120 protein-coding genes, 2 tRNA genes, 2 pseudogenes and 1 riboswitch (2 of these 125 cut by a window edge) are annotated in these 111,141 nt (G+C 70.3%); of the genes and pseudogenes, 30 read left to right on the top strand and 94 right to left on the bottom strand.

Features of this window, described 5'->3' with window-relative positions; genetic code table 11:
• The 12 genes from prfA to QE416_RS10025 all read right to left on the bottom strand — a co-directional run.
• Positions 1–403 carry the start of a peptide chain release factor 1 gene (prfA, locus tag QE416_RS10080; protein WP_267789382.1) on the bottom strand. 674 nt of this gene lie to the left of the window's left edge, so 403 of the gene's 1,077 nt are visible here — the first part of the coding sequence; its start codon is at positions 401–403; its stop codon lies beyond the left edge, outside the window.
• A gap of 32 nt (positions 404–435) precedes the next feature.
• Positions 436–2,622, bottom strand: a complete 2,187-nt coding sequence (rho, locus tag QE416_RS10075; protein ID WP_307315809.1) for a transcription termination factor Rho — start codon at positions 2,620–2,622, stop codon at positions 436–438.
• 153 nt (positions 2,623–2,775) lie between these two features.
• On the bottom strand, positions 2,776–3,708 hold the full coding sequence (thrB, locus tag QE416_RS10070; RefSeq protein WP_267786524.1) for a homoserine kinase: 933 nt from the start codon (positions 3,706–3,708) through the stop codon (positions 2,776–2,778).
• Positions 3,705–4,787 (bottom strand): threonine synthase, encoded by a 1,083-nt coding sequence (thrC, locus tag QE416_RS10065; RefSeq protein ID WP_267786523.1) that lies wholly within the window; start codon positions 4,785–4,787, stop codon positions 3,705–3,707. Before thrC ends, thrB begins: the two co-directional genes overlap by 4 nt.
• A gap of 1 nt (position 4,788) precedes the next feature.
• Positions 4,789–6,144, bottom strand: a complete 1,356-nt coding sequence (locus tag QE416_RS10060; protein ID WP_210071980.1) for a homoserine dehydrogenase — start codon at positions 6,142–6,144, stop codon at positions 4,789–4,791.
• Positions 6,141–7,589: a diaminopimelate decarboxylase gene (gene lysA, locus QE416_RS10055; RefSeq protein WP_267786521.1), complete on the bottom strand. Its 1,449-nt coding sequence runs from the start codon at positions 7,587–7,589 to the stop codon at positions 6,141–6,143. Before lysA ends, QE416_RS10060 begins: the two co-directional genes overlap by 4 nt.
• A 232-nt stretch (positions 7,590–7,821) precedes the next feature.
• Positions 7,822–8,592, bottom strand: coding sequence for a DUF2993 domain-containing protein (locus tag QE416_RS10050; protein WP_267786520.1), 771 nt, complete (start codon positions 8,590–8,592; stop codon positions 7,822–7,824).
• Between the two features lie 3 nt (positions 8,593–8,595).
• Positions 8,596–10,260: an arginine--tRNA ligase gene (locus tag QE416_RS10045; protein ID WP_307315806.1), complete on the bottom strand. Its 1,665-nt coding sequence runs from the start codon at positions 10,258–10,260 to the stop codon at positions 8,596–8,598.
• A gap of 39 nt (positions 10,261–10,299) precedes the next feature.
• Positions 10,300–11,103: a transglutaminase family protein gene (locus QE416_RS10040; protein ID WP_267786518.1), complete on the bottom strand. Its 804-nt coding sequence runs from the start codon at positions 11,101–11,103 to the stop codon at positions 10,300–10,302.
• Between the two features lie 54 nt (positions 11,104–11,157).
• Complete coding sequence (locus QE416_RS10035) at positions 11,158–11,631, bottom strand: hypothetical protein (protein ID WP_307315803.1); 474 nt, start codon at positions 11,629–11,631, stop codon at positions 11,158–11,160.
• Positions 11,628–12,782, bottom strand: a complete 1,155-nt coding sequence (locus QE416_RS10030; RefSeq protein ID WP_307315800.1) for a serine/threonine-protein kinase — start codon at positions 12,780–12,782, stop codon at positions 11,628–11,630. The genes QE416_RS10035 and QE416_RS10030 overlap by 4 nt, the downstream gene beginning before the upstream one ends.
• A 31-nt stretch (positions 12,783–12,813) precedes the next feature.
• Entirely contained in the window at positions 12,814–13,068 is a 255-nt protein-coding gene (locus tag QE416_RS10025) for a DUF6458 family protein (RefSeq protein WP_210071987.1), read from the bottom strand.
• Positions 13,069–13,187: 119 nt separating this feature from the next.
• On the opposite strand from QE416_RS10025, the gene QE416_RS10020 reads away from it, so the two are divergent.
• On the top strand, positions 13,188–13,385 hold the full coding sequence (locus QE416_RS10020) for a DUF2188 domain-containing protein (protein WP_307315797.1): 198 nt from the start codon (positions 13,188–13,190) through the stop codon (positions 13,383–13,385).
• Positions 13,386–13,435: 50 nt separating this feature from the next.
• On the opposite strand, the gene QE416_RS10015 is transcribed toward QE416_RS10020, so the two are convergent.
• The 12 genes from QE416_RS10015 to QE416_RS09960 all read right to left on the bottom strand — a co-directional run bounded on the left by QE416_RS10015 (position 13,436) and on the right by QE416_RS09960 (position 19,811).
• Positions 13,436–13,501 (bottom strand) — tRNA-OTHER (locus QE416_RS10015).
• A 185-nt stretch (positions 13,502–13,686) separates the two neighbouring features.
• The gene (locus QE416_RS10010) at positions 13,687–14,484 is read right to left on the bottom strand and encodes a hypothetical protein (RefSeq protein WP_307315795.1); all 798 of its coding nucleotides are present in this window, start codon (positions 14,482–14,484) and stop codon (positions 13,687–13,689) included.
• 432 nt (positions 14,485–14,916) lie between these two features.
• On the bottom strand, positions 14,917–15,291 hold the full coding sequence (locus QE416_RS10005; protein WP_307315793.1) for a hypothetical protein: 375 nt from the start codon (positions 15,289–15,291) through the stop codon (positions 14,917–14,919).
• A gap of 25 nt (positions 15,292–15,316) precedes the next feature.
• Positions 15,317–15,499 (bottom strand): hypothetical protein, encoded by a 183-nt coding sequence (locus tag QE416_RS10000; RefSeq protein WP_307315791.1) that lies wholly within the window; start codon positions 15,497–15,499, stop codon positions 15,317–15,319.
• A 212-nt stretch (positions 15,500–15,711) separates the two neighbouring features.
• Positions 15,712–15,787 (bottom strand) — tRNA-Arg (locus QE416_RS09995).
• 91 nt (positions 15,788–15,878) lie between these two features.
• Positions 15,879–16,052 carry a hypothetical protein gene (locus QE416_RS09990; RefSeq protein WP_156371637.1) on the bottom strand — a complete coding sequence of 58 codons (174 nt, stop codon included), beginning with the start codon at positions 16,050–16,052 and terminating at the stop codon, positions 15,879–15,881.
• An 82-nt stretch (positions 16,053–16,134) separates the two neighbouring features.
• Positions 16,135–16,584 carry a hypothetical protein gene (locus QE416_RS09985; protein WP_307315788.1) on the bottom strand — a complete coding sequence of 150 codons (450 nt, stop codon included), beginning with the start codon at positions 16,582–16,584 and terminating at the stop codon, positions 16,135–16,137.
• A 100-nt stretch (positions 16,585–16,684) separates the two neighbouring features.
• Positions 16,685–16,990, bottom strand: coding sequence for a hypothetical protein (locus tag QE416_RS09980; protein WP_307315786.1), 306 nt, complete (start codon positions 16,988–16,990; stop codon positions 16,685–16,687).
• A gap of 158 nt (positions 16,991–17,148) precedes the next feature.
• Complete coding sequence (locus QE416_RS09975; RefSeq protein WP_307315784.1) at positions 17,149–18,318, bottom strand: RtcB family protein; 1,170 nt, start codon at positions 18,316–18,318, stop codon at positions 17,149–17,151.
• A 338-nt stretch (positions 18,319–18,656) separates the two neighbouring features.
• Positions 18,657–19,010 carry a hypothetical protein gene (locus tag QE416_RS09970; protein WP_307315782.1) on the bottom strand — a complete coding sequence of 118 codons (354 nt, stop codon included), beginning with the start codon at positions 19,008–19,010 and terminating at the stop codon, positions 18,657–18,659.
• A 70-nt stretch (positions 19,011–19,080) separates the two neighbouring features.
• Positions 19,081–19,260: a hypothetical protein gene (locus QE416_RS09965; protein WP_307315780.1), complete on the bottom strand. Its 180-nt coding sequence runs from the start codon at positions 19,258–19,260 to the stop codon at positions 19,081–19,083.
• Positions 19,257–19,811 carry a MarR family winged helix-turn-helix transcriptional regulator gene (locus QE416_RS09960; protein ID WP_307315778.1) on the bottom strand — a complete coding sequence of 185 codons (555 nt, stop codon included), beginning with the start codon at positions 19,809–19,811 and terminating at the stop codon, positions 19,257–19,259. Before QE416_RS09960 ends, QE416_RS09965 begins: the two co-directional genes overlap by 4 nt.
• 115 nt (positions 19,812–19,926) lie before the next feature.
• On the opposite strand from QE416_RS09960, the gene QE416_RS09955 reads away from it, so the two are divergent.
• From QE416_RS09955 to QE416_RS09945, 3 genes are all read left to right on the top strand, one after another.
• Entirely contained in the window at positions 19,927–20,304 is a 378-nt protein-coding gene (locus tag QE416_RS09955) for a hypothetical protein (RefSeq protein WP_307315776.1), read from the top strand.
• Between the two features lies 1 nt (position 20,305).
• Positions 20,306–20,647: a hypothetical protein gene (locus QE416_RS09950; protein WP_210071996.1), complete on the top strand. Its 342-nt coding sequence runs from the start codon at positions 20,306–20,308 to the stop codon at positions 20,645–20,647.
• Positions 20,648–20,818: 171 nt separating this feature from the next.
• Positions 20,819–20,968: a hypothetical protein gene (locus QE416_RS09945; RefSeq protein WP_210071997.1), complete on the top strand. Its 150-nt coding sequence runs from the start codon at positions 20,819–20,821 to the stop codon at positions 20,966–20,968.
• 3 nt (positions 20,969–20,971) lie between these two features.
• Here QE416_RS09945 and QE416_RS09940 read toward each other — a convergent pair whose 3' ends face one another.
• From QE416_RS09940 to QE416_RS09920, 5 genes are all read right to left on the bottom strand, one after another.
• A complete protein-coding gene (locus tag QE416_RS09940) occupies positions 20,972–22,042 on the bottom strand; it encodes a spore photoproduct lyase family protein (RefSeq protein ID WP_307315772.1) in 1,071 nt (356 codons plus the stop codon).
• Positions 22,043–22,051: 9 nt separating this feature from the next.
• Positions 22,052–22,876 (bottom strand): DNA-formamidopyrimidine glycosylase family protein, encoded by an 825-nt coding sequence (locus tag QE416_RS09935; protein ID WP_307315769.1) that lies wholly within the window; start codon positions 22,874–22,876, stop codon positions 22,052–22,054.
• A 2-nt stretch (positions 22,877–22,878) separates the two neighbouring features.
• Positions 22,879–24,360, bottom strand: coding sequence for an NAD(P)/FAD-dependent oxidoreductase (locus QE416_RS09930; protein WP_307315766.1), 1,482 nt, complete (start codon positions 24,358–24,360; stop codon positions 22,879–22,881).
• Complete coding sequence (locus QE416_RS09925) at positions 24,357–24,860, bottom strand: SRPBCC family protein (protein WP_210072001.1); 504 nt, start codon at positions 24,858–24,860, stop codon at positions 24,357–24,359. Before QE416_RS09925 ends, QE416_RS09930 begins: the two co-directional genes overlap by 4 nt.
• A 127-nt stretch (positions 24,861–24,987) precedes the next feature.
• On the bottom strand, positions 24,988–26,163 hold the full coding sequence (locus QE416_RS09920) for an ATP-binding protein (RefSeq protein ID WP_307315761.1): 1,176 nt from the start codon (positions 26,161–26,163) through the stop codon (positions 24,988–24,990).
• 129 nt (positions 26,164–26,292) lie between these two features.
• On the opposite strand from QE416_RS09920, the gene QE416_RS09915 reads away from it, so the two are divergent.
• Positions 26,293–26,577: a hypothetical protein gene (locus QE416_RS09915; RefSeq protein ID WP_307315758.1), complete on the top strand. Its 285-nt coding sequence runs from the start codon at positions 26,293–26,295 to the stop codon at positions 26,575–26,577.
• 67 nt (positions 26,578–26,644) lie between these two features.
• On the opposite strand, the gene QE416_RS09910 is transcribed toward QE416_RS09915, so the two are convergent.
• From QE416_RS09910 to QE416_RS09890, 5 genes are all read right to left on the bottom strand, one after another.
• A complete protein-coding gene (locus QE416_RS09910) occupies positions 26,645–27,958 on the bottom strand; it encodes a hypothetical protein (RefSeq protein ID WP_307315754.1) in 1,314 nt (437 codons plus the stop codon).
• A gap of 130 nt (positions 27,959–28,088) precedes the next feature.
• Positions 28,089–28,412: a multidrug efflux SMR transporter gene (locus tag QE416_RS09905; protein WP_210072005.1), complete on the bottom strand. Its 324-nt coding sequence runs from the start codon at positions 28,410–28,412 to the stop codon at positions 28,089–28,091.
• Between the two features lie 10 nt (positions 28,413–28,422).
• A riboswitch (guanidine-III (ykkC-III) riboswitch) is annotated at positions 28,423–28,487 on the bottom strand.
• 212 nt (positions 28,488–28,699) lie between these two features.
• Entirely contained in the window at positions 28,700–29,560 is an 861-nt protein-coding gene (locus tag QE416_RS09900; RefSeq protein WP_307315744.1) for a CPBP family intramembrane glutamic endopeptidase, read from the bottom strand.
• On the bottom strand, positions 29,557–30,276 hold the full coding sequence (trmB, locus tag QE416_RS09895; protein ID WP_307315742.1) for a tRNA (guanosine(46)-N7)-methyltransferase TrmB: 720 nt from the start codon (positions 30,274–30,276) through the stop codon (positions 29,557–29,559). Before trmB ends, QE416_RS09900 begins: the two co-directional genes overlap by 4 nt.
• Before the next feature lie 59 nt (positions 30,277–30,335).
• Positions 30,336–31,169, bottom strand: coding sequence for a DUF3097 domain-containing protein (locus QE416_RS09890; protein ID WP_210072007.1), 834 nt, complete (start codon positions 31,167–31,169; stop codon positions 30,336–30,338).
• A 124-nt stretch (positions 31,170–31,293) separates the two neighbouring features.
• On the opposite strand from QE416_RS09890, the gene QE416_RS09885 reads away from it, so the two are divergent.
• From QE416_RS09885 to QE416_RS09870, 4 genes are all read left to right on the top strand, one after another.
• Positions 31,294–33,390, top strand: a complete 2,097-nt coding sequence (locus QE416_RS09885) for a YgcG family protein (RefSeq protein WP_307315740.1) — start codon at positions 31,294–31,296, stop codon at positions 33,388–33,390.
• A 93-nt stretch (positions 33,391–33,483) separates the two neighbouring features.
• Positions 33,484–34,239, top strand: a complete 756-nt coding sequence (locus tag QE416_RS09880; protein ID WP_307315738.1) for a PspA/IM30 family protein — start codon at positions 33,484–33,486, stop codon at positions 34,237–34,239.
• A 70-nt stretch (positions 34,240–34,309) separates the two neighbouring features.
• Entirely contained in the window at positions 34,310–35,122 is an 813-nt protein-coding gene (locus QE416_RS09875; protein ID WP_307315735.1) for an arginase family protein, read from the top strand.
• A complete protein-coding gene (locus QE416_RS09870) occupies positions 35,119–35,574 on the top strand; it encodes a Fe-S oxidoreductase (RefSeq protein ID WP_307315730.1) in 456 nt (151 codons plus the stop codon). The genes QE416_RS09875 and QE416_RS09870 overlap by 4 nt, the downstream gene beginning before the upstream one ends.
• A gap of 126 nt (positions 35,575–35,700) precedes the next feature.
• On the opposite strand, the gene QE416_RS09865 is transcribed toward QE416_RS09870, so the two are convergent.
• From QE416_RS09865 to QE416_RS09855, 3 genes are all read right to left on the bottom strand, one after another.
• Positions 35,701–36,165, bottom strand: a complete 465-nt coding sequence (locus tag QE416_RS09865) for an SIP domain-containing protein (protein WP_267786490.1) — start codon at positions 36,163–36,165, stop codon at positions 35,701–35,703.
• 91 nt (positions 36,166–36,256) lie between these two features.
• Positions 36,257–36,967, bottom strand: a complete 711-nt coding sequence (locus QE416_RS09860) for a tyrosine-protein phosphatase (RefSeq protein ID WP_307315726.1) — start codon at positions 36,965–36,967, stop codon at positions 36,257–36,259.
• A complete protein-coding gene (locus tag QE416_RS09855; RefSeq protein ID WP_307315723.1) occupies positions 36,964–37,515 on the bottom strand; it encodes a carboxymuconolactone decarboxylase family protein in 552 nt (183 codons plus the stop codon). Before QE416_RS09855 ends, QE416_RS09860 begins: the two co-directional genes overlap by 4 nt.
• A 100-nt stretch (positions 37,516–37,615) precedes the next feature.
• On the opposite strand from QE416_RS09855, the gene QE416_RS09850 reads away from it, so the two are divergent.
• The 8 genes from QE416_RS09850 to QE416_RS09815 all read left to right on the top strand — a co-directional run bounded on the left by QE416_RS09850 (position 37,616) and on the right by QE416_RS09815 (position 45,208).
• Complete coding sequence (locus tag QE416_RS09850) at positions 37,616–38,533, top strand: alpha/beta fold hydrolase (RefSeq protein WP_307315719.1); 918 nt, start codon at positions 37,616–37,618, stop codon at positions 38,531–38,533.
• A gap of 144 nt (positions 38,534–38,677) precedes the next feature.
• Complete coding sequence (locus tag QE416_RS09845) at positions 38,678–40,189, top strand: ABC transporter substrate-binding protein (RefSeq protein WP_307315716.1); 1,512 nt, start codon at positions 38,678–38,680, stop codon at positions 40,187–40,189.
• Positions 40,186–41,136: an ABC transporter permease gene (locus QE416_RS09840; RefSeq protein WP_307315714.1), complete on the top strand. Its 951-nt coding sequence runs from the start codon at positions 40,186–40,188 to the stop codon at positions 41,134–41,136. Before QE416_RS09845 ends, QE416_RS09840 begins: the two co-directional genes overlap by 4 nt.
• A complete protein-coding gene (locus tag QE416_RS09835) occupies positions 41,133–42,002 on the top strand; it encodes an ABC transporter permease (protein WP_307315711.1) in 870 nt (289 codons plus the stop codon). Before QE416_RS09840 ends, QE416_RS09835 begins: the two co-directional genes overlap by 4 nt.
• On the top strand, positions 41,999–42,823 hold the full coding sequence (locus tag QE416_RS09830) for an ABC transporter ATP-binding protein (protein WP_307315709.1): 825 nt from the start codon (positions 41,999–42,001) through the stop codon (positions 42,821–42,823). The genes QE416_RS09835 and QE416_RS09830 overlap by 4 nt, the downstream gene beginning before the upstream one ends.
• Complete coding sequence (locus QE416_RS09825) at positions 42,820–43,611, top strand: ABC transporter ATP-binding protein (protein WP_267786481.1); 792 nt, start codon at positions 42,820–42,822, stop codon at positions 43,609–43,611. The genes QE416_RS09830 and QE416_RS09825 overlap by 4 nt, the downstream gene beginning before the upstream one ends.
• Positions 43,612–43,824: 213 nt before the next feature.
• Complete coding sequence (locus QE416_RS09820; RefSeq protein ID WP_307315707.1) at positions 43,825–44,883, top strand: M4 family metallopeptidase; 1,059 nt, start codon at positions 43,825–43,827, stop codon at positions 44,881–44,883.
• Positions 44,870–45,208, top strand: coding sequence for a protealysin inhibitor emfourin (locus QE416_RS09815; RefSeq protein WP_307315705.1), 339 nt, complete (start codon positions 44,870–44,872; stop codon positions 45,206–45,208). Before QE416_RS09820 ends, QE416_RS09815 begins: the two co-directional genes overlap by 14 nt.
• A 19-nt stretch (positions 45,209–45,227) precedes the next feature.
• Here QE416_RS09815 and QE416_RS09810 read toward each other — a convergent pair whose 3' ends face one another.
• From QE416_RS09810 to QE416_RS09795, 4 genes are all read right to left on the bottom strand, one after another.
• Positions 45,228–45,842: a GNAT family N-acetyltransferase gene (locus tag QE416_RS09810; protein ID WP_307315703.1), complete on the bottom strand. Its 615-nt coding sequence runs from the start codon at positions 45,840–45,842 to the stop codon at positions 45,228–45,230.
• A 92-nt stretch (positions 45,843–45,934) separates the two neighbouring features.
• The gene (locus QE416_RS09805; protein WP_307317916.1) at positions 45,935–46,612 is read right to left on the bottom strand and encodes a uracil-DNA glycosylase; all 678 of its coding nucleotides are present in this window, start codon (positions 46,610–46,612) and stop codon (positions 45,935–45,937) included.
• A gap of 5 nt (positions 46,613–46,617) precedes the next feature.
• Positions 46,618–47,103, bottom strand: a complete 486-nt coding sequence (locus QE416_RS09800) for a phosphoribosyltransferase (RefSeq protein WP_210072021.1) — start codon at positions 47,101–47,103, stop codon at positions 46,618–46,620.
• A gap of 56 nt (positions 47,104–47,159) precedes the next feature.
• Complete coding sequence (locus tag QE416_RS09795; protein WP_307315701.1) at positions 47,160–47,696, bottom strand: hypothetical protein; 537 nt, start codon at positions 47,694–47,696, stop codon at positions 47,160–47,162.
• 270 nt (positions 47,697–47,966) lie between these two features.
• Between QE416_RS09795 and QE416_RS09790 the strand changes: the two genes are divergently transcribed.
• Entirely contained in the window at positions 47,967–49,052 is a 1,086-nt protein-coding gene (locus QE416_RS09790; protein WP_210072023.1) for an AAA family ATPase, read from the top strand.
• Between the two features lie 5 nt (positions 49,053–49,057).
• Here QE416_RS09790 and QE416_RS09785 read toward each other — a convergent pair whose 3' ends face one another.
• The 35 genes and pseudogenes from QE416_RS09785 to QE416_RS09615 all read right to left on the bottom strand — a co-directional run bounded on the left by QE416_RS09785 (position 49,058) and on the right by QE416_RS09615 (position 76,672).
• Positions 49,058–49,360: an HU family DNA-binding protein gene (locus QE416_RS09785; RefSeq protein WP_210072024.1), complete on the bottom strand. Its 303-nt coding sequence runs from the start codon at positions 49,358–49,360 to the stop codon at positions 49,058–49,060.
• 323 nt (positions 49,361–49,683) lie between these two features.
• On the bottom strand, positions 49,684–50,073 hold the full coding sequence (gene fliW / locus QE416_RS09780; RefSeq protein ID WP_307315692.1) for a flagellar assembly protein FliW: 390 nt from the start codon (positions 50,071–50,073) through the stop codon (positions 49,684–49,686).
• Positions 50,070–50,957 carry a flagellar hook-associated protein 3 gene (locus QE416_RS09775; protein WP_307315689.1) on the bottom strand — a complete coding sequence of 296 codons (888 nt, stop codon included), beginning with the start codon at positions 50,955–50,957 and terminating at the stop codon, positions 50,070–50,072. The genes fliW and QE416_RS09775 overlap by 4 nt, the downstream gene beginning before the upstream one ends.
• A 13-nt stretch (positions 50,958–50,970) precedes the next feature.
• Complete coding sequence (flgK, locus tag QE416_RS09770; RefSeq protein WP_307315686.1) at positions 50,971–52,377, bottom strand: flagellar hook-associated protein FlgK; 1,407 nt, start codon at positions 52,375–52,377, stop codon at positions 50,971–50,973.
• 3 nt (positions 52,378–52,380) lie between these two features.
• Positions 52,381–52,863, bottom strand: a complete 483-nt coding sequence (gene flgN, locus QE416_RS09765; protein WP_267786465.1) for a flagellar export chaperone FlgN — start codon at positions 52,861–52,863, stop codon at positions 52,381–52,383.
• A gap of 88 nt (positions 52,864–52,951) precedes the next feature.
• Positions 52,952–53,209 (bottom strand): carbon storage regulator CsrA, encoded by a 258-nt coding sequence (gene csrA, locus QE416_RS09760; RefSeq protein ID WP_210072028.1) that lies wholly within the window; start codon positions 53,207–53,209, stop codon positions 52,952–52,954.
• 93 nt (positions 53,210–53,302) lie between these two features.
• Entirely contained in the window at positions 53,303–55,366 is a 2,064-nt protein-coding gene (locus tag QE416_RS09755; protein WP_307315681.1) for a flagellar biosynthesis protein FlhA, read from the bottom strand.
• Positions 55,367–55,402: 36 nt separating this feature from the next.
• Complete coding sequence (locus QE416_RS09750; protein WP_307317913.1) at positions 55,403–55,705, bottom strand: EscU/YscU/HrcU family type III secretion system export apparatus switch protein; 303 nt, start codon at positions 55,703–55,705, stop codon at positions 55,403–55,405.
• A gap of 28 nt (positions 55,706–55,733) precedes the next feature.
• A pseudogene (locus QE416_RS09745) lies at positions 55,734–56,507 on the bottom strand (EscU/YscU/HrcU family type III secretion system export apparatus switch protein); the annotation flags it as partial.
• The gene (locus tag QE416_RS09740) at positions 56,504–57,265 is read right to left on the bottom strand and encodes a flagellar biosynthetic protein FliR (RefSeq protein ID WP_307315678.1); all 762 of its coding nucleotides are present in this window, start codon (positions 57,263–57,265) and stop codon (positions 56,504–56,506) included. The gene QE416_RS09740 and the pseudogene QE416_RS09745, both read right to left, overlap by 4 nt.
• Positions 57,262–57,540: a flagellar biosynthesis protein FliQ gene (gene fliQ, locus QE416_RS09735; RefSeq protein WP_210072032.1), complete on the bottom strand. Its 279-nt coding sequence runs from the start codon at positions 57,538–57,540 to the stop codon at positions 57,262–57,264. Before fliQ ends, QE416_RS09740 begins: the two co-directional genes overlap by 4 nt.
• Positions 57,537–58,283 carry a flagellar type III secretion system pore protein FliP gene (fliP, locus tag QE416_RS09730; protein WP_210072665.1) on the bottom strand — a complete coding sequence of 249 codons (747 nt, stop codon included), beginning with the start codon at positions 58,281–58,283 and terminating at the stop codon, positions 57,537–57,539. Before fliP ends, fliQ begins: the two co-directional genes overlap by 4 nt.
• Positions 58,284–58,461: 178 nt before the next feature.
• The gene (locus QE416_RS09725) at positions 58,462–58,899 is read right to left on the bottom strand and encodes a flagellar biosynthetic protein FliO (RefSeq protein WP_307315675.1); all 438 of its coding nucleotides are present in this window, start codon (positions 58,897–58,899) and stop codon (positions 58,462–58,464) included.
• 2 nt (positions 58,900–58,901) lie between these two features.
• Positions 58,902–59,561: a FliM/FliN family flagellar motor switch protein gene (locus QE416_RS09720; protein ID WP_307315672.1), complete on the bottom strand. Its 660-nt coding sequence runs from the start codon at positions 59,559–59,561 to the stop codon at positions 58,902–58,904.
• On the bottom strand, positions 59,558–60,454 hold the full coding sequence (locus QE416_RS09715) for a flagellar motor switch protein FliM (protein WP_307315670.1): 897 nt from the start codon (positions 60,452–60,454) through the stop codon (positions 59,558–59,560). Before QE416_RS09715 ends, QE416_RS09720 begins: the two co-directional genes overlap by 4 nt.
• Positions 60,455–60,487: 33 nt before the next feature.
• The gene (locus QE416_RS09710; RefSeq protein ID WP_210072036.1) at positions 60,488–61,300 is read right to left on the bottom strand and encodes a flagellar motor protein MotB; all 813 of its coding nucleotides are present in this window, start codon (positions 61,298–61,300) and stop codon (positions 60,488–60,490) included.
• Positions 61,297–62,100, bottom strand: coding sequence for a motility protein A (locus tag QE416_RS09705; RefSeq protein WP_307315666.1), 804 nt, complete (start codon positions 62,098–62,100; stop codon positions 61,297–61,299). Before QE416_RS09705 ends, QE416_RS09710 begins: the two co-directional genes overlap by 4 nt.
• 1 nt (position 62,101) lies before the next feature.
• Positions 62,102–62,317 (bottom strand): flagellar FlbD family protein, encoded by a 216-nt coding sequence (locus QE416_RS09700; RefSeq protein ID WP_210072038.1) that lies wholly within the window; start codon positions 62,315–62,317, stop codon positions 62,102–62,104.
• Positions 62,318–62,417: 100 nt separating this feature from the next.
• Positions 62,418–63,581, bottom strand: coding sequence for a flagellar hook protein FlgE (locus QE416_RS09695; RefSeq protein WP_210072039.1), 1,164 nt, complete (start codon positions 63,579–63,581; stop codon positions 62,418–62,420).
• A gap of 23 nt (positions 63,582–63,604) precedes the next feature.
• Positions 63,605–64,051, bottom strand: a complete 447-nt coding sequence (locus QE416_RS09690; protein ID WP_307315661.1) for a flagellar hook capping FlgD N-terminal domain-containing protein — start codon at positions 64,049–64,051, stop codon at positions 63,605–63,607.
• A complete protein-coding gene (locus QE416_RS09685) occupies positions 63,940–65,529 on the bottom strand; it encodes a hypothetical protein (RefSeq protein ID WP_307315657.1) in 1,590 nt (529 codons plus the stop codon). Before QE416_RS09685 ends, QE416_RS09690 begins: the two co-directional genes overlap by 112 nt.
• Positions 65,526–65,951, bottom strand: coding sequence for a flagellar FliJ family protein (locus QE416_RS09680; RefSeq protein ID WP_307315653.1), 426 nt, complete (start codon positions 65,949–65,951; stop codon positions 65,526–65,528). The genes QE416_RS09685 and QE416_RS09680 overlap by 4 nt, the downstream gene beginning before the upstream one ends.
• A complete protein-coding gene (locus tag QE416_RS09675; RefSeq protein WP_307315649.1) occupies positions 65,948–67,270 on the bottom strand; it encodes a FliI/YscN family ATPase in 1,323 nt (440 codons plus the stop codon). Before QE416_RS09675 ends, QE416_RS09680 begins: the two co-directional genes overlap by 4 nt.
• Positions 67,267–67,899 (bottom strand): FliH/SctL family protein, encoded by a 633-nt coding sequence (locus QE416_RS09670; protein WP_307315646.1) that lies wholly within the window; start codon positions 67,897–67,899, stop codon positions 67,267–67,269. The genes QE416_RS09675 and QE416_RS09670 overlap by 4 nt, the downstream gene beginning before the upstream one ends.
• Before the next feature lie 133 nt (positions 67,900–68,032).
• Entirely contained in the window at positions 68,033–69,115 is a 1,083-nt protein-coding gene (gene fliG / locus QE416_RS09665) for a flagellar motor switch protein FliG (protein ID WP_307315643.1), read from the bottom strand.
• Positions 69,112–70,746: a flagellar basal-body MS-ring/collar protein FliF gene (gene fliF, locus QE416_RS09660; RefSeq protein ID WP_307315640.1), complete on the bottom strand. Its 1,635-nt coding sequence runs from the start codon at positions 70,744–70,746 to the stop codon at positions 69,112–69,114. Before fliF ends, fliG begins: the two co-directional genes overlap by 4 nt.
• Before the next feature lies 1 nt (position 70,747).
• Positions 70,748–71,077, bottom strand: coding sequence for a flagellar hook-basal body complex protein FliE (gene fliE / locus QE416_RS09655; RefSeq protein WP_267786446.1), 330 nt, complete (start codon positions 71,075–71,077; stop codon positions 70,748–70,750).
• Positions 71,077–71,469, bottom strand: coding sequence for a flagellar basal body rod protein FlgC (gene flgC / locus QE416_RS09650; RefSeq protein WP_267786445.1), 393 nt, complete (start codon positions 71,467–71,469; stop codon positions 71,077–71,079). Before flgC ends, fliE begins: the two co-directional genes overlap by 1 nt.
• A complete protein-coding gene (flgB, locus tag QE416_RS09645) occupies positions 71,466–71,813 on the bottom strand; it encodes a flagellar basal body rod protein FlgB (protein WP_210072049.1) in 348 nt (115 codons plus the stop codon). Before flgB ends, flgC begins: the two co-directional genes overlap by 4 nt.
• Positions 71,814–71,980: 167 nt before the next feature.
• Positions 71,981–72,253, bottom strand: coding sequence for a hypothetical protein (locus QE416_RS09640; RefSeq protein ID WP_210072050.1), 273 nt, complete (start codon positions 72,251–72,253; stop codon positions 71,981–71,983).
• A gap of 7 nt (positions 72,254–72,260) precedes the next feature.
• The gene (gene fliS, locus QE416_RS09635; RefSeq protein WP_267786444.1) at positions 72,261–72,647 is read right to left on the bottom strand and encodes a flagellar export chaperone FliS; all 387 of its coding nucleotides are present in this window, start codon (positions 72,645–72,647) and stop codon (positions 72,261–72,263) included.
• Positions 72,648–72,668: 21 nt separating this feature from the next.
• On the bottom strand, positions 72,669–74,033 hold the full coding sequence (fliD, locus tag QE416_RS09630) for a flagellar filament capping protein FliD (protein WP_307315636.1): 1,365 nt from the start codon (positions 74,031–74,033) through the stop codon (positions 72,669–72,671).
• 100 nt (positions 74,034–74,133) lie between these two features.
• Positions 74,134–74,994, bottom strand: coding sequence for a flagellin (locus QE416_RS09625; protein WP_210072053.1), 861 nt, complete (start codon positions 74,992–74,994; stop codon positions 74,134–74,136).
• 113 nt (positions 74,995–75,107) lie between these two features.
• Positions 75,108–75,980, bottom strand: coding sequence for a sigma-70 family RNA polymerase sigma factor (locus QE416_RS09620; protein ID WP_307315634.1), 873 nt, complete (start codon positions 75,978–75,980; stop codon positions 75,108–75,110).
• A 194-nt stretch (positions 75,981–76,174) separates the two neighbouring features.
• Complete coding sequence (locus tag QE416_RS09615) at positions 76,175–76,672, bottom strand: hypothetical protein (RefSeq protein ID WP_307315632.1); 498 nt, start codon at positions 76,670–76,672, stop codon at positions 76,175–76,177.
• 24 nt (positions 76,673–76,696) lie between these two features.
• On the opposite strand from QE416_RS09615, the gene QE416_RS09610 reads away from it, so the two are divergent.
• On the top strand, positions 76,697–77,365 hold the full coding sequence (locus QE416_RS09610; RefSeq protein ID WP_307315630.1) for an MFS transporter: 669 nt from the start codon (positions 76,697–76,699) through the stop codon (positions 77,363–77,365).
• A gap of 7 nt (positions 77,366–77,372) precedes the next feature.
• Here QE416_RS09610 and QE416_RS09605 read toward each other — a convergent pair whose 3' ends face one another.
• Positions 77,373–78,143 carry an SDR family oxidoreductase gene (locus tag QE416_RS09605; protein ID WP_267786439.1) on the bottom strand — a complete coding sequence of 257 codons (771 nt, stop codon included), beginning with the start codon at positions 78,141–78,143 and terminating at the stop codon, positions 77,373–77,375.
• Between the two features lie 146 nt (positions 78,144–78,289).
• On the opposite strand from QE416_RS09605, the gene QE416_RS09600 reads away from it, so the two are divergent.
• Complete coding sequence (locus QE416_RS09600) at positions 78,290–79,612, top strand: bifunctional o-acetylhomoserine/o-acetylserine sulfhydrylase (RefSeq protein WP_267786438.1); 1,323 nt, start codon at positions 78,290–78,292, stop codon at positions 79,610–79,612.
• Between the two features lie 119 nt (positions 79,613–79,731).
• On the opposite strand, the gene QE416_RS09595 is transcribed toward QE416_RS09600, so the two are convergent.
• The gene (locus tag QE416_RS09595; protein ID WP_267786437.1) at positions 79,732–80,430 is read right to left on the bottom strand and encodes an SDR family NAD(P)-dependent oxidoreductase; all 699 of its coding nucleotides are present in this window, start codon (positions 80,428–80,430) and stop codon (positions 79,732–79,734) included.
• Between the two features lie 148 nt (positions 80,431–80,578).
• Between QE416_RS09595 and QE416_RS09590 the strand changes: the two are divergent.
• Positions 80,579–81,785: pseudogene (locus QE416_RS09590) on the top strand (homoserine O-acetyltransferase).
• A gap of 377 nt (positions 81,786–82,162) precedes the next feature.
• Here QE416_RS09590 and QE416_RS09585 read toward each other — a convergent pair.
• The 4 genes from QE416_RS09585 to QE416_RS09570 all read right to left on the bottom strand — a co-directional run bounded on the left by QE416_RS09585 (position 82,163) and on the right by QE416_RS09570 (position 86,243).
• On the bottom strand, positions 82,163–83,410 hold the full coding sequence (locus QE416_RS09585; protein WP_307317909.1) for an MFS transporter: 1,248 nt from the start codon (positions 83,408–83,410) through the stop codon (positions 82,163–82,165).
• 205 nt (positions 83,411–83,615) lie between these two features.
• On the bottom strand, positions 83,616–83,942 hold the full coding sequence (locus tag QE416_RS09580; protein ID WP_210072060.1) for an MTH1187 family thiamine-binding protein: 327 nt from the start codon (positions 83,940–83,942) through the stop codon (positions 83,616–83,618).
• Between the two features lie 49 nt (positions 83,943–83,991).
• Positions 83,992–85,299, bottom strand: coding sequence for a glycosyltransferase family 87 protein (locus QE416_RS09575; RefSeq protein WP_307315624.1), 1,308 nt, complete (start codon positions 85,297–85,299; stop codon positions 83,992–83,994).
• Positions 85,300–85,385: 86 nt separating this feature from the next.
• Positions 85,386–86,243, bottom strand: coding sequence for an ADP/ATP-dependent (S)-NAD(P)H-hydrate dehydratase (locus tag QE416_RS09570; RefSeq protein WP_307315622.1), 858 nt, complete (start codon positions 86,241–86,243; stop codon positions 85,386–85,388).
• Positions 86,244–86,271: 28 nt separating this feature from the next.
• Between QE416_RS09570 and QE416_RS09565 the strand changes: the two genes are divergently transcribed.
• Positions 86,272–87,330, top strand: coding sequence for an NADH:flavin oxidoreductase/NADH oxidase (locus QE416_RS09565; protein WP_307315620.1), 1,059 nt, complete (start codon positions 86,272–86,274; stop codon positions 87,328–87,330).
• Between the two features lie 311 nt (positions 87,331–87,641).
• Here the strand turns inward: QE416_RS09565 and QE416_RS09560 are convergent, their stop codons facing one another.
• Positions 87,642–88,697, bottom strand: a complete 1,056-nt coding sequence (locus QE416_RS09560; protein ID WP_210072064.1) for a hemolysin family protein — start codon at positions 88,695–88,697, stop codon at positions 87,642–87,644.
• The gene (locus QE416_RS09555) at positions 88,694–90,037 is read right to left on the bottom strand and encodes a hemolysin family protein (protein ID WP_307315617.1); all 1,344 of its coding nucleotides are present in this window, start codon (positions 90,035–90,037) and stop codon (positions 88,694–88,696) included. Before QE416_RS09555 ends, QE416_RS09560 begins: the two co-directional genes overlap by 4 nt.
• A 157-nt stretch (positions 90,038–90,194) precedes the next feature.
• Between QE416_RS09555 and QE416_RS09550 the strand changes: the two genes are divergently transcribed.
• Positions 90,195–91,232, top strand: a complete 1,038-nt coding sequence (locus tag QE416_RS09550; RefSeq protein ID WP_307315615.1) for a hypothetical protein — start codon at positions 90,195–90,197, stop codon at positions 91,230–91,232.
• Here the strand turns inward: QE416_RS09550 and QE416_RS09545 are convergent.
• Complete coding sequence (locus QE416_RS09545) at positions 91,222–92,682, bottom strand: GuaB1 family IMP dehydrogenase-related protein (RefSeq protein ID WP_307315613.1); 1,461 nt, start codon at positions 92,680–92,682, stop codon at positions 91,222–91,224. The genes QE416_RS09550 and QE416_RS09545 overlap by 11 nt on opposite strands.
• A gap of 137 nt (positions 92,683–92,819) precedes the next feature.
• Between QE416_RS09545 and QE416_RS09540 the strand changes: the two genes are divergently transcribed.
• Positions 92,820–96,512 (top strand): multifunctional oxoglutarate decarboxylase/oxoglutarate dehydrogenase thiamine pyrophosphate-binding subunit/dihydrolipoyllysine-residue succinyltransferase subunit, encoded by a 3,693-nt coding sequence (locus QE416_RS09540; protein ID WP_210072068.1) that lies wholly within the window; start codon positions 92,820–92,822, stop codon positions 96,510–96,512.
• Positions 96,513–96,701: 189 nt separating this feature from the next.
• Here QE416_RS09540 and QE416_RS09535 read toward each other — a convergent pair whose 3' ends face one another.
• The 5 genes from QE416_RS09535 to QE416_RS09515 form a co-directional block, all read right to left on the bottom strand.
• Positions 96,702–97,655: an esterase family protein gene (locus QE416_RS09535; RefSeq protein WP_307315612.1), complete on the bottom strand. Its 954-nt coding sequence runs from the start codon at positions 97,653–97,655 to the stop codon at positions 96,702–96,704.
• A gap of 345 nt (positions 97,656–98,000) precedes the next feature.
• Positions 98,001–100,511, bottom strand: coding sequence for a bifunctional lysylphosphatidylglycerol flippase/synthetase MprF (locus QE416_RS09530; protein WP_307315609.1), 2,511 nt, complete (start codon positions 100,509–100,511; stop codon positions 98,001–98,003).
• Between the two features lie 36 nt (positions 100,512–100,547).
• Entirely contained in the window at positions 100,548–101,849 is a 1,302-nt protein-coding gene (locus tag QE416_RS09525) for a GNAT family N-acetyltransferase (RefSeq protein ID WP_307315607.1), read from the bottom strand.
• Between the two features lie 52 nt (positions 101,850–101,901).
• Entirely contained in the window at positions 101,902–102,144 is a 243-nt protein-coding gene (locus QE416_RS09520; RefSeq protein ID WP_210072072.1) for a zf-HC2 domain-containing protein, read from the bottom strand.
• A complete protein-coding gene (locus QE416_RS09515) occupies positions 102,141–102,743 on the bottom strand; it encodes a sigma-70 family RNA polymerase sigma factor (RefSeq protein ID WP_267789379.1) in 603 nt (200 codons plus the stop codon). Before QE416_RS09515 ends, QE416_RS09520 begins: the two co-directional genes overlap by 4 nt.
• 112 nt (positions 102,744–102,855) lie before the next feature.
• On the opposite strand from QE416_RS09515, the gene aroA reads away from it, so the two are divergent.
• The 3 genes from aroA to bcp are packed head-to-tail and all read left to right on the top strand — an operon-like array spanning position 102,856 to position 105,742.
• Positions 102,856–104,193: a 3-phosphoshikimate 1-carboxyvinyltransferase gene (aroA, locus tag QE416_RS09510; protein ID WP_307315606.1), complete on the top strand. Its 1,338-nt coding sequence runs from the start codon at positions 102,856–102,858 to the stop codon at positions 104,191–104,193.
• A gap of 14 nt (positions 104,194–104,207) precedes the next feature.
• Complete coding sequence (gene rsgA / locus QE416_RS09505) at positions 104,208–105,272, top strand: ribosome small subunit-dependent GTPase A (protein ID WP_267786413.1); 1,065 nt, start codon at positions 104,208–104,210, stop codon at positions 105,270–105,272.
• Entirely contained in the window at positions 105,269–105,742 is a 474-nt protein-coding gene (gene bcp / locus QE416_RS09500) for a thioredoxin-dependent thiol peroxidase (protein WP_210072075.1), read from the top strand. The genes rsgA and bcp overlap by 4 nt, the downstream gene beginning before the upstream one ends.
• A 65-nt stretch (positions 105,743–105,807) precedes the next feature.
• On the opposite strand, the gene QE416_RS09495 is transcribed toward bcp, so the two are convergent.
• Positions 105,808–106,188 carry a histidine kinase gene (locus tag QE416_RS09495; RefSeq protein WP_267786410.1) on the bottom strand — a complete coding sequence of 127 codons (381 nt, stop codon included), beginning with the start codon at positions 106,186–106,188 and terminating at the stop codon, positions 105,808–105,810.
• 212 nt (positions 106,189–106,400) lie between these two features.
• Between QE416_RS09495 and QE416_RS09490 the strand changes: the two genes are divergently transcribed.
• Positions 106,401–106,649, top strand: coding sequence for a WhiB family transcriptional regulator (locus tag QE416_RS09490; protein WP_013583608.1), 249 nt, complete (start codon positions 106,401–106,403; stop codon positions 106,647–106,649).
• A 74-nt stretch (positions 106,650–106,723) separates the two neighbouring features.
• Here QE416_RS09490 and QE416_RS09485 read toward each other — a convergent pair whose 3' ends face one another.
• A complete protein-coding gene (locus tag QE416_RS09485) occupies positions 106,724–108,220 on the bottom strand; it encodes a sensor histidine kinase (protein ID WP_210072077.1) in 1,497 nt (498 codons plus the stop codon).
• A 223-nt stretch (positions 108,221–108,443) separates the two neighbouring features.
• Here QE416_RS09485 and QE416_RS09480 point away from each other — a divergent pair, with 223 nt between their 5' ends.
• Both QE416_RS09480 and QE416_RS09475 read left to right on the top strand, forming a co-directional pair.
• On the top strand, positions 108,444–108,725 hold the full coding sequence (locus tag QE416_RS09480) for a helix-turn-helix domain-containing protein (protein ID WP_210072078.1): 282 nt from the start codon (positions 108,444–108,446) through the stop codon (positions 108,723–108,725).
• A 138-nt stretch (positions 108,726–108,863) separates the two neighbouring features.
• Positions 108,864–109,298: an Rv3235 family protein gene (locus QE416_RS09475; RefSeq protein ID WP_307315598.1), complete on the top strand. Its 435-nt coding sequence runs from the start codon at positions 108,864–108,866 to the stop codon at positions 109,296–109,298.
• Between the two features lie 29 nt (positions 109,299–109,327).
• Here QE416_RS09475 and QE416_RS09470 read toward each other — a convergent pair whose 3' ends face one another.
• A complete protein-coding gene (locus QE416_RS09470; RefSeq protein WP_307315596.1) occupies positions 109,328–110,554 on the bottom strand; it encodes a pyridoxal phosphate-dependent aminotransferase in 1,227 nt (408 codons plus the stop codon).
• A gap of 150 nt (positions 110,555–110,704) precedes the next feature.
• Positions 110,705–111,141, bottom strand: the end of a protein-coding gene (gene secA, locus QE416_RS09465) for a preprotein translocase subunit SecA (RefSeq protein WP_307315595.1). The gene runs 2,359 nt beyond the window's last position; only the last 437 of its 2,796 coding nucleotides appear in the window; its start codon lies off the right edge, out of view — the gene reads right to left on this strand; it ends in the stop codon at positions 110,705–110,707.

Here is a 111,141-nt window from a genome sequence, read left to right as displayed (position 1 = left end):
TGGATGCCGCGTACTGCAGGTACATGCGCAGCAGGTCGGCCGCGAAGAGGGCGCTCTCGGCTCCCCCCTCGCCGCCCTTGATCTCCATGATGACGTCGCGGGCGTCGTCGGGGTCGCGCGGGATGAGCAGACGTCGCAGACGCTCCTGCGTCTCGGCGACCCGCTCCTCGAGACCCGGCACCTCGTCGGCGAACGCCTCGTCCTCGCGGGCGAGCTCGCGGGCGGCCTCGAGATCATCGGATGCCGAGACCCACGCCTCGTGCGCCGTCACGATCCGCGACAACTCGGCATAACGCCGGTTGACGCGCTTGGCGCGCGCGGCGTCCGCGTGCACGGCCGGGTCGGAGAGCTCTTCCTGGACGGCCTTGTGCTCCTCGAGCAGTCCGCGGACCGACTCGAACATCGCGGGCTCCGACATCGCGTCTCCCGCCCCGATCAGCGGATGCTGTTGTCGTCACCGCCGCGCGCGGGCGCCGGGATCGACTTCTGCATCTGCACGAGGAACTCGACGTTCGACTGGGTCTCCTTGAGCTTTCCGAGCACGACCTCGAGGGCCTGCTGGGGCTCGAGGCCGGCCAGCGCGCGACGGAGCTTCCAGGTGATCTTGACCTCGTCGTTCGACAGCAGCATCTCTTCACGGCGGGTGCTCGACGCGTTGACGTCGACGGCCGGGAAGATGCGCTTGTCGGCGAGCTGGCGGTTCAGGCGCAGCTCGCTGTTGCCAGTGCCCTTGAACTCTTCGAAGATGACGTCGTCCATCTTGGAGCCGGTCTCCACCAGGGCCGTGGCGAGGATGGTGAGCGATCCACCGTTCTCGATGTTGCGCGCGGCGCCGAAGAAACGCTTGGGCGGGTACAGCGCCGAGGCGTCGACGCCACCGCTCAGGACGCGTCCCGAGGTGGGAGCGGCGAGGTTGTAGGCGCGACCGAGGCGGGTGATCGAGTCGAGCAGCACGACGACGTCGCGGCCGAGTTCCACGAGACGCTTCGCGCGCTCGATGGCGAGCTCGGCGACGGTGGTGTGGTCTTCGGCCGGGCGGTCGAACGTCGAAGCGATGACCTCGCCGCGCACCGTACGCTGCATGTCGGTGACCTCTTCGGGGCGCTCGTCGACGAGCACGACCATGAGGTGGACCTCGGGGTTGTTCGTGGCGATCGCGTTGGCGATCTGCTGCAGAACGATGGTCTTACCGGCCTTGGGCGGGGCGACGATCAGGCCGCGCTGGCCCTTGCCGACCGGGGCGACCAGGTCGATGATGCGCTGCGTGAGCTTCTCGGGGCCGGTCTCCAGGCGCAGGCGCTCCTGGGGGTAGAGCGGCGTGAGGTTGTTGAACTCGACGCGAGCGGCGGCGTCGTCAACCGACAGACCGTTGATCGAGTCGACCTGCACGAGTGCGTTGTACTTCTGGCGCCCCTGCTGCTCGCCCTCGCGGGGCTGCTTGATCGCACCGACGACGGCGTCGCCCTTGCGCAGGTTGTACTTCTTCACCTGGCCGAGCGAGACGTAGACGTCGCTCGGGCCGGGCAGGTACCCCGTGGTGCGGACGAAGGCGTAGTTGTCGAGCACGTCGAGGACACCGGCGATGGGGACGAGGACGTCGTCCTCACCGATCTCGGTCTCGAACTCGTCGCCCGCGACGCTCTGGCCACGGCGCTTGTTGCGCTGACGGTTGCGGCTGTTCGCCGAGCCGCCCTGCTGCTGCTGGGCCTGCTGGCCGTTCTGCGCGCTGTCACGCTGAGCGTTCTCACGCTGAGCGTTGTCGCGCTGGGCGTTCTCGCGCTGGGCGTTCTCGCGCGGGGTCTTCTCGGGCGCCTCGGCCTCGTCGGCGGAGGGCTGTGCCGGCGTCTCGCCCTTGTCGGCGTCGGCCTTGTTGCGGTTGCGGTTGCGCGAGCGGCTGCGGCCGCGGCCGCGGGCCGGTGTCTCGTCGCCCTGCTCGGCGCTCTCGGGCGCCGACGCGTCGGTCGATGCGCCCTCGGCCGACACCGTGTCGGTCGCCGAAGCAGCGGCGTCGTCGGTCGAACCGGTCTCAGCGGACGCGGTCTCGGTGGCGCTCGCCTCGTCGGCGGCGGTCGTCTCGGCGACGGCGGGGGTCTCGGCGACGGCGGGGGTCTCGGCGGCGGCCTCGGCGTCAGCGGCGACGTCGGCCGCCGTGGTGACGGGCGTGGCGGCGTCGGCGGACTCGTCCGCGGCCGGCGCTTCGGCCGCAGCGGCGTCCGCGGCAGCCTTCTCTTCGGCGGCGGCGGCCTCAGCGGCGGCCGTCTCCTCGGCGGTGGCGCTCTTCGCACGGCGCGGAGCGCGCTTCCGCGGAGCGCGAGCGGGCTTCTCGACGGGGGCGGCCTCCTCGACGGGGGCCTCCGCGACGGGGGCCTCTTCGGCCGCGGGCGCGGCGTCGGCGGCAGGCGCCTCGGCGAGCGCGTCGTCGGTGAACAGCGCCTCGGGCTGCGCGTCGGCAGCGGCGGCGTCCGCCTCGGCGGGCTCGTCGACAGCGGGGGCGCCAGCGCCCTCCGCAGCGGCCTCGGTGGCCTGTTCGGTGTCGGTGCCCTGATCGGCAGCGGTGGGCTGCTCGTCGGTCTCGACGCCCTCGGGCGCGTCGACGGGCTGGGTCTCGGAGATGGACTCCACGAGTGCTCCTCAGAAAATGAAACGTGATCAGATCGCGCTTCGCCATGCAGAACGCAGACGAAGGACACCAGCGGTTCGGGAGACTGCAGCCGATACCGGGTTCGCGATGTGTTGCGGATTTCGCAGGTGGTGCAGAGGCTCAGATTCGCGAAGTTACGCGGAACCCTCTGCGTTTTTCACTGTACCACCCTTGACGTCGACGGCGAGCATGAGGGCCTGCCACGGGGTGTCGACGACGGATGCCATAAGATCTGCGGCTGCAAGTCGCTGCCCCGGGCCGTCGGCGAGCACGAGCACGCTGGGCCCGGCGCCCGAAACGACGGCGGCGTAGCCCTCGGCGCGGAGCGCCCGCACGAGACGGTCGGTCTCGGGCATGGCCTGCGCGCGATAGTTCTGGTGCAGCTTGTCTTCGGTCGCTGCCATCAGCAGTTCGGGGCTCTGCGTCATCGCCGCGATCAGAAGGGCCGAGCGCGAGACGTTGAACACCGCGTCCTCGCGCGGCACCTGCAGCGGCTGCAGGCTCCGCGCCACGGCGGTCGACATCGTGAAGCTCGGCACGAAGACGAGCGGCGACACGCCACGGTGCACGATGAGCTGCTTGTGCTGGGGGCCCTCGGCATCCATCCACGCGATCGTGAGTCCGCCGAAGAGACCCGGTGCCACGTTGTCGGGGTGCCCCTCCATCTCGGTGGCGAGGCGCAGCAGGTCGACGTCGCTGAAGGCGACCTCTCCCTCGAGCAGACCCTTCGCGGCCAGGATGCCCGCGACCACGGCGGCCCCGGACGATCCCATGCCGCGCCCGTGCGGAATGACGTTGTGCGCCGTCAGCCGCAGTCCCGGAAGGGAACGACCGACCGAGGCGTACGTGTGCGCCATCGCGCGCACCACGAGGTGCGAGGCGTCGCGGGGGACGTCAATCGCGCCCTCCCCCTCCACCTCGATCTCGAGGCGGTCCGCATCGAGCTGCTCGACGACGAGCTCGTCGTACACGCTCAGGGCGAGGCCGAGGGTGTCGAAGCCGGGCCCGAGGTTCGCGCTGGTGGCGGGAACGCGAACGGCGACCCGACGACCGGGGCCTGGGCTCACGCGGTCACCGGCTGCAGGTCGAGCACGGAGGCGACCTCCGAGGTGGCGGCGTCAACGACCGTGGGCGAGACGTCCGTGCCGTCGGCGCGGCGCAGGGCCCACTGGGGGTCCTTCAGGCCGTGACCGGTGACGGTGAGGACGACCTTGGCGCCGGCCGGGATGACCCCGGCCTCGGCACGTTCGAGCAGACCCGCGACGCTGATCGCGGAGGCCGGCTCGACGAAGATGCCCACCTCGCCGGCGAGGATCTTCTGCGCCTCGAGGATGCCGGCGTCGTCGATCGCGCCGAAGTAGCCGTCGGTGGCGTCGCGTGCCTCGAGGGCAAGCTCCCAGGACGCGGGGTTTCCGATGCGAATCGCGCTGGCGATGGTCTCGGGCTGCCTGACGACCTCGCCGCGCACGAGAGGTGCGGAGCCGGCGGCCTGGAAGCCGAACATGCGCGGCACGCGGGTGGCGACGCCGCGGGCGGCCTCTTCGCGATAGCCGCGCGAGTACGCGGTGTAGTTGCCGGCGTTGCCGACCGGGATGAAGTGGAAGTCGGGAGCGTCGCCGAGGACCTCGACGACCTCGTAGGCCGCCGTCTTCTGCCCCTCGATGCGGTCGGGGTTGACCGAGTTGACCAGGTGCACCGGGTAGTGGTCGGCGAGCTCGCGCGCGATCTCGAGGCAGTCGTCGAAGTTGCCCCGGATCTGGATGAGCCGGCCGTTGTGGGCGACGGCCTGGCTGAGCTTGCCCATGGCGATCTTGCCCTCGGGCACGAGCACCGCGGCGGTGATGCCGGCGTGCGCGGCGTACGCCGCCGCCGAAGCCGAGGTGTTGCCGGTCGAGGCGCAGATGACGGCCTTGGCGCCGTGCTCGACCGCACGCGAGAGCGCCACCGTCATGCCGCGGTCTTTGAACGACCCGGTGGGGTTCATCCCCTCGTACTTGACCCAGACGTCGGCGCCCGTACGACGTGACAGCGCGGGTGCCGGCAGCAGCGGCGTACCGCCCTCGCCGAGGGTGACGACGGTGGAGGCGTCGGTGACACCCAGACGATCGGCGTATTCGCGGAGGACTCCGCCCCAGAGGTGTGCCATGTCAGTTCCCTTCCACACGCAGCACGGAGACCACGCGCTCGACGACGCCGCTCGCGGCGAGACGCTCGACGGTCTCGCTCAAATCCTGCTCGCGGGCCTTGTGTGTTCCGATGACCAGGCGGGCGGATCCCGCTCCGGTCGCTGAGCCTGTCGAAGCGCCCGAGTCTGCGGCATCCGGAGACGAGTCGATGACCGTCTGCTCGACGGTTGCGATCGACACGCGCCCCTCGCTGAGGATCCCGGCGACCGTCGCGAGGACGCCCGGCTGATCGTCGACCTCGAGCGTGATCTGGTAGCGCGTGATGACGTGCCCGATCGGCACGGCCGGGAGGTTCGCGCGGGTCGACTCGCCCACGCCCACACCGCCGGCGATATGACGGCGGGCGGCCGACACGACGTCGCCGAGCACGGCCGAAGCGGTCTGCACGCCACCGGCGCCGGCACCGTAGAACATGAGATCGCCCGCGGCCTCGGCCTGCACGAAGACGGCGTTGTTCGCACCGTGCACGCTCGCGAGGGGATGAGTGCGCTCGACCAGGGCCGGGTACACGCGCACCGAGATCGACTCGGTGCCGTCGACACCGGCGGCCAGGCGCTCGCACACCGCGAGAAGCTTGATGACGTACCCGGCGTGACGCGCCGACTCGATCATCGCGGCGTCGACCGAGGTGATGCCCTCGCGGTGGACGGCGTCGAGGGGCACGGTCGTGTGGAACGCGAGGCTCGCGAGGATCGCCGCCTTCTGCGCGGCGTCGTAGCCCTCGACGTCGGCGGTGGGGTCGGCCTCGGCGTACCCGAGGGCCTGTGCCTGGGCGAGGACGTCGGCGAAGTCGGCGCCCTCGGTGTCCATGCGGTCGAGGATGTAGTTCGTCGTGCCGTTGACGATGCCCATGATGCGCACGACGCGGTCGCCGGCGAGCGAGTCGCGCAGCGGCCGGATGATCGGGATGGCACCGGCTGCGGCGGCCTCGTAGTACACCTCGGCGCCGACCTGGTCGGCGGCCTCGAAGACCTCGGAGCCGTGCGTGGCCAGCAGCGCCTTGTTCGCGGTGACGACGTCGGCGCCCGAGGCGATCGCGTGCAGCACCTGGGTGCGGGCGGGCTCGATCCCGCCCATCAGCTCGATGACGATGTCGGAGCCCACGATGAGGGTCTCGGCGTCGGTGGTGTAGAGCTCCTGCGGGAGGTCGACGTCGCGCTTCGCGTCGAGGTTGCGCACGGCGATGCCGGCGAGTTCGAGCTTGGCGCCCGCGCGATCGGCGAGCTCGTCGCCGTGCTTGAGCAGCAGGTCGGCGACCTGCGAGCCGACGGCGCCGGCGCCGAGAAGCGCCACGCGGAGCGTGCGGTAGTCGGTCATTCGGTGTCTCCGTGGGGTGATGCGGTCGTGCCGCGTGAGAAGGATGAATCGGATGCCGGGATGGCGGCGTCGCGCGAGAGCAGGTCGTCGATGCTCTCGCCGCGCACGATCACGCGAGCCTGACCGTCACGGACCGCGACGACCGGCGGGCGCGGCGTGTAGTTGTAATTGCTCGCGAGAGAGAAGCAGTAGGCGCCGGTGGCGGGCACCGCGAGCAGATCGCCCGGGGTCACATCGGCCGGAAGGTACTCGGCATCCACCACGATGTCCCCGGACTCGCAGTGGCGGCCGACGACGCGCGAGAGCGCCGGGGTCGCGGAACTCGTGCGCGAGACGAGGCGCGCCGAGAAATCGGCGCCGTACAGCGCGGGGCGGGCGTTGTCGCTCATACCGCCGTCGACGCTGACGTAGGTGCGGTCGAGGTCCTCCCCCGCGGTCACGGTCTTGACCGTGCCCACCTCGTAGAGCGTGATGCCGGCCTGACCGACGATGACGCGACCCGGTTCGGTGGCGACATCGGGCATCGGGATGCCGCGCACCGCGCACTCGTCGGCGATGGCGTCGACGATGCCGTCGGCGATCTCTTCGATGGGCTTCGGGTCGTCGACCGAGGTGTAGGAGATGCCGAAGCCGCCGCCGACGTTGAGAAGGGGGATCTCTCCCCCGGCCAGCAGATCGGCGTGCAGGTCGACCAGACGCGCGGCCGACTCCCGGAAACCGGAGGAGTCGAAGATCTGCGAACCGATGTGCGCGTGCAGCCCCACGAACCGCAGACTCGACAGCTCGCGGATGCGGGCGACGGCCTCGGCCGCCCCCTCGAGCGAGAAGCCGAACTTCTGGTCTTCGTGGGCCGTGGCCAGGAACGCGTGGGTCTCGGCGTGCACGCCCGTGCGCACGCGCACGAGCACCGACTGCACGGCGCCGCGCCGCGCGGCGATCGCGGCGAGACGCTCGATCTCGATCGGGCTGTCGACCACGACCGAACCGATGCCGACCTCGACGGCGCGCTCGAGCTCGCTCACGCTCTTGTTGTTGCCGTGAAAGCCCAGGCGCGCGGGCTCGGCGCCCCCGGCGAGGGCGACCTCGAGCTCCCCGCGGGTGCAGACATCGACCGAGAGACCCTCGGCGACGACCCAGCGCACGACCTCGGCAGAGAGGAAGGCCTTGCCGGCGTAGTAGACACGAGCCCGGATGCCGTGGCGTGCGGCCGCGGAATCGAAGGCGGAGCGAGCACGACGAGCGTGAGCACGCACCTCGTGCTCGTCGAGAACGTAGAGCGGCGTTCCGAAGCGGTCGCGGAGGTCGAAGACCGAGACCCCGCCGACCTCGACGGAGCCGTCGGCGACGCGGTGCGCCGAGGCGGGCCAGACGGAGGAGACGAGCTCGTTCGCTTCGGCCGGGGCGGTGAGCCAGGCGGGCACGAGCGCGGAAAGCGAGGCGGACACAGGGGGACCAATCGGGTTTTGCGGCGACGCGACGGCCGCGGATCACGGCTCCCACCCGCGCGGAGAGTCACGCGGCGGGCAGTCCTTGCAGTCTAGGGCACGACGTATGCCGCCCTTTTCCCACGACCGCCCCTGCTGTCTCGGTTCCGAGGGGGCGCGGGCGTCGCGGCACGCGACCGGGAGGAACGCACGCGCGGACGTCCGGGGCGATGCTCCGTGTCGAGCCGGGCGGTCAGCCGCAGGCGCCGTCGCTCTGCAGGGCGGGATCGTTCAGGATGCCGCCGGCCACGTCGAACGTCGCCACGAGATCCTGCCCCTGGACGGTGGCCGAGGTCAGGGTGAGCCCCCGCGGGAGGCGGTCGGCGATGCAGAGGCTCGTCGTCTTGAGCAAGGAATCGGCCACGCCGCCGAACTGGCCGCGGAGAGTGTCGGCATCGATCGCGTTGCCGCCCACCTGGAACGACGACGGGGTCAACGTCAGATCGCCTTCGGCGGCACCGGGGGTGACCCCGACGCCGACCGGGATCGCGATGCCGAAGAGCGAGAGCGAGGTCTCGAGATTCACGTCGGGGGCGGCCATGGTGACGGTACTCGCCGGGAGGTCCGGAACCTCGGCGAGCAGAGTCTTGAGGTGATCCTGGTCGAGTCGCACCGAGGCCACCCCGCCGTCCGCCGCGGCATCGCCCGAGACGGGGACCCCGCGCAGGTCGACGCGGACGTCGCCGGTGATGGGACCGAGGGTCACGTCGTTCGACGACACGGCGACCTCGTCGAGGCGTCCGCCCAGCAGCTGCGGCAGGACCAGACCCGACACCGACACGTCGACATTCTGATCGTCGGGCAGGCCGACGTTCTTCACGACGAGCGAGCGCACGGTGCTGGTCACGACCGAGCGGGCGATGAACTCCGCTGCCACGACCGCCCCGGCGAGCAGGACGACGACAACCACGAGGACGGCGACCCAGCGAACGGTGCGGCGGCGGGGGGCCGTGGCATCCGTCATGCTCTACATCCGCTCCGGAGCGCTGACGCCGAGCAGGTCGAGGCCGTTTCGCAGCACCTGGCCGGTGGCGTCGTTCAGCCACAGGCGCGTGCGGTGCACGGACTCGACGGGGGCGTCGCCGAGCGGGATGACGCGGCAGTTGTCGTACCAGCGGTGGTACAGCCCGGCGAGCTCCTCGAGGTAGCGCGCGACGCGGTGCGGCTCGCGCACCTCGGCGGCGTACGCGACGATGCGCGGGTACTCCTGCAGTGCGCCCAGGAGCGCCGACTCGGTCTCGTGGTCGAGCAGCTCGGGGGCGAACTCTGAGCGGTCGACGCCGGAGTCCGCGGCGTTGCGCGCGACATTGTGCGTGCGCGCGTGGGCGTACTGCACGTAGAAGACCGGGTTGTCGTTCGTGCGCTTCTGCAGGATCTCGGGGTCGAGCGTCAGCGGCGAGTCGGCCGGGTAACGCGCGAGCGAGTAGCGCAGGGCGTCGGTTCCGAGCCACGCCTGCAGGTCGTCGAGCTCGACGATGTTGCCCGCCCGCTTGGACAGGCGTGCCCCGTTGATCGAGACGAGCTGCCCGATGAGCACCTCGATGTCCTTCTCGGGGTTGTCGCCCGCGGCTCCGGCGAGCGCCTTGAGGCGGTGCACGTAGCCATGGTGGTCGGCGCCGAGCAGGTAGATCTTGTGAGCGAACCCGCGGTCGCCCTTGTTGAGGTAGTAGGCGGCGTCGGCGGCGAAGTAGGTGTACTCGCCGTTCGAGCGACGGATGACGCGGTTCTTGTCGTCGCCGAAGTCGGTCGTGCGCACCCACACGGCGTCGTCCTCGTCGAAAACGTGGCCCTGCTCGCGCAGGCGGTCGACAGCCTCGTCGACGAGGCTCGGCTGGCCCTCGATGCGGGCGTGCAGGTCGCGCTCCGAGAACCAGACGTCGAAGTGCACGTTGAAGCGCGCGAGCGAGGCCTGGATCTCGCCGAGCTGAAAGCCGTAGGCGAGCTCGGTGGCGACCGAGACCTGCTCGGCGCGGTCGAGCTCGAGGATGTCGGTGCGGGCGGCCTGCACGCGCTCGGCGAGAGCGGCGATGTAGGCGCCGCCGTAGCCGTCTTCGGGTGTCGGCTCGCCGGCGATGGCGGCGACCACCGAGCGGCCGAATCGCTCCATCTGGGCACCGGCGTCGTTGATGTAGAACTCGCGCACGAGGGTTGCCCCGCTCGCGAGGAGCACACGGGCGATCGCGTCGCCCAGGGCTGCCCAGCGGGTGTGGCCGATGTGCAAGGGACCGGTCGGATTGGCGCTGACGAACTCGAGATTGATCGTGTTGCCGCTCTGGCTGTCGTTCGAGCCGAACGCGGCGCCCTGCTCGACGATCGTGCGGGCCAGCGCACCGGCGGCCGCGGCGTCCAGCCGGATGTTGATGAATCCTGGGCCGGCGACCTCGACGCTCGCGATGCCGTCGACGGATTCGAGGCCGGCGGCGATCTCTGCCGCGAACTCACGGGGGTTGGCCCCGATGACCTTCGAGAGCTTCAGCGCGGCGTTGGACGCCCAGTCACCGTGATCGCGGTTCTTGGGCCGCTCGAGCGGCAGGTCGGCGGCCGTGATCCCGGCCGAGGAACCGTCTCGTCGCGCCTCGGCGAGCGGGGCGATGACAGCGAGCAGGGCGGCGGAGAGGGCTGCGGGATCCATAACCCGTCAAGTCTAGGGCGCGACGCCTGGGAGGCCGCGTCAGGCGATCCGCACCAGGGTCTCGTGATCGTCGGGCTCCGCGGCGGGGGCGTCTTCGAGCACGGCATCCACGCGCATCCGCTCGAGCCCCACGTATCCGCCGTGGAAGCTGAGGAAGGCGCAGTCGGCCGCGTCGCGTCCCGTGGCGATCCGCACGAGCGAGCGACGATCGGCGAGGCGCGTGGCGTCGACGACGTACCAGTGCCCGTCGAGGTACGCCTCGGCGACGGCGTGGAAGTCCATCGGGTCGAGCCCGGGGGCGAAGCACGCCGCGTACCGGGCGGGCATGTCCATCGCGCGCAGGAGGGCGATCACGACGTGCGCGTAATCGCGGCACACGCCCTGACCGGTCGAGAGGGTCGTCACGGCACTGTCGGTGCCCATGCTGAGCCCGGGCGTGTACGTGACGGTGGATGCCACGAAGTCCGACACCGCGGCCAGGAGCTCGCGCCCCGACAGACCGCGGAACTGACGCCGCGCCTGGGCGAACACCTCGTCGGACTGGCAGTAGCGGCTTGGCCGCAGATAGCCGATGGTCTCGAGATCGCTCGTGCGGGGACTCTGGGCCGCACCCGAGACGAGCGCTTCGTAGCGCACCGAGAGGGGCCCCTGGTCGGCGGTGAGCCGATGGAGTCGACTGCCGGACGGTTCGACGAGCTCGGTCGGTGCGTAGAGACGGTCTCCCTGTGCGAATGTCAGATTCTCGCTCGCCAGGGGTGCTCCCTGCGCGGCGGTGATCTGGAAGATGAGGTCGACGGAGGCCCCGAGATCGAGGTCGAGTTCTGCGGTCACGCGGCGCGGCACCGGGCAATCCTCGCACGCGTTCCGACCCCCTCGGCGCGACCCGGGCGAAGCGGCTCAGCCGTCTTTCTTGCCGGGGCCCTTGCCGTTGCCATTGCCATTGCCGTTGCCCGGTCCCTTGTCGTCTTTTCCGCCGGGACTCTGGTCGTCCGGAGCCGGCTGGGCGGGCTCATCACCACCGTCGTCGACGACCGTGTCCGACGACTGTGTGGGCGCGGGATCCGTTGTGGGCGTCGGCGTCGGCGTCGGCACGAGAGAGGTCAGGTCGGCTCGGACGGTGGCGATCCGGCTCAGGATGCCGTCGGCTTCGTCCGCGGAGATCTCGCCGGCGTCACGGCGGGCGACCACGTCGGCCTCGAGAGCATCCAGGCTCGCGAGAGCCGAGGCGTAGTCGCCACCGGAGGCCTGATCGGCCACGGTCTGCACGTTCCGCTGCCAGGCCGTGGGGGTCGCAGCCGGCGGGGTGCACGCCGTGAGGACGATGGCCGCGGCGAGGAGGAGGCCCGCGGCGGGGGCGGCGCGGCGGATCACGGACCCACCTGCTTCCAGAGGTCGTCCATGTGCTGGTCGAGGGGCTGGGGAAGCGACGGCAGAGCGGGCTCGTCGGCCCCGCCCCCGGAACCGACAGCTGCGGCGATGCCGACGCCTCCGACGGCCAGGAGAACCGCAACGACGGCGCCGATGACGAGCGCGCGAGGCGAGGGCTTTCTGTCGGCCCGGCGCCGAGTCGGGTTCGCGGACGGCTCGAAGACGCGCGTGGGGCCGGTGCTGCCGGCAAGGGCGGCCGTCGACGGAGGCAAAGCCGGCTTCGCCGGTGCCGATACGGGCACCGTCACCCCAGGGAGGGTGCCGAGCTCGGAGATGAGGCCCGTGGCATCCGGTCTCTCGTTCGGCTCGATCGCGGTCATCCGCTCGAGAACTCCACGCCACGCAGGCGGGATCTGCGCGGGGATCTCGGGAGCCGCGACGAGACGGGCGGCGAGGGCCTCGTGCGGGGTGCGGGACCCGAAGGGGCGGGAGCCGGTCAGCGCCTCGAGCAGGACGAGTCCGAGCGCGTAGACGTCGCTCGCGGGGCCGGCGGGCATCCCCCGCGCTTGCTCGGGGCTGAGGTACGCCGCGGTGCCGATGACCGTGTCGGCTCGGGTGACGCGTGTCGCCCCGACGAGCGAGGCGATACCGAAGTCGGCGAGGGTCGCGCGCGGGCTCTCGCCGGCGTGGGCGGCGGGTCGGATGAGGATGTTCGAGGGCTTCACGTCGCGGTGGACGATGCCGCGACCGTGGATGACGGCGAACGCCTCGGCGATCTCGCGACCGATGCGGGCGACATCGGGCCCCGGAAGCGGTCCGCGCGCTATGCGGTCGGTGAGGGTCGGGCCGGCGATGAGTTCCATGGCCAGGTAGGCCGGCTTCGCGTCGAGCTTGGCGTCGTACAGCGTGACCAGGGAGGGGTGCGACAGGGACGCGAGCAGCCGGATCTCGGAGCGCACGCGGGCGACGTCGGAGGGGTCGGCGCCGTCGCCGTCGATCACCTTGAGGGCGAGGGTGCGTTCGAGAGCGGTGTCGACGGCTTCGTAGACACGCGCGTAACCGCCCTGGCCGAGGACGCGCCCGAGGCGATAGCGCCCGTCGAACAGGTCGTCGACGGCAGGGTCGTATGCGACGGTGGGGGTGGGTTCGGTCATATCAGCTCTCCGGGGATCGACCCCGCGGGGCTCAGACGAGGTCGTCGTTCGAGGAGCGCGTGCTCGAGCGCGTGACCTGCGCTGCCCCCGCTCCTTCGGTACGGGTGACCGTATCGGTTTGGCGACGACGAACCAGCATCACGACCCCGATGAGGAAGACGATGACGCCCGCGCCCATCATGATGTAGCCGATCGTGGTGAGATCGACGAAGTCGTTGGGGAGGTTGACCGCGAAGGCGAGGATGGCACCGACGACGAAAAGCGCGATACCAGCTCCAACACTCATGACAGACCCCTTTCGAAGGTCTCCTCAGCATCGCAGCATCCTGCGGAACCCCGTGACGGTCTTGACAACGCCTGTCAAGACGGGGGCGGTGCCCCCGACCCGGGTGTGACATGGATGCCATGAGCCAGAACGACGTGACCACCCGATCGAACCGAGGCCAGTGGGAGAACGCGGTCGAGGGCCGGCCCGAGCTCTCGGCGAGCTTCTCCAGCCGCGAGGAAGCCGTGGACCAGGGAAGCACCGTCGCGGACGAGCTCGGTTCGCGGCACATCGTCGAAGACGCCGAGCGCACCGGGTCCGTCACCGACGAGGGCTGACCCCGGCAAGACCGAAGGCCGCGATCGTGACGATCGCGGCCTTCTCGATGTGCCCCCGACTGGAATCGAACCAGCGACCTTTGGTACCGGAAACCCCGTCCGAGCCACTAGGGGGCGTCGCGTTCCTCGAAAGCACGATGAACAGGCGGTTTTTCGGTCACGGCGACGATGCACAATGATGCTCGCTGACGACTTCTGTTGCCACGGTGTTGCCACCCAACGTCGCCATCGGGGCGTCAGGGGAGGGACAGCGGGTCGTCTCGTTGGTGAGGATGTTTGCGGGGGTTGGCGACCGCTTGGATCATAACTGAGGGCTGGGCCGTCCAGGGGGCCAGATGTCCCATCCAATGTTCTTGCCGGCGGCGCCGAAGCAGCCCTGGACTCCAAGGCGGTGTAAGCAAAACCACCAAACCTCTAGCTCATCCGCGATTGCCGAGCTCACGGCGCTGAGGTAGCTGCCAAAGTCCTCCATGGATTCCTTGGGCAGCCTCCTCAAGTGGGGCCGTGTATCGACGGTCTGCCGTTCGACGTCGTCCCAAAGGTGGTTGGGTGCGTCGTATTCGCTCGGAAGATCGGTTGCGAGGACGTCGAGGTAGTGAAAGCGCCCGCTTCTCCCGTATCGCGAGAAGGTAGCCATGAGAGCCGGCAGGATGTCCGGTGACTGCATGCGATCGTGCAAGCCCTGACTGTAGCCTCGAGCGGTTGTGTCCGCGAGGCCCGTCCTGACGCGCTCTGTCAGCAACGTCAGGAGTCGCTCAATGTTGTGGCCCCATCCCCGCAGTTCGTTTTTGGTGGGCCATGTCCCACGGTCTTCCAGAAAAGCGCAGCCCAGCATGATCTTGAGCGCCTTCTCGACGCCGATACTACCGAGCGTGAAAATCGCGTCACCGTCTAGGGACGGCTCTCGAAGACGCCGGATGGCGTCGACGGTATTCCGCAGCAGATTGCGCGTCGAATTGGACTCGAAAAGCAGAGCGAAAGCCTGCTGGTCGGAAAGCGACGGATGGAATCGACTCACCGGCTCATCATTGCATCGCTGCGTCGTGACCCTTCGGACGCGCGGTGACTGATCAATGTCGCAGGTACTGAATACGGTCACGGGGTGGACCCCCGAGCGAACGCCGCCCCCGGTCGTGTCGTGTCGACGTCGATCGCGAGCTGACGTACCTGCGTGCCGGCGCCGAACCCGCCGTGGGAGCGCCCGCACCGAGACGGGGTCGACATCACCGACCAGCCAGACCAGCAGACCCCGTACCAGCGGCAGCGGCGCGCTGAGTACCTCTCACGAGTGGACGGGTGTCGAGAACGTGGCCTGATCTGAGAACATCGGCACATGGTCCAGATGAGCGAGTTGACCGAGATCGAGCAGACCTGGCGCGCAAAAGGGGAGCCCTACTGCGAACACAACCTTGTCGACGACGAGTACTACCTCGGGTCACGTACGGGCGATCGCGGCTGCCTCAATTGCGGCGACCACTGGCCCAAGGGCGAGCCTAGTGACCCTCGCGGTAATCGCATCTAGCTATACGGATCACCTCTTGGGCGGTTGGTTCTCGACGATGTATCTGATGAGGAGCAGGAGCACCTCAGTGCGCGCTGTCGGCGGCCATTTCACCCACGACCGCACGAGCGCCTCAAAGGTGGCCCGGTCGTCATTCCGGTAGGTCGCCATCAGCTGCCTGCAGAGTGTCCATTCCTCGGAAGCCTGCGGAACCGAGGTCACGACCGGCATATCCGCGGCCGTCTGGGCGAGGGCGGTGAGCACGCCCGTATCCCGGCGCCGGTCGTTCCACGAGTACTTCTCAGCCCACGCCACGACCTGCTCAGTGGTGCCCGTCTTGAGAATGCGTGTCAGGTCGCCGATGGCGCTGTCGGCGAGGGAGCTGATCTCGTACGGCTCAGGCATGCGCATCATCCTCGCCCAGCCGACATCATCGTGACGACTCGCCGCCGGAAAGCGCGACGCTCGACTCGTACTTCGCGAGCATGATGCGCCACGCGAGACCGTCCATACCGATGGTGAGCGTCCCGGTGATGTGAGCCCCGTAGACGGTAACGGGCTGCACACTGGGCGCGGCGACGGGCTGCGCGGCGATACGCGACTCATGGGGCATAGGGGCCGACGTCGCCCACGTGCTGGGAGCAACGGTGACAGCTCCCCCGCCAGCGAGATGCAAGGCCCCGCTGGACATGATGCTCCGCCGGAACCGGCACACCGCATCCTGGCTGCACTCGATCAGGCCCGCCGCTTAGCGAATGTTGCCACCTCGTTGCCATGGCAGAAAGGGACCACGGGTCTTGACGACCCGCGATCCCTTCTCTTGTATGGTGCCCCCGACTGGAATCGAACCAGCGACCTTTGGTACCGGAAACCAACGCTCTATCCCCTGAGCTACGGAGGCGGACCGGTCAAGATTAGCACCGTGGAGCGGTCGAGCCTGACCCGCGGAGCGGCCGTCGGCTTGTCGCGACGCCCGCCCCGCGGCATCCGGATCACTCGTCGCCGATGACTCCGATGCCCGTCGCCTGGTGGTCGGCATTCGGGTCGTCCTTGGAGGGAGCCTTGGCTTCCTCGTCGACGTCGTTCTCCTGGCTCGGCTTGACCGTGGGGTCGTCGCCGAGGTCGGCGGCATCGTCGGCCGGTGCGGAGTTCTGCGGGTCGCTCATGGGATTCCCTTCGTCGCGTACCTTTCCACCCTGTCAAGAGCGCCGACGGGGAACACCGGCTTGACCGAAGCGTCCGCCGGGCCTAGCGACCGAACAGACCGCGCACGCGACGCCCGACGGACTGCGTCAGCAGCACCTGTCGACCGTTCACGTCGACCGCGATCACCGAACCGCCGAGTCCTCCGCTTCGCACCGGCTCGGCCTCGCCGCGGACGTACGCCTCGGCGACGTCGACGTGGACGGCGAGCAGCTGAGCGCTCTGGTCTTTGGAGGTGTTGGCGTCGACGATCTGCAGGCGGTGGCCCGTGTCGGTCTCCACCGAGAACCACCGCGAGCCGGGCGTCGACACGACGGCCCAGCGCTTTCCGCGCGAGAACCGCGCCCAGGCGGCGCCGTCACGCAGCTCGGTCGTGACGTCGAGGTCGGCCTGGGCGATGACGAGCACCTCGAGCATGGCCAGTGCTTCGGCCGCGGTCACGTAGTCACCGCGGTCGGCGCTGAGACCGCCCCATTCGAACCTGCGCTCGCCCATCTCGCCGCCTCCGCCGTCGTCCTGCCCCGAGCGTAACCCCGCAGACGCGAACAGGGTCCGCCGCGCAGCGAACCCAGGGACATGGCCCGGGAGCCCGGCCTCAGTCCCGCCGGAGCCGGTCGTCGGGATGCAGACTGCGCAGCGGCACCGAGCCGTCGACGATCGCCTGAATCGCACCGGTGCTCACCTCGAGCTCGGCGGAGATGCGGTCGAGGTCGGCACCCGACGACACCGCGGAGCGAAGCGCGGTCACGGCCGCGTCCGAGGTCTCGTCGACGTCGTCTGCCGTGCTCTCCACGAAAGCCGCCAGGCGGGCCTGAGCGAGGCGGATGCACGTGCTCTGGCGTTCACTCCGGTCGGAGGGGTCGGGATGATGGTCGATGGTCTGGGCACGATCAGGGCTCATGAATCTTCACTCCGGGGGAAGTGTCCGCCCGCGCGGCTTCGCGAGCTCCTCCCCATCGTCGCGAAACGATGTCCGTCCGCGCATCCCCCGAGCGATGTATTCCGCCCCGGCCGAACGGCGGATGCCATGGCTGCGGCGTGGCAGCCATGGCATCCGTCTCAGTCGCCCTTCACATTGACGATCTGGCGCAGCGTGTGCCGCACCGTGACGAGGTCGGCGGCATCGGCCATGACCCGGTCGATCGGCTTGTAGGCCTGCGGGATCTCATCGATGAACGCGTCGGCGTCTCGGTACTCGATCCCCACCATCGCTTCGCGCAGCTGTTCGCGCGTGAAGGTCTTGCGGGCGGCCGACCGCGAGTATTCGCGACCCGCGCCGTGCGGCGACGAGTTGAGCGCGACGGGGTTGCCCCGACCCTCGACGACGTACGAGGCCGTGCCCATCGACCCCGGGATGAGGCCCGGACGACCGGCGTCGGCCATGATCGCGCCCTTGCGCGACACCCACACCTGCTTGCCGAAGTGCCTTTCGGACTCGGTGAAGTTGTGATGGCAGTTGATCCGCTCGCGCTCTTCGACGGGGGCGTCGAGGAATCGCCCGAGCTGGTTCGCGACGCGGTCCATCATCTCTTCGCGGTTGAGCAGGGCGAAATGCTGCGCCCACCGGAGCTCACTGATGTACCGGGTGAACTCCGGCGTGCCCTCGACGAGGTAGGCCAGGTCGGGATGCGGAAGCTCGATCCACCACTGCTTCGCGAGCCGCTGCGCCACCTTGATGTGGTGTTGCGCGATGCGGTTGCCGACGCCGCGCGAGCCGGAGTGCAGGAACATCCACACGTCGTCGTTCTCGTCCAGCGAGATCTCGATGAAGTGGTTGCCGCTGCCCAGCGAGCCGAGCTGGTGCCGCCAGTGGCCGGCGTACGACGCGGGGTCGAACCCGGCCTCGTCGGCGAGCTCCTCGAGCTCGGCCACCCGCGGCTCGGCGGTCGCGACGATCTTGCGGTTGTCACGACCGGCCGAGAGCGGGATGGCACGCTCGATCTGCTGCCGCAGCTCCGCGAGGTCCAATCCGTCGAAGGCGGAGGCGTGGAACTGCGTCTTCACGGCAATCATGCCGCAGCCGATGTCGACGCCGACGGCCGCGGGCATGATGGCGCCGAGCGTCGGGATGACCGATCCGACCGTCGCGCCCAGACCCAGGTGGGCGTCCGGCATGAGGGCCAGATGGGGGTGGATGAACGGCATCCGGGACGAGGTACGGGCCTGCTCGATGGTCTTGTCATCGATGAGGCTCGCCCACGACACCAGCCGTTCGGTGAGCTTGTGCATGGATCCTTTCCTTCGTGTGGTGCGCCGAAGCGCGGGGAGTCGAGCCTGCGGACGAGGCACTCCCCCACACGGTGGAAAGAGAAACGCCCCGACCTGACGGGGCGGGGCGAAACGAGACAGATGTCTAGACGACCGGCGCCGGAGGGTACGACGAGAGCAGGAACGGCAGGTCATTGCCCTGCTGCTCCGGACGCAGATCGCGCATCGCGGTCATGGTCTCGTCTTTCCTCGGCTCACCATGCCGAGTGGCACGGACTTGAGACCATAGCGGATGCCGGGAACCGATGACAAGGCTCCCGGCGGTCGTTGGCGGAAGGGGCGAACCTCACCCCGTCGACTCAAGCCTCGGTCGGCCGATCGAAGTCGTAATCGAGAAGCTCGTCGTCGGCGTCGGAAACAGGCTCGACAGCTCGAAGGTGCGGACGCGGGAAGAGCCGGTGCTTCTCGAGCTCTGCGGCCGCGTGCGAGAAGTCCGGCTCTTCTTCGTGCCAGTCCAGCGGGGCGGAGAGCACATCGTTTCCGACCCCGATCACGAGCTCCGCCTGAGCGACCTTCTTGTCCTCTGTGACGATGGGGATGCTCACGGCCTCGGACTGCCCCTCCTTCGCCACCGCCGCGGTCAACTCGATCAACGACGCGGCGACGTCGTCAGTGGTGATCACGGTCTCGCCGGCATAGGTCACGCATCGCATACGCCTACTGTGCGGGTCGTGAGGACCGACGCAGGGCGGCTTGCTCGTCGAGCGAGCGTGAGATAGACCCTCAGCCGCGACGCTGGGGCGAGCGGAACATGGTCTCGTCCAACTCGAACCACACCGCGCGGACGGTGTCGAAATCTCCGAAGGGTTCGGGTTGGGGATCGCTGAGGGACAGGCGATAGCCGCGAGGCAGGTCGTCTACGTGCTGTCCGTCGCGCGGGCCGCCGACGAGCACGTAGATCACGGGGAATCGAACGCCGGGTGCTCTACCGCGACGCCGTCCACCGCGTCACTCATGCGTCGGAGGAACGCGACCACCGCGGCAGACTCGTCGGGCGTCATGTCGATGACGGCCGCGAGCATGCGATCGTGCATGTTGCCGAGCGTCTGCCGCACCTCGGCGTGCGCGCGGGGGGTGGCCTGGATGAAGATGCTGCGCCGGTCGTCGGGATTCGCCGCCCGGGTAACGTGCCCCGAGCGTTCGAGCCGGTCGAGGATCGCCGTGGTGGAGGCGGTCGAAAGACCGAGATAGCGGGTGAGCTCCCCCGGTCGCACCTGACGGTTGGCGTCGCGCAGCAGGTATCGCAGGACGAGGAGTTCGTTCTCGCCCATCGACATCGAGTCGCGCGTACGACGGCGCATCGCGACCTCGGCCGCGCGATAGATGCGAAGGGCTTCGAGAACGGCCTTACTGCGGTGGCGCCGATCGGACGGCTCGTCGCCGTACCAGTACGTGACCTCTTCGGCTGCGTCCGCGGGCGCGGGGCGAAGGGACGTGGTTTCGATGTCCGTCATGAAACACTCCTCCCCGCTCTTCCCGCGACTATACCTCGGAAATAATAGTTAGACAAACTAGTTACTAGCCGAGTATGTTCTAAGTGCAGTTAATCGCTTTCGAAGGGAGTACCCCATGGGCCACCTGTTCTACGGCACCTCGACCGACTCGATCCAGATCCCGGATCGCCTGCTCTCCCACATCAAGGTCGTCACGACCACCAAGCTTCGACGCAGCGAAAGCTTCACGCTCAGCTGGACTCACGTAGACGGCGCCCCCGGCCGCTCCACCCTGTGGCTGCAGCCCGCCATCCCCCTGCGCTTCGTCTTCGACTCCGCTGAGCCCGAGACCCTCAATTCCACCGCGCTGAAGAACATGGCCGACATGGCCAACTCCTCGGCCGGTCTCGTCATCGACCTCGAGGTCGAGATTCCCGCGAGCGACAGTGCACAGCGTCCACAGACGGTCCGCGCCAGCGTCCCCGCCCGCCGTACCCTTTCCGCGGCGGCCTGACATGACGACCCCGACGTCCACGTCCCCCGCTCCCCTGACGGCGGCCCGCGTCCTGTGGGCGAAGGTCGACACCGGTTTCTGGGTCGCTCACCGCGGCGGCGAGTATTTCGGCTGCGTCGACCAGGTCGCCGGTGGGTTCGTCTCCCGCGATGCGCACGGCGTACCGGTCGGCCGTTACGACACCCTCGACACGGCCAAGGCGTCGCTGCGTTCGACCACTCACCCGGCGAACGTCTCGCGCCGTCGCCGGTTCGAGCGTGCGACCGTGCTCACCGCTACCGGCGTGGGCGGTACGACCCTCGCCCTCGCGTTGACCGCCGGCGCCTTGGCGCCGTACCTGTGATCGTCGTGGGCGACATCGAGCTTCGCGACGAAGCAGACGATTTCGAGGATGCCGCGAGCGCGGACTTTACCGAGCGCTTCGGCGTTCGTCCCCTGTGAGAGCGTCCACCCCCTGGACACGGACGGTGGTCCGTGACACCGTCGCTCCACACCAACGACGAAGAGGATGACCATGACGCATCACGACGGACGCGCGAACGACGCTCCCGACCACGACTCCTCCGGGGCGGGAAGCGAGTCTCCCGAAGAGGGCGCCGCAGCCCAGCAGGATGCCGACGAGGCGGCCACCACCGAGGGGTCGCCCACCGGCCGCATCGACTGATCGTCAGAACGCGTACCGCACCCGGCAATACGGGAGCTTGAGCGCGATGAGGTCGCCCAGAGCGGCCACCGCTTGCGCCTTGAGCGGATGGCGGTAGCGCACGTTCACCGCCCCGTTCTGCGACGTCTTCTCTTCTTGGACGGCGGGAGTCCACAGGAGTTCTTCCCCCTTCGGATGCCACCCGAGGTTGACCTCGTGGAGCCCTTCGTTGTGAGTGAGGAAGATCACCTCGCATGCGAGTTGTGCCTTCGCCCGGGCATGGAGGGCGGCGTCGAGCTGGTCGAACAGCTCCGCCCAGTCGGTCAGCCACGTCGGGGTGAGGATGACGGGTGAGAAGTTGACGTGCACCTCGTACCCGGCGTCGACGAAATCGTTGATGGCCGCGATCCGGGCGGCCATGGGCGAGGTGCGCAGGTCGGTGACCTTCGCGGTGGCCGCGGGCATGAGCGAGAAGCGGATGCGCGTCCGCCCCGCCGGGTCCCAATCCAGCATGTCGCGGTTGACGAACTTCGTCGCGAAAGACGCCTTCGCGGTGGGCGTCATGCGGAAGAGCTCACAGACGTCGCGTACGTTGTCGCTGATCATCGCGTCGACGGAGCAGTCGCCGTTCTCGCCGATGTCGTAGACCCAGGAATCGGGATCGCACTGATTCGGCTCGGTCTTCGGCCCGCGCGCCGCCACATGCCGCGCGAGATGCCGGCTGATCTGGTCGACGTTCGCGAAGACCGTGATGGGGTTGCTGTACCCCTTGCGCCTCGGCACGTAGCAGTAACTGCACGCCATCGCGCAGCCGTTCGAGAGCGACGGGGCGATGAAGTCGGCGGATCGCCCGTTCACCCGCGTCGTCACGCTCTTCTTCACACCCAGCACCAGCGCCTCGGTCTTGATGCGCACCCAGCGCGCGACGTTGGTCTCATCGCCGTGCACCTCGGGGATCTGCCAGTGTGAGGCGATGGGCACGATGTCGGCCTCGGGCCAGCGCGCGACGATCTCCCGGCCGCGCTCGAGCTCGAGAGCGGCGTCCTCCGCGTAGATGCGGGTGACGCGCAGCAGATCCTTGCGCTCGACAGCCATGGTCCTGTTCTACTCGGGGGTTCCGACATCGGTGGCGCCGGGCATCGGCTGGCATCGCGGGCACCACCAGGTCCGCCGCTGCTCGGGGTCGTTCTGCACCTCGTCGCGCACCCGCACGCGGGTTCCGCAACGCAGGCAGGGCCGCCCCGCGCGCCCCGCCACCCAATGCGACGCCCCCTTCCGGCGGTCACCGGTCGTGACCTGATACATGCCGGGCACGGTCGCCGAGATCCGCAGGCACCGTGCGGCGAGCGCCGTGAGCGCGTCGAGGTCGGTCATCCCGATGGGGGCGAAGGGATGGATGCCGCGGAGGAAGGCGAGCTCGTTGACCCAGAGGTTGCCGAGACCCGCGACGGCGGTCTGATCCAGAAGCGCCGCGACGAAGGGCCGGTCGGGGCGTGACGAGAGTCGGCGCACCGCCTCGGCGGCATCCCAGTCGTCGCGTAGCGGGTCGGGACCGAGGTATCCGATCGCATCGCTCTCGCTCGCGGTGGGGACGAGCTCCACGACGGGGAGATCGAGACCCCACACCTCTCGCCCGTCGTCGAGTCGCAGGCGCACCCGCGCCGTCTCGCGCACCGCGGACGGCAGGGAACGCCCTGCCCGCGTGATGGTCCAGCTCCCCTGCATGCGCAGGTGGGTGTGCAGGGTGGACCCGTCGTCGAAACGAGTGAGCAGGTGCTTGCCGAAGGTGTCGTATCCCTCGATGCGAAGACCCCCGAGCGAGCGCCCGGCGGCGTTGCCCGACCGCAGCTCCCCGTCGTGCACGCGCGCACCGAGGGTTGCGGCCTCGAGGCGTTGCCGGAGCCGATAGACGCTGTCGCCCTCGGGCACGGCTACCGTGCGGCTGCGTGCAGCTGGTTGTCGCGGGGAGCGAGGTCGGGGCGCAGGCGCGTGCCGAACTCGTGCCGGAGCGCGCTGAGCGCGGCCTGCCATCCCGCCAGTCCGTGCACGCCCGGGCCGGGGCTCGTCGACGACGAGCACAGGTATACGCCCTTCATCGGTGTGCGCCAGGGGTCGGGGCTGTAGACCGGGCGTCCCAGGAGCTGCGTGAGCGTGGGGGCGCCGGCCGAGATGTCGCCGCCGGGGAAGTTCGGGTTCCACGCCGCGATATCGACGGCCGTCCGAGACGACGAGGCCAGCACGGTATCGCGAAATCCCGGGGCGAAGCGCTCGATCTGACGCACGACCGCCTCTTCACGATCGGCGGGGCTCCCCGACGGCACGTGGGTGTACGCCCACAGGACGTGTTTGCCCTCGGGCGCGCGGGTCGAGTCGAACAGCGTCGGTTGGGCGGCCAGGACGTAGGGGGCGTCGGGGAGGTCTCCCCGGGCCACCGCGTTCTCGGCCTCAGCGATCTCGGCGCGCGTGCCGCCGATGTGCACCGTGCCGGCGCGGGCGACATCGGCGTGGGCCCACGGCACGGGATCGGACAGGGCGAAGTCGACCTTGGCGACGCCGCCGCCGTAGCGGAACCTCTCGAGCACACGACGGTAGGCCGCCGGCATCCGGTCCCCGCAGAGCCGGATCAGCGAGCGCGGGGTCGTGTCCAGGAGCACGGCGCGGGCCGGAGGCAGCTCGTCGAGGGAGGTCACCTCGACACCGGCGCGCAGCACTCCCCCGTGAGCGCGGATGTCGGCGATCATCGCGTCGGCGATCGCCTGGCTGCCGCCGACGGGAATCGGCCACCCGCGGCCGTGACCGTAGGTGGCGAGCACGAGGCCCGCTCCCCCGGCGGCGAGGCTCGGCTGGTGCAGGATCGTGTGAGCCGAGACGCCGGTGATGAGGCTCGGTACCACCTCTTCCCGGAAACGCGCGTTCCACCACGGCCCGCCCTGCTCGAGAGCCCGGATGCCGAAGAAGAATGCCGCGAGGGGATCACCCGGGACGCGGAGAAGGGCATTCCCGGTGAAGTCGGCGACCCCGCGCAGGTGATCGACGAGGGGGCGCATGAGGCGCTCGTAGGCCGGACCGTCGACACCGAGTCCCTCGGCTGCTCGCGACAGGTCGCGGTACGCCAGCCCCGCGCGGCCGCCGTCGAGCGGATGGGCGTACGAGACCTCGGGGACGACGAGAGGAACACGTCGGTCGAGACCGAACTCGCGGAAGAACCACGACTCCAGCGCCAGTGGATGCACGGCTGAGCCCACATCGTGCCGGAAACCGGGGAGGGTGAGCTCGGCGGTCGAGGCGGCACCGCCGAAGGTGTCGTTCCTCTCGTACACGGCGACCGAAAGCCCCGACCGAGCCAGCGTGACGGCGGCGGCGAGCCCGTTCGGGCCGGAGCCGACGATGATCGCGTCGTAGCTCTCGCTCATCGGTCGATCGGCTCCTTCTCGGCGGTGGACTCGTGGCCGAGCGCCGCCGCACCGCCCGTCGATCCGGGGGCGCCGCCCTCGGCCAGATAGGCCAGGCGGTGCAGGGTCTCGGCGTTGCGGTAGCGCGTGATCGCATCGAACACCGTGTCGGGCAGAAGCGTCGTCGGGCCCGTGACGGGTTCCTCTTGGATACGTACGACGCAGCGATCACCGCGGGCCTTCACATCGATCGCCACGCGCGCGACGCCGATGAGTCCGCCATGGGGCTCGAGCACCGCGCGACGCGGCGGATCCCACTCGCGCATGACCGTGTTGTCGTTGACCACGAGCGGCCACGAGCCGAAGGAGTGGTGCAGCGTCGCACCCTCGGCGGGCCACGACTCGGAGACATCGCGTATGCGCGAGGTGCCCACCACCCAGAGGGGATACAGCCATCCGTTCGCGAGGACCCGGAAAACGTCGTCGGGCGTGCAGTGCATCAGACGCACGTTTCGTGCCATGGGGCGTTCCTCCTCGGCATCCGGATCGACGGCGAAGGCCCGATGGCCTTACCGACACCGCCCACGCTACGGCCCCTCTCGGACAACCGTCTCGGAGGTTGCGCCCTGGCGCATCGCCCGATAGCGCTCAGGCGGCGGACGGAAGCACGAACCACGCGCGCGTGCCGCCCGCGGGAGAAACGTCGAGACCGATCGTGCCGCGGTGCGCCTCGACGATGCGCCGGCAGGTCGCAAGACCGATGCCGATCCCCTGCACCTCGGCACCATGGCCGCGCTGCATCGGCTCGAAGACGCGCTCGCGCAACTCGGGGTCGAGCGCATCGCCGTTGTCGTCGACGGTGATGCGCCACCCGTCGGAGAGGACCTCGACGCTCACCGCGATGCGCGGTGCCCTCTCGGCCGCGACCGTGAACTTCACCGCGTTGGCGATGAGGTTCTGCAGAAGGACCCGCAGCAGCGTGTCATCGGCGCGCACGAACGACGTGCTCTCGACCATCACCTCGGCACCCGTGTTCGCGAGTGCGCCGTCGAGGTCCTCGAGGACGGCATCGACTGTGTCGGACACATCGACCTGGGTCATGTGCGGGCGGGCGCCGCCCATTCGAGCGAAGTCGAGCAGATCGGTGACCATCGACGTCATGCGCCCGGCCGCGGCCTCCGCGCGGGCCAGCGACTGAGCGGCGCGCGGGGCGTCGACCATCTCGGGGCTGTCGGCCGCCAATTCGAGAAAGCCCGTCAACGCGGTGAGGGGGTTGCGCAGATCATGACTGACCTGCATGGCGAAGCTCTCGAGTTGGGCGTTGGACTCGATCAGATCGCGCTGGACCCGGCGCAGTTCGAGAACGTCGATCACCTGGTGCGCGAGCAGATCGAGGGCGCGGCTGCTGGCATCCGAGAGTTCTCCCACCTGGGTGTCGAAGACGCAGAGCGTGCCGATGGCGACACCGGCCGGGGTGATGAGGGGGCTCGACGCGTAGAAGCGCGTGTGGGCGATCTCGCCGGTGACGAAGGCGTTCTGCGCGAAACGCGGATCGAGACGGGCGTCGGGGACGACGACGCGACCGGGAGTGCTGATGACGGCGGCGCACATCGAGTCCTCACGGGCGCACGACGCGACCTGGATGCCGACCGCCGCGACCTGGTGCTGCATGCGGTCGTCGATGATGTTGATCACCGCGGTGGGCACGTTGCACACGGTCGCGGCGAGCTCGACGAGCCCCTGGAGGTCGGGCTCGGTGGGCTCGCCGACCAAGCGGTACTGCGCGATGGCATCGCGCCTCGTCACGTCATGTGCCGTGGACATGTGGTCCCCTCGTCCCTGAGAGCCCCGCCCGAAAGCCCCGCCCGAAAGCCTATCCGCACCGGGATACACCGCGGCCGCCCGATGGGAAAGGGGCTCGCGAACTCTTCCCGCACCGCGGAGAGTCGAGCAATGAGTACTCCGACCTTCCCCCAGGCCCCGTCCGACCCCTCGCAGCCCACCCCCTCGGAGCCCACCGCCCCGAACCCCTCCGAGCCGACGGTTCCGACGCCCGCGGAGCCGACCATCCCCCTCCCGCCCGAGACGGAGCCCGCACCCGCCGGCGCGTCGGACTCCTCCGCTGGAGCGTTCGCACGGACGGACGAAGACGCGACGGGGTCGGCGGAGATGGATGCCGACAACGCCGCGGAACAGGACGTCATCGACGCCGTCGACCCCGGCGGACAGCCCGACTGACCCCGGGACATGACAAGAGGGGCGGCGCCGAAATCGGCGCCGCCCCTCTTGTCAGGTCAGTGTCGGATCACGGGTTGCCGCGCGTCCACAGCAGCAGGATCGCGACCGCCTGGAGCACGAGGCATCCGACCAGGATCGCCGTGCGACGACGCGGGGTCGACGACCACCGCTCGTCGCCGAGCAGGGGCGCCATCGGCATGAGCAGGCGGAACGTGCTCTGCTGCGGCAGGAACACCGCGAAGATGTACACGCCGTAGCTGAAGCCGTAGGCGACGACCATGAGGCCGAGCTTGCGGACGGGGCGCGACCACATCAGCGCTGCGAAAGCGACGATCAGCGCGATGACCAGGACGATGCCGACGACGCCCAGGTGCGTACCCGCCTGGCGGAACCAGGGGGTGAACGGTGTGAACTCATCGTTGCCCACGTAGTCCAGCCACCAGCCGAGCTCGGTGCGGATGTAGGCATTGTGCGTGCCCGTGACGTACTGCGCGATGTGGTTCCACGACAGACCCGCCGCGGCGATGACGAGACCGGATGCCATGAGCGAGAGCCACTCCCGCATCGGGAACGGATCGACCTTGCGGCGGAAGAAACGCACGAGGAACACGATGCCGAGAGCCAGGCCCAGAGCCAGCACGCCCGGACGGGTGTAGGCCGTGATGAGGCCGATCGGCAGGATCCACAGGTAGCGCCGTTTGATCGCGAGCAGCATGCCCGCGAACATCAGCAGCATGAACAGTCCCTCGCTGTAGCCGATCACGAAGAGGAACGACATCGGGGCGAAGGAGAAGAAGACGACGGCCCACCAGGCGGGCTGCGGCTTGGTGACCGTGCGCATCAGCACGAAGAGCAGCCAGGTGGCGCCGAGGCTCGCCCCCAGGCTCAGGAGAACAGCGATGGGCTGCCAGCCGAGACCCGTGGCACCCGAGAGCACGCGGACCATCGTCGGGAAGACCGGAAGGAACGCCCAGTTGTTGGGCAGGATGTCGCCCGAGACGTTCATCGGCAACGACATGGGATAACCCTGGGCGGCGATCTGACCGTAGCGGTCGGCATCCCACCCCGTGAGGTAGTCGAAGAAGGTGCCGAGTCGCTCGCTGTCGGGACCGAATCCCCAGCGCGCGGCCTTGGCGATCGAGTAGAAGCCCCACAGCATCGCGAAGTTGACCACGCGGGCGATGGCCCACAGGCTCAGGACCTTGGTGAACGCGCCGCGCTCGATCGGGACGATGCCCTCGGGCTTGCGGAGGACGTCGTGACCGTACTGGCGCAGGGAGCGACCGAGGCGCGAACCGCGCAGACGGTCGAGACGACTCGGTCGTGCGATGACGCGCGACGGACGCGTCGGGGAGACAAGCTCGCTCGGCGGTGCGCTCACTCGGAACCTTTCACAGGGGGAAGATGTGGGCGAGTGACGACGGTGTCTGGCCCGGACAAGTGCAGTTGGAGAGGATGGTACCGGATGAAACCGTGCGTTCCATCCGGTTGACTTTCGGGAAATGACCTGGTCAGTGGCTGTCGCCCACGAGCTTCAGACCGACCACGCATCCCACCAGCCCCAGCACGAGCAGCACCTTGACCACCGAGACCGTCTCGGTCCCGCTGACCATCGCGACCACGATCGTCAGCGCCGCGCCGATCCCGACCCACACCGCATAGGCGGTGCCCGTGGGGATCTCGCGCATCGCGAAGGCGAGGCCGCCCATGGATGCCACGAGCGCGACGCCGAAGATCACGCTCGGCCAGAGCTTGGTGAAGCCCTCGGTACGGCCGAGGGCGGTGGCCCAGACAGCCTCGAGGACGCCGGACAGGATGAGGACGATCCACGACATGGCTGTGCTCCTTGGCCAGTCTTGTCGCAGTCCGGGTACTGATCCCTCGTCCGGGGACGCGGGGGGCGTCCAGCCCCGAAGGTAGCGCGCCGACCTGGGCAGAACCCGGGCACCGCGGCATCCGCCCCTCTCGAGCCACGCATAAACGCTCTGCGCGCGCGGAAACACGCTCTGCTCGCGTTTCTGCGCGCACATCGCGTTTATGCGCGGGGATTGGGCAGGGCGTTGGGCGGGGCGTTGGGCGGGGCGTTGGGCGGGGCCGGGCGGCGGTGTGCCGGCATCCGGGGTCAGATCAGGAAGATGGATGCCGACCCGGGGTTGTGCGCGTGGACGAGGACGCCGAAGACCACGGCGTCGAAGAGCAGGTGCACCGTCACGACGTACCAGAGCGAGCGGGTCTTGAGGAAGAGGAACCCCTGCACGATCGCGAAGGGGATCGTCAGCAGCGGCCCCCACGCCTGATAGCCCAGCTCCCACAGGAACGACACGAACACGATCGCCTGCAGCAGGTTTGCGGTGAGGTCGGGGAAGTGTCGACGCAGCAGCGCGAAGACGGTGCAGATGAAGAAGAGCTCGTCCCAGATGCCGACGGCGCCGACGCCCACGAACAAACGAGCGATGAGCTCGGGGGTGACGACCTCGGGCCAGTTGCGGTAGACGCCCGAGGTGATGAAGTAGAACGGCAGGATCAGGTAGCCGAGCACGATGACACCGCCGAGCCAGGCCCACTGCCACCAGGTCCATCGTCCGCCGCCGCGCCACGGGAAGCGGATCGCATTGTCGCGGTAGACGAAGCGCGAGATGACGTAGGGCACGACGACGGCCCCGCCCAGGGCGAGGGTGAAACGCACGAACGCGGCGTTGTCGAGTTCGGCGTGCAGCGGGATGAGGCTCACGATGAACTGGCCGATCGCGACGAGCGAGACGTCGCGGGCGATGCTCGGCTCCTCACCGCGAGCCAGCGCGACGCCGCCCCGGCGGTCGACCAGGATCCCGGATGCCACCGCGAGAGCGAGCAGGATCCAGCCCAGCCATACGACCTGGACGACGAACAGCGCCGGCGCAGCGAGGCACACCAACAGCGCCGGGACGAGCTTGGGCGTCCAGGTGGAACGCTCGCGGACCGGCACCGCGGTGTGCGCGGTCACGGCGAGACCCGCGTGTAGCTCAGGTCGCGGATGTCGCGGCCGACGCGCAGCCCCTTGCGCTCGAAGGCGGTGAGCACGCGGCCGTCGAAGCGCTCTGCCCACTCCCCCGCGAACGCGCGCTCGAAGCCGGGCGCTGCGTCGAGAACGTCGCGCATCTGATCGGCGTAGTCCTGCCAGTCCGTCGCGAGGCGCAGGGTGCCCCCGGGGCGCAGGGCCTGGGCGGCGATACGCGCGAAGTCGGGGGCGACGAGGCGACGCTTAGTGTGCTTGTTCTTGTGCCAGGGATCGGGGAAGAAGACCCAGAGCTCGTCGACGGATGCCGGCGGGAGCAGGTGCTCGAGAGCCTCGGGGGCGTTGGCCTCGACCAGGCGCAGGTTCTTCACGCCCTCGCGGTCGGCGTCGAGCATGGTGCGGGCGAGACCGGCGGTGAACACCTCGACGGCGAGGAAGTCGCTGTCGGAGTCGGCCGCTGCGGCGGAGACGATCTGGTGGCCCTGACCGGAGCCGATCTCGACCACGAGGCGGGCCGCGCGTCCGTAGACCTCGGCCGGGTCGATGGCCGTGCCCGCCTTCACGCTGGTCGTGGCTGCGGCGCGCTCGACAGGGAGCAGATAGAACGGCGAGAGCTCGGCCCACGCCCGGTCCTGCGCCTCGGACATGCGGCCACTGCGGCGCACGAACGACACCGGCTTGTCGCGGAAGACTGGGGCGTCCATAGCATCCAGGCTAGGCGTCTGCGTATCGGGAGTGTGCCGCACGGGCACCTTGCGGCCGCTCACGGGACGGTCACGAAATCGATGAGTTCCTCGACACGGCCGAGCAGGGCCGGCTCGAGGTCGCGGAAGGTGGTGACCTTCGACAGGATGTGCTGCCACGCGCGAGCCGTGTCGGCCTGCTCCTCGGCGGGCCAGCCGAGCGCCCGGCAGACGCCGACCTTCCACTCGATCCCGCGCGGCACCTCGGGCCATGCGGCGATGCCGAGCGCCCGGGGCGTGACGCACTGCCACACGTCGACGAAGGGGTGGCCGACGATGCGCACGTGCGCGCCGTGACGGCCCCGCGCGATCTTCTCGGCGATCCGCGACTCCTTGGAGTTCGGCACGAGGTGGTCCACGAGCACGCCGTACCGACGCTCGGCGGTGGGGGGCTCGGCATCCAGGGTCTGCTCGAGAAGGTCGACGCCCTCGAGGAACTCGACCACGACTCCCTCGGCGCGCAGGTCCGCACCCCACACCTTCTCGACGAGCTCGGCGTCGTGCTTTCCCTCGACGAAGATGCGGCTGGCGCGGGCGGTACGCGCGCGCTGGTCGGCCACGGCGAAGGATCCGGATGCCGTCCGCGTGCGCCCCTTCGCCGCGGCGGCGGGCGCCTTCAGCACCACGGGCTTGCCGTCGACGAGGAAGCCTCCGCCGAGCGGGAACAGCCGGCGCTTGCCGAAGCGGTCTTCGAGCTCGACGTTCGAGCCGTCGATGCGGGTCACCGCGCCGACGAAGCCGTCGCCGGCGATCTCCACGACGAGATCCGCGGATGCCGCGACCTCGGCGGGCCTGATGCGTCCGGCGTCGCGCCACCCGCGGGCGAGCACGTCGGTTCCGTAGCGGTCGTCCATGGTGTACCTCCGAGCGTCCGAGCCTAAGCGGCGCTCGCGTGCGCTCACAGCGGACGCGCCGCTCCTACCCCGGTGTCGGCGGTCGTTTATAGGGTGGACGCATCCGGCAACCGAAGGGGACTGCATGCGAAAGCCGAACGTGCTGCGCACGATGACGGTGCTGCTGCTCGCGTTCGTCGGAGTCCTGGTCGCTCCCCTCAGCGCCGCGGCGATCCCCCCGCCGACGCTCGGATCGAGCTATGTGCTCGACCAGGCGAACGTGCTCACCGATTCGCAAGAGGCCGATGTCCAGCGGCGCCTGCTGACGCTGTCGGAGCAGACGGGGCTCGACCTCTGGGTGGTGTACGTCGACGGCTTCCAGGATCCGACCGGTGCGGACGATTGGGCGAACGAGACCGCCAACCGCAACAACCTCGGCCCTCACCAGTATCTGCTCGCGGTCGCCATCGAGGGCGATACCTTCCAGTACTACCTCTCGGGCGACGTCGATGCGGGCGGGATCTCGGCGGCCCAGCTCACCTCGATCGAGCAGGATCAGGTGCAGCCGGCGCTCGAGGCGGGCGACGACGCGGGCGCGGCGGTCGCCGCGGCCGACGGCCTGCGCACCGCGCACGCGAAAGCGGGCGGCAACATGCCGAACCCTCCCCCGACGCCGGCGACGCAGAACGGCCCGGCCATCGTGCCGATCGTCCTGGTCGGCGTGCTGTTGCTCGCCATCGCCGCCGGCCTCGTCTGGCTGGCCGTGCGTCGACGCCGTCGAGCGACGACGCCCGGTGCGGGTGGCATCCCGACCGAGAGCATCGACGACCTCTCCCGTCGCGCCGGTTCCGCCCTCGTGTCCACCGACGACGCCGTCAAGACGAGCGAGCAGGAGCTCGGCTTCGCCCGCGCGCAGTTCGGCGACGCCGCCGCAGCCCCCTTCGTCGAGGTGCTCGACCAGGCCAAGGCCGACCTCGACCGGGCGTTCTCGATCCAGCAGCAGCTCGACGACAGCACCCCCGAGACCCCTGAGCAGCAGCGCGCCGGCTATACCGAGATCCTGCGGTTGTGCACGGCCGCCGACGAGGCTCTGGATGCCAAGGCGTCCGCCTTCGACGAACTGCGCGCTCTCGAGGCAGACGCCCCCGGCGCCCTGGCCGCGATCCGCAACCAGCACGCGACGGTCGCCGCGGGCCTGAGCGACGCGGAGGCGAGACTCGCTCGCCTGACCGAACACTTCAGCGACGACGCGCTCTCCCCCGTCGCCGACAACCCGGCCCAGGCTCGAGCGCGGCTCGAGCTCGCAAGCTCCCAGGAAGCGGAAGCCGCCGCCGCTCTCGCCGCCGGCCGCACCGGAGAAGCGGCCGTCGCCATCCGCGCAGCGCAAGCGGCCGTGGCCCAGGCCGACACCCTCGAGCGCGCCGTGGGTGCACTCGAGGCGTCCCTGTCGGACGCGAACCGACGCGCCTCGGCCCTCGTCGCGGAGATCGAGGGCGACCTCGCGGCGGCCGCCCGGCTGCCCGATCCCGACGGACGAGTCGCCGCCGCGGCGGCCTCGGCGCGGTCGCAGCTCGATGACGCGCGCGGTGCGCTCTCGGTCTCGCGCCCCCACCCCGCGCAAGCGATCGAGACACTGCAGCAGGCGAACGCCACCATCGACGCGGTGCTCGACGAGGCCCGTGACGCGGCCGACCGTCGACGCCGCGCCGAGAGCGAGCTCGACACGGCACTCGCTCAGGCGCGCGCCCGGGTGACCGCGACCGAGGACTTCATCTCCACGCGTCGGGGAGCAGTGGGGGCCACAGCGCGCACGCGTCTCGCCGAGGCCGGTGCCGCCCTCGTGCAGGCCGAGCAACTGCGCATCGCCGACCCGGTCGCAGCCCTCGCCGCGGCCCAGCGCGCGGCCCAGCTCGCCGCCGCCGCCGATTCCGCGGCACAGAACGACGTCGGCGCCTTCGGCGGCGCAGCCGCCGGCGGCGGAGGCGACATGATGGGCGCGATCCTCGGCGGCATCGCCGTGAACGCCATTCTCGGCGGCGGGCGCTCGCGCGGTGGCTTCGGCGGTGGCGGACTGGGTGGCCTGGGTGGCCTGGGCGGCCTCGGCGGCGGGTTCTCCGGCGGGAGCGGGCGCTCGCGCAGCGGAGGCTTCTCCAGCGGCGGACGCTCTCGAAGCGGCGGCGGCGGAGGCTTCTCGGGCGGTGGTCGCAGCCGCGCCGGCGGCGGGCGGGGATCGCGCCGCTAGTCCACCCCTCGCGGCCACGCCGTCCGATCACAGACAATTCGTAGAATCCGCCACCAGACTCGACACCGTCGCCCTCAGGAAGGAACACCCCGCATGGCCAAGCAGTCCATCTTCGGTCGCATCCAGACCCTCGTCCGCGCGAACGTCAACGCGCTCCTCGACCAGGCCGAGGACCCGCAGAAGATGCTCGACCAGCTCGTCCGCGACTACTCGAACTCGATCGCCGATGCCGAGTCGGCCATCGCCGAGACGATCGGCAACCTGCGCCTGCTCGAGCGCGACCACCAGGAAGACGTCCAGGCGGCGGCCGAGTGGGGCAACAAGGCCCTCGCCGCCAGCCGCAAGGGCGACGAACTGCGCGCCAGCGGCAACCTGAGCGAAGCCGACAAGTTCGACAACCTCGCCAAGATCGCCCTCCAGCGTCAGATCACCGCCGAGGGAGAGGCCAAGGCCGCCGCCCCCACCATCGCCGCGCAGACCGAGGTCGTCGACAAGCTCAAAGACGGCCTGAACGGCATGAAGACCAAGCTCGAGCAGCTCAAGGCCAAGCGCAACGAGCTCACCGCTCGCGCCAAGGTCGCCGAGGCGCAGAACAAGGTGCACGACGCCGTCAAGTCGATCGACGTGCTCGACCCGACGAGCGAGCTCGGTCGCTTCGAAGACAAGATCCGCCGCCAGGAGGCCCTCGCCGCCGGCAAGCAGGAGCTCGCCGCCTCGAGCATCGACGCGCAGTTCAACGCTCTCGAAGACGTCGGTGAGCTCACCGAGGTCGAAGCCCGTCTCGCGGCTCTCAAGGTCGGCGGTCCGCAGCGTGCCGCCATCGACGCACCGAGCCCCGACCAGGTCTGATCCACGACCGCGAGTGCACCGCCCGATCGATCAGGCGGTGCACTCGCGTCTCCCGCCGAGGGGAACCGCCATGACCCGATTCATCGTCGCTCCGCAGTGGCAGGGGTCGTCCTCCTCGCGCGCGATGCAGCTCGTCGACGGGGCCGAGGCCATCGCCGGCGACCTGCCGCGCGCCTCGACGATCGTCCTCGAACCCCCGACCGAAGCCGGCGACGCGCAGGGCACCCGTGTGCAGCGCCACAGCGCGATCGTTCGCATGCGCGAGCGCATCGAAGAAGCCGTCCGTACTTCCGACGAACCCGCCGTGGTCGTGGGCGGCGACTGCGGGATCGCCCTGGGGGCCGTGTCGGCGATCGCGGGAGACGATCTCGCGGTCGTGTGGATCGACGCTCACCCCGATCTGAACACCCCCGAATCCTCCCCCAGCGGAGCGTTCACCGGCATGGTGCTGAGGGCTATCGCCGGGGAGGGCGAGGCGCTCCTGCGCCTCGAGCCCGGCATCGCACCCTCGCGCCTCGTGCTCGTGGCCCCCCGTGCGTGGGATCCCGAAGAAGAGGCTTTCGTCGCCGCCCACGGGATCACCGTCGTCCGCGCCGAGGAGCTCGTCTCCCCCGACGCCCTGGCCGACGCCGTCGCCGCCACGGGAGCGACACGTGTGCACGTGCACGTCGGCCTCGACGCCCTCGATCCCGCCGACATCGGCGGCATCGCCCAGGCCGTGCCCTTCGGCGCGCGCACGGCCGAGGTCGTGGCATCCATTCGCCGCCTGCGCGAGCTGCTCCCGCTCGCGGGAGCGACACTGACCGAGTTCTCCCCCTCGAGCCCGGCGGCCGCCCTCGACGACCTGGGGACGATCCTGCGTCTGATCGGAGCGCTGGCATGAGCCCCCTCCCCTCGCCCCCGGAGGGCTGGCGAGAGCGGGCCGAACGGGCGGTGGCGCGCGGCCGCCGTTTCGACCGGTTCCTCCCCGGCGTGCTGCTCGACTCCCCCCTCAGCCGCGTCGGCTACTGGTACGGCTGCGCGGTGGGCTGGATCTGGGGGTCGATGTGGAGCACGGGCCGCATCGAGAAGCGTCTCGGTCTGTGGGTGTTCCGCGGGCTCCCGTCGTGGGCGTTCCCCCGCGGGGGCGTATGCGTGGGCGGCTGCTTCCTCACCGGCGACGACCGGCCGACCGACGTCGTGCTCGGGCACGAGGCGGTCCACAAACGCCAATGGCGTCGGTACGGCTTCCTCATGCCGCTGCTCTACGCCCTGGCCGGGCGCGATCCCCTGCGCAATCGGTTCGAGATCGAGGCGGGACTCGTCGAGGGCAACTACGTCCGCCGCGGGGATTGACCCACCGAACGAGAGCTACCGGCCCGAGGGATTCTCCCCGCGCACGATCACAGCGAACGGGGCGGATTCCGAGCGAGACGGCGCGTATCGACCAGCCGGCATCCGTCGAGGAGCGGGGGTGGCGCTTCAGCGCGCGGTGGCGAGGCCGAAGCGCTCGGGAGTGTGAATGGCCTGCGCGTCGACGCCGTGACGCGCGACGAGCTCGTCCACGATCTCGGCGGTGCCGAGGTATGCGCCGAGCAGGATGACGCGCGTGGCGTCGTCATCGCAGCACAGCATCTCGCCGGCCCAGCCCGAGACGGCGCGGGCGAGGGCTTCACCGGCTGCGCAACCGCGACCGGTACCGGGGGCACCGCCGCGACGCGAGCGGTCGAGCCAGGTCAGGGTCATGCGGGCGGGGGCCGTGATCGACCCGATCCACGATGCGTCGGGGACTTCGACGAACACGCGGCCGGTCGAGCAGATCGGCAGCGTCGCGAGCAAGGCTTCGAGCTCGGCGAGCGAGGTCTCGTCGGCCGTCACGAGGTGCTGCACGCGCGTGTGACGCGAGGCGCGACACGCTGCCGCATTGTGCTCGGTGGGGATCGACATGATGCCTCCACTATACCCGCGACATAGGTTTGCCTAACCTGTGTCCCCGCCCAGTATCTCGACATCGACACGATGCCGCGGGGCGGCCCGGTCAGTCGATCAGCACCTCTCGCAATCGGTCGATCTCGCCCTGGGACATCCCGTTCGCGCGGAGGTAGCCCGCCGGCGAGCCGAAGTCCCGGTCGACCCGTTGCAGCAGCGCGCGCATGACCGGGGCGGGCGAGCGGGTCGCGAGAGCTTCGGCGTGGACGTTGTCGGGGTGCACGGCGCGGATCGCCGCGAGGACCCGCGCATTGCGCTCAGCGGGGAGGAACTCCTCGGTGCGGGCGTAGTCGGCGATCACCGCCTCTCGATCGACCTCGGCCGCGGCGAGCGCGATCGCGACGGTCACCCCGGTGCGGTCCTTCCCCACGGTGCAGTGCACGAGCGCGGGCTGCGCGCCCAGGATGCCGCGGATCGCCGACACCACCCGCTCTGCGGAATCGTCGACGAGGGCGGCGTACATGTCGTCGAGGCTCAGGTCGCGCGCGAAGAAAGAGGCGACCGAGCCGAGGAACAGCGGCTCGTGCTGGATCTCGACCGCGGTATCGAGGCGGCTGGGAGCGTGGGCGACCTCCGATTCGTCGCGCAGATCGATCACGCGTCGGATGCCGAGATCTCGGAGGGTCCGAGCGCCCGCGTCGTCGACGGCGACGAGGTTGCCGGAGCGGTAGAGCACGCCCGCGCGCGTGCGACGGTCTCCCGCCGGAAGTCCGCCGACGTCGCGGAAGTTCACCGCGCCCGAGACGAGCGAGCCGGTCATGCGGCGCCGTCCGCGTGCACGTGAGGCTCGCGCGGGCGCGTCGTCGCCGCCGGCGCGGCATCCGGGGCGATCGGCATCGGAGAGGAAGCGCGGGGCGGCACGGGGTATCGACCCGCGATGGCGACGCGATTGAAGGAATTGATGGCCACGAGCACCCAGCTGAGCGCGACGTACTCGGCCTCGCTCAGGATGCCGCCCGCTTGGTCGTAGACCTCGTCGGGGATGCCGTCCTCGTGGATGAAGGTGAACGACTCGGTCAGCTCGAGGGCGGCTCTTTCGCGCTCATCGAAGACGCCCGACTCCCGCCACGTCGCGATCTGGGCGATCACATCGGCGTCGAGCCCGGCTTTCACCGCGGCATCCACGTGCATACGCACGCAGTAGGCGCACCCGTTGAGCTGGGAGGCATGGATCTGGACGATCTCGCGCAGCCGCGCGTCGATGCCGGCCTCGGCGGCGAGTCGGCCGACGGTGCTCGAGAACGAGCGCAGAGCGGCGTACGCCTCGGGAGCCGACTTCGACAGGTGCACGCGCCGTTCTTCGCCCATGGCCACAGCCTACGGCGGCTCCGCTCGGGTGGGGAGGGAATCGGTGACGCTCCGTGGCGCGGTGGTAGCGGCATCCCGTTCGCGGTGGAAGGCTGTTCCAATGCCCGAGCGCGACGAGTTCTCGTTCCTCCCCGCCCAGGCGGCCGATGTCGGCCGCGAACTCCCTCCCGTCGAACGGGTGCGGCTGACCCTCGCCGACGACCGCACGCTCAGCGGGCTGCGCTGGGGCGGGGCGCCCCCGGTGGTCACGCTGTTGCACGGCGCCGGTTTGAACGCCCACACTTGGGACACGACGCTGCTGCACCTGGGGGTGCCTGCTCTGGCTCTCGACCTCCCCGGCCACGGCGATTCGTCGTGGCGCGATGATGCGGCGTACGTCGCGCGCGTGATCGCCCCCGATGTCGTCTCGGCCCTCGAGCAGTGGACGACGACGCCGCAGGTGCTCGTGGGGCACTCGCTGGGCGGTCTCACGGCGGCCGCGGTCGCGGCATCCCGCCCCGATCTCGTCTCTCGCCTCGCGATCGTCGACATCACACCGGGGGTCGACCCGAGCGCGGGTCCCGCGCAGATCCGCGCGTTCTTCGCCGGCCCCACCGACTGGTCGTCGCGGGAAGAACTCGTGGAACGCGCCCTCTCGTTCGGCCTGGGCGGATCCCCCGAGGCCGCGGCGCGCGGGGTGTTCCTCAACTCGCGTGTGCGCCCCGACGGACGGGTCGAGTGGAAGCATCACTTCGCGCACCTCGCCGCCGCCGCCGCGAACGCCGGGGCCGATGTCACGACCCCGGATGCCGTGAAGGCTGTGCTGTCGGCGACCGGATGGGACGACCTGGGCGGGGTCACCGCACCCGTCACGCTCGTGCGCGGCGAGCGCGGTTTCGTCACGAAGACGGATGCCGAGGAGCTCGCGCGGCGTGTGCCCGGGGCCGACGTCCGGGTTCTGTTCACCGGGCACAACGCGCAGGAGGAAGATCCCGAGAGCCTCGCGCGTCTGATCCGATCGCTCCTGACCACCCCCTGACCCGCCGACCCGAACCCGGTCATCCCGCGTCGCGCACCGTCACAGACGGCGTCGAGGGAATACGGGTGAAAGTAGGCTGTTGCCACCCCTGCTCGGCATCCACAGCACCCTGATGCCTCGGCCTGCGAAAGGACACACCCCGCAATGCTGCGCCGCACCGCTCTCGCCACGAGCATGCTCCTGATCGGAGCCCTCCTGCTCACCTCGTGCACCGGCTCGAATACGACGCCGAACCCCACCGGAGAAGCCGATCCGAACGCCACCCTCACGGTGCGTCTGTCGCTGGAGCCGTCGAACCTCGACATCCGCCGCACGAGCGGCGCCTCGCTCGAGCAGGCTCTCATCGACAACGTCTACCAGGGCCTGGTCACCCGCAACGGCGACGACTCCAACGCGATCGCCCCGGCACTCGCCACGGCGTGGACGGTGTCTCCCGACGGACTCACCTACACCTTCACCCTCCGTCAGGGGGTGACCTTCCACGACGGCAGCGGGCTCACGGCCGACGACGTCATCACCTCGCTGCAGACGGCCAAGGACGACCCCACCATCCAGAACAGCTCCGACCTGGCGAACGTGGCCTCGATCGCGTCCCCCGACGCCTCCACGGTGGTCGTGACACTCGCGAAGCCCAACATCGACTTCCTTTTCGCGATGACGGGCCGCGCCGGCCTGATCTTCAAGAGCGGCGACACGACCAACTTCCAGACCGCCGCCAACGGCACCGGTCCTTTCCGCGTCGAGAGCCGCAACGCGGGGCAGAGCCTGACCCTCTCGCGCTACGACGGATACTGGGGGGACAAGGCCGGCGTCGCGGAGGTCGTGCTCGACTACATTCCCGACCAGAGCGCCGCGACCAACGCGGCCGTCGCCGGCGACGTCGACGTGGCCCTCGAGATCGACCCCGAGCTGCGCGACCAGATCGAGGGCACGAACAACTTCTCGATCGAATCGGGTCTGACCACCGACAAGGGCACGCTGGCCTTCAACAACCAGCGCGCGCCACTCAACGACCAGCGCGTGCGCGAGGCGCTGCGTCTGGCGATCGACCACAAGGCGCTCATCGACACCCTCGGCTCCGGCAGCGAGCTCTACGGCCCCATCGCCCCGCTCGACCCCGGATACGAAGACCTGTCGGGAAGCATCTCGTACAACCCCGACCGTGCCCGCGAGCTTCTCGCGCAGGCCGGCGCCGAGAACCTCACCCTGACGCTGACCATCCCCAACGTCTACCCCACGACGATCCCGACCTTCCTCGTGTCGTCGTTCGCCGACGTGGGCGTGACCCTCAAGGTCAACTCGGTCGATTTCAGCACGTGGCTCCAGAACGTCTACAAGAACCACGACTACGACCTGAGCTTCGTGCGCCACGTCGAGGCCCGTGACTTCGGCAACTGGGCGAACCCCTCGTACTACTTCGGCTACGACAACGCCGAGGTGCAGGGCCTGTACGCCCAGGCGTTGGCGACCACCGACCAGCAGCAGTCCTCCGACCTGCTCGCCGAGGCCGCCCGCATCGTGAGCGACGAAGATGCCGCGGACTGGCTGTTCCTGTCGACACCGTTGACCGCGGTCGGCACGAACGTGGCGAACTTCCCGAAGAACTCCCTCAACGTGCGCCTGCCGCTTGCGGGCGTGACGGTCGCGGCGGAGTGATCCGCTACACGCTGACACGGCTGGGCCTGCTGGTGCTGGGCCTGGCCGTGGCCAGCGTGCTGATCTTCGTCTCGCTGCGGGTGCTCCCCGGCGACGTCGCTCAGCTCATCGCCGGGACCGAGGCGACGCCGGAACAGGTGGCCGCGCTGCGCGCAAGCCTGGGCCTGGAGGCCCCGCTCTGGACGCAGTACCTCGACTGGATCGGCGGGCTGCTGCGCGGCGACCTGGGCACCTCGCTCATCACGGGCACGTCCGTCGTCACGGAGCTGGCAGACAAGGCCCGCGTCACCGTGCCGCTCGCGGCGATGTCGCTCACGGTGGCGCTGATGGTCGGCATCCCCTTCGGCGTTCTCTCCGCTCTCGGACGACGTCGCGTCGGCGGGACGGCGCTCAGCGTCGGGGCGCAGGCCCTGGCAGCGGTGCCCGTGGTGTGGGCGGGAATGATGCTCGTCGTCGTATTCGCGGTGTGGCTGGGCTGGCTTCCGCCCCAGGGCTTCCCCCGGGCGGGGTGGAACGACCCCGCGGCGGCGTTCCGAGCCCTCATCCTCCCCGCCCTCACCATCGGCGTGGTCGAAGGGGCGATGCTGCTGCGCTTCGTGCGGAGCGCCACCCTCCAAGCACTCGGCCAGGACTACGTGCGCACCGCCGCCGCGAAGGGTCTCACCCGCACGCGCGCCCTGCTGAGCCACGGTCTGCCCAATGTGGGACTCTCGGTCATCACGGTGCTCGGCCTTCAGATCGCCGGGATCATCGTGGGCGCCGTCGTGATCGAGCAGCTCTTCACCCTTCCCGGTGTCGGGCGCATGCTGGTCACCGACGTCGCCGCGCGCGACCTGCCGAAGGTGCAGGGCGAGCTGCTCGCCCTCACGGGCTTCGTCCTTGTGGTCGGCTTCCTCGTCGACCTCACCCACCGCCTCATCGATCCGCGTCAGAGGGAGGCCTCATGACCACCCTCCGGCGCCTCTGGAGTCTGGGCACCGGGCGATTCGGCATCCTGATCGTCGCTCTCGTCGTCGTCACGGCCGTCGTCTCGCTCTTGTGGACCCCCTTCGACCCGGCCTCCGTCGACGCCCGCGCACGCTGGAGCGACCCCTCGTGGCCGCACGTGCTCGGCACCGACAACAGCGGCCGTGACATCGCCAGCCTGCTGATGGCCGGGGCGCGCACGACCGTCGTCGTCGCCGTCGGTGCGGGAGCGGTGGCCTCGGTGCTCGGCATCGCCCTGGCCGCCCTCGGCTCGCTCACCGCGCGGTGGATCCGCGAGAGCGTCGCGGTCCTCGTCGACATCCTCATCGCCTTCCCGGTCCTGATCATCGCCATGATGATCTCGGCCGTGTGGGGCGGCTCCCTCGCCGTGGTCATCTGGTCGGTGGGTATCGGGTTCGGAGTGAACGTCGCCCGCGTGACACGGCCCGAGCTGCGGCGCGTGCTGCACAGCGATTTCGTGCTCGCGGGACGGGCGAGCGGCCTGTCGAGCGCGCAGAACCTCACGAGGCACCTCCTTCCCAACGTCGCCCCGGTGTTCATCGTGCAGCTGTCGTGGGGCATGGCCGTGGCCGTGCTCGCCGAAGCGGGGCTGTCGTACCTGGGCTTCGGAGCGCCCGTGACCCAGCCCTCGTGGGGTGTGCTGCTCAGTGACCTGCAGGCGTACATCGCCGTGCACCCGCTCACCGTGGTCTGGCCGGGCCTGGCGATCACGCTGACGGTGCTCGGCCTGAACCTGCTGGGCGACGCGCTGCGCGAAGCTGCCGACCCCACCCTGGGCGAGCGCACTCCCGCCGCGCGTACGCACGTGCCGGGGGTGGTCGCGTGAGCCTCGTCGTGACAGACCTGCGGATCGAGATCGGCGGTCGCGCCGTCGTCGACGGCGTCTCGTTCTCGGTCCCCGGGGGCGCGCGAGTGGGGCTGATCGGCGAGTCGGGATCGGGCAAATCGCTGACCGCCCTGGCGATCCTGGGGCTCTTGCCCGACGGTGCGCACGCCTCGGGCAGCATCCTCTGGAACGGCCGCGAGATCCTGGGGCTGCCCGATCGCGAGCTCGCACGTCTGCGCGGTGACGACATCGGCATGGTCTTCCAAGAGCCGCGGACGGCCCTGAACCCCATTCGCACGGTGGGTCGACAGATCGGCGAGTCGGTCCGCATCCACGAGGGCGTCTCGCGCCGCGAGGCGCTTCGTCGCGCCGTCGGCGAGGCGGAGCGCGTCGCGCTCCCCGATCCCGAGCGGCTCGTCTCGCGCTACCCGCACCAGCTCTCCGGCGGCCAGCGGCAGCGCGTCGCGATCGCCATGGCCCTGGCCTGCCGCCCGCGGCTGCTCATCGCCGACGAGCCGACCACCGCCCTCGACGTCACGATCCAGGCGGGGATCCTGTCGCTGCTGCGATCTCTCGTCCAGGATGCCGGCATGTCCCTCGTGTTCATCACGCACGACCTCGCGGTGCTCGCGCAGGTCGCCACCCACGCCGTGGTCCTCGAACACGGACGGGTGGTCGAAGAGGGCGGGGTCGCCGATCTGCTGAAGGTGCCATCGTCGCCCGTCACGCAGGCCCTGTTGCGGGATGCGACCGCGACGCTGTGGCATCCCGAGCTCCCCGCTCGCGAGATCGCGACCGAAGAGGCCGAGGAGACCCCGTGACCGAGACGCTGATGCGGGCGCGAGGGCTCTCGCGCACCTACCCCACCCCGCGGACGCGGGGCGTCGGCCGAGCCGAGCGGACCGTGGGCCTCGCCGACGTCGACCTCTCGGTGCTCGCGGGGAGCGCCGTCGGCATCATCGGCGAGTCGGGATCGGGCAAGTCCACCCTCGTGCGCCTACTGCTGGGCCTCGACGTACCGAGCGCGGGGACGGTCGAGGTCGACGGACGCCCCGTCGATGCTCGGGGTTCGGCGCGATCACTGCACTGGCTGCGCCGGGCGACCGGCATCGTGTTCCAGGACCCCTACGCCTCGCTCGACCCCCGCATGAGCGTCGAACGCATCGTCGGCGAGCCGCTGTGGGCGCTGGGGGTCGAGGGCGACCGCCGCGCGCGCGTGCGCGAGGTGCTCGAGCAGGTCGGCCTCGACGCCGACATGGCCGCACGCTTCCCGCACGAGTTCTCGGGCGGCCAGCGTCAGCGCATCGCCCTGGCCCGAGCGATCGTCCACCGCCCGCGCATCCTCGTCGGCGACGAGCCGCTGTCGGCCCTCGACGTCACGGTACGCGCGCAGATCCTGCGCCTGCTCGCGCGCCTGCGGGTCGAAGAGGACCTCACCCTCGTGCTCGTCTCGCACGACATCGGCGTGGTCCAGAACGTCTGCGACCAGGTGGTCGTGATGAAGGATGGCCGGGTCGTCGAGCAGGGGCCGACCGAGAAGGTGCTACTGCAGCCGCAGGCGGCGTACACGCGGCAGCTGTTGGCATCCATTCCGACGCTGCCGGCCTGACGGTCCGTCTCAGACACGACGGACCCTGACTCGAGAACAGGGCAACGTCACGGGAACAGGCCGATTCGCCCCCGTTTCCCCTGTTCTCGTCGCATCCCCTGTTCTGGTGCCGGGGGCGAGGCACCGGATGCCGGCATCCGGTGCCTCGGGAGGATCGCGCTCGGAGGGATCAAGGGATCCCTCGATGTCGGAGGTCGGCGCTACCCTCGGCGCATGACCCCCGGTATCGTCCCCCCGTTCCTGCTCGACCGACTCGCCTCCACCGACGACCCGCGCATGGCACGGGCCGCCGAAGCGGCGCGAAAGACCCTCGCCGTGCCGCGGCCGGCGCGTCCGACGCGAGCGCGCCTGCGGCTGTCCATCGAGGGCGACACCCTCGTGGCCGAGACGGCGCCGGCGCCCGATCGCGTCGTCTCCGACGCGGCGAACACCGAGAACCTCCCGGGTCGTCGCGTGCGCAGCGAAGACGACGCCCCGTCGGGCGACGCCGCGGTCGACGAGGCCTACGACGGTCTCGGCGAGACCTACGACTTCTTCTGGGATGCCTTCGCCCGCGACGGCATCGACGCCGCCGGTGGATCGCTGCTGGCCACCGTGCACTTCGGCGACGACTACGACAACGCCTTCTGGAACGGCGAGCGCATGGTCTTCGGCGACGGCGACGGCGACGTGTTCGTCGGATTCACGCGGTCGCTCAGCGTCATCGCTCACGAGCTCGGGCACGGCGTCACCGAGGCCTCCGGCGGGCTCGAGTACCAGGGTCAGTCGGGCGCGCTCAACGAGTCGCTCTCCGACGTGTTCGGCGCCCTCGCCGAACAGCATCACCTCGGCCAGAGCGCCGACCAGGCATCGTGGCTCATCGGCGAGGGCATCTTCGCCGCCGCGGTGCAGGGCGAGGCCCTGCGCTCGATGAAGGCACCGGGCACCGCCTACGACGACGACGTGCTCGGCAAAGACCCGCAGCCGGGGCACATGCGCGACTACGTCGAGACGACCGACGACAACGGCGGGGTGCACATCAACTCGGGTATCCCGAACCGGGCCTTCTACCTCGCCGCGACCGCGCTCGGCGGGTTCGCGTGGGAGCGCGCCGGTCTCATCTGGTACCGCACGATCACCGCGGGCACGCTGTCGCCCACCGCCGATTTCTCGGTGTTCGCGGCCGCCACCCTGTCGGCCGCGGCCAGCGAGTACGGTGAGAAGTCGGAGGAGGTCGCCGCCGTCCGTGCCGCGTGGGCCGGGGTCGGCGTCGAGGAGGATGCCGCAGCCTGACACCGCGAACGACGCCGAGGGCGCGGGGCGCTTCGTCGTCATCGTCGTGCGCTCGGGTGGGCTCGCGGGCCTGTCGAAGCAGTGGCGGGCCGAGCCCTCCCCCGAAGGTGCTCCGCACTGGCGAGCGCTCGTCGAGAGCTGCCCGTGGGATGCCGCGGCCGAGCCCTCCCCCGGAGCCGATCGCTACAGCTGGCGCATCGAAGTGCACCACGGTGACACGGCCGTGCACGAGGCCCGACTCGGCGACACCCAGGTCGAGGGCCCCTGGCGTGCGCTTGTCGACGAAGTGCGCCGCGCCGCGCCCGCCACACCCGTCCGCCGGTAGGAACGTTCGACCCGCGAGATCAGCCGAACAGCCGACGGCGAGGCTTCTTCTTCGACGGGATGCTCTTCTGCAGGTACACCACGCCCAGCCAGCGCCCGAACTTGAAGCCGACGCGTCCCATGCGGCCGACCTCGGTGAAGCCGAGCTTCTCGTGCAGGGCGATCGAGGCGTCGGCCCCCTTGTCGCTGATGGCCGCGACCATCTCGCGGATGCCGAGGTCTTGGCACGCCGCGACGAGCGCCTCGAGTAGAGCGCGCCCGAGGCCTTTGCCCGCGGCCGCCTGCCCCAGGTAGATCGAATTCTCGACCGTGTAGCGGTACGCCGACTTCGACTGCCACGGCTGCACGAGCGCGTACCCGAGGATCTGACCGCTCGGCGACTGGGCGACGAGGAAGGGTAGCCCGAGCTTGTGGAGGGTGGCGAACTTGTCACGCCACTTCGAGAGGGACCACGCCTTCTCGTCGAAAGTCACCACCGAGTTGCGCACGTAATAGTTGTAGATCTCGCGGATGTCGGGAACGTCGGCCTCGGTCGCCGGGCGGATCTCGAACGCGAAGGGTTGCTCGGGCTTCGGCGTCGGGCGCAGATGGGCAGGCAACCGCCGACGGCTCTTCTCGTACTCCTCTTCCAGCACCCCGCAACTCTACGGGCGTCGTGGTTTCGCGCGTGTGACGGATACGATCCCGGGGCGGGTTCGCCGCCCCGTGGCATCCCGTGTCGAGGACCTCAGGCGGGGATGCGCCAGTCCACGGGCTCGGCGCCCTGTTCTTCGAGCAGCGCGTTCACGCGCGAGAACGGACGGGAACCGAAGAAGCCGCGACTCGCCGACAGGGGCGACGGGTGCGGCGACGCGACGATCGCCGTGTCGCCGAGCAGGGGCGTCAGACCCTGGGCGTCCTTGCCCCACAGCACCGCCACCAGCGCAGAATCCCGCGCGACGAGACAGCGGATGGCGTGCTCGGTCACCCGTTCCCACCCCCATCCGCGGTGGGATGCCGGAGCCCCCGGCGCCACGGTCAGCACCCGGTTGAGCAGCATGACGCCCTGAGCGGCCCACGCCGAGAGATCACCGTGCGGAGCGGGGGCGATACCCAGGTCATCGGAGAGCTCGCGATAGATGTTCGACAGGCTCCGCGGCAGCGGCCGCACGTGCGGGTCGACCGCGAACGACAGGCCGATCGGGTGGCCGGGGGTCGGATACGGGTCCTGCCCGACGACGAGCACGCGCACCGCATCGAGCGGGGTGCGAAAAGCGCGCAGCACGAGGTCGCCGGCGGGGAGGTACGGCTTGTCCTCTGCCCGCAGGCGGTTCCCGACCGAGGCGATGTCGGCGGCCACCGGCTCGAGCGCCTCGACCCATGAGGGGTCGATGAGGCCCGCGTCCGCGAGTTCGGCGAGCGTCATCGCGCTCACGCGGCGTCTTCCTCCTGCACGGATCCGAGGTGCGACCAGGGGAACTCGATCCACAGGGAGGTGTCTCGCCACGAGTAATCGGGGGCGATGATCGTCGTGGGCTTCGTGTAGATCACCGCGGAGCGCACGTCGGCGCCCTGCCGGTTCAGGAGTTTCACGGCGAGATCGAGCGTGCGGCCGCTGTCGGCGACGTCGTCGACGAGGAGCACCCGTCGTCCCGTGAGGTACGAGAGGTCGAGGGCCGGGGGCAGCACCTCGGGGGCATCGAGCACGGTGCCCACGCCCGTGTAGAACTCGACGTTCAGGGCTCCGCAGTTCTTCGCCCCGAGCCCGTACGCGATGGCCCCTCCCGGCAGCAGTCCACCGCGGGCGATCGCCACGACCACCTCGGGCTGGAAGCCGTCGGCCACGATCGCCCGGGAGATGTCGCGGGTGGCCCTTCCGAAGTCGTCCCAGCTCAGGCGTTCGCGTTCGTCCGTCACGGCGGATTCCTCTCCTCGTCTGCATTCACCCTAGGGGGCGCGGCGAGGAAGGCCGTCTACGAGCGCGAACCAACCGGGAGGATCATCGAGGTCGTCCCCGGGATGTCGACGAACCCGATCGCCGCCCAGTGCGCACGGTCGGCCCAGAACCCGGTCGATCCGTCGCTCCCCGTTCGACATGTGGTGAGCAGCGCGATGGTGTCGCCGTCGAACACCCGGGCGATGATGCGCACGAGCTCGTGACTCAGCGACGGTCCCTGGAGAGGGTCCTCGACGTGGACCGAGGAGATGATGCAGAGGTTGTCGGTGAACAACGAGGATTCGTCGACCAGGGAGATGAGTTCTCGGTCGACGAACGCGGAACTGATCGATGTGAGGTCCGCCCCGGCATCCCGCAGCTGCTCGACCCAGCGCGGGTTCGCGTAGTGCACGCGGTACACGATCGCCTCGGCCGAGCCGGGCTCGCCTGCGACGAGGGCGACACCCCCGGTACGAACCGTCGTCGCGTGCCAGATTTCGGGGTCGACGTCGTTGCCGGTGGTGCGAAGCGTGAGCTGGAACGCGGTCGCATCCGGGTCGGGCTGTTCTGCCATATGGCCCCCACGGCCTGTCGGAGTGTCGGGAGGCACTCGGCTTCTTCCCGACCATAGCGAAACGGTGCCCCGGACTTCTCATCTTCCCCGCTGGGAATGCAAGGTGGTATGCGGTAGGCGGTGGGCAGAAAAGCGCGCGAAGACGGGCGCCAACAACATTCTTGCGCCGAAATTCGGGCAATCCTCACACAAAGATGAGAAGACGCTAATGTAAATCTCAGACAGAGATCGGCCCACCGGCACGCCTTTCCCCCTCAGGAGCCCGACGCAGTGAGCAGTACCTACATCGAAACCGGCGGACAGGTTCGGGTCTACGACTCCGGCGTCCAGGCTCACGATTCCCTCCCCCTCGGTACCTACCGGGTGCGGTACAGCATCAAGGAGGGCTTCAGCCTCCTGCGCACCGAGAACCTCGGCGTGGGTTCGGAGAAGGTCTACGGCCGCCGCGAGGCCAAGGTCGACAAGATCTTCCGCACCTACGCCCGCTTCGAACGCAACCTCGGCGTGATGCTCTCGGGCAACAAGGGCCAGGGCAAGTCGATGTTCTTGCGCATGCTGGCCGCTCGCGCGATCGAGAGCGACATTCCCGTCGTTCTCGTCAGCGAGGATGCCGAAGGCATCGTCGACTTCCTCGAGACCCTCGACGAGTGCCTCGTCATCTTCGACGAGTTCGAGAAGACGTTCTCGTCCGGCCGCACCCCGCTCGACGGCCCCAACCGTCAGAACCAGTTCCTGACGCTGTTCGACGGGACGTCCTCGGTCAAGCGGATCTACTGCCTGACCGTGAACGACGTGCAGGACGTCAGTCATTACATCGTCAATCGACCGGGTCGATTCCACTACCACATGCGGTTCGACTACCCGAGCCCCGACGACGTGCGCGAGTACCTCCGCGACCAGGCGCCGCACGCCGCCGCGTGCGAGATCGAGAACGCCGCGCTGTTCTCGCGCCGCGTCAACCTCACGTACGATCACCTGCGCGCGATCGCCTTCGAGATGAACCACCCCGACGCCACGTTCACCGAGATCGTCGAGGATCTCAACATCAAGGCGGTCGAACCGAGCACCTACCGCGTCGAGGCCACCTACCTCGACGGTTCGGTTCTCGCGGACGAATCGGTCCTCAACCTGCACGAGCGCAGCGACGTGAGCCGCACCGTCGAGCTGCGCGGCACCCACCGGGTGCTCTTCTTCTCGTTCGCTCCCCGGGACGTGGTCTTCGAGGACGACGGCAACATCACCGTCCCCATCCACAAGATCGAGGCGTTGGACGAGGACGAAGAGATCCCGGAGGAGCTCCCGACGCGCATCACCCTCACCCTCGTCGGGCAGGCCAGCTACTCGTTCGAGCGCTGAGTCCCTCAGTCGTCGAGGTCGCGGGGCTGCGTGACCCTCTTGTTGACCTCGCGGGTCGCGGAGAACTTCAGCACGCTGTAGTCCTCGACCCGGCCCCGGCTCTCGGGATTGTCGCGGATGTTCAGCACGACATTGTGTCCCTTGTGCGACTGCGCGTAGAACTTGCCGAAACCCGTCAACGTGACGCGGTTGCCGGCATTCACCAGATCGAGAATCTCCCCGAAGATCGCTTCGTACGCCAACTGCGTGACCTTCGGAGACAATCCGGCGCGGTGGGACACGCGCTGGATGAATTCTCGCTTGCTCACCTTGGGCTCATCGGTTCTCATGACGGGCATTGCTCACCATCCCCTGCTCTTGTGCTCGGTTACGAACGTATGCGTCGACAACGTCGCGGGCAGAGGGGGTTGCCTCGCCGGTCGCGACGCGCACGTCATCGGTATCGTCGTTCGGGTAGACGAAACCGGGGTGGGCAGACGGGTGCGGTGAAGCTCCGGCCGCCGGACGGGCGACGCCACCGCGTTTCGGGTCGCGGGGGCGAATCGTCGTTTCTGCTCGTATTCGCGTCAATCCTACTCGCTTCGTCGACGTGCGAGCGTCGTGTTACTCGGCTCGCTCCCTGCTCGTCGATTCACGCGGTCAGACGAGCACGGATCGGATACACCGTGTCGTCGAAGATGACCTGCGCGGCCGCCCCCGTCCGTGCATTGACGAGGATCGGTGCCCGCAGGTTGACGAAGACGCCGTCCTCCCCGGGGTTCGCGACGACGAACATCCGCACCTCGTCGGCCGCCGCGCCGATGTCGACGAGCGCTGCCGCGGCGAGGGGAGGATCGTAGGACAGACCGCCGCTTGCGGGGTCGAGCAGGAAAAGACGCACGTCGTCGCTCGTGGAGCGAAGGGCGTACAGGCCCTCGGCTCCCTCGATCGGTTCCAGGAGGAAGGACGTCCGCGGCGCGAGACCGGGAAGCGACTTCGCGAACTCGACGTCCACGCTCGACAGGGGCAGGGCGGTCGTCATCTCACGAACTCCAAGAGAGTGGTCTGCAGGGTCTTGGCGGTGACCTGCAGGGCGGACTGATACACGAGCTCGGCGGACTTCAGCTTGATGTAGACCTCCAGGGTGTCGACGTTCTCGACCTCGGCGCGACGCGCCTCGATGTCCACGCCGACGCTCGCGTTCGTGGCCTGCGCGCGCTCGATCTGCGCCTGGCGCGCGCCCGCGACTCCCCGTGCGGTGACCAGCTGCTTCAGGTGGGCGTCCACCTCGGTGAGGCGCGAGCCCACGTCCGTTCCCGCCCGCAGGTCCGCGGCGACCTTCTGGAGGGTGGCGAAGACGCTGGCCCCGCCCACCCCGAACGCGTCCGCACCATCGAGGTCGACGCGCACCCTCTCGTTCTCCGAGATGCGGCGATCGACCGCCGCCCCCGGCACGCCGGTGAAGGCGAAGGTCGCGGGATCGAAGGCGCGACCGCTGTCATCGGTGCCGGCGAACACGGTGCGACCGAGCACGGTGGTGTTGGCGTGAGAGAGGAGCTCGAGGCTCACGCTCTCGAGTTCGACCGCGATCGAGTCGCGCGCGGCAGGGCTGAGCGCCCCGGAGTTGGCTCCCTGGGCGGTGAGATCGCGCGCGCGGTTGAGCAGGTCGATGCTGGCGCCCAGTGCCGTGTCGGCCGTGGTGACCCACGTCAGCGCGTCGCTGATGTTGCGGGCGTACTGGGACGCGCGCGACTGCTCCCCGTGCACGCCGAGGATGGCGGCGGCGACGGTCGGGTCGTCGCTGGGTGCGCGGATGGCGAGTTGCGAGGTCGCCTGGTCCTGCAGACGCGCACGGTCGGCCAGGCCCGCCTGGAGCGTGCGCAGAGCCTGCTGATTGACGGTGCTGCTGGTGATTCGTCCGATCACGATGACTCCCGGATCAGCGGCCGACCAGGCCGACGCGGTTGATGAGGATGTCGAGGGCCTCGTCGACGGCGGTGAGCACACGCGCCGCCGCCTGGTAGGCCGTCTGATAAGTGAGGAGGCTGATGGTCTCTTCGTCTCCGTCGACCGAAGCGTGGGACTGCTGACCCGCTACGGCGGCGATCGCGCTGCGGTCGGCCGTGTCGGCGCGCTGGACATCACCGGCGACGGCGACTCCGAACCCGGTCACGAAGCTCGCCCATCCCTTGCTGGGGCCCGTCGCTGCTGTGGCGAGGGTCGAGATGCGGTCGGCCACGGAGGTGTCGAGAGCCCCCGCGCCGGGCGCGGCCAAGGCCAGCTGGTCGAGCGAGGTGGGCACCACGGACAATCCGAGGGCTGCGGGCCCGTCCGCCGCGAGCGCGAAGAAGTCTCCCCCGGCGGCGCCCGTCGACGTCTGTCCCGACCGGTGGATCTCGTTGACCGCCTGCGCGAGCGCGGTGGCCGTGGCATTGTAGGCGTCGGCCACACGCGCGAGAGTGCCCCCGTCGGAGGCCGGTGCGAGGACGCCGATCGCCCCTCCCAGGGATCCGCCGGTGACCGCGACGGGCACCCCCGGCCGATCCGACCAGGAGAGAGTGAGCCTCTCGGCATCGGCGAGAGCACGCGGCCCCTCGATCTGCAGGGTGCGACTCGAGTCGCCGCTGACCAGGGCGTTGCCATCGACCCGCAGGGTCAGAGTGCCGTCGTCTTCGACGCGACCCGTCGCCCCGACGGTCGTGGACAACTGCTGGGCGAGGACGTTTCGTTGGTCGATGAGCTCGTTCGCGCCGCGTCCGGACTGCAGGGCCGAACGGATCTGTCCGTTCAGCGTGGCGACCTGGGTCGCGGCGACGTTGACGACCGCGACATCGCGATCCATCTGCGCGCGCAGGTCGGACCACTGCCCGACGGCGGCGTCGTAGCCGGCCGCGATCTGGCCGGCGAGCACGCGGGCGTTGGTGAGGACGACCTGGGCGGCCGCCGGCTCGGGGGTGTTGGCGAGGTCGGACCACCCGGACCAGAAGCGGTTCAGGTTGGCGGCCAGGCCGTCTTTCGTCGGCTCCGCCATCGCGGCTTCGGCTTTCTGCGCCGCCGAGGACCGCGCCGACCAGAATCCGGATGCCGAGAGGGCATCGCGGACGCGCGCGTCGAGCACCTCGTCGCCGAGGCGGGCGATGCCCTGCACGGAGACACCGTCTCCGACGGAGAGTCCCGTCGACCACAGCCCCGCCGTGCCGGGAGCGCTCACCGATGACTGCTCGAGGCGCTGACGGGTGTAGCCCGGGGTGGTCTCGTTGGCGATGTTCTGACCGGTGACGGTCATCCCGGCGCGCGCGGCGGCGAGAGCGGAAGCGGCCACGTTGAGTCCTGCGAAGGTCGACATCGTCTACACCTGCACGTCGAGCAGTCGGGACCCGGCGCCCGCGACGCGCGATCCGCTCGCCGCGTACTCGCCCGTGGGTTCGCCGAGGCCCGCGATGGTCTCTTGCGTGACCCGCAGGGCCGTGCGCAGGTGCTGGTTGACCGAGCCCTTCTTCTCCGCGATCTCCGCGGCGAGACCCGACAGGGCGTCGTGGTGTGATCCGAGCACCTCGCGCCATGCATCGGTGGGGGCGACGTCGACGAGCTCGCGCAACGAGGTCGCCTCGGGGACGCCCCATTCGGCGGCGACATCGACGAAGAGGGCGTCACGCTCGATGGTGCCCGCGGTGAGGGCCTTGGCCACGCGGTCGACCTCGACGGTGGCGTGCTGGATCCAGCGCGTCCTCCCCGTCGACAGGAGCAACTCGAGTTCTTCGAGCTTGAACAGCATGAGCTCGAGCACCTCGCGCTGACGCAGCAGCTGCATGCTCAGGTCGGTAGCGGACACGTGAGTCACCTCGTTCGGGTCGAGTGGTGGGGCGGGTGCGCCCACCACGGGACCAACTATCGCGACGCGGCGACGCGCGAGTAACCCGTCAGTCCGATGCCCCGGCGCGCGCTCCCCCGCGCAGGGCGTCGAGCAGGTTGGTCTCGGCGTCCGCGGATCGCGACGCCGAGATGGCATCCTGATTCTCGTTCGAGACCGCCACGACGATCTCGCTGCGGTGGATGCGGGTGTCGCGGGGAGCGTCGATGCCGATGCGCACGCCGGTCGCCGTCACCCCGAGCACCGTCACCGTCACGTCGTCGCCGATCATGATGCTTTCACCGGGGCGTCGGGTGAGTACGAGCATGTGCGTGTGGCCGCCTTCCGTGGCTGAGGCGCCCGCGGCGCCGTCCCCCGCCAGACTACCTTTTCTTCTCGGTTACGAGCGTTCTCGGCTCCCCTACGACGCTGGGAGGGCAATCTGCTCGGGGCGGACGACGCCCACGACGTCGGTGGCGAAACCGCCCGCGGCCGCTTCGTCGTAGGACAGGATCGGCATGCCCGCCACCTGTCCGGCCACGAGCGACCGCACGCCCTGGCGCAGTGACGGGGCGCACACGAGCACCGGTTCGCCGCCCACGGGTTCGACGGCGGCCACCGCGCGGCGGACGCCCTCGATCAGCTGCATCGTCTGGTCGGCGTCGAGCACGATCTGCGCGCGACCCTCCACGTGCCGCAGCCCCTCGAGCATCTGCTGCTCGAGAAGCGTGTCGAACATCACCACGCGCAGACGCCCGTCCTGGGCGAAGCGCGCGGAGATGGCGGGCCCGAGAGCGCTGCGCGCGGCCTCCACGAGAGCGGGCACCTCCGTGGTCGACTTCGCGCGCAGGGCGAGCGCTTCGTAGATGCGGCCGAGGTCGTTGATCGAGACCCGCTCGGCGAGGAGGCTGGCCAGGACGCGCTGGATGAGAGCCAGCGGGAGCAGCGCGGGGGTCAGCTCCTCCACGACGCTCGGCTGGGTCTGCTTGAGATGGTCGGTGAGCTGGCGGACGTCTTCCAGGGAGAGCAGGCGGTGCGCATGCGCGTGGACGATGTCGGACAGGTGCGTGATGATGACACTGGCCCTGTCGATGACGGTGGCCCCCGCCATGTCGGCGGCGTGCGACATCTCGGTCGGCACCCATCTTCCGTCGAGGCCGAAGACCGGATCGACCACGGCGGTGCCCGGCAGGTGCTCCAGCCCCGCGCCGATTGCGAGCACATGCCCGCGGGGAACGACGCCGCGGCCCACCTCGATGCCGGCCACCAGGATCGCGTAGGTCTCGGCGGGAAGCCCCACGTTGTCGCGGGTGCGCACCGGCGGCATGAGCGTTCCCAGCTCGAGGGCCACCTTTCGCCGCAGCGACTTCACCCGGGACAGCAGGTCTCCCGCGCCGCCGGCGGCCAGGTCGACGATATCCGGGGAGAGGGAGATCTCCAGGGCGTGAACGCGCATGGTGTCCATGAGGTCGTCGGGGCCCTCGGCGGAGGCGGCCTCCGCCCGTTCGCGTGCCTCGGCGTCGGCCACGTCGGCGGCCGCGCGGTCGGTGTTCGCCTTGACCCGCGAGGCCGCGAACAGCAGTACGGCGCCGATCGCCAGGAACGCGAGGAAGGGCATGCCCGGGATCAGGCCCATCCCGATGGCCGCCATCGCCGTGATCAGAAGGGCGGTGCGCGACTGCAGGAGCTGGCGCCCAGCCGCGCGGCCGAGCTCGGCCTCGGCGTTCTCGCGCGTGACGATCATGCCCGTGGACACCGCCATGAGCAGGGCGGGGATCTGGGTGACCAACCCGTCGCCGATGGTGAGGAGGCTGTAGGTCTCGAGGGCCTTGTCGATGGCCATGCCGTGCATGGTCATCCCGATGATGATGCCGCCCACGAAGTTGATGACGAGGATGACGATGCCGGCGATGGCGTCGCCCTTGACGAACTTGCTGGCGCCGTCCATCGCCCCGTAGAAGTCGGCTTCCGCCGCCACCTCGGCGCGGCGCGCGCGGGCCTGCTCGTCGGTGATGAGTCCGGCGTTGAGGTCGGCGTCGATGGCCATCTGCTTGCCCGGCATCGCATCCAGGGTGAAGCGGGCGCCCACCTCGGCGACGCGCTCGGCGCCCTTGGTGACCACGACGAACTGGATCACGGCGAGGATCAGGAAGATGACGAAGCCGATCACCAGCGAACCGCTGATCGTGATCTGCCCGAACGCCTGGATGACCTGTCCCGCGTGCGCCTCGCTGAGCACGAGGCGCGTCGAGGCGACGTTCAGGCCGAGCCGGAACAGCGTCGCGACCAGCAGGAGACTCGGGAAGACCGAGAAATCGAGCGGCTTCTTCACGAACATCGCCGTGAGCAGGATCAGCAGCGCGAAGGCGATGTTGGTCACGATGAGCAGGTCGAGCAGCCCCACCGGGATGGGGACGATGAGCAGCAGGATGATTCCCACCACGCCGACCGGGACGGCGCCCTTCGACAGCAGTTGACCGATCATGCGGTGCCATTCCTTCGTGTCATGGTTCTCGGGCGGCTACAGGCCGCGTCCGGTCAGGGCGGCCGGGGGCATCTCGAACGTCCCCTTGCGCGAGCCCCTCGTCTTCAGGTGTTGGACGAAGGCGAGGACCTGCGCCACGGCGGTGTACAGCTCTTCGGGGATCTCGCGACCGATCTCCACGCTCGCGTGCAGAGCTCGCGCGAGCGGGACGTCGCGCACGAGCGGCACGGCGGCCTCCTGGGCGCGCTCGCGGATCTTCTGGGCGATCACGCCGGCGCCCTTGGCGACGACGCGCGGGAGCCGATGTCCCCGGCTCGTAGCGGAGGGCGACGGCGACATGCGTCGGGTTCACGAGCACCACGTCACTGTCGGCCACCGCGGCGATCATGCGGTTGCGACTCACCGCGAGCTGACGCGCTCGACGTTGCGAGCGGATGAGCGGGTCGCCCTCGCTCTTCTTGTGCTCGTCGCGCGCTTCCTGCTTGGTCATGCGGGTGTGCTTGCGGTTGCGCGAGATCACCACGAAGACGTCGATCGCCGCCAGGAGCAGGCCCACGACCACGGCCACCTGCAGCAGCGTCGCCACGGCCTGACCCGCCACCTCGAGCAGCCACGCGATGCGGTGACGACCGCTCCCCATGAGGATCGGCACAAGACCGGCGACCACGCTCCACAGCGCCACTGCGATGGCCGCGGTCTTCAGCAGTGCCTTGATCCCCTCCCAGAGGGCCGCGACGCCGACGGTCCGCCTGAGCCCCGCGACCACGTCGAACTGCTCGACCCGCGCGGGAATGCCCCGCAGATGGATGCCGCCCTGCGCGATCGCCGTGAGGGTCGTGGCCCCCAGCACCACGATCAGAAGCGGCAGGAGCACCTGACCGACCGAGGCGATCGCGCCGCCCAGCGACTCGACGGCGGCGCCCACCGACGGGTCTTTCGCCACCGCCCCCACCCGCAGCGTCTGCTCCGTGAGCACCGCCGAGGCCGAGGACAACGTCGCGGGCATCATCACGCCGGCAGCGCCGATCCCCACCCACGCCGTGAAGTCCTGGCTGCGCCCGATGCGCCCCTTCGCGATCGCCTTCTTGAGTCGCTCCGGAGTCGCTTTCTCGGTGCGCTCCCCGGCATCCGTCCCGCTCATCGGGTGACCCCGATCACGAGTCGGGCGGCCTCGTCCGCGATCGCGGAGACGATCGAGGGCAGGGCGGCGAAGACGAAGCCCACCAGCAGGAAGGTGAGTGCGATCTTGATGGGAAAGCCCAGCGCGAAGGCGTTGAGGGCGGGGGCCACGCGCGAGACGAGACCGAGCCCGACGTCGGCCAAGAACAGCACGATCAGAAGCGGACCTGCGATCTGCACCGCGCTGAGCAGCATCTGCCCCACCGCGGAGGTCAGCACCTCGGCGGGGCGCGACAGGTCCAGCGCCCCCGCGACCGAGACCGCGTCGAACGAGCGGAACAGGCCGCCCAGCACGAGCTGGTACGCGTCCGACGCGAACAGCAGCAGGATGGCGGTCATCTGGAACAGACGCGTGAACTGGGCGCCGTTGACGTTCATGCCCGGGTCGTAGGCCTGGGCGAGTTGAAAACCGCCCAAGGTGTCGACCAGGAAGCCCGCGCCCTGAACGGCGCTGAAGAGCACCAGCACGAGGAAACCGAGCAACGCCCCGACGAGCACCTGCCCCGCGGCGGCGAACAGGAACCCTGCGGTGTCCAGGCGCTGGTACCCCGGAACGACCACGGGCGACACCGCCAGCCCGAGTCCCACCCCGAGCATCGCGCGCACCCGCATGGGGATCGAACCGTGGCTGAAGGGCGGCGCGATCACCAGGAACGCCGTGATGCGCACGATCGCGAGGGCCGTCGCCTCGAGCCACCGGAAATCGACGGGGATGTTCATCCGCCGCCGTTCAGGAGCGACGGGAGGCGCCCGAAGAGCTCGTGCGTGAAGGCGACGGTCTCGGCGATCATCCAGTTGCCGCAGACCATGAGCGCGATCCCGACCGCCAGCAGCTTCGGCACGAACGACATCGTCATCTCCTGCACCTGCGTGATCGACTGCAGGAGCGAGATGGCGAAACCGACCACGAGGGCGGTGATGAGCAGAGGCGCACTGAGTTTGGCCGCGAGGATCAGGGCGCTCGCGCCGACGTCGATGACCGCTTCGGGGTTCATGCGCCGCCTCGATAGGACTGCACCAGCGAGGTGATCACCAGGCCCCACCCGTCGACGAGCAGGAACAACAGGATCTTGAAGGGCAACGAGATCATGACCGGCGGCAGCATCATCATGCCCATCGACATCAGCGCGCTCGAGACGACGAGATCGATCACGAGGAACGGGATGAACACGATGAACCCGATCACGAAGGCCGCGCGCAGCTCGCTGAGCATGAACGCCGGGATGAGGGTGTACAGCGGGATGACCTCGGGGCTGTCCGGGTTCGCCATCTGCGCGGCGCGATGCATCAGCGCGATGTCCTCTTCGCGCGTGAACTGCAGCATCCACGTGCGAAGAGGGGCTTGAGCGGCGTCGAAGGCCTGCCCGAAGTCGATCTGTCCCGCGGTGAAGGGCGCGACGGCGAGCTGGTTGATCTCGGTCAGCACCGGCCACATGATGAACAGCGTCAGGAAGAGGCTGAGCCCCGCGAGCACCTGGTTCGGGGGGATCGACGGCAGCGAGAGCGCGTTGCGGGTGAGCGCGAGCACCACGAAGATCTTCGTGAAGCTCGTCATCATCAGCAGCAGAGCCGGCGCGACGCTGAGGACGGTGATGCCCAGCAGTGTCGTGATGCTGTCGGAGGGCGTGGCGTTGATGCCGTTGATGCTGACGCCGCCCGGCTCTCCGGTGGCCGCCTGAGCCACGCCGCCCGCGACGACGTCGCCGACGAACAGCACGGCCACGACCGCGAACAGCATCAGGATGCCGGCACCCCGACGCCCGCGGGAGCGCCGACGTCGGCGGGGCGCGATGCGCGACGAGGGAACGGGCAAGACGGCACTCCGTGCGTGGGTGACGAGGCCGATCCGTAGCCAGGGGTCGAGCGATCCGTGCTCGCGACCGACTATCGCGACGGCGCCCGCACGCGGTAACCGTTCAGGCCGCGTGGACCCCGGAGGTCTCGGCGCCGCGCGGGCTGCCGGCATCGGTCAGCGTCACGACGTTCTCGCTCCGCTCGGCGTCGTCGATCGGCGCCTCCTGCGTGTCGACGACGTCGATGCCCTTCTCGCTCACGCCGAGCACGTACCGGATGCCGCCGAACTCCGCGACGACGAGCTGGGCGCGACCACCGAGACCGGTACGGGCGACGACCGTGATCTTCTCGCTCCGCGGCCGGGAGGGGGACGCCGTCCGCGTCCGCGGGGAAAAGCCGGGGAGGTTTCGCAGCCGGCCGAGTCTCTGGGGAACGAGCGCCGAGAACGGCCCGTCACCCGCGGCCTGTCCTTTCTGCACGCGCTGGGCCAGGAAGAGCAGAAGCCCCACCACCGCCGCGAGCGAGACGACGGTGCGCGCCGCGAGGAGCAGTTCGTCCACGATCAGTCGGTCCCGGTCTGGTCGATGATGCGCTCGACGCGCACCGCGAAGTCGCCGTCGGCGACGACGACGGTGCCGTGGCCGATGAGGCGACCGTTGAGGGTGATGTCGGCGGGGGATCCCGCGGCGCGGTCCAACTCGACGACGTGACCGGGCTCGAGGCTCAGCAGGTCGCGCACGGGAAGCCGCGTGCGTCCGATCTCGACCACCAGCTCCATCTCGACCCCGGCGATCCGGCTGAGACGGGCCGGGCCCGTCGTGGACGTCGCCACGCGGGCGTCGTCGATGCGGATCGCCGCGCGGGCGACGGTGCTGCCGTCTTCGCGGACGAGGTCGAACACCTGCACACCGGCCTCGGTGAAGACGCTTGCGGCATCCATCTCCTCCCCCTCGCCGAGGGTGCCGGCTCCGAGCACGGCCACGGCCGCCTCGAAGGCGGGGTGCAGGCGGTCGGACAGCTGCTGATCGATCGAGCCGTCGTCGAGGGCCGCGGTATCCCCGACCTGGATCGCGATCCTCGCGCCCGGGGTGCCGCTGAAGGCGACGACGACCGCGCTGCCGGTCGCCCCGGGATCGGTGGAGGGCGTGGGCAGCACGGGGAAGCCGAAGGGGAGTTTCGCCGCGATCGCGGCGGCCATGGCGGCGGCGTGGAAGGTGCTCATCGGGTGGTCTCCTCGAGGATGGTGGTGATCGTGCACGCGAGCCGCGACCCCTGGGCACCGGGAACGGCACGTGCGACCGGGGTGTCGCCGACGACGAGTTCGAAGGGCCTGGTCTCGGGGTGCGAGAAGCGCAACAGGTCGCCCGGGGCGAGGTCGAGGACCTCTCCGGCGCCGATGACGCGGGGCGCGACGCGCAGCGACACCTCCAGCGGGGTGGCGAGCACCTGGTCGGCCGTCGCGCCCGCACGGTGGGCGGAAGCGGCATCGCGCTCGCTCTCGGCGAGTTGGTCGACGACGACGGCGGTGGGCAGCATGACCGTCGCGGTCGAGTGCGACTCCCCCATCCGCATCGCGAACCGCGCGACGACGACGGCCTCACCGGGCGAGATGACCTGCAGGTACTGCGGGTTGTCGTGCAGGCCCGCGTAGGTGAGCTCGGCCGGGAGCAGCATGCCCAGGCTCGTCGTCAACAGCTCGAAGGTACGGTCCATCAGCTGCCGGATCAGCGCCGACTCGATGGGGGTCAGGGTGCGCGGCTCGATCGGCGCGCTGCTCTTGCCGCCGAGCATCTGCACGACCCACGTCAGCGCCACGCCGAGATCGAACTGCACCACTCCCGGCTCGTCGCGCCCCGCGGTCGCACCGGTGACCATCGCGGTCGTCGCCGGGAGGGTGTCGGCGTACTCCTGGTACGACATCGACTCCACGCCCTCGAGCGTCAGGTGGGTGCGCATGCGGACCTTGCCGGTCAGTTGCGACGCCCACTGTCGCGCGAATGCCTCGAAAGCCGCCTCTAACCGGCGCCGGTGCTCCCGACCCAGCTGGACGGGGCGGCTGAAGTCATAGGCGGGATAGCGGCGCAGGGGGTCGTCGCGGACGGCGGTGGTCGCCATGGCGGTCTCCTTGAGAGTGGTGGTCACGAGGGGTCAGCCCTGCGGAGCGGTCTGGACGAGTCCGGGGATGAGAGCACGTACCTTCTCCTCCTCGGTGGATTGCACGACGATGTCCACGCGGCGGTTCGCCGCCAGATCTTCTGCGGTGTCGCCCTCGACCAGGGGGCGTTGATCGGAGTAACCGACCGCCTGCACACGGGACCCGGTGATGCCCTCGTGCTCGACGAGGAACCGTGCGACCTTGGTGGCGCGTCCGCTGCTGAGCTCCCAGTTGCTCTCGTAGGGAGCGACCGCCGCGCGATGGTCGGCGTGCCCCTCGATACTGAGGGGGTTGCCCGCGGCGGCCAGCACGTCGCCGACCGCGTCGAGTACGGCATCCGCCTTCGCCGAGAGGTCGGTGCGGTTGTCGGTGAAGAACGTCTCGGCGCCGACCAGGCCCACCTTCAGACCGCGCTCGTCGATGACGAAGTCCACGGTCTCGGCCAGGCCCTGAGCTGCCAGCGCGGAGGTGATCTGCTGCTTCATCTGCTCGAGGTTGTCGCGCTCGCGAGCCGCGCGCACCGCGACGTCCTCGACGCCCTCCTCCGCCAGCAGCTCGGGCGGGATCACGAGCCCCTCGGTGAAGTCGCCGCCGCCCGGCGTCTGGGATTGCCCGAACGCCTCGGCGAGACCGTTCTTGAGCTGTTCGTACTTGGTCTCGTCGACGATCGACACGGCGTACAGCACGATGAACAGGCACATCAGAACCGTCACCATGTCGGAGTAGGACACCGCCCAGCGCTCGTCGGGCTCGTCGTGCTCGCCCTCGTCGTGGCCGCGTCCGCGCGCGGGGCGCCTGCTGCTCACTCGGCATCCCCGGTCGCTGCGACCTTGTCGGGCCGGGGCTCTTTCTTCTTCTTCGGTTTGTAGGTGGTCAGCGCCAGCAGACGCTCCTCGACCAGGCGCGGCGCGCTGCCGGCCTGGATGGCGAGGATCCCCTCGCATACGAGCGTCATGCGCTCCTGCTCGACGGCGGCCATGCGATTCAGCCGCCCCGCGATGGGGTTCCAGATGAAATTGGCCGACAACAGGCCCCAGAGGGTGGCGACGAAGGCGGCCGCGATCATGTGGCCGAGCTCGTCGGGCTTGTCGAGGTTCTCGAGCACGTGCGTGAGCGAGACGACGGTCCCGACGATGCCGATCGTGGGTGCGTAGCCGCCGAGGGCGGAGAAGAACCGCGCCGCCACGCGGTTGCGCGCGGCCTCGGCGACGATCTCGTCGTCCATCAGCGTTCGCAGCTCTTCGGCGTCGACGCCGTCGGCCACCGCCTGCACGGCGCGGCGGGTGTAGTCGTCGGGGGCGGAGTCGAGCTCGTCCTCGAGGCGCAGCAGGCCCTCGGTCCGCGCCTTCTCGGCGTAGGAGACGAGGATCGGGATGACGGCGGCCGGGGTGGATCGCGGACCGCGCGCCATCCGCCCCAGCGAGCCGAAGGCTGCGATCGCGTCGCGCAGCGTGTGGCTGGCGATGCCGACGCCGATGGTCGAGCCGAGCACGAGGATCATCGGGGCGGGCAGCAGGAGCGCGCTCAGGTGGGCGCCCTCCATCGTGATCATGGCGTACAGGGCCCCGAAGGCCACGACGACGCCGACGACGAAGGCGATGTCCATGTCAGCGCTCCGACGGGGCCGAGAGAGCGGATGCCGCGGCGAGCACGCGCGCGCGGTAAGCGACGATGCGCTCGATGAGCTCGTCGAGGCTCTCTTCGACGTTGTAGACGCGGCCGTCGACCATGTGCAGCGTGGTGTCGGGAGACTCGTGCACCCGTTCGATCAGATCGGGGTTCACCGCGAATCGCGTGTGGTCGAGACGGGTGAGCGTGATCATCGGGAGATCTCCGGTCGATGGGTGAGGGGACGCCCCCGACTATCGCGACGCGGCCCACCGCGGGTAACTCGGGTGGGCCGCGCCGTCGAGGGGCGCCGGGTCAGCGCTTGAGGTTGGTGAGCTCCTGCAGCACCTCGTCGCTCGTGGTGATGATGCGCGCGCTCGCCTGGAAGCCGCGCTGCGCGACGATGAGGTTGGTGAACTCCTGCGAGAGGTCGACGTTGCTCATCTCGAGCGAACCCGAGACGAGCTTGCCGAAACCGGCTTGACCGGCCTCTCCGACCTGCGCACCGCCGCTGTTGACGGAGGCGCGATAGGCCGTCCCGCCGACCTTCTCGAGGCCTTCGGCGTTGGCGAAGGTGACCATCGCGACCTTCGCCAGGGTCTCGGTACGTCCGTTCGAGAACGTGCCCACGATCGAGCCGTCTCCGGTGATCGAGTAGGACTGCAGGGTGCCGGCCGCGGCCCCGTCCTGCGAGGTGATCGCGACCGTGCTCAGGTCGGCGAAGCCGGTGACCGCGGTGAGGTCGACCGCGACGCCGCCGGCATCGAGGGTGAGTCCCGCGCTCTGGCGGCCGTCGGTGAACGCGAGGGCGCCGGTCGCGCCGCTCACGGGTTCGGTGACGTCCCACCCCGTCGCGGTCCGGGTGAAGGTGAGGCTGAGCGCGGTGGTCGTGCCCTGGGCGTCGTGCACGTCGATGTCGCGGACGAGCTGGTCACCGACGGCGGCGGACGAAGGCAGGTTGCCCGTCACGGTCGCCGCCGTGGTCGCGCGCGCAGGCGAGACCACCCCCTGGGGCAGGGAGATGTTCCCGACCGCCTGGCCGGTGCCCAGGACCCCGTTCTGGGCGATCCATCCCTGCACGAACGCTCCGTCGGCGGTGACCATGTTTCCGGCTCCGTCGAAGCCGAAGCCTCCCGCGCGCGTGTAGAGGGTCTCCCCGCCCGAACGCACCGCGAAGAAGCCGTCACCCTGGATCATCAGGTCGCCGCCGCGGCCGGTGGTCTGCGCGGCGCCCTGGCTGAAGTTCGTGCGGATGCCCGCGACCTGGACGCCGAGTCCGACCTGAGCGGGGTTGCGACCGCCGGCGCCGGCGCCGGGGATCGCGGCACCGCCGACCGCCTGCGACAGCGTGTCCTGGAAGAGCACCGAGGAGCCCTTGAATCCTGCGGTGTTGACGTTGGCGATGTTGTTGCCGGTGGTGTCGAGCATGGTCTGGTGCGCACGGAGTCCGGAGATGCCGGACGAGAGGGAACGGAGCATGGAGGTCTCTTTCGTGTGGGTGGTCAGGCGGACGCGCGGGAAGCGGCGGTGGCGAGGGAGGTGATCTCGTCGAGCGCGACCGTCGCGTCGCCGATGGTGACCTGCGGGATGGCGCCGTCGAAGCTCACCTTGGTCACGGTCCCCGTGACGGCGAGACCCTTCGCGTCGAGGTAGCCGGCCTGCTGCCCGATGAGCGTCGAGGCGGCCTGGCGCATGTCCAGGGCGAACGCCTCGGTGGAGGTGCGGCTCATCGCCGTCAGCTGCTCCATCATGGCCAGCTGCGTGGTCTGCGAGATCATCTGGTTGGTGTCCATCGGGGTGGACGGGTCCTGGTTCGTCAGCTGCGTGACGAGCAGTCTCATGAACACCTCGCTGTCGAGCCCCTTCTTCGCCGCGACGGCGGTCGTCGTCGCGGTGGTGGTGTTCGCGGGGATCGGGGCGGGCGAGCCGGTGACGGCGGTGACGGGCATGGCGGTCCTCTCAGACGAGAATGTCGAGCCCGCGACCGGTGACGGCGGGCGAGAGCGCGGGCAGAAGACGGGCGGGGGGACGGGCGGATGCCGACGGGGCGGTGTCGTCGGGGGCGTTGAACGCGACCGGGGTCGGACGAGTCGGCCCCGTTCTCCCCGGGAGCGCCGCGCTCGCCCGTTCCGGCGTCGGCGGTGAGGGACGACCCGAGGCTGAGGTGGGCGTGCGGCATGACCGCGGCCAGATCGCGGCGGAGGTCGGCGACGATGACGCGCAACGCCTCACGGCCCGCCTCGGTGGCTCCCGCCAGGTCGATGCGCACCTCGCCCCCGGCGCCGAGGTGGGCGCGCACGGTCACCGGTCCCATCTCTTCGGGGGTGACGGTCAGCGTGATCTGGTGGGCGCCCGCCGGGCGCTGGGCGATGTGCATGATGGCGGGTGCGACGTGAGCGGCGATCGAGCGCGGGGTCGCGGTCGGCGCAGCGGTCTGCTCCGGGGCGGGTGCGAGAGGGACGGATGCCGACAGGGGCGCGGTTGCCGCGACGCCGGTCGACGCGGCGGTCGCCGCCACCGACGGTGCCGCCTCGTGTCGGGTCGGTGCGTCCTCCGGCGCGGCGGCGAGGGCGAGCCCGGTGACGACGACGCCGCCGGGGTGCGCCGGCTCGGGCGTGCCCGCCGGCCCCGCGGCGGCGGCCGGGGGAAGGGCACGGACAGGCGCGGCGGTGGATGCCGGCACGGCCCGCGGAACCTCGGGCCCGAGAGGTGCCTCGGAAACGGTCGCGGTCGACGGCGGTACCGCCGCCGCGGCGGCCTCGCGGGGGGAAGCGACGGCAGCACCGGGCCGCGCCGATGTCGGCAGGGCGGCGCCCGCGCGGGTACCGGCGGTGACCGCTGCGGGCGTCGTCGGATCGGACGGGATCTCGGTACCGCCTCCCGCGGCGAGCGCGACGGGCGCCGTGTCGAGGCGAGCGTCGCCCGCGGGTCTCGCGGCGTCGGTGGCGATCCCGGCGAGGGGCATTCCCCCGAGGGGTCCGGCCTCCGGCGCTCCGACGGCCGGAGCAGGCGTCCGCGCGAACGGCTCCCCCGCTGCGGCTGTCGCGATCGACTCGGTCGCGGCGGTGGGCGACGCGGCGCTCCCGGCCATCGGAACGGCGTCCGCCCGGACCGCCGCGGACGCGGGTATCGCGATACCCGTGAGGGCTTCGGGCCCGACGACCGTGGCATCCGACCCCGAAGACGGCCCCGGTTCGGCGGGACGATCATCGCGGCCGTCCGCGGGGGCGTCGAGGGTGTCTCGCGCGGCGGGCGCCGGCCCGGCCGCGAGAACCGGAGCGGCCTCATCATCCCGGCTCACCGCGGCGTGGGCCAGCGCGTCCGCGAAGCTCGTGCGCGTGGCCGCGGGCCCCGACCCCTCGCCCGTCGAGCGCGCACCCCGGGGCGAAGCGGGCATCGACCCCGCGGTCGGCAGCAGCATGCTCACGCGGCGCTCCCCGCGTCGCGCGCCGCACGCACCACGGCGATCTCGTCGAGCGCGCTCTGTTCGGCGCGCTGTTCCTCCGCGAGCTCGCTCGCGCGATGGGCGCTCTCGAGCCGCTCGAGTCCCTTGAGCTCGCAGCGGGCCTCGACGTGGGCGGCAGACGCGGCCTCCGCGGCATCCTGTCGGAGCTCCGCGAGAGCACGCAGGTCGGCCAGCGCCGCCTGCCCCGAGGATCGGGCCGCGGCCATCGCCAGCAGCGTCGCGGGGTCGTCGATCTCGGTGGCGATGTCGCTCAGGCTCGACACCGCGTGCTCGACCGCCGTCTCGGCGGCGACGGCCTCGGCGCGAGCGTGCGACAGCGACTCGGCCGCGGCGCGCTCCTGCACGCCGCGCACGCGCAGCAGCCCGGAGAGGGGGAACGTCATGAGAGTCCTCCGAAGGTGGTCGTCAGGGCGGCCAACCGCCGCCAGGAGTCGTCGGTCGGGGTCAGATCGTCCATGCGCTGGGTGAGGAACCCGTCGATGGCGCCTTGATGGGCGAGGGCGGCATCCACGAGCGGGTTCGCCCCCGCCTTGTACGCGCCGATGTCGATGAGGTCGTTCGCCTGCCGACGGGCGGCGAGCACGCGGCGCAGGGTCACCGCCGCCTCGCGTTGGTCGGGCGAGGTCACCTTCGACACCACGCGCGAGACCGACCCGAGCACGTCGATCGCCGGAAAGTGGCCGCGCACGGCGAGACCGCGGTCGAGCACCACGTGCCCGTCGAGGATCCCGCGCGCGGCGTCGGCGACCGGCTCGTTGTGATCGTCGCCGTCGACGAGCACGGTGTACAGCCCCGTGATCGACCCGGTGGGCCCGGTGCCCGCGCGCTCGAGCAGGCCCGCCAACACCGAGAAGGTGGAGGGCGGGTAGCCGCGGGTCGCGGGCGGTTCCCCCGCGGACAGTCCGATCTCGCGCTGGGCCATCGCCACGCGCGTGAGCGAGTCCATCATCAGCACCACGTCGAGGCCGTCGTCGCGGAACTTCTCGGCGATGCGCGTCGCGACGAAGGCCGACCGCAGGCGCGCCATCGCCGGTTGATCCGAGGTGGCGACCACGACCACCGCGCGCGCGAGGCCCTCGGGACCGAGGTCGTCCTCGAGGAACTCCCGCACCTCGCGACCGCGCTCGCCCACCAGCGCGATCACGGTGACGTCGGCGGTCGAGCCGCGCGCGATCATCGACATCAGCGACGACTTGCCGACCCCCGAGCCCGCGAACAGCCCGAGTCGCTGGCCCACGCCGACGGGGGTCATCGTGTCGAGCGCGCGCACACCCAGCCCCAGTTGGCGGTCGATCCGCTGGCGTCCGATGACGCTGGGTGCGGTGTTGCCCAGGGCGACGACGGGGGCGCCGGTGAGCGGGCCGAGACCATCGATCGGGCGACCGAGACCGTCGAGGACGCGCCCCAGCAGGCCGCGACCGGTCGGCACCGTCAGCGCCGCACCGGAGTGGTGCACCGCCGCACCGACGCGCACACCGGTCATCGGGCCCATCGGCATGCAGCGCACGGCCTCGCCGTCGACCGCGACGACCTCGGCCTCGATCTCGACGGCGCCGGCCGCTTCGATGCGCACGCGGTCGCCGACGGCGGCGGGGATGCCGAGCGCCTCGACGCCGAGACCCACCACGGCCTTCACGACCCCCGAGCGGCGCGGACCGGTCGCCCGCAGTGCGCGCTCCCAGCGACGGGTGGCGACACTCACGAGCCTGCCTCGCCGTCGTCGTCCAGAGCGAGTTCTGCGCGCGCCCGCTCGAAGGCCGCACCGATCCGCGTGTCCACGCTGCCGTGCGCGATCCGGACGATCGCGCCGCCGGGATCCACGTCGGCGTCCGCCACGACCTCCACGCCCTCGGCGAGTTCCGCGGCGGCCGCGTCCCGGAGCGTGCGCAGGTCGCGTTCGTTCAGGTGCACCCGCACCCATGCCGCGCGGGGCGTCTGGGCCGCGGCCCGCCGCATCGCGTGCGCGGCCGAGCGGGCGGCATCCGACATCTCCGTTCGGAGGATCTCCGCGGCCATCTCGACGGCGAGCTCCTCGAGGCGTCGCACATCGGATGCCACGAGAGCGCCGACCTCGGCGTCGAGCCGGGCCTTCGCCTCGCCGAGAGCCGAGAGGGCTGCCCGGTGGGCCGCGTCGGCCGCGGCGTCGCGCGCGGCGATCCGCCGCTCGTCCGCGATCCGCTCGCGCTCGAGTTCGGCCCGGGCATCGCGGCGGCCCGCGGCGAACCCGTCGGCGTATCCCCGCGCCCGTGCTCTGTCGACGACCTCCCGCGCGTCCGGTCGCGCATCTCCCACGCGCGGCACCACCAGCGGCGTGAAGACGGAATCGGACACGGTGGTCACCCTGCGGTTGTGGCGAAGCCGATCCGTGGCCAAGTCGACGAGCGATCCGTGCTCTTCCCGGACTATCGCGACGGGTGCGCCCCGCCGTAACCGGCCGCCTCCGAGAGGGCGGTCGGCACCGTGGTCACTCGATCAGTTCGTCGTCGTCCTCGCGCGCGAGCGTGATCTCCTCGGCGGCTTCGAGCTCGCGGATGACGCGCACGACCTCGGCGCGCGCGTCGTCCACCTGCCGCATGCGCACGGGGCCGAGAGCGCGCGTCTCCTCGTCGAGGTTCTCGCGGTTGCGCTCGGTCATGTTGCGGCGGATCACCTCGCCGATCTGATCGTCGGCGCCCTTCAGCGCGAGAGCGAGGATGCGCAGGTCGATGCCCCGCAGCACGCGCTGGGCGTCGCGGTCCTCGAGCCGCGAGATGTCGGCGAAGGTCAGCATGCGGCTGCGAACCTCTTCGGCGAGCACCTGGTCGCGGTCTTCGAGGCCGGCCAGCAGCGCCTTCTCGAGCGCGGTGTCGGACCGATTGATGATGTCGACCAACGGCTGCACGCCGCCGATCGCCTCGTGCGCCTCGCGGATGCCGAAGACCCCCGTCCGCGCACGCAACGACTCCGCGACCACGGTGATCGCCTCCTGCGAGGCGACCCCGAGCTCGGCGATCGCCTGCGCGACGTCGGTGCGCAGCGGGTCCTGCAGCGCGGCGAGGACCGCGGCGGCGCGGTCCGCGCGGAGATTCGCGAGCACGACGGCGACGGTGGTCGGCATCTCGCCGTCGAGGATCGTGGCCAGTTGTGTGGGATCCGCGGCGTTGAGGAAGTCGAACGAGACCACGCCCTGCGACATCACGCGCCCGACCATGCCCACGGCCTTCTCGCGCCCGAACGCCGTCTCGAGCAGCCCGGTCGCGAACTGCTCTCCCCCGCGGCTCATGAGGGATCGACCCGAGGCGATGCGGCGGAAGTCGGCGAGAGCCGCGGCGGTGGCCGCGGTGTCGATGCTGCCGAGCTGCGCGAGCTCGCCCGCCAGGAGCTCGGCCCGGTCCTCGCCCAGATGACGCAGCACCTCGGCGCTGGTCTCGCGGTCCATGTTGAGCATGACGATCGCGGCCTTGCGCAGACCCGACGTCGCAGCCGCCGGCACGGCGAGCACCTCGGTCACGGCGGTGGTGGCGGGGGCTTCCTCGGCGTCCGTCGCCCGGGTGTTCAGCAGGCTCATACCGTCGCCTCATCCATCATGTGGGCGAGCGCCTTCGCCGCGTTCTGCGGATCGCTCTTGGCGAGCTGGTCCACCTCGCGCCGTCGCTGCTCGACGAGCACCTGCGGCGACTCCGGCTCCTCTTCGATGTCGAGGAGGGTGGGGATGATCTTGGTCGGCGGCACCGCGGGCAGCGCGATGGGCTCGGCCAGGCCCTTGAGGGTCTTGAGCTTCTGCTCCTCGGTCTCGGTCATCGTCGCGAAGTACTCGATGGGTCCGTCGTCGGTGTAGAGCGTGCGGCGTTTCAGGCGGCGCCGGACCAGCAGGGCGATCACGAGGATGAGGGCGGCGAGCACGATCGAGCCGCCGATGATCGCCGCACGCATGAGCTCCGACTGCACCAGCGCGGCCTTCTCGGCCTCCGCGGCCTCGAGCGCAGCAGTGGCGGCGGCGGCGGCGCTCTGGCTGAAGTCGACGAACTCCACCGTGACGGTATCGCCGCGTGCCGCGTCGATTCCCGCCGCGTTGGTCACCAGCGCCTGCACCTGTTCGGCCGTGACACCCTGCACCGACCCGCGATCGAGGGCGATGCTGACGGTCTGCCGGGTGACCTCACCGGCCGGCGTCGTCGTCTTCTCGGTGGACTTGTTGACGGCGTTGTTGCGCGTGGACTCCTCCGACTCGAACGACCCCGCTCCTGCGGTGTTCGGCACGGCGATGTTGTCGGGTCCGAGCACGCCCGTTCCCCCCGCTTGACCGCCGGTCGAGGTCTGGGTGCGGGTCTGCTCGTTCATCATCACGCCGCCCTCGGGAGCGGTGTAGGTCTCGTCCATGCGCTCGGAGGTCGAGTTGGCCACGTCGGCGCTGACGCTGACGGTGGAGTTGCCCGGCCCCACGATGGTCTCGAGCATCTTCGTCACCGCCCCGGCGACCTTCGCCTCGTGTTCCGAGGCTTGCGTGCTCGCGGAGCCGGTGAGCCCCTGCCCCACGGCCGCGAGCACCCGACCCGACTGATCGGTCACCGCGACGTCCTCGGGGGTCATCCCGGGGATCGAAGCGCTGGTCAGATGCACGATCGCGGCGATCTGGTCGTCGCTGAGGTTGGCCCCGCCCTGGGTCTTGACGAAGACGGATGCCGTGGGGTGCTGCGTGTCGGCCACGAACACGCTCTGCTCGGGGATGGCCAGTTGCACGGAGGCCGCGGTGACGCCCGACATCGCCCCGATGGTCGCCGCGAGCTCGCCCTCGATGGCGCGCTTGTACGTCACCGACTGCTGGAACTCACTGGCGGTCACGCCCATCTTGTCGAGGAGCGTGTACCCGCCGGTGTCGTTGGTGGGCAGCCCCGCCGCCGCGGCGGCCAGACGCTGCGGGTAGACCTGCGCATCGGGCACCAGGACCGTCGCGCCTCCCTCGGTGAGCTCGTAGCTCACCCCCGCCGATTTGAGCTGCTCCACGACCGCCGACGCATCGCTCGGGCTCAGGCCGGTGAACAACGGACTCATCTGCGGTTTCGCGAGCCAGCTTCCGAGCGCGATCACGCCCATCACGACGAGGGCGGCACCGATCACGGCGATGGTGCGTTGAGCGACGCTGAAACCGGCGACGATCCGCTTGAGCCTCTCGATCGAGGACGCGAGCACGCGGGGCACGTCAGGCCTGCATCCGCATGACGTCGTTGAACGCGGCGACCCCGCGATCGCGCACGGCGACCATCAGGTCGAGCGTGACCCCGGCGCGCGTCGAGGCGAGCGTGGCCTTGTGGATGTCGTCGAGGTCTCCGGTGACGGCCTGCACGGCCAAGCCGTTCGAGGTCGACTGCAGCTGCTGCAGATTCTCGACGGCGGCGGCGAGCGACGTCGCGAACGACTGTCCGCCCGCGGCGCCGCCGATCGCCTGCGGTGCCGAGGCGGTCTGCTCGAAGCTCAGCGGGCTGAGGGGCGTCACGCCCACGGCTGCGATCGGGTCGAGGGGAATGCTCATCAGCTTCGTCCGATCTGCAGGGCCGCTTCGTAGCTCGTCTTGGCGCGGTCGATGACGGCGGCGTTGGCCTGATACCCGCGCTGGGCGAGGATCAGCATGCTCATCTGGTCACCGAGGTCGACGTTGGGGTACTGCACGTAGCCGTTCTCGTCGGCGTAGGGATGCTCGGGCTCGTAGACGAGACGCCCCTCCGCGGTCGACTCGCGCACGCCCGTGACGTACACGCCGGGGGTCACGGTGCCCTCGGCCGCCGTGACGTACTTCTCGCGGAACATGTCCTGCCCCGCGGGGGTGGCGGTGTTGACGTTGGCGATGTTGTCGCTGATGGCATCCAGCCATTTGCGGTGGGCCGTCAAGCCCGTCCCCGCCACGCCGATCGCGTCGAAGCTCATGCGGAGGCCTGACCGATCGCCTTGGTGATGGACGATGCCTGGCCGCTGAGGGCCTGGGCGGCGAACTGGTAGCGCAGCACCGTGTCGATGTTCGACATCGTCTCGGTGTCGAGGTTGACGTTGTTGCCGTTGAGTCGAGTGGGCTCGAGCGAGCGCTGCACCACCGCTTCGACGCTCCCGGACCCCCGTCCGACGGCGCTCGCGAGCTCCTCTTCGAATGACACGCGTTTGGCGTGGTAGCCGGGCGTGTTGACGTTGGAGATGTTCTCGGCGATCGCGCGCTGGCGCAACGACAACGCGTCGAGAGCGCTGGACAGGGCTGTTGAGGTGACGGATTCGAGCACGCGGCACTCCGGTCGAGGGGCGAGCCGATCCGTGGCCAGTCGTTGAGCGATCCCTGCTCGGCACCGACTATCGCGACGGGTGCGCTCCGGCGTAACCGCGAGCGGGATTCGGGGACGGATGCCGGCCCGGGACGCCCGCGGCACGCGAGCGAAGCGACGGGCTGCGCTTATCCGCGCACGTCGAGGTAGACGGGTGGGCTCACTCGCGTGGGCGGGATCCGCCGCAGAGCCGCGAGCTCGCGCGCGACCTCGGCACGGGCGACGCCGAGTGCCTCGATCGCGCGGAGCTGCCTCTCGAGCACCTCCCGCGCCCGGGCGACGAGGTGCTCCGGGGGCGGACCGGCCGGTCGCACGAAGGACCCGGGCGCCATCTCGTCGCCACCGTCGAGGGCGCGCTCGAATGTATCCAGGAGGTCGGCCCACGCCGCGTCGTCGGTCATCGCTTCGTCACGAGACGGTGAGCGCGGACGCCGCGGCGTGCCAGGCCTCGCGGAGCGGGGCGATCAGGGTCGCGCACTCCTGTGTGGCCGCCGTGTCCCGGCCGACGTTGGCCACGATGAGACGACCCGTGATGTAGGTGTAGAGCCCCCGCAGCCCGTCCGAGCCGTCCCAGCCGTCGTCGAGCGAACCGTTCAGTTCCGCGATGATCGCCTGCGCGTGCGTGAGGTACGTGCCCGCCGAGGGCCAGTCGCCGCTCTCCTGCGCGGCGCGCGCGCGCTCGACGTCGACGAGCAGACGGTCGTAGAGCATGGTGACGAGACGCTCGGGGGTGGCGGATGAGACCTGCTGCTCGAGGTATTCCTGCTGGGCGCGGGCGAGGGTGGTGACGGGCATCGATCTGTCTCCTGTTCGCGGTTACTGGGACGGCGGAGTGAGGGCGGCCAGCTGCGAGGTGAGCCAGGACGACTGCGACTGAAGACCCGACAGGCGGACCTCCATCGCCGAGTAGGTGCGCTCGAGCGTGGCTCGGCGCATGTCGAGCCGCAGGTCCATGCGTTCCACCTGCTGCTGCAGCGACCTGACCTCGGTCTGCTGGCCGGTGATGCGCTGGGTGAGCAGGCCGTCGTACTTGTCGGAGTACTGCGTCGTGCTCGCCTGCACGCGATCCGCGACGGCCGAGAACGTCGCCTGTGTCGCAGCCGGGTCGGCTCGCATGGCCGCGGCGAACTTCTCCTGGTCGAACGACAGCGCGCCGAACTTGTCGACGCTGATCCCGATCGTCGAGGGCGAGACGGAGCCGACCGGGCTCTGGACGGCGCTGGCGAGGGCGCCGCGGAGTGAGCGCACCGTACTGTCGCCGGTGAACACGCCGAGGGTGGTGGCCGAACCCGGGGCGGCGACCGTGGCCTTGGAGCCGTTGTCGATCCGCGTCAGCAGGGCGGCGATGTCTTTTATGAAGGCCGCGGCGGTGTCGGATTGCGCCTTGCCGTCGGCGGCGACGGTGACCGTGACCGGCTGCGTGGACGTGGCGCGCACCGTGATGTCGACGCCCTCGCCGATCCCGACGAAGGTGTTGGAAGAACTGGTCACGCTCTGCTCGGCGGCGGTCCCCGCGAACAGGCGGATGACGGCATCCGCGCCGCGTGCGACGATCGCCGCGCCCGTCTCGGTCGTGACATCGTCACCGGTTCCCGCGGCGACGTCGGCGGCGCTGCCGCGGTGCAGGGTGAAAGCGGCCTCCGCCCCCGTCCGGTTCGCGGTGATCTGCACCCGCGACAGGGGCTGGCCGTCGGCACTCCGACCGCCCGGTACGACCGTGGCGGTGACGCCCGTGCCGGAGGCGTTGATGGCGGCGACGAGGTCGCTGGGCGCGGCACCGGTCGGGGTGATCTCGGTGGCGGTCCCGTCTCGGGCGACCAGGGTGAACGGGCCCGCGAACGCGTCGGCTCCCCCGGGCGCGGTCACCACGGCGTGAGCGGTGGCGAGGGTGTCCACCACCACGGCGGTCGAGAAGGCGCGGGCCTTGTCGCCCGCGGTGACGGTCACGGCCTCGGCGGAACTCGTCGCTGAGAAGCGCGCGAGCGACGTCGCGGAGGCCGCGGTCTTCGCCTTCTCGGCGAGGCTCTGCAGGGTCGTGTTGAGCGACTGCAGGTTGGCGATGATGGTGTTGCGATCGGTGATCTTGTTGGTCACCAGGGTCTTGGGGATCGCGGCGACGTTCATCAGCGCGTCGATGACGTCCGCGGTCTTTATACCGGATGCCAGGCCGTCGATGTTCATCGTGTCTCCGCCTTCCGTCGGTGAAGCGATCCCGGGTGAGGCGACGCCCGAGCAGGAGGAACCTCCCGCCCGGGCGTCGTCGGTGCGTCAGCGCTGCGGATCAGCGCAGGAGCTGCAGGACGCCCTGGCCCGACTGGTTGGCCTGGGCGAGCATCGCGGTGCCCGCCTGCGCCAGGATGTTCGAGGCCGTGTACTTGACCATCTCGGCCGCCATGTCGGTGTCGACGATGCGGCTCTTGGCGGCGGAGAGGTTCTCGGCCGAGACCTGCAGCGAGTTGATGGTCGACTCGAAGCGGTTCTGGACGGCACCGAGCTCGGCGCGAGCCGACGACACGGACTTGATCGCCGTGTCGACCGCGGTGATGGTCGTCGCCGCGACCGTCGGGTCTGCGAAGCCGTCGGTCGTGACGATGCTCGTGCGCAGATCCGTGGCGAGCGTCTTGATGTCGGCGACACCGAGGTCGACGGAGATCTGGCTGGACGCCGAACCGTCCGCTCCGATCTGGAAGCTGAGCTTGCCGTCCGCGGCGGCGCCTGCGGAGCCGTCGAGGAGCTTGATGCCGTTGAAGTTCGAGCTGTCCGCGATGCGCTCGAGCTCGTCGACCAGCTGCGTCACCTCGGAGGTGATGGCCTTGCGGGAGTCCGCGTTGTTCGAGTCGTTACCCGCCTGCACCGCGAGGTCGCGCACGCGCTGCAGGATCGAGTGGACCTCCGTGAGGCCGCCTTCCGCGGTCTGGATGACCGAGATACCGTCCTGGGCGTTACGCGCGGCCACGTTCAGGCCGTTGACCTGCGAGCGCAGGCCCTCGGAGATGGCGAGGCCGGCGGCGTCGTCGGCCGCACGGTTGATGCGCAGACCGCTCGAGAGCTTCTCGAGCGACTTCGACACGTCGTTCTGGTTCGACGACAGGTTGCGGTACGCGTTGAGGGCACCGACGTTGGTTGCGATCTGAAGACCCATGTTGTTCCTCCGTGGATGGGATATTCGAAGCGGAGCCGTCCGTGGCCTCGCATCCCCCACCATCGCGACGGATCCATCGACGCGTAACCGCCGTGTCCGGCGAGATTCGCGCCTCAGGCGGGAAGGGCCAGTCCCCTCAGGTCCACGCTCGGCCCCGTCGCCTCTCTTGCGCCGCGAGCAGAGGACGCCGCGACGGGACCGAAGACGCCATCGAAGAAGGCCGCTTTCGTGGCCGTCGATCGGTCGGGCGTCGTACCGTTCTCCCAGGCGTCGAGGGCCTCGCGCATGAGGGTCAGGCCCACTCGTCGGAGCTTCGAGACGTAGGCGTGACTCACCTCGAGATCGGCCGCGACGTCTTTCACCATGCGCTCGTCGAGGTACACGCCGCGGATGACCTGGCGCATCTGGTCGGGCAGCGCGCCGATGATTCGGTCGAGCATCCGCTGCTTCTCCGCCTGCTCGACCGCGTGTTCGGGAAGGATCACGGTGTCGGTGAGATCGGGAGCCGAGCGGGAGTCGTCACCCTCGAACTGCGCCTCGAAGCTCGTTCCGGTACGGACCATCTCGTCGAGCATCTGCATCTTCACCACGACCTCGGCATCGAGACCGGATTCGGCAGCCAGCTCTGCCACGGTCGCCGCGCGCCCCGTCCGCACCCGCACGAGCTCATCGGCCACGCGCACGCGTTCGATCTTCTCGCGACCGCGTTCGCCCGCGGGATCCGCCGAGCGCATCTCGTTGAGGATCGCCCAGGTGATCTTGGTGCGTGCATAGGCGCCGAACGGGATGCCGCGTTCGGGTTCGAACTCCAAGGACGCGGTGGCCAGGCCCAGATACGCCGCCGACAGGAGGTCGTCGAGGTCCACGTGCAGGGCGGTACGCGCTTTCTCAACGGCGAGGTACTTCGCCAGGGGCAGGTTCTCCCGCGCGAGACGCTCGGGCGACATCGGGGTGGCGGAATCGGAGGGGGCAGTGACGCTGCTCAACACGGGTGCTCCTGCTTTTTGCTTGTTTATAAGCAGAAACTAACACAACTCCCAGTCGACTCCGAGGCCGCACCCAGCAACGAAGGAGATACGGCGCGTGGGGCGGGACGCTTCGGCGCCGCGCCGCCAGCCGGCGCTCGACGACTGTCGCGGCGCACGCTTCGATCCGCAGGGGCGACCGACGGCGCCGGCGATCACCGCCACCGCCCGAGCACGCTCACGCGCCCCCCACGCCGCGCTCCGGTGCGAACGGTCGTCGCGCACCACCAGCGACCGGAGACGACCTTCTCGACACGTCGGCGCGCCCATTTTTCCACGTTTACGAGTGAACGTAGCACGCCGATACGGAAGGGCCCCCGCCGACCGTCCCAGACCGGCCCGGCGCCCTCGCCGCCGGCCGCTTCTTCGCCGCGAGCGGCGGCAACCTGCAGCTCACGCTCGCGATCCCCGCCGTCGTCGTCACCCTCGTCAGCGTCGCCATCTGGCTGGGCGTCCCGGAGTCCGAGCGTTCGAGCGGCGCACGGCACCTCGATCTGGGCGGCTTCGTCATCCTCGCCGGCGCGCTGCTGTTCCTTACCGGCGCCCTCTCGTTCGTCCGCCTCCCCGCGGGCCCGGGCCCGGTCGTCATCGCCGCACTGCTCGCGATCGGCCTGGCCCTGGGCGCACTCTTCGTCCGGTACGAGCTGCGCCAACGCGACCCGGCGATCGACATCCGCATGCTCCGGAGCCCCGAGATGTGGCCGGTGCAGGCGACCGCGTTCCTCGTCGGCATCAGCCTGCTCGGCGCTCAGGGCCCGCTCGTCACCTACCTCGGCACCGACCCCGCGATCGGGTACGGCCTGGGCCTCGATACGACGCAGCGCTCGAACGTCGTGGGGGCCTACCTGCTCTCGCTGATCGTGGGCGCGGTGCTCTTCGCCGTCGCCTCGCGCCGCACCAGTCCCCGCGTCCCGCTCATCGGTTCGGCAGTCCTCGTCGGCATCGGGTACGCCCTGCTCCTGCCCCTCCACGATGAGCCCTGGCAGGTGCTGTTGGGCCTCGGTGTCGCCGGGATCGGGGCCGGCGCCCTCATCGCCGCGATGCCCGCCGCCGCGGCCGCCGCCGCTCCACGCGGACGCACCGGCATGGCCTCGGCGATGACCAACACGACGAAGATCATGGGCGGCACGATGTCGTCGGCATTCTTCGGCGTCGTTCTCGCCGGCGGTGCGGCCACCGCGATCGGCACGGCCGCCCCCTTCACCGGGTACGTCACCGTATGGGTCGTCTGCAGCGCGAGCGGCCTTCTCGCCGCCGTTCTGCTGGCCTTCGTTCCGAGTGCCGCGTTCTCGGACGCGGCCGAGGCGAAGGTCGCCGCCACCGCCGCGCGCGGCGAGTTGGTGTGACCCCCGATCAGCGCGTCTTCAGCGGCCCCCGCGCCAGCAGGTGCTGCGCCGACTGCGCCACGGGGCGCAGGGTCACCAGGTCGAGATTCACGTGGCCGGGCGCATCGAGCGCATAGGCGATCACATCCGCGACATCGCCGGCCGTCAGCGGCGCCTCGACACCCTCGTACAGTTTGTCGGCGGCATCCTGGTCTCCCCCCAGGCGGTTGAGCGTGAACTCCTCCGTGCGCACCATCCCCGGGGCGATCTCGATGACGCGCAGCGGTTCGCCGTTGAGCTCCTGGCGCAGCGCGTGCACGAGCATGGCCTCGCCCGCCTTGGCCGCGTTGTAGCCGCCACCACCGGGGTACGCCGTCTGCGCGGCGGTGGAGGTGACGAAGAGCACGTCGGCGTGACCGGTCGCGTTCGCAGCCGCGCGCAGAAGCGGCAGAAGCGATGCCACGAGCCGCTGTCCCGAGAGCACGTTGGCCTCGAACATCCAGCGCCAGTCCTCGGGGTCGCCGTCTTCGATCCGGTCGCTCCCGCGCGCCCCGCCCGCGACGTGCACGAGGGCGTCGACGCCCCCGGTCTCGCTCAGCCAGGCCGAGAGGCCGGCGATGTCGTCGGCGTCGGTGAGGTCGGCCGCGTGCGCGACGACCCCCGTCTCGGCCTCGAGGGCTCGGAGACGCTCGGCGCGGCGCGCGACGCCCACGACGTCCCACCCGCGCGAGCGCAGCAGCCTCGCCGTCGCCTCTCCGATACCCGAACTGGCCCCGGTCACCACTGCGCGTCGCGTCATGGCATCCACGCTATCGCCCCCGTCCGACACCGGCATGGCAGAGGTGTTACGGCCCGTGTCCGGGTCGCTTGTCGGCGTCCGAGGCTGTCCCTACGCTCGCAGCAGGCCACGGCGACCGCCCGGCCTCCCGAAGCTGAGGAGCAGTCATGTCGGTACCCGAGAACTGGCGTTTCGAGACCAAGCAGATCCACACGGGTGCGCAGCCCGACCCGGTCACGAAGGCTCGCGCCACCCCGATCTACCAGACGACCTCGTACGTGTTCGACAACGCCGACCACGCCGCGAACCTCTTCGCGCTGGCCGAGTTCGGCAACATCTACACGCGCATCCAGAACCCCACGCAGGACGTCGTCGAGCAGCGCGTCGCGGGCCTCGAGGGCGGCACCGGCGCCCTTCTCGTCGCCAGCGGCCAGGCGGCCGAGACCTTCGCCGTGCTCAACATCGCACAGGCCGGCGACCACATCGTCTCGTCGAGCTCGATCTACGGCGGCACCTACAACCTCTTCAAGTACACCCTCGCCAAGCTCGGCATCGAGACCACGTTCGTCGAGAACCAGGACGACCCCGAGGAGTGGCGCGCCGCGGTCCGCCCGAACACGAAGCTGTTCTTCGCCGAGACCATCGGCAACCCCAAGATCAACGTCCTCGACATCCGCTCGGTCGCCGACGCGGCGCACGACGCGGGTGTTCCGCTGATCGTCGACAACACGATCGCGACCCCGTACCTGATCCGCCCCTTCGAGCACGGCGCCGACATCATCGTGCACTCGGCGACGAAGTTCCTCGGCGGGCACGGCACCACGATCGGCGGCGTGATCGTCGACGGCGGCACCTTCCCGTGGTCCGAGCACTCCGACCGCTTCCCCGGCCTCACGACCCCCGACCCCTCGTACCACGGCGCCGTGTACACGCAAGCGGTCGGCGACGGTCTCGCCTACATCATCAAGGCCCGCGTCCAGCTGCTGCGCGACCTCGGAGCCTCCATCGCCCCGCAGAGCGCGTGGCAGCTGATCCAGGGCATCGAGACCCTGTCGCTGCGCATCGAGCGCCACGTGCAGAACGCCCAGGAGATCGCGGAGTGGCTCGAGTCGCACCCCGACGTCGCCACGGTGAACTACTCCGGCCTTCCCACCTCCCCCTGGTACGCCGCCGCCAACAACTACGCCCCCAAGGGCGTGGGCGCGGTGCTGTCGTTCGAGCTCAAGGGCGGTGTCGAGGCGGGCCGCGAGTTCGTCAACTCGCTGAGCCTGTTCAGCCACCTGGCCAACATCGGCGATGTGCGCTCCCTCGTCATCCACCCGGCCTCGACCACGCACTCGCAGCTGACCCCCGAGCAGCAGCTCACCGCGGGCGTGACGCCCGGCCTCGTGCGCCTGTCGGTGGGGCTCGAGAACATCGCAGACCTCAAGGCCGACCTCGACCAGGCTCTGGCATCGGCGCGTCGCCTCTCGGAGGCCGCCCGCGCCTGACGGCTGCACGAACGCCCCGCCCCGTTGCTCCGGGGCGGGGCGTTCCCGCGTGCCGACGGGGCACCGTCGAGGCACTCCGGGACAGCCAGGAAGACCCCGAGCCGATCCACCCCGGGCCGTCACACCTTCTGCCGCGGACGCAGACTCCCCAACCCGCCGTCGACCCCGAGCACCTGCCCCGTCACCCACGCGTTCTCGGGCGCGAGCAGGAACTCCACGGCGCGCGCGACGTCGTCGGGCTCGCCGAGCCGGCCGAGCGGGTGCATCGCCTCCGAGACCTTGCGCGACATGTCGCTCGAGGTGAGCTTCTCGGTCAGCCGGGTCTGCACGAGTCCCGGCGCGACGGCGTTCACCCGGAGTCCGTGCGCGGCGTAGCTCGCCGCCGCCGACAGGGTCAGGCCGATCACCGCGGCCTTGGCCGCCGCGATCCCGTCGTGGTTCGGGAGCCCCGCGAGAGCGGCTGCCGACGACACGAGCACCACCGCTCCGCCGCCGCGCATGTGCGACCCCGCCGCGCGCACCGCCGCGAAGGCCGTGGTGAGCGAGGCGGCGATGAGCTCGTCGTACTGCGCGCGAGAGGTCAGGTGCGCGGGCTTGAGCAGCATCGACCCCGCGAACACCGCGATCCCGTCGAGCTCACCCGACTCGCCGACGATGCGGTCCACGGCGTCGAAGTCCGTCGCATCCAGGATGAAGTCGGGCTCGATCCGCGAGGAGTCCCGCGCGGTGGTCACGACACGGTGACCCGCGTCGCGCAGTCGTGTCGCCGTCGCCTGACCGATGTCGCTCGAGGCCGCGATGAGGAGGAAGTTCGCCATGCCGCGATCATGACGAGCCGACCCGTGCGTCGGCGGGGGCTGGACAACGGTGTCCACCGGTGGTCGGGGCACCGCGCAGGCCCTCGTCGTCGCCGCGCCGGTCGTAACAGTTCGTGGCGACCCTCCCCGCCTAGGGAGAATGGATGCCATGGACTGGCAGATCTCCGAAGACACGGTGCCCTCGGCCCCGGTGACGGAGGCGGACGCCCGCTCCCTCCTCGGCAGACCCCCCGCGACCGGCGCGTGGCGCGACGGCGACCCCGTCGGCGACCGACGCTTCGCCGCCTTCGGCGTCTTCGAGACCGAGAGCGGCGAGTCCCTCCCCGCGTTCCGCCTCGCTTTCGAGACCTGGGGCGAGCTCTCCCCCGCGCGCGACAACGCCGTCCTGATCCTGCACGCCCTCACCGGCGACAGCCACGTCCGGGGAGCCGCCGGCCCCGGTCACCCCACGGCCGGATGGTGGAGCGATCTCGTGGGACCCGGCGCCGCGATCGACACCGACCGCTACTTCGTGATCGCCCCGAACATGCTGGGCGGATGCCAGGGCTCCACCGGTCCCGCGAGCATCGCCCCGGACGGCTACGAGTGGGCCTCGCGCTTCCCGTACCTCACGATCCGCGATCAGGTGAACGCCCAGGCCCTGCTCGCCGACCGTCTCGGCGTCGATCGCTGGCACGCCGTGGTGGGCGGATCGATGGGAGGCATGCACGCCCTGGAGTGGGCCGTCGGTTTCCCCCGACCGGGTCGAGCGCGCGGCGATCCTCTCCGCACCGCCCATCACCACCGCCGACCAGATCGCGTTGAACTCCGTGCAGCTCGACGCCGTGCGCGTCGACCCGCGCTTCGCCGGCGGCGAATACTACGACTCCGGCGACGGCGACGGCCCGCACCGCGGTCTCGCCCTCGCCCGGCGCATGGCGCTGCTGAACTACCGCAGCCCCACCGAGCTGAACCAGCGTTTCCAGCGGTCGTGGCAGTCGGGCGTGAGTCCCCTCGGCCGGGGCGGACGTTTCGCGGTGGAGTCGTACCTCGACTTCCACGGCAACAAATTCACGCGCCGCTTCGACGCCAACAGCTACCTCGTCCTCGTCGAGGCGATGAACTCGCACGACGTCGGCCGCGACCGCGACGGCGTCGAAGACGCGCTGCGCCGTGTGACCGCCACGACCCTCGTCCTGGGCGTCGACAGCGACCGCCTGTTCCCCATCGACGGGCAGCACCGCATCGCCCGCGGCATCGCGAACACCCTCGACAAAGACGGCGCGATCGTTCTGTCGAGCGACTTCGGCCACGACGGCTTCCTCATCGAGACCGCCGCGGTCGCCGCGCACCTGCGCCGACTCCTCGCGACCTGACGATCCCGGATGCCGTGAGCCCGCGGCATCCGACGATCCGCCCGACGGGGTTCCCGTCACCCGAGCGAGCCCGCCCGCGCGCCGAGTGCGAGTCGCGGCCCGAGCGGCGGTGATGGCGACGACGGCTGCGCCTGGTCGAGTGTCCACGACACCCGGACGACGTCGCGAAACGCCCGGGTGTCGTGGACACTCGAGGGTCGCCCGCCGCGAAGCGCGCGCAACACGACAGCGTCGCCGGATGCCGGGTCGCCGCGGGACGCCCGGGCGTCGCTGAAGGCCCGGTCGTCGGTGGACCCGTGAGTGTCCACGACACCCGGACAGTGCAGCGGAACGTCCGGGTGTTCTGGACACTCGCGGGAGGCAACCGCCCGGCCGCGTCAGCGCTGCGTCGGGATCGATCCGGTGATCGCGGTCTGCGCCGCCTCGGCCGCCGGCATACGGTGATCGGGGTGGCGTCCGCTGCGGTCCTCGACCCGGTACGCCACGATCGCGACGACGAGCCCGCCCGCGGCGAGCACCGCGCCGACCCATGCCGGCGCCACCAGCCCCAGTCCGGCGGCGATCGCGAGGCCGCCGAGGAATGCTCCGAGGCTGTTGCCGATGTTCAGCGCCGAGTGGTTCAGCGCCGCGGCGATCGACTGATTGTCTTCGGCGACGTCCATCAGACGGGTCTGGATGGCGGGGCTGAGCGCCGAGCCGCAGAACGCCACGAGGAAGGCGAACAGCACGAGACTCACGATCCACCCGGCTGTGAGAGCCAGACCCACGGATGCCGCGCCCAGGGCGATGAGGCCCGTGAAGAGCCAGAAGCGCAGATCCTTGTCGGCGAGGGCGCCGCCGACGATGTTGCCGATCGTCATGCCGATGCCGACGAGCACGAGCACGAGCGAGACCGTCCACTCGGGCTGGCCGGCGACGCCGGTGATCATCGGGGCGATGTAGCTGTACATCGCGAAGAACCCGCCGAAACCGATCGCCCCGATACCGAGGGCGAGCCAGACCTGACCGATGCGGAACACGCGCAGCTCGTCACGCAACCGCCGGCCAGGCGAGCCGGGGTGCTTCGGCACGAACAGGGCGATGCAGATGGTCGCGAGCAGGAAGATACCGGTGACCACGGCGAAGGCGGCGCGCCAGCCGACCTGCTGACCCAGGAGGGTGCCCAGGGGCACTCCGACGACGTTGGCGATGGTCAAGCCCGTGAGCACGAAGGCCACGCCCTTGGCGCGGTTGCCCGGGCCGAGGGCGTCGGCGGCGACGAGAGCACCGATGCCGAAGTACGCACCGTGCGGGAGCCCGGCGAGGAAGCGGGATGCCGCGACGAGCTCGAACGTGGGGGCGATCACGGTCAGCAGGGTGAAGAACGCCAGGGCCGCGGCCAGCACGATCATCACGCGGTGGCGCGGGAAGCGGGCCACGGATCCGGCGATCGTGGGAGCTCCGACGACGACGCCGAGGGCGTACAGCGAGATCAGCCAGCCCGCCTGGGCGATCGCGTCGTCGGGAGAGGCCGCCCAGGCACCGGGAACGAGTTCTCGGGCGATGTTGGGCAGGAGGCCCATCACCACGAACTCGGTCATGCCGATGCCGAAACTGCCGATGGCGAGAGAAAGGAGCGCCCGCATCGCCGCACCTCTCGAGGTCGTCGAAGAGGTCACCAGGCGATGCTAGTCGGCGCGACGGGGTCGGGTCGAATCGTTTCGAGATTCGGGGGTGGCGTTCTCTCCCCCGCGAGCCGTCACTCCTCGACAGACCGCGGAGCGGAGGAGGTCTCCCCACGCGAGACGGAGCGAGCGGCGCCGGCACGAGACGACCCGGCTCAGCCGCGGGTCAATCCTCCCGGCGCTCCAGCGCGTCCTCGAGGCGCTCGATCTTGCCGTCGAGCTCGCCGGTGTGCCCGGGGCGGATGTCGGCCTTGAGCACCAGCGAGACACGCGAGCCGTAGGGCATCACGGCATCCGTCGCCGCCTTCACCACGGCGAAGACCTCGTCCCACTCCCCCTCGACCTCGGTGAACATCGAGGTCGTGCGGTGTGCAAGGCCCGAGGCGCGCACGACCGCGACCGCCGCGGCGACCGCGTCGTGGACCGATCCGTCGGGGTTCTCCGTGGCAGCGGTGCCGACCCCCGAGGGGGCGACCGAGAAAGCGATGAGCATGGATCGAGACTACGGCTCGGCCTTGCGCAGCGGAACGGGCCCGCCTCGGTCAGCGTCCGGTCGGAACCCGGGCCGGGATCGGCCGACGCCCCGTCACGATCTCGCGGAGCCCCGCGGGCGGGCGCACGCGCCCCGTGGGAACGCGCACGACGCGCACGACGGCCCACACCAGCAGAACGAGGGCGAGCAGGTTGCGCGCCTCGAGCACGACCACCGGGAAGGGGTTCGGGTGCGTCGCCATGAGCCCGTCGTACAGCAGCGGGTACATCCACTGCGTGAGGGCGGCGATCACGAGCGTCATGCCGGCGAAGGCGTACCAGCGACGGCGGTCGATCATGAGCCCGAGCACGACGGGGGCGAACAGCCACACGTAGTACTGCGGCGAGCCGACCTTGTTCAGCGCGATGAACGCGGTCACCAGCGCGAGCGTCAACGGCGGGAAGAGCGACAGGAAGGTCGCCCCTCGGCGCATCTTCGTCAGCCCGACGATCGCGACGGCGACCATCGTGAGCAACATGATCGGGGTCATGGCGGCGATGAGCGGCTCGGCGCCCGGCCCGGTCACCTGGAAGGTGAGCACGCCGCCGTCGTAGTAGACCTCGCTGCCGGGCACGTAGAACGCGGCGAGGAACATGTACAGGCCGCCGACGGGGGCCTCCATCTGGATGCCGCGCGAGGTCTGGTCCCCGACGAATCCGAAGACGTAGGGTGCCCCGCCCAGGGCCACCACGGGGATGATCGTCGCGAGCGACACCGCGACGGCGCCCCACACCAGCGCGAGTCGGCGGCGCACGACGATGAGACCGGCGGCGAGGATCGCGGCGGGCCAGACCTTCATCCACACCGAGATCGAGAGCAGCACCGACGCCACGAAGGGACGCCGCAGCATCCAGATGCTGCCGAGGATCGCGAAGGGCACCGTGATCCCGTCGATGCGGTACAGGCCCACGGGGCCGATCAGCAGAATGGCGGCGAGCCAGAACCAGGCGGCGAGAACGCGACCCGTCGAGCGGCCCTTGCCGACCAGCACGACGAAGGCGACGAGGTTGAACAGCGCCACCGTGATCACCCACGCCGGGGTGTAGCCGACGACCCAGGCGAAGACCCAGGCGAACGTCATCGGCAGGAACGCGAGCTGCGGATAGATCCACTTCTCGGTGATGCCCGGCCAGGCCCACGCGTCGCTGCGCGTGCACGAGGTCACATCGATGCCCCCGAAGAGGGCGCAACGCGACCAGGGTTCGTACACCAGGTACACGTCGCCCATGGGTTCGTTGGGCTGCTGATAGCCCAGGATCCCCACCACGACGTGCACGGCGACGAACGCGATCAACAGGGGAACGACACGCCTCAACACCGCCTCATCCTAAACGGGCGTCACTCGCGGCCCCGGACGGAGGTCGGTCGGACCCCCGCCGTCGCGCGGGCCGACGCAGCGAACCGTTACGCGATCGAGTCCCTCAGCACCGCGGCCACCACACCCGGCAGCGCCTCGGCGACGTCGAGCGCCGCGATCGGCCCCCCGTCTGATCCGCGGGCGAGGGATGCCACCCGCCCGGCCGTCCCGTGCAGCCACGCGGCGGCGGCGGCCGCGGCGGCCAGGTCCTCCACGCTGTCCCGCCCGTCGGCCACCGACCCCGCCAGCACGGCCCCGAGCACCCCGCCGAGGACATCGCCGGTGCCCGCCGTCGCGAGCCACGGCGTCCCCGTCGAGACCCGGCGCGTCCAGCCCCCGGCCGCCGCCACGATCGTGACCGCCCCTTTCGAGAGCACGACTCCCCCGAACGCCTCCGCCGTCTCGCGCGCCGCCGCCTCTCGTGCGTCGTCGTCGCGGGCGTCGACCGCCGGCATCCCGAGACCGTCCCGCAACCGGTCGAGCTCTCGCGCGTGGGGCGTGACGATCACGGGGGCCGTCGCTCCCGCGACCAGGTCCAGCGCCCCGGCGTCGACGACGACGGGTACCTCTTTCGACAGGATGCCCCGCAGCGCCGCGGTCTCGGCGGCATCGCGCTCGGCGGCATCCGTTCCCGATCCCATCACCCAGGCCTGCACCCGCCCGTCGGCCGTCACGGTCTCGGGGCGCCGGTGCAGCACGAAGTCCTGGGCGCGCGCGGGTCCGAGATAGCGGACCATTCCCGTCCCGGTGCGCCACGCGGCCTCGACCCCGAGCACCGCCGCGCCCGGGTAACGGGCCGAACCGGTACGCAGGCCGACCACCCCGCGGGAATACTTGTCGTCCTCCGCCGTTGGCTTCCGCAGTGCGCGGGCGACATCGTCCCCGCTGAAGTCCTTCGCCGTCATGGCGTCACCCTAGAACGCAAAGGTCCTCATGAGCGCCCTCTTCACACCCCTGTCCATTCGCGGTACCGCGGTGCGCAACCGCCTCTGGGTCTCCCCGATGTGCCAGTACAGCGCGGTCGAGGGCGTCCCGAACGACTGGCACCACGTGCACCTCGCGCAGTTCGCGTCCGGCGGTGCCGGCATGGTGATCGCCGAGGCGACCGCCGTCTCGCCCGAGGGGCGCATCTCGCCCGAGGACACCGGCATCTGGACCGACGCGCAGGCCGAGGCGTGGGTCCCCATCGTCGCCGCGATCCGATCGCGCGGAGCCGTCGCCGGCGTGCAGCTCGGCCACGCGGGTCGAAAGGCCTCGACCACCTCTCCCCTCACCGGCGGCCGCGGCACGATCGCTCCCTCCGACGGCGGCTGGACCACCGTCGCTCCCTCGGCGCTGGCCTACGACACCTTCGCCGCCCCCGTCGCCCTCGACCCCGCGGGGATCGAGAAGGTCGTCGCCGACTTCGCCGACGCCACCCGCCGGGCCGTTCAGGCCGGCTTCCAGGTCGTGGAGATCCACGCCGCCCACGGCTATCTGCTGCATCAGTTCCTCTCGCCCCTCACGAACCACCGCGACGACGAGTACGGCGGATCGTTCGAGAACCGCGTGCGCCTGCTGGTCCGGGTGACCGAGGCCGTTCGCGGCGCCGCGGGGGACGCCGCCGTGTTCGTGCGCTTCTCGGCGACGGACGCCGCCGAGGGCGGCTGGGACGTCGCCGACACCGTGGCCGCCGCGCGCCTCGTCGCCGATGCGGGCGCCGACCTCATCGACGTGTCCAGCGGCGGCCTCGTCCCCGAGCAGCGCATCGTCCCCGGGCCCGGGTACCAGGTCGACTACGCCGACACCGTGCGTCGTGAGACCGGCCTGCTCGTCAGCGCGGTCGGCATGATCGACGACCCCACCTTCGGCGAGCAGATCCTCGTCGACTCTCGCGCCGACGCCATCATGTCCGGCCGCGAGTGGCTCCGCGACCCGCACTACGCGCTGCGCGCCGCCGTGGCTCTGGGTGCGGACTCCCCCGCCCCCGCGCAGTACCTCCGCGCCTACTGAGCACCGCCCCGATCCAGATCACGTGATCTCGCGCCGCACCGCCCACTTCAGGGTCCGGATCACGCGATCTCGCCCACAGCACGCGCCACGACGAGTGCCGTGGGCAAAGTCACGTGGACTCGCACACCGCAGCGCTACGACGGGTGCCGAGGGCAAGGTCACGTGATCTCGCCCACAGCACGCGCCACGACGGGTGCCGTGGGCAAAGTCACGTGATCTCGCGCCGCACCGGCCGCTCGCACCCGCGCGACCTCACACGAAGACACCGGATGCCACGGAGCCCAGGCCCCGTGGCATCCGGTGCGGTGTGTTCAGGCGAAGCGGCGACGCTCCGTGGCGTCCTGCACCTCGCCGACGAGCTCCTCGATGACGTCCTCGAGGAAGAGCACGGCCTTGACGTCGCCGCTGTCGTCGCGCACCTGTGCGAGGTGGCGGCCGGAGCGGCGCATCAGGGCGAGGGCGTCCTCGAGGTCGGTGGTCTCGAGCATCGACACCATGTGATGCACGCGCTTGCTCGGGATGGGGCGAGCCATATCGGCATCCGATCCCTCCGCCGCCCGCAGGACGTCTTTGAGGTGCACGTAGCCGGTGGGGTGTCCGCTCTGGTCGACGATCACGTAGCGCGAGTAGCCGTGCTGGGCGACGGCCCGCTCGATCTCGGCCGGCGTGGTCGTCTCGGGCAGCGTCACCAGGGCGCTCACCGGCACCGCGATGTCGGCCGCCTTCTTCTCGGTGAACTCCACCACCGCGGTGACCGTCCCGGCCGAGTCGTCGAGGACTCCCTCGCGGCGCGACTGCGTCACGATCGTGGCGACCTCGTCGAGCGTGTAGGTCGAGGCGGCCTCGTCCTTCGGCTCGACGCGGAACAGTCGAAGCACGTGGTTGGCCGTCCAGTTGAGCGCCACGATGATCGGGTGGAACGCCTTCGAGACGGCCACGAGAGGGGGCGCGAGCATGAGGACGGCCCGATCCGGCAGCGAGAACGCGAGGTTCTTCGGCACCATCTCGCCGAACACGACGTGCAGGTACGACACCACCAGCAGGGCGACGACGAAGCCGACGACGTCGACTGCCGCCTCGGGGATGCCGGTCAGGCCCAGGGGGCCGGCCAACAGGTGGTGGATCGCGGGTTCCGAGACGTTCAGGATCAGCAGGGAGCAGATGGTGATGCCCAGCTGACAGGTCGCCAGCATGAGCGTCGCGTGCTCCATCGCGTACAGCGCGGTCTTGGCCGCACGCGAACCGCGGTCCGCGTGCGGTTCGATCTGTGAGCGCCGTGCCGAGATGACGGCGAATTCGGCACCGACGAAGAAGGCGTTGGCGGCCAGCAGGACCACCAGCCAGGCGATTCCGGCCCAGTCGCTCATCGCTGGTCACCGCCCTTCGCCGCCCGCACGAGTTCGTCGACGTCCTGCTCGACCGGTGTCGGGGTGAACTGCACGCGATCCACGCGACGACCGTCCATGCGCTGCACGGTGAGCCGGCCGTCCTCGAGGTCGACGGTGTCGCCGACGACGGGGATGCGCTCGAGCGCCGCCATGATGTACCCGCCCACCGTGTCGTAGACCTCCCCCTCGGGCACGCGCACTCCGGCGCGATCGAGGGCCTCGTCGGGGCGCAGGTCGCCCGGGAAGGTGACGAAGGCGGCCGAGCGCACGACGCCGGCGCGCGAGCGGTCGTGCTCGTCGAGCACCTCGCCCACGATCTCCTCCACGAGGTCTTCGAGGGTGACGACCCCGGCCGTTCCGCCGTACTCGTCGATGACGATGGCCATCTGGTAGCCCCGCGAGCGCAGCTCCGAGACGAGGGCGTCGAGGTGAACGGTCTCGGGCACGCGCAGCGGCTCGGTCGACAGAGCGGCCACGGGCACCTCACCGCGTCTCTCGCGCGGTACCCCGATGGCGGCCTTGAGGTGTACGACGCCGACGATGTCGTCCATCGACTCGCCGTACACGGGGAAGCGACTGTGGCCGGTGCGCCGGGCGAGCTGCACCACGTCGTCGGCGGGGTCGCCCGCGGCGAGCGCGTGCACGCTCGGGCGCGGGGTCATGACGTCGGCGGCGCTGAGCCGCGCGAAGGTGAGGCTGCGGTCGAGGAGCGACGCCGTGTCCTTCTCGAGCATGCCCGCGCTGGCCGACCGCTTGACGAGGCTCGACAGCTCTTCGGCCGAACGCGCTCCCGACAACTCCTCCTTGGGCTCGACGCCCATGGCCCGCAGCACGCCGTTGGCGCTGCCGTTGAGCACGACGATGGCGGGCTTGAACACCGCGGTGAACGCCACCTGGAACGGCATGACGAGCTTGCCCGTCTGCCGCGGGATGGCCAGGGCGAAGTTCTTGGGGACGAGCTCGCCGAGGATCATCGACAGCACCGTCGCGAAGCCGACGCCGATGATCGCGGCGATCGACACCGTGAGCGCCTCGGGCAGCCCCCACGACTGGAACACCGGGCGCAGCAGGTTCGAGATCGCCGGCTCCATCGTGTATCCGGTGAGCAGGGTCGTCAGCGTGATGCCGAGCTGGGCGCTCGACAGGTGCGTCGATGTGATGCGCAGGGCGTCGATGGTCAGCGACAACCGGGTCTCCCCGGCGGCGCGACGCGATTCGAGGTCGGCGCGGTCGAGGTTGACGAGGGCGAACTCGCTCGCGACGAAGAGTCCGGTCCCCACGGTGAGCACGAGCCCCACAACCAGCATGACGTAATCCATCAGGCATCACCCCCGCTCGATCGCTCGGCGGAAGAGGGTCGTTGGGGCCTGGGTCTACAACTGGGAGGGTCGTCCATCGTGCGGACGATTCTATTGCAGCCCCGGCCCCTCGGCATCCGTATCGTGCACCTTCCTGCGCACTGGGGAGGATGGGCGAATGGATGCCGACACCCCGGCGCAGCAGCGCGCCGCCTCCGCGGAGCACTCGGTGCTCGAGCGCTACCTCCACCGCTACGGGCCCGTCGCGTGGGCGCACGCCTCGCTCGGCGGTCGCGAGAACCCCCGGATGTGGCACTACTGGTGGCACGCGCACCTGCTCCACGTCCTCGCCGATGCCGAGACCCACCGGCCCGACGCGCGTCGGCGCCTCCTCCTGCGCCGCGTGGGGCGCGGGGTGGCGCTGCGCACGATCGGCCGCTGGACCACGCCCTTCTACGACGACATCGCCTGGATGGGCCTAGCCCTCGCCCGCAGCGGACGGCATCCCCGTGCGCTGCGCAGGATCGCGCGCGTCCTCGACGATGCCGTGGACCCGGCCGTGGGCGCGCTCGCCTGGAGCGTCGACAGCGAGCTGTACAACGCCCCGGCAAACGCCCCGGGCGGCATGGTGCTGGCGGTCACCGGACGACGGACCGAGGCCGCCGGTCTGGCCGCGTGGATGGCATCCGTCCTCGACGATCCCGCCACCGGTCTCGTGCGCGACGGTATCGAACGCGGGGTGACACGCCCCGAGCTGTGGACGTACAACCAGGGCGCCGTGATCGGTCTCGAACTGGTGCTCGGCGAGCCCGCCCTGGCGGACCCGGCCCACGAGGCGGGCCCGCACGTGGAACGCGCCCGGGCGCTCGTGCGGGCGGTGGAGCGGTGGTGCTCCGCAGACGACGGCCTGTTCCCGGGTGCCGGAGGGGGCGACGGCGGACTGTTCGCCGGCATCCTGGCCCGCTATCTGGCCCAGGCCGCGAGGGATCTCGCGGAGCGAGGGGATGCCGAGGGCGACGCCCTCTCGCACACGGCCCGGCGTCTCGTGCAACGCAACGCCGACGCCCTGTGGGAGGGGCGCCGTGACGGCCTCTTTCCGGCGGACCCGCGTCGGCCCGCGCGGTCGGAGGGCGACGACCTGGACCTCTCGGTCCAGCTGGGCGCCTGGATCACGTTCGAGGCCGCGGCCGGCCTCGAACGCGTGGTCACCAGCTGACCGGCAGCGCCTTGCCCTCGTCGTAGCCCGCGGCCGACTGCAGACCGACACGCGCGCGCTCGTGGAACTCGGCGACGGTGGCCGCTCCGGCGTAGGTGAACGACGAACGCACGCCCGAGGTGATCATGTCGAGCAGGTCTTCGAGCCCCGGGCGCTGCGGGTCGAGGTAGATCCGCGACGACGAGATCCCCTCGGCGAAGAGCTCCTTGCGGGCGCGCTCGAAGGGGTCGAGACCGCCGAAGCGCCCCTGCACGGCCTTCGTCGACGCCATGCCCCACGACTCCTTGTAGATCCGCCCGCCCGCGTCGGTGAGGAGCTCTCCGGGAGCCTCGATCGTCCCGGCGAACCACGAGCCGACCATGACGGATGCCGCGCCCGCGGCCAGCGCGAGGGCGACGTCGCGGGGATAGCGCACCCCACCGTCGGCCCAGACGTGCGCGCCGACGCTGCGCGCCGCCTCGGCGGTCTCGAGCACAGCCGAGAACTGCGGCCGACCGACGGCGGTCATCATTCGGGTCGTGCACATCGCGCCCGGTCCCACGCCCACCTTGAGGATGGTCGCCCCCGCGTCCGTGAGGTCGGCCACGCCGTCGGCGGTCACCACGTTGCCGGCGGCGATGGGGATGCCGAGGTCGAGAGCGGCGACCGCGCCGAGCGCGCGGAGCATCTGCGCCTGGTGACCGTGGGCGGTGTCGACGACGAGGACGTCGACACCGGCATCGGCCAAAGCGCGCGCCTTGGTGGCGACGTCGCCGTTCACCCCGACCGCCGCGGCCACGATAAGACGACCCCGGGCGTCCACGCCCGGTCGGTAGACGGAGGCGCGGAGGGCGCTGCGCGCGGAGAGCGTTCCGACCAGACGGTCGCCGTCGACGACCGGGACGATGTCGACGCCCGCGGCCTCGATCCGCGCGAAGACCTCGCGGGGATCGTGCACGTCGGCCGCGTCGACGGGCTCGGCGTCGCGGCGCGCGATGTCGCCGAGAGTCGCGTCGGGAAGGGCCGTGGCCAGGCGCCCGGCGGGCACGATGCCGCGCACGTCCGAGAGGGCGACCACGCCGTCCTCCCGCGGGGTGGCCACGACGATGCCCCGGCCGGGCACGGCGGGAAGGATGCGCCGCGCGTCGGCGACGGTGGCCTCGGGCGGAAGGACCAGCGGGGTGTCCCACGCCGCGGGCTGCGCCTTGACCCACGACACGGCCTCGACGAGGTCGCCGAGGGCCATGTCCTGGGGCAGGACGCCGAGGCCGCCGCGACGCGCCAGGGTCGCCGCGAGTCGCGTACCCGTGACCGAGTTCATGTTCGCCGACACCAACGGGATGGTGGCGCCGCTGCCGTCGGCGGGGGCGAGATCCACGTCGAGGCGGCTGCGCACCTCGGAATGGCGGGGGACGAGAAAGACGTCCGAGTACGTCAGGTCGACATCGGGCTGCGCGCCGGAGAACTCCATGGCATCCACCTCACCACATCAGGGCGAGGGAAAGACCCGAAGGACGTCCAGATTCCTCGGCTAGGCTGGCACCTACGCGGCACGGCGACGTTCGCGTATCCACAGGAATCTTCATCGAGGAAAGCAGGCGATCGACTGTGTCGAGCCAGGTGACGGGCGTCGGTACTTCGAGCGAGGGCGAGTTCGGCGCGAACGAGTGGCTCGTAGACGAACTCTACGAACAGTTCAAAGTCGACAAGCACTCCGTAGACAAGGCCTGGTGGCCGATCCTGGAGGCGTACCACCCGGTCGTCGACGGGTCTTCCGCCGCCGCTCCCCCGCCCTCCGCGCCGCAGGCGTCGACGGCGTCCGAGCCCAAGCCGGTGACGGCCCCCATCCCCGTGGTCGGACAGGCACCCGTCGCCCGCACCACAGCCAAGCCGGCCAAGCCGCAGCCGATTCCCGCTCAGGCTCCGAGCGCGGTTCCCTCCGCGGCCGCCGAGAGCACCGAAGAAGACCGCGTGACGGTCCTCAAGGGCATGCCGAAGGCCCTGGCATCCAACATGGATGACTCGCTCACGGTGCCCACCGCGACGAGCGTGCGCACGATCCCGGCGAAGCTGATGATCGACAATCGCATCGTCATCAACAACCACATGTCGCGCACGCGCGGTGGCAAGGTGAGCTTCACCCACCTGATCGGCTGGGCGCTGATCCAGGCGCTCAAGGAGTTCCCGAGCCAGAACGTCTACTACGCCGAGATCGACGGCAAGCCCTCGGTGGTCGCTCCCGCGCACGTCAACCTGGGCATCGCGATCGACATGCCCAAGCCCGACGGCTCGCGCGCGCTGCTCGTGCCGAGCATCAAGCGCGCCGACACGATGACGTTCGGCGAGTTCCTCGCCTCGTACGAAGACCTCGTCCGCCGCGCGCGCAACAACAAGCTGACGCCGGCCGACTTCCAGGGCACCACGGTCTCCCTCACCAACCCCGGCGGCATCGGCACGGTCCACTCGGTCCCGCGCCTCATGCGAGGACAGGGCGCCATCATCGGCGCCGGCGCACTCGACTACCCCGCCGAGTTCATGGGTGCGAGCGAGAAGACGCTGAACGAGCTGGCGATCGGCAAGACGATCACGCTCACGAGCACCTACGACCACCGCGTCATCCAGGGTGCCGGCTCGGGCGAGTTCCTGAAGAAGGTGCACGAGCTGCTCATCGGGCAGCGCGGCTTCTACGACGACATCTTCGCCGCCCTGCGCATTCCCTACGCCCCCATCCACTGGGCGGCCGACATCAGCGTCGACATCTCGGAGCGCATCGACAAGAGCGCCCGCGTGCAGGAGCTCATCAACTCCTTCCGCGTGCGCGGCCACCTCATGGCCGACATCGACCCGCTCGAGTACGTGCAGCGCACGCACCCCGACCTCGAGATCGAATCGCACGGCCTCACGTTCTGGGACCTCGACCGCGAGTTCGTCACCGGCGGCCTCGGCAACAAGCGCGTCGCCAAGCTCCGCGACATCCTGGGCGTCCTTCGCGACTCCTACTGCCGCACCATGGGCGTCGAGTACATGCACATCCAGGACCCGGCCCAGCGCCAGTGGTTCCAGCGCAACGTCGAGGTCAAGTACACCAAGCCCGGCCACGACGAGCAGCTGCGCATCCTGTCGAAGCTGAACCAGGCCGAAGCGTTCGAGACGTTCCTGCAGACCAAGTACGTCGGCCAGAAGCGCTTCAGCCTCGAGGGCGGCGAGTCTCTCATCCCCCTGCTCGACCAGATCCTGCAGGGTGCGGCCTCGGCCGGCCTCGACGGTGCCGCGATCGGCATGGCCCACCGCGGTCGCCTGAACGTTCTCACCAACATCGCCGGCAAGACCTACGGCCACGTGTTCCGCGAGTTCGAGGGCGCCGTCGCGATCGGCAGCAAGCGCGGCTCCGGAGACGTGAAGTACCACCTCGGCACCGAGGGCACCTTCGTCGGCGACGCCGGCGACGAGCTCCCCGTGTACCTGGCGGCCAACCCCTCGCACCTCGAGACCGTCGACGGCGTGCTCGAGGGCATCGTCCGCGCCAAGCAGGATCGCAAGCCCATCGGCACGTTCTCGTGGCTGCCCATCCTCGTGCACGGCGACGCCGCGTTCGCGGGTCAGGGCGTCGTGGTCGAGACCCTGCAGATGTCGCAGCTGCGCGGCTACCGAACGGGCGGCACGATCCACGTCGTGGTCAACAACCAGGTGGGCTTCACCACCACGCCCACCGACGCCCGCACCTCGGTGTACGCCACCGATGTCGCGAAGGCCATCCAGGCGCCGATCCTGCACGTGAACGGCGACGACCCCGAGGCCGTCGTCCGCGCCGCGGAGCTCGCATTCATGTACCGCGAGGAGTTCCACCGCGACATCGTGATCGATCTCGTCTGCTACCGCCGCCGCGGTCACAACGAGGGCGACGACCCCTCGATGACCCAGCCCCTGATGACGAACCTCATCGAGGCCAAGCGCTCGGTCCGCCGTCTCTACACGGAGTCGCTCGTCGGTCGCGGTGACATCACCGAAGACGAGTACGAGCAGGCGAAGCAGGACTTCCAGAACCGCCTCGAGGTCGCCTTCGCCGATACGCACGAGGCCGAGACCGGCACGAACCCCGTCGTCACCATGGACGCGGCGGAAGAACCGGCCGTCGGCGCGCCCGAGACCACCGGCGTCTCGCGCGAGGTCGTCCAGCACATCGGCGACGCGTTCGTGAACAAGCCCGACGGCTTCACGGTGCACACCAAGCTCCAGCAGCTGCTCGAGAAGCGCCACGACATGAGCCGCAACGGCAACATCGACTGGGCCTTCGGTGAGCTGCTCGCCTTCGGCTCGGTGCTGATGGAAGGCACCCCGGTGCGTCTCGCCGGTCAGGACTCGCGCCGCGGCACCTTCGTGCAGCGTCACTCGGTGCTGCACGACCGCGACAACGGTCAGGAATGGCTGCCGCTTGCGAACCTCAGCGAGAACCAGGGCCGCTTCTGGGTCTACGACTCCCTGCTGAGCGAGTACGCCGCCATGGCGTTCGAGTACGGCTACTCGGTCGAGCGCTCCGATGCACTCGTGCTGTGGGAGGCGCAGTTCGGCGACTTCGCCAACGGCGCCCAGTCGGTCATCGACGAGTTCATCTCGTCGGCCGACCAGAAGTGGGCGCAGCAGTCGAGCGTCGTGCTGCTGCTGCCCCACGGCTACGAGGGTCAGGGACCCGACCACTCCTCGGCCCGCATCGAGCGCTACCTGCAGATGTGCGCGCAGGACAACATGATCGTCGCCCGCCCCTCGACGCCCGCGTCGTACTTCCACCTGTTGCGCCGTCAGGCCTACCAGCGCCCCCGTCGCCCCCTCGTGGTCTTCACCCCGAAGGCGATGCTGCGTCTGCGCGGCGCGACGAGCCCCGTCGAGGACTTCCTCGAGGGTCGCTTCGAGCCGGTGCTCGACGACAACCGCGGTGTCGACAAGAGCGCCGTCACGCGCGTCCTGCTGCACGCCGGAAAGATCCACTGGGACCTGCGGGCCGAGCTCGACAAGAACCCCAACCCCGAGATCGCCCTCGTGCGCCTCGAGCAGTACTACCCCGCACCGATCGAGGAACTGACCAGCGTGCTGGCGCAGTATCCGAACGCCGAGCTGGTGTGGGTTCAGGACGAGCCCGAGAACCAGGGTGCGTGGCCGTTCATCGCCCTCGAGGTCGCAGACCAGCTCGGTGGCCGCTCGATCCGTCGCATCTCGCGCGCGGCTGCGGCGTCGACCGCGACCGGTTCGCCGAAGGTGCACGCGAGCGAGCACGCCGCGATCATGAAAGAAGCGCTCGCGCGCTGATATCGAAACACTGCGGGGCCCGATCGACATCCGTGTCGCTCGGGCCTCTCGTGTCTCACCCCCGGCTCGGGCGTACCGCCGGTCGGGGGTGAACTGAAGACCGTTCCAGAGGGCACGGACACGCGATGCGATCAGCCGCGCGCGGATCTCGAGGTCGCGCACCTCGGGGTCAGGACCCCGCCCGCGGGCTCAGGATGCCGGCGCAGCCAGCCCCAGCGTCGGGGCGAGGGCGGGAATGGCCCACGCCAGGCTGCCGTCCAGCGCTTCACCGGTGTGTCCGGCCCCCTCGACGATGTGCGTCAGGACGGTGAATCCCGCCGCCGCCGCCGCCTTCGAGTTCGCGAGCTGTCCCGGCCCGTAGGTCTTGTCTTCGCTCCCCCACGTGAAGATGGCGGTATGGCCGGCGTACGAGCCGGGCGCCGCCGCCGCCATGATCACCGCGGGCTTGTTGGCCTGGAAGGCACCCGCGTTCCCGTTGTAGACGTCTTTCACGGTCTGGTCGACGTGCTCCGACCCGGGGAACTCGTTGCCCATCACGTCGAGCATCTGCCCCCAGGTGTCGGGGTACTTCGCCCCGTAGTACGCCGCGCACGAACCGCCGTTCGAGAACCCGCCGATGACCCAGTATCGGTGGTCCTTGACGATGTTGAGGTTGTTCTGGGCCCACTGCGGCACGAGCTGGTTGATGTACGTCGCGACGGCGCCGTACTTGCTGGAGTCGACGCACGTGGGGTCGCGGTCCGGAGCAGTCAGCTGATCGACGACGATCGCAATCGGCGCGAGCCCCTTGTTCTTCGCGGCGAAGGCGTCGAGCGCCTTGGCCAATGCCGTCGGGTCGGGCGACCCGGGCTGGCCCATCATGAACACCAGCAGCGGGAGAGCCGGGGGGTTGGCGACCTGCGCCGCCGGCGGAAGATAGAGCGAGGCATCGCGCGCGGCGTACTGTCCGGTGGGGATCTTCGTGCTCCCCGTGAGAGCACTGACCGACCCCTTGGCGGGCATATCCGCCGGAGGCTCCCACGTCTGGTACAGCGTGGCGGGATCCCCCACCACCGCGTCCTGCGGAGGAAGCGAAGCGGGGTCGAGGGCCTGCACCCCGAGGATCGCGGCGAGATTGTGCGTGACGCCGTAGGAGGTGTTCACCCCCCAGGATGCCGGCGAGGAGCGAGGCGATGACGGTGACGACGCCGAAGACACGACGCGGCCACGGAGCACGGAAGATCCCGACGACGCCGACGGCGACTGCGGCCACCGCTCCCGACGCCCACCAGATCGCGGCCCCCGGGAGCGGCCCCTGGAAGGTGTCCATCGCCTCGAGGATCTTCGCCGTGACGAACATGACCACCCCGACGGCGGCACCGATCACGAGGGTGGCGATGACTCGACGGGGACGCCAGACGACCACGGCGACCAGGCCCAGGACGGCGACGATGGCGCTGATGAGCAACAGGGGGCTGTCGATCAGCTCGAACGAAAGAATGAACTTGTTCACCGACGGCCCTCCCAGGCGGTTCGAGCGAGTGCCACCATCTCTCGGCGTGAGGCATCGGGCAGGTACGCACGCCCCACCGCGGCGCCGATCGCGGGGAGCTCGAGGGGATCGCGGTACGCCAGCGCCAGGGGCCGGTAACGCGGCCGGAACTTCCCCTTGAAGCGGAACAGCGAGGCGAACCCATAGGCGGGTTCGAGCACCTCGGCGAGCCAGCGAAGCAGCGCGCGCAGGGGGGCCGGGTCACCGTCGACGGCTTCGTCGGGGTCGTCGGCGAGAGGGGCTCCCGACAGGCTGAGGACCGTCGCGCCCTCTTCCTGCAGCGCCAGCGCGGCCTTGGCGATGAGGAACTCCATCATGCCGTTCGGCCCATCGGTACGCCGTCGCATGAAGTCGAGGGTCCACCCCGTGATCTCGCCCGCCGTCCAGGAGGGCATCCAGCTCGTGACCGCCTCGATCCGCTCGTCCGGGCCCACCGCGAGCAGCAGACGGACATCGCGGTCGCGCAGCTCGTCGAGAGAGCCCAGGGTGAACCCCATCTCGGGGAGGGCTCGGTCGGCGACCCACTCCTCGTCGATCGCGACGACCTGCGAGGCCTGACCGACACTCAGCTCGTGCCACCGCGACCAGACGGCGGTGTACCCCTCGCGTTCGGCGCGGGTGAGCGGCTGGCGCACCTTCTGCCAGGACTTGCCGGCGAAAGTGAGGCCCGGCAGGTCCATCACCGTCTCGACCCCGACCGGAACGTGTCTCCAGCCGAGGGCGACCAGGGCCTCGAGGGTGTCCCCGTGGACGCTGTAGAACGCCGGCGTCCAGCCGTGCTCGACGCAGTAGTCCGTGAACCCCTGCAACGCCTCGGCACGCCGGCCCTCGGGGACGAGGGGATCGCCGACGGCCAGGGCCACGTCCCCGCTCAGCCGGTACGCGACCGCGCACTCGCGGTCATCGGAGTACCAGTGGAGGTTGCCGGCCCAGGTGCCCAGGAAGCCGAGGGTGTCGCTCCCCCGTCGCAGCAGATCGCGGTAGTGACCGTCGTCGACGGTCGCGGGGCGGCGCGAGCGGCGGTAGAGCCACAGGATCGCGGCGACCACGATCGCCCAGAACAGCACGCCGATCCACTGGTAGGCGAACAGAGCCGGTCCGCTGTGCGGGAACGCCGTCGAGCCGCCCGGGTGGGTGAAGGCGGGAGGGAGGAAACGGCGCAGCGTCAGCCCGAGCAGATCGAAGATCGACACGTCGCGGTCGAAAGCGCGATGACCGATGGCCTCGACGACGAACAGCGTCGTCGCGCAGGCGAGGAAGGCGAGCGAGACCACGGCTGCGACGACCCGCGCCGCGCGACGGGTCGCACGCACCGAGAACCGGGCACGCACGACGGCGAGCGCCGCGGCGAGCGCGAGAGGGATGATGATCGTCGCGATCGCCCACAGCACGTACTCCGCCCCGCTGCCGTCGACCCAGGGGTCGATCCGCAGGCGCCCGTCGAGAAGAGAGACGACGGGGAGGACCGCGGATGCCACGAGGACGAACTCCGCGACGATCCACGCCGAGCGTCGTCCCTGCCGGAGGCCCCACGCGGCCACCAGCAGCAGGACCAGGGGCACGATCGCGAGAAGGGCAGGGCCCGCTCCCCGGGTCATCAGGAGCGCGATCTGCTCGTCACACACCGATGAGGCGACCTTGCCGCACTGGGAAAGCAGCTCGTCGTCGTACTGCGTGTACGCGTCGACCACGAGCGAGAGAGGACCGCGGCCTCCGCCGCTGACGAGGGCGACGATCGGTCCGCTGCCCACGACCGCCACCAGCAGAGCGAGAAGGGTGCGCGTCTCGCGCGTCGAGCTGCGGTGCCACGAACGCCGCTCCCGGCCGCGCGCGAGGAGCGCACCGACGATCAGTCCGATGACCGCGGCCGAGAGCCGGTACCAGGAATCGGCGTCACCGGCGTAGAGCGCGAACAGGGCCAGGAGGGCGAAGCCCACCAGACGCAGACGACGACGCCACAGCGTCGGCGCGAAGGCCGACCCCGCCATGACGGCTCCGGCGATCGCGGTGGTCGGGTCGAGCACGGGCACTTCGGCGGCGACGACCGGGCGCAGGTCGGTGATGGTCCAGGCCGCCGCGTGCAGACCGATGCCCACGACCAGGCCGCTCAACCCGATGGCCACCAGGAAGACGCTCGTACGCCGTGATCCGACCAGACGCTCGACGTAGGCCAGAGCGGTCAGGGCGAGCAGCACCGACGAGAGGGCGTCGATCGTGGAGTCCGGGACCACCAGTGCGGTCACGAGCGTCCACCACCGGCCGCTTCCGAAGGTGGCCAGCGGCCCCGCTCCCCAGACGAGGGCGTCCTCGCCCCAGAGCGATCCCGTCGCCGCCGCCGCCGCGACGACCACCACGGACACGACGATCGCCACGGGGTTGTGCGACACGTAGCGGCGAAGCGCGACAGCGAGAGCCGTCAGGCGCGACGGTGAGCGTTCGGCGACCGGAGGAGCGACGGATTCGGACATCGGCGAAATCGTATTGCCAATTCCTATGAGAAGCCGTCAGTACCAGATGTCGAGCAGCGGGGCGACCTCGGGGGCGAAGACGCGGTCGAGGGATGCCAGGACGTCGGCGTCGCCGTGCACGAGACCCGCGAGCGCGAGCTCGGCCGAACGGACCCCGCCGAGAAGGAGCGAGCTGAGGGCACCGACGGTGAGCTCGACGTCGACCGGCCGGTCGCTCGCGGGCACGGCCTCCGCCTCGCCGTCCGCCGTGATGCGCAGGTTCCACGTGCCCTCGGCGAAGCCGAGCGGGTCGGCGACGCGCAGGACCACGTCGAGACCGGCCGCGTACCGGCGCGAGGCCAGCGCCCCGGGGACGTCGAGGATGCGCAACCAGTGATGGTCGGTGAGCGTCGCCGTCACCGCGCGGCGGTCGGCGACCATCCACTGCACGGGGGGCACGGCCGGCTGCAGCCACGCCTTCACCCGACCGACGAGGTCGTGCTCGAGCGCGAACCGCCACAGGGCAGCCGAGGCCTCGCCGTCGACGGCGAAGATCGCGCGTACCTCGAGATCGTGTGCGGAGAAGTCGTCGCGCTCGTCGATCACGTAGACGAGGATCCCCGTCTCGTCACCGTCGGCGGTGCGGTACGAGACGGCGCGCACCTTCTCGCCGGACTTGTCGCCCGGCGCGAGACCGGCCACGCCACGCCACCGGCCATCCCACCCGGGGACGGACCCGGGACGCTGGAGGCGCACGCGCTCGTGCACAGCGCTCAGACGATCCGCCACCGCCTCACGCGGGACGAAGTCGAGACGCCCGGGAGACGACGGGCCGATCCAGCGGGCACGACCCGTGTCGACCTCGACATCCGAGGCCCACGCGGCGGGAGAGAACCCCCAGCGCCCGTAGATCGTGGCCTCGGTGACGGTGAGACCAGCGATGGCGAAGCCCGCCGCCGCTGCCGTGCGCAGCTCGCCGCCGATCATCGCGCGGGCGATACCCCGCCGGCGATGCGTCGCCGCGACCGTGACGGCGCTGATCGACCACAGCGGCGTCGTGCGCCCGGGCGACGTCGTGAGCTCCGACGCCCACGAGTCGATCGTGCCGACGGGCACCTCGGGCTCAACCCCCCGGCGGTCGTAGACCGCCGTGAGACGGCGGGTCCGCAGGGTCGTGCGCGCGTTCTCGGCCTCGTCGTCTGTCGACTCCCCGCCCAGGAAGCCCCGGGCCACCGCGCGCTGGAAGGGACGGAACCCCTCTCCCTCGGCATCCACACGCGCGTACTCCAAGCCGGAGGCGGCGAGGTCGGCGGCGGAGGTCTGGTCGAGGGGCAGCGTCAAGGTGTCGGTGGATGCCATGACCCCAGCCTAGGGATCACCTCCGACACCCGCCGGGTCGGCGCGGGTGCCGTCAGTGCGTCGCCTGAATGGCGCGAAGGCGCGAGAGCACCTGATCGCGGAGTTCGTCGGGAGCCGTCTCTTTGCACGCACGGGCGACCACCTCGGTCAGCGTGCGCGCCACGAGGGCCTCGTCCTGGCATCCGGGACAGTTCTCGAGGTGCTCGCGGATATCGGTGTGCTGGGTCTTGCAGACCTCGTTGCGGAGGTATTCCTCGAGGTCGCGTCGCGCCTCGTCGCAGCCGCAGTCGCTCATTTCTTCTCTCCCGTCGCGGCCTGGATGCCGCGCTCCTTGGCGTAATCCGACAGCAGGTCGCGCAGCAGCCGCCGGCCGCGGTGCAGACGGCTCATGACCGTACCGATCGGGGTTTTCATGATGTCGGCGATCTCCTGGTAGGCGAAGCCCTCGACGTCGGCGAGGTACACCGCCATCCGGAAATCCTCGGGGATCGACTGCAGCGCGTCCTTGACGACGGATGCCGGCATGTGGTCGATCGCTTCGGCCTCGGCCGAACGGGCGCTGCTCGCGGTGGTCGACTCGGCTCCGCCGAGCTGCCAGTCCTCGAGGTCGTCGATCGCACTCTGATACGGCTCGCGCTGCTTCTTCCGATACGTGTTGATGTACGTGTTCGTCAGGATGCGGTAGAGCCACGCCTTGAGGTTCGTGCCCTGCGTGAACGTGGCCCACGAGCCGAAGGCCTTCACGAAGGTCTCCTGCACGAGATCGGCCGCGTCGGCCGGATTGCGCGTCATGCGCATGGCTGCGGCGTACAGCTGATCCATGAAGGGCAGAGCCTGCTCTTCGAACTGTTCGCGGGGCTCCACCTGCGGGCCGGCGTCTGCGGTGTCGTTCATCGCGCGCCAGTCTACGTCGGGCATGTCGACGGCCACCGGGATGGCCTGCGGCAAGCGGTCGCGTTCGAGAAGTGCGGTCACGTGTCCTCCCCTTTCAGTAGGCTAGGAACCGATGTCTCCCCTCGGGTATTCCCCTTCCGCCGCCAGTCCCCGCGGTGAGTGGGACGCGCCCGTCTCCGACGGGCCCGTGAATGCCGCGGTCACCGTGCCCGGGTCCAAGTCGTTGACCAATCGAGAGCTGATCCTCGCCGCCATCGCGGACGGCCCCGGCACGCTGCACGCCCCCCTGCACTCCGACGACTCCGCACGCATGGTCGACGCGCTGCGCGTGCTCGGCGTCGGGATCGACGAGATCGACACCGGCTCCCCTTTCGGCCCCGACCTGCTGGTGACGCCCCCCTCCTCTTTCGCGGGCGACGGCACGATCGACTGCGGGCAGGCGGGAACCGTCATGCGGTTCATCGCTCCGGTGGCCGGATTCGCCCGGGGCGACGTGCGCGTCACCGCCCATGAGAGCGCATTGCACCGCCCCATGGGGGCGATGATCCACGCCCTGCGCGACGTAGGCGTCGACATCGACGACGGCGGCCACTGGGCGCTCCCCTTCTCGGTCCGCGGGCACGGACACGTGCGAGGCGGCGAGGTCGAGATCGACGCGAGCCAGTCGAGCCAGTTCGTCTCGGGCCTTCTTCTCGCGGCCGCGCGTTTCGACGTCGGACTCCACCTCCGCCACGTCGGCTCGCGCCTGCCGAGCATCCCGCACATCGACATGACCGTCGAGGCCCTCGCCCACCGTGCCGTGCACGTCGAACGTCCCGCACCCGGCGAGTGGGTCGTGCCCGCGGGACCCGTGCGCGCGAAAGACGTGGCGATCGAACCCGACCTCTCCAACGCCTCCCCGTTCCTCGCCGCTGCAATGGTCACGGGCGGCTCGGTCACCGTCACGGGCTGGCCCCTGCACAGCACGCAGCCGGGTGCCCTCCTCGTCGACATCCTCGCCGAGATGGGAGCCCGCGTCAGTCGCCGCGGCGGTGCCCTCACCGTGGCCGCCGGCGATGACGGCATCCTGGGCGTCGAACTCGACCTGTCGGCGGCGGGCGAGCTCGCCCCCACTCTCTTCGGCCTGGCCGCCTTCGCGGACGGGCCGACCACGCTGCACGGCATCGGCCACATCCGCGGCCACGAGACCGACCGCATCGCGGCCCTCGTCGGCAACCTGCGCTCGCTCGGCGGCGAGGCGCACGAGCTCGAAGACGGCATCCGCATCGTCCCGCGGCAGCTGACCGGCGGTGAGTGGAAAGCGCACCACGACCACCGCTTGGCCACCACCGGCGCCCTGATCGGGCTTCGCGTGCCCGGCGTGCGCATCGACGACATCGGTACGACCGCCAAGACGCTCCCCCAGTTCGCGGGCCTGTGGCAGAGCATGCTCGACGACTCGCGCCCGTGAACGGGGACTGACGCGTGAGCTGGCTCGACGATCCCGACGACGACGAAGACGACCTCCGGTACGACGAGTCGTCCATCCGGGTGCGTCCCAACCCGAAGGCGAACAGGCCCCGCACCAAGCGACGCCCCGCCCACGCCGACGCGCAGATCGCCCGTGTGCTCGGAGTCGACCGCGGCCGGTACACGGTGCTCGTCGACGAAGACGGCCCCGACGAGCGCCGGGTGCTGGCCACCCGCGCCCGCGAGCTCCGCAAGCAGCCCATCGTCAACGGCGACCGCGCCCGCGTCGTCGGCGACCTCTCGGGCGACGAGGGCACTCTCGGGCGCATCATCGGCCTCGAGGAGCGCACGTCTCTGCTGCGTCGGAGCGCCGACGACACCGACCAGGTCGAGCGCGTGATCGTCGCCAACGCCGATCAGATGCTCGTCGTGGTCGCCGCGGCCGACCCCGAGCCCCGCGCCCGTCTCGTCGACCGTTATCTGGTCGCGGCGTTGGATGCCGGCATCCGCCCCCTGCTCGTCGTCACCAAGACCGACCTGGCCGACCCGACCGAGTTCCTCGCGCACTTCGTCGGACTCGACCTGCGGGTGTTCACCAGCGCCCAGGGCGAGATGCCCCTCGACGAGATCGGCGAGGCGCTCGTCGGCCATTCGACCGTGTTCGTCGGGCACTCGGGCGTCGGTAAGTCGACCCTGGTCAACGCGCTCACCGGCTCGGAGCGCGCGATCGGGCACGTCAACACCGTCACCGGTCGCGGCCGCCACACCTCGTCGTCGGCGGTGTCGCTGCGCTACCGCGGCCGCGACGGCTCGGGCTGGGTCATCGACACCCCGGGCGTGCGATCTTTCGGGCTGGGCCACGTCGACCCCGCCCACGTGCTCGGCGCCTTCACGGATCTGGCCGAGGTCGCCGAGGAGTGCCCGCGCGGCTGCACCCACCTCCCCGATGCCCCCGACTGCGCGATCATCGAGGCAGTGGAGTCCGGACGCCTCGGACCCGGAGCCGCCGCCCGGCTCGACTCGCTGCAGCGGCTGCTGACGACGTTCCAGGGCATCGAGCGTTCTAGGCTGGAGGGGTGACGAACCTCGAAAAGGGCGATATCGCCCCCGACTTCACCCTCCTCGACCAGGACGAACACCCCGTCTCGCTGGGCGACTTCCGCGGCCGCCGCGTGATCCTCTACTTCTACCCCGCGGCCCAGACCCCGGGGTGCACCACCCAGGCCTGCGACTTCCGCGACAGCCTGGCCTCGCTGCAGGGCGCCGGCTACACGGTGCTCGGCATCTCGCGCGACCTGCCCGAGAAGCTGCGCGCCTTCCGCGACAGCGACGCGCTGACGTTCCCGCTCCTCAGCGACGCCGACCACGCCGTCCACGAGGCCTACGGCGCTTGGGGCGAGAAGCAGAACTACGGGAAGACGATCACCGGCGTGCTGCGATCCACGTTCGTCGTCGACGAGGAGGGCAAGATCCTCGAGGCGATGTACAACGTCAAGGCCACCGGCCACGTGGCGCGTCTGCGCAAGAACCTGGGGCTGGCCGCAGCCTGACCTGCGACGCCCACGACCCCGCCCCGCGACAGCGGTAGGCGGGGTCTTCTCGTGAGGGCGACGCGTCAGTCGTCGTCGCGGCGGCGCGGAGCCGCCGCGCGCACCGCCAGGGCGAGCAGCACCAGGCCGACGACAGCGGGGACCGCGATCAGCACGGCGATCCCGGGAGACGCCCACTCCCCCGTAACGGCGCCGATGGCCACCGACAGGATCAGCAGTTGCGTCACGATCCCGCCCGATCGGCCGGCGGAGACGTCGCGAGCGGTCGCGACGCCGAACGCGCCGACGATGGCCGCGCCGATCACGGTGAGCACGATGAGGGCGATCGAGCTGACCGCCGAGTCGGTGTCTCCGCCGATGAGGGCGACCGTCTGCCAGCCCGCGAGGGCCAGGATGCCGACACTCTCGAGCCCCAGGAGAGCTGCGGCCGCAAGACGAATCGGCATCAGGAAAGCCTCCCCGGCGGGCGCACCTGCGCCGTTACGATCTGGAAACCTACCGGTTACCTCTTGATCAGGCGGAATCGCTATGGGAGCATGGAACAAGCCGTGTGCTCCCACAGCGAAGTGGGGCGAGCAATCGCTCGCGTTCCCACCAGGGTACCGGACCCGAATCCCGGTGCCGAATCGACCAATTTTCTGTAACAAGGAGCACCCCCATGGATTGGCGCGACAAAGCAGCCTGCCTGACCGTCGACCCCGAGCTGTTCTTCCCGGTCGGCAACACCGGCCCCGCGGTCGACCAGATCGAGAAGGCCAAGTCGGTCTGTGCACGCTGCACCGTCACCGAGGTCTGCCTGCAGTACGCCCTCGAGTCCGGTCAGGACTCGGGCGTCTGGGGCGGTCTGAGCGAAGACGAGCGCCGCGCGCTCAAGCGCCGCGCTGCTCGCGCCCGCCGCGCCTCCTGACCACAGTCGCACGAAGAAGCCCGCCCCTCTCGAGGCGGGCTTCTTCGCGTTGTCGAGGTGGAGGGATCGGCGCGTCAGGCCGCGGAGCCGCCGATGTAGCGCAGCGGGATCTCGATCGTGACCTCGGTGCCGCTGCCCATCAACGTGTGCCAGTCGATCGTGCCACCGAGTTCGCCCTGGATGAGGGTGCGGACGATCTGCGTGCCGAGACCCCGGCCCACCTGCCCCTCGGGCAGGCCGACGCCGGTGTCGCGCACGCTGACCTCGAGCATTTCGCCGCTGCGCTCGGCCGCGATCTCGACATCGCCCTCCTGCCCGGCGAGGCCGTGCTCGACGGCGTTGGTCACGAGCTCGGTGAGGGCCAGGGCGAGGGGCGTGGCGAACTGGCTGGGGAGCGTTCCGAACTTGCCCGTGGTCCGCGTGCGAGCACGGGTGTTCGGGGCCGCGGCCACCTCGGCGACGAGCTTGAGCACGCGAGCGAAGACGTCGTCGAAATCGACGTTCTGCGCGAGCCCCTCGGAGAGGGTGTCGTGCACCACCGCGATCGCCGAGACACGACGCATGGCCTGCGTGAGGGCATCTCGCGCCTCGTCGGAATGCGTGCGGCGCGCCTGGATGCGCAGCAGCGAGGCGACCGTCTGCAGGTTGTTCTTGACGCGGTGGTGGATCTCGCGAATCGTCGCGTCCTTGGTGATGAGCTCCTGCTCCTGGTGGCGGATCTCGGTGACATCGCGGCTGAGCACGATCGCGCCGATGCGCGTGCCGCGGTCGCGCAGCGGAATGGTGCGCAGTGACACCTGCACACCGCGCGCCTCCATGTCGGCTCGCCAGGGAGCGCGGCCGCTCACCACGACGGGGAGCGACTCGTCGACGTCCTGGCGCTTGGCGGGAAGGATCCGGGCGGTCACCTCGGCCAGCGACTCGCCCTCGAGCTCGTCGTCGAAGCCCATGCGGTTGAAGGCCGAGAGGGCGTTGGGGCTCGCGAAAGTGGTGATGCCGTCGACGTCGAGGCGGATGAGTCCGTCGGAGGCGCGGGGAGCACCGCGTCGCGGAGCGGTGGGAGCCGAGAGGTCGGGGAACTCGGCCGAGGCGATCATTCCGAACACGTCGTCCGCGCAGTCGTTGAACGTGATCTGCTGCCGCGACGGGGTGCGCGTCTCGCCGAGGTTGGTGTGGCGGGTCAGCACACCCACCGTCGTGACCGCGTACCCCTCGCGCGAGAGCTCGCGCACGATCGGTACCGCACGCACGCGAGTGGGCGTCTCTTCGAACCAGTCGGGGGATGCCGAGTCGACGATGCGACCGCTCTGGAAAGCCTCGCGCACCTGGGTACGCCACTGCGGACGCACGCGGTCGCCGACGATGTCGCGGTAGAACAGCGTCGCCGCTCCCCCGGGCCGCGTGTGGGCGACAGCGACGAAGGAGTCGTCGGGGGTGGGGACCCAGATGACGATGTCGGCGAACGCCAGGTCGGCCAGCAGCTGCCCGTCGCCCGCCAGCCGGTGCAGCCACTCGACGTCCGCCTCGCTGGAGCGGCCCTGGGCGTAGACGAGTTCACTGAGTGTCGACACCCCTCCACCCTACGGGGAGCCCTCGTCTCGGTCGGCCGTCGCGGGCGCGTTCCCGACGAGGGATGAGGATCCGGGCGAATCTCGAGGCGACGGAAACAGGTCAGGGGGCTACCGGACAGACGATAAGTCCCCTGCCGTTGCGGGCATTCTGCCGGCCTCGGAACGACTGGCGGGGTGGCGGGTGACTTCTCCGCGTCCCCAGGACGGTGGACATAATGACCGCATGACGGAAAGGGACTCACCCAGAGGACGATTTGCGGCGCCGGACGCCGTCGCCGAAATGCTCGGGATCACGCATGCGGACGTGCGGTCTCTGATCCGCGAAGGACGACTCCGGGGTCTCCCGGTGGGGTCTCCCCCGCGGTGGCGGATCGACCTCGACAGCGTCGACGATTATCTCGACGAGCAGGCCGAACTCACGCGTCGCGCGGCCCTGTGGCAGCAGTCGCAAGCGGCCAGCTTCCCGGAGCTGTGGGGGCGCGGCGCGGTCCGTCACGACGACTGATCACCCGCTCCTCCCCGATCTCACCCCGCGGGCGAGTAATCCACAGCCACAGCGAATGCCCCACCGGGTGTGCGTGTCCACGCCTACTGTCGGCGTCATCCCCGCCCGCTGGACGCACGACCGACAGATTGAGGATCCATGCCCGAAGCAGCCCGGCGACCCGAGGACGCACGATGTGCGCCGCAGAACGCGTGCGACCTGAACGCCCTCGGGACGAATTCGTCCCCGGAGACTCCCTCGCCGGTCGAGGTGTTCGTTGGCAACATGGTGCGCGGCATCCTCGAGGTGGTCGCCGGCGTCCGAGACCCGGAGCAGTTGGCCCGGTGGATGTCGGAGGAGGTCTATCGAGCCCTGCTCACGCGCACAAGCCTGGCCACGCGAGCGCGCAGCGCTCGACGCGTGCAGGTCTACCGCGTCATGCACGAGATCCGAAGCGTGCGCCTGTTCTCCCCGCGAGACGGCGCGATCGAAGCCACGGTCGTCGTGTCGGGCCGCATGCGCACCCGAGCGGTGGCCCTGCGCCTCGAGTCCATCGAACGGCGATGGCGCATCACGGCGCTCAGCCTGCTGTGACGCGTGCGATCACGCTCCGGGCGCGTGTGTCAGGGGCGCCAGGACGCGAGGAAGTTCCCCAGGCGCTCGATCGCGTCGCTGATCACGCGGGCTTCGGGGAGCGTCACGATACGCACGTGGTCGGTCGCGGGCCAGTTGAAGCCCGACCCCTGCACGAGCAGCACGTGTTCGGCGAGCAGGAAGTCGCGCACGAACTTGCCGTCGTCGGGGATCTCGTACACCTCGGGGTCGAAGCGCGGGAACGCATACAGCGCACCGCGCGGCATGACGCACGAGACGCCGGGGATCGCCTCGAGGCCCTGCCACGCGGCATCCCGTTGCTCGTGAAGACGCCCCGCCGGGGCGATGAGCGCATCGATCGACTGCACGCCCGAGAGCGCCGCCTGGACGGCGAACTGCGCCGGCACGTTCGGGCAGAGCCGAGTGGATGCCAACAGGTTGATCCCGTGCAAGAAGCCCTGCGCGTGCTTCTTGGGGCCGGTGATCGCGAGCCAGCCGGAGCGGTATCCCGCCACCCGGTAGGTCTTGGACAGGCCGTTGAAGGTCAGGCAGAGCAGGTCGGGGGCGACCGTGGCCATGGGGATGTGCACCGCGTCGTCGAAGAGGATGCGGTCGTAGATCTCGTCGGCCAGCAGCAGCAGCGAGTGCTCGCGGGCGATGTCGGCGATGCCCTCGAGGATCTCGCGCGAGTACACCGCTCCCGTGGGGTTGTTCGGGTTGATCACGACGATCGCCTTGGTACGGGGGGTGACCTTGGAGCGGATGTCCTCGAGGTCGGGCTGCCACTCGCGCTGCTCGTCGCAGAGGTAGTGCACGGGGGTGCCGCCGCCGAGGCTGGTCATCGCCGTCCACAGCGGGTAGTCGGGGGCGGGGATGAGCACCTCGTCGCCCTCGTCGAGCAGGGCCTGCATCGTCATCGTGATCAGCTCGGACACGCCGTTGCCCAGGAACACGTGGTCGGGGTCGAGGTGCGGGAAGTCGGGCTCCTGCTCGTAGCGCGAGACGACCGCGCGCCGAGCCGACAGGATGCCGCGGCTGTCGCTGTAGCCGTGAGCGTTGGGGACCGAGGCGATCATGTCGCGCACGATCTGGTGCGGCGCCTCGAATCCGAAGATCGCCGGGTTGCCCGTGTTGAGTTTGAGGATCGCGTGGCCCTCGGCCTCCAGACGGTCGGCCTCGACAAGGGCCTCCCCGCGGATCTCGTACAGGACGTCCTTCAGCTTGGATGACTGGTCGAGGGGGCGCAGCGAGCTCATCGGTTCAGGATATCCCCGCCCGCATCCGGCCAATCGACACCGCGTGGCCCCCGCCGGGCGAAGGCGGCCCCAGGCGAGGCGGCGGAGAGCTGCCCTCGGAAACGACGGATGCCGCGCCCCCGACCTCGGGGCGCGGCATCCGTCGTGCGATCACTTCTTCTTGGCGGCGCGACGGTCGGCGCGGTTGCTCGCGGCCGGCTCGTCACCCGAGGGCACGCGTTGACCGAAAGCTCCGCGGGCGGCAGGAGCCTGCTCGGCGGCGGGCTCGGCCTGCTGCTCGGCCTGGCGGAGACGGTTGGTCGCCGCCTGCTGAACCTGACCGCGGTCGTTGCGAACCTCGACCTCTCCGGCGTCGTTCGCCGCGGAGTACTCGAGGCGCTGCGTCTCGACGGGCGTCGGGGCGAGTCCCTTGGCCTCGACCTGCGCCTCGTCGCCCTCGACCTTTCGGACCTCGACCTCGAGGTTGTAGAGGAAGCCGACCGACTCCTCCTTGATCTGCCCCATCATGGACTGGAACATCTGGTACCCCTCGCGCTGGTACTCGATGAGCGGGTCGCGCTGGGCCATGGCGCGCAGGCCGATGCCGT

The sequence above is a fragment of the Microbacterium sp. SORGH_AS_0421 genome (genome assembly GCF_030818635.1).
In the GTDB taxonomy this organism is placed as follows: domain Bacteria; phylum Actinomycetota; class Actinomycetes; order Actinomycetales; family Microbacteriaceae; genus Microbacterium.
The sequence above is the reverse complement of the archived record's forward strand: the minus strand, read 5'-3'. Positions and strand labels throughout refer to the sequence as shown.

Excerpts from the sequence above, each read along its gene's own strand:
- thrC (WP_267786523.1), bottom strand. The coding sequence starts at position 4,787 with ATGGCACACCTCTGGGGCGGAGTCCTCCGCGAATACGCCGATCGTCTG.
- QE416_RS10060 (WP_210071980.1), bottom strand. The coding sequence starts at position 6,144 with ATGACCGACTACCGCACGCTCCGCGTGGCGCTTCTCGGCGCCGGCGCC.
- QE416_RS10050 (WP_267786520.1), bottom strand. The coding sequence starts at position 8,592 with ATGACGGATGCCACGGCCCCCCGCCGCCGCACCGTTCGCTGGGTCGCC.
- QE416_RS10045 (WP_307315806.1), bottom strand. The coding sequence starts at position 10,260 with ATGGATCCCGCAGCCCTCTCCGCCGCCCTGCTCGCTGTCATCGCCCCG.
- QE416_RS10030 (WP_307315800.1), bottom strand. The coding sequence starts at position 12,782 with ATGACCGAACCCACCCCCACCGTCGCATACGACCCTGCCGTCGACGAC.
- QE416_RS10025 (WP_210071987.1), bottom strand. The coding sequence starts at position 13,068 with ATGAGTGTTGGAGCTGGTATCGCGCTTTTCGTCGTCGGTGCCATCCTC.
- QE416_RS10020 (WP_307315797.1), top strand. The coding sequence starts at position 13,188 with ATGAGCCAGAACGACGTGACCACCCGATCGAACCGAGGCCAGTGGGAG.
- QE416_RS10005 (WP_307315793.1), bottom strand. The coding sequence starts at position 15,291 with ATGCCTGAGCCGTACGAGATCAGCTCCCTCGCCGACAGCGCCATCGGC.
- QE416_RS10000 (WP_307315791.1), bottom strand. The coding sequence starts at position 15,499 with ATGCCCCATGAGTCGCGTATCGCCGCGCAGCCCGTCGCCGCGCCCAGT.
- QE416_RS09990 (WP_156371637.1), bottom strand. The coding sequence starts at position 16,052 with ATGAGCGACCCGCAGAACTCCGCACCGGCCGACGATGCCGCCGACCTC.
- QE416_RS09985 (WP_307315788.1), bottom strand. The coding sequence starts at position 16,584 with ATGGGCGAGCGCAGGTTCGAATGGGGCGGTCTCAGCGCCGACCGCGGT.
- QE416_RS09980 (WP_307315786.1), bottom strand. The coding sequence starts at position 16,990 with ATGAGCCCTGATCGTGCCCAGACCATCGACCATCATCCCGACCCCTCC.
- QE416_RS09975 (WP_307315784.1), bottom strand. The coding sequence starts at position 18,318 with ATGCACAAGCTCACCGAACGGCTGGTGTCGTGGGCGAGCCTCATCGAT.
- QE416_RS09970 (WP_307315782.1), bottom strand. The coding sequence starts at position 19,010 with ATGCGATGCGTGACCTATGCCGGCGAGACCGTGATCACCACTGACGAC.
- QE416_RS09960 (WP_307315778.1), bottom strand. The coding sequence starts at position 19,811 with ATGACGGACATCGAAACCACGTCCCTTCGCCCCGCGCCCGCGGACGCA.
- QE416_RS09955 (WP_307315776.1), top strand. The coding sequence starts at position 19,927 with ATGGGCCACCTGTTCTACGGCACCTCGACCGACTCGATCCAGATCCCG.
- QE416_RS09950 (WP_210071996.1), top strand. The coding sequence starts at position 20,306 with ATGACGACCCCGACGTCCACGTCCCCCGCTCCCCTGACGGCGGCCCGC.
- QE416_RS09945 (WP_210071997.1), top strand. The coding sequence starts at position 20,819 with ATGACGCATCACGACGGACGCGCGAACGACGCTCCCGACCACGACTCC.
- QE416_RS09940 (WP_307315772.1), bottom strand. The coding sequence starts at position 22,042 with ATGGCTGTCGAGCGCAAGGATCTGCTGCGCGTCACCCGCATCTACGCG.
- QE416_RS09930 (WP_307315766.1), bottom strand. The coding sequence starts at position 24,360 with ATGAGCGAGAGCTACGACGCGATCATCGTCGGCTCCGGCCCGAACGGG.
- QE416_RS09925 (WP_210072001.1), bottom strand. The coding sequence starts at position 24,860 with ATGGCACGAAACGTGCGTCTGATGCACTGCACGCCCGACGACGTTTTC.
- QE416_RS09920 (WP_307315761.1), bottom strand. The coding sequence starts at position 26,163 with ATGTCCACGGCACATGACGTGACGAGGCGCGATGCCATCGCGCAGTAC.
- QE416_RS09915 (WP_307315758.1), top strand. The coding sequence starts at position 26,293 with ATGAGTACTCCGACCTTCCCCCAGGCCCCGTCCGACCCCTCGCAGCCC.
- QE416_RS09905 (WP_210072005.1), bottom strand. The coding sequence starts at position 28,412 with ATGTCGTGGATCGTCCTCATCCTGTCCGGCGTCCTCGAGGCTGTCTGG.
- trmB (WP_307315742.1), bottom strand. The coding sequence starts at position 30,276 with ATGGACGCCCCAGTCTTCCGCGACAAGCCGGTGTCGTTCGTGCGCCGC.
- QE416_RS09890 (WP_210072007.1), bottom strand. The coding sequence starts at position 31,169 with ATGGACGACCGCTACGGAACCGACGTGCTCGCCCGCGGGTGGCGCGAC.
- QE416_RS09885 (WP_307315740.1), top strand. The coding sequence starts at position 31,294 with ATGCGAAAGCCGAACGTGCTGCGCACGATGACGGTGCTGCTGCTCGCG.
- QE416_RS09880 (WP_307315738.1), top strand. The coding sequence starts at position 33,484 with ATGGCCAAGCAGTCCATCTTCGGTCGCATCCAGACCCTCGTCCGCGCG.
- QE416_RS09875 (WP_307315735.1), top strand. The coding sequence starts at position 34,310 with ATGACCCGATTCATCGTCGCTCCGCAGTGGCAGGGGTCGTCCTCCTCG.
- QE416_RS09870 (WP_307315730.1), top strand. The coding sequence starts at position 35,119 with ATGAGCCCCCTCCCCTCGCCCCCGGAGGGCTGGCGAGAGCGGGCCGAA.
- QE416_RS09865 (WP_267786490.1), bottom strand. The coding sequence starts at position 36,165 with ATGTCGATCCCCACCGAGCACAATGCGGCAGCGTGTCGCGCCTCGCGT.
- QE416_RS09860 (WP_307315726.1), bottom strand. The coding sequence starts at position 36,967 with ATGACCGGCTCGCTCGTCTCGGGCGCGGTGAACTTCCGCGACGTCGGC.
- QE416_RS09855 (WP_307315723.1), bottom strand. The coding sequence starts at position 37,515 with ATGGGCGAAGAACGGCGCGTGCACCTGTCGAAGTCGGCTCCCGAGGCG.
- QE416_RS09850 (WP_307315719.1), top strand. The coding sequence starts at position 37,616 with ATGCCCGAGCGCGACGAGTTCTCGTTCCTCCCCGCCCAGGCGGCCGAT.
- QE416_RS09845 (WP_307315716.1), top strand. The coding sequence starts at position 38,678 with ATGCTGCGCCGCACCGCTCTCGCCACGAGCATGCTCCTGATCGGAGCC.
- QE416_RS09835 (WP_307315711.1), top strand. The coding sequence starts at position 41,133 with ATGACCACCCTCCGGCGCCTCTGGAGTCTGGGCACCGGGCGATTCGGC.
- QE416_RS09820 (WP_307315707.1), top strand. The coding sequence starts at position 43,825 with ATGACCCCCGGTATCGTCCCCCCGTTCCTGCTCGACCGACTCGCCTCC.
- QE416_RS09815 (WP_307315705.1), top strand. The coding sequence starts at position 44,870 with ATGCCGCAGCCTGACACCGCGAACGACGCCGAGGGCGCGGGGCGCTTC.
- QE416_RS09805 (WP_307317916.1), bottom strand. The coding sequence starts at position 46,612 with ATGACGCTCGCCGAACTCGCGGACGCGGGCCTCATCGACCCCTCATGG.
- QE416_RS09795 (WP_307315701.1), bottom strand. The coding sequence starts at position 47,696 with ATGGCAGAACAGCCCGACCCGGATGCGACCGCGTTCCAGCTCACGCTT.
- fliW (WP_307315692.1), bottom strand. The coding sequence starts at position 50,073 with ATGACGACCGCCCTGCCCCTGTCGAGCGTGGACGTCGAGTTCGCGAAG.
- flgK (WP_307315686.1), bottom strand. The coding sequence starts at position 52,377 with ATGTCGACCTTCGCAGGACTCAACGTGGCCGCTTCCGCTCTCGCCGCC.
- csrA (WP_210072028.1), bottom strand. The coding sequence starts at position 53,209 with ATGCTCGTACTCACCCGACGCCCCGGTGAAAGCATCATGATCGGCGAC.
- QE416_RS09755 (WP_307315681.1), bottom strand. The coding sequence starts at position 55,366 with ATGATCGGTCAACTGCTGTCGAAGGGCGCCGTCCCGGTCGGCGTGGTG.
- QE416_RS09750 (WP_307317913.1), bottom strand. The coding sequence starts at position 55,705 with ATGTCGCCGTCGCCCTCCGCTACGAGCCGGGGACATCGGCTCCCGCGC.
- QE416_RS09740 (WP_307315678.1), bottom strand. The coding sequence starts at position 57,265 with ATGAACATCCCCGTCGATTTCCGGTGGCTCGAGGCGACGGCCCTCGCG.
- fliQ (WP_210072032.1), bottom strand. The coding sequence starts at position 57,540 with ATGAACCCCGAAGCGGTCATCGACGTCGGCGCGAGCGCCCTGATCCTC.
- fliP (WP_210072665.1), bottom strand. The coding sequence starts at position 58,283 with ATGCTGTTCGCGGTCGTGGCCGTGCTGTTCGTCGGCGACGTCGTCGCG.
- QE416_RS09720 (WP_307315672.1), bottom strand. The coding sequence starts at position 59,561 with ATGAGCACCTTCCACGCCGCCGCCATGGCCGCCGCGATCGCGGCGAAA.
- QE416_RS09715 (WP_307315670.1), bottom strand. The coding sequence starts at position 60,454 with ATGGCGACCACCGCCGTCCGCGACGACCCCCTGCGCCGCTATCCCGCC.
- QE416_RS09705 (WP_307315666.1), bottom strand. The coding sequence starts at position 62,100 with ATGGACATCGCCTTCGTCGTCGGCGTCGTCGTGGCCTTCGGGGCCCTG.
- QE416_RS09700 (WP_210072038.1), bottom strand. The coding sequence starts at position 62,317 with ATGATCACGCTCACCCGTCTCGACCACACGCGATTCGCGGTGAACCCC.
- QE416_RS09695 (WP_210072039.1), bottom strand. The coding sequence starts at position 63,581 with ATGCTCCGTTCCCTCTCGTCCGGCATCTCCGGACTCCGTGCGCACCAG.
- QE416_RS09690 (WP_307315661.1), bottom strand. The coding sequence starts at position 64,051 with ATGCCCGTCACCGCCGTCACCGGCTCGCCCGCCCCGATCCCCGCGAAC.
- QE416_RS09680 (WP_307315653.1), bottom strand. The coding sequence starts at position 65,951 with ATGACGTTCCCCCTCTCCGGGCTGCTGCGCGTGCGCGGCGTGCAGGAG.
- fliG (WP_307315643.1), bottom strand. The coding sequence starts at position 69,115 with ATGAGCCTGCTGAACACCCGGGCGACGGACGCCGAGGAAGCCCCCGCC.
- fliE (WP_267786446.1), bottom strand. The coding sequence starts at position 71,077 with ATGAGCATTCCCCTCGACCCGATCGCAGCCGTGGGCGTGACGCCCCTC.
- flgC (WP_267786445.1), bottom strand. The coding sequence starts at position 71,469 with ATGAGCTTCGACGCGATCGGCGTGGCGGGGACGGGCTTGACGGCCCAC.
- QE416_RS09640 (WP_210072050.1), bottom strand. The coding sequence starts at position 72,253 with ATGACCGACGACGCGGCGTGGGCCGACCTCCTGGATACATTCGAGCGC.
- fliS (WP_267786444.1), bottom strand. The coding sequence starts at position 72,647 with ATGCCCGTCACCACCCTCGCCCGCGCCCAGCAGGAATACCTCGAGCAG.
- fliD (WP_307315636.1), bottom strand. The coding sequence starts at position 74,033 with ATGAACATCGACGGCCTGGCATCCGGTATAAAGACCGCGGACGTCATC.
- QE416_RS09625 (WP_210072053.1), bottom strand. The coding sequence starts at position 74,994 with ATGGGTCTTCAGATCGCAACCAACGTCGGTGCCCTCAACGCGTACCGC.
- QE416_RS09610 (WP_307315630.1), top strand. The coding sequence starts at position 76,697 with ATGCTCCGGAGCCCCGAGATGTGGCCGGTGCAGGCGACCGCGTTCCTC.
- QE416_RS09605 (WP_267786439.1), bottom strand. The coding sequence starts at position 78,143 with ATGACGCGACGCGCAGTGGTGACCGGGGCCAGTTCGGGTATCGGAGAG.
- QE416_RS09600 (WP_267786438.1), top strand. The coding sequence starts at position 78,290 with ATGTCGGTACCCGAGAACTGGCGTTTCGAGACCAAGCAGATCCACACG.
- QE416_RS09595 (WP_267786437.1), bottom strand. The coding sequence starts at position 80,430 with ATGGCGAACTTCCTCCTCATCGCGGCCTCGAGCGACATCGGTCAGGCG.
- QE416_RS09585 (WP_307317909.1), bottom strand. The coding sequence starts at position 83,410 with ATGCGGGCGCTCCTTTCTCTCGCCATCGGCAGTTTCGGCATCGGCATG.
- QE416_RS09580 (WP_210072060.1), bottom strand. The coding sequence starts at position 83,942 with ATGCTCATCGCTTTCTCGGTCGCCCCCTCGGGGGTCGGCACCGCTGCC.
- QE416_RS09570 (WP_307315622.1), bottom strand. The coding sequence starts at position 86,243 with ATGACGGCGAAGGACTTCAGCGGGGACGATGTCGCCCGCGCACTGCGG.
- QE416_RS09565 (WP_307315620.1), top strand. The coding sequence starts at position 86,272 with ATGAGCGCCCTCTTCACACCCCTGTCCATTCGCGGTACCGCGGTGCGC.
- QE416_RS09560 (WP_210072064.1), bottom strand. The coding sequence starts at position 88,697 with ATGAGCGACTGGGCCGGAATCGCCTGGCTGGTGGTCCTGCTGGCCGCC.
- QE416_RS09555 (WP_307315617.1), bottom strand. The coding sequence starts at position 90,037 with ATGGATTACGTCATGCTGGTTGTGGGGCTCGTGCTCACCGTGGGGACC.
- QE416_RS09550 (WP_307315615.1), top strand. The coding sequence starts at position 90,195 with ATGGATGCCGACACCCCGGCGCAGCAGCGCGCCGCCTCCGCGGAGCAC.
- QE416_RS09545 (WP_307315613.1), bottom strand. The coding sequence starts at position 92,682 with ATGGAGTTCTCCGGCGCGCAGCCCGATGTCGACCTGACGTACTCGGAC.
- QE416_RS09530 (WP_307315609.1), bottom strand. The coding sequence starts at position 100,511 with ATGTCCGAATCCGTCGCTCCTCCGGTCGCCGAACGCTCACCGTCGCGC.
- QE416_RS09525 (WP_307315607.1), bottom strand. The coding sequence starts at position 101,849 with ATGGCATCCACCGACACCTTGACGCTGCCCCTCGACCAGACCTCCGCC.
- QE416_RS09520 (WP_210072072.1), bottom strand. The coding sequence starts at position 102,144 with ATGAGCGACTGCGGCTGCGACGAGGCGCGACGCGACCTCGAGGAATAC.
- QE416_RS09515 (WP_267789379.1), bottom strand. The coding sequence starts at position 102,743 with ATGAACGACACCGCAGACGCCGGCCCGCAGGTGGAGCCCCGCGAACAG.
- aroA (WP_307315606.1), top strand. The coding sequence starts at position 102,856 with ATGTCTCCCCTCGGGTATTCCCCTTCCGCCGCCAGTCCCCGCGGTGAG.
- QE416_RS09495 (WP_267786410.1), bottom strand. The coding sequence starts at position 106,188 with ATGCCGATTCGTCTTGCGGCCGCAGCTCTCCTGGGGCTCGAGAGTGTC.
- QE416_RS09490 (WP_013583608.1), top strand. The coding sequence starts at position 106,401 with ATGGATTGGCGCGACAAAGCAGCCTGCCTGACCGTCGACCCCGAGCTG.
- QE416_RS09480 (WP_210072078.1), top strand. The coding sequence starts at position 108,444 with ATGACGGAAAGGGACTCACCCAGAGGACGATTTGCGGCGCCGGACGCC.
- QE416_RS09475 (WP_307315598.1), top strand. The coding sequence starts at position 108,864 with ATGCCCGAAGCAGCCCGGCGACCCGAGGACGCACGATGTGCGCCGCAG.
- QE416_RS09470 (WP_307315596.1), bottom strand. The coding sequence starts at position 110,554 with ATGAGCTCGCTGCGCCCCCTCGACCAGTCATCCAAGCTGAAGGACGTC.